The following is a 114803-nucleotide window of genomic DNA, read 5'->3' on the forward strand; positions in this document are numbered from 1 at the left end:
TCGCCGACGCTCCGCGTCGGCTCCCTCCTCCGCCTTGCGATCCACGGCACCAGACCCCGCTCCCTGATCCGGCCTGATCCAAACGAAAGGCCCTAGCTGTCGGGCTGCTTGATCTGCTGGGAGATATAGAGCGGCTCATCGAGCTTCTCGATCAGCTCCAGCTGGGTTTCGAGATAGTCGATGTGATGCTCCTCGTCCTTGAGGATCGATTCGAAGATCCGCTTCGAAGTGTGATCGGCTTTGCTCCGCATGACTTCGATTCCGCGCTTCAGCCGGTCGACGGCCTCCAGCTCGATCTCCAGGTCCGCCCGGAACATCTCGGTCACCGTCTGCCCGACCCGCACATGGAAAAGCCGCTGGTAGTTCGGCAGCCCCTCCAGAAAGAGCAGTCGGTCGGTGAGCAGCTCGGCGTGCCTCATCTCGTCGAACGACTCGGCCCGGGTGTATTTCGCGAGCTTGTACCACCCGTTGTTCTCCTGCATTTTGCTGTGCAGGAAGTATTGATTGATGGCGGTCAGTTCGGCGGTCAGCTGCTCATTGAGGAATTCGATGACCTCGGGGTCGCCCTGCATCGCGGCGGCTCCTTCCAGGCATGTGGCTGGGCAGAATGCGCGCATCCTCGCACCGCCACCGAGAGCCGTCCAGTAAGTACACGCTTAGCATGATGTGCCCGATTGATTCCGAACCTGGTCATGACCACCCCTCGCGGTCTGTCACCATGGAAGGCATGGGTCAGCCGGAAAGCCGGGAACGTCAAGAGCCGGAACAGTCCGAGCTACCACCGGGCCAGCGTCTGCAGCGCGGCTGGCCGGTGACCCATTACGGGCCCGTACCGAAATTCCGGCAGGAACGCTGGGAGTTCCGGGTCTTCGGAGCCACCGCCGACGGCGACAAGCACTGCTGGAATCACGAGGAGTTCTCCGCGCTGCCGTTCTCCACAGTCGTCGGCGATCTGCACTGCGTCACGAAGTTCAGCATGGTGGGGGCCGAATGGGGCGGGATCCCGGCCCGTACGATCGTGGAACTCGCACCGCCCTCGCCGAGCGTCACCCATGTCATGGTCTGGGCCGAGTACGGCTTCAGTTCCAATCTGCGGCTCACCGACTTCCTCTCGGACCGCACGATATTCGCCACCCACAAGGACGGCGAACTGCTGACCGCCGAGCACGGCTTCCCCGTGCGCCTCGTCGTACCGCATCTGTACGCCTGGAAGGGGCCCAAGTGGGTCCGCGGCGTCGAGTACATGACCGCCGACCGCCGCGGTTTCTGGGAAGAGCGCGGCTATCACAACGTCGGCGACCCCTGGGCCGAGCAGCGCTACTCCTACCAGGAGATCCCGGGAGACGGCCCGGAGCTGTGACCGGCTCAGCCGTCGCGCAGCTTCTTCAGCCGCGTCACATCCGCCGCGTGCCCCTCCTTGCCGCCCGGAGTCTCGATCACCAGCGGAACGTTCTCGGTCGCCGGATGCGAGAACAGCTCCCGGAACGGCTCCTCGCCGATGTGTCCCGCGCCGATGTTCTCGTGACGGTCCTTGTGCGCGCCCGCCGCCTCCTTGGAGTCATTGGCGTGGATCAGCCCGAGCCGCCCCTCGCCGACCGTGTCCACCAGCAGATCCAGCGTCTGCCGCATTCCGTGCGGTCCCGCGAGATCGTGCCCGGCCGCGAAGACATGACAGGTGTCCAGACAGATGCCCAGCTTGGGGTGGGCGTCGAGCGCCTCGAAGTACGGGCCGAAGTCCCAGGTCCGTGAGCAGAGCGAGAAGCCCTGTCCCGCCGTCGACTCCAGCAGCAGGAACGGATCGTCGTCATGGGTCAGCTCGTCGAGAAGCGGCAGCATCAGCTCCCGTACCTGCGCGAGCGCCACCTCGCGCGGCCGTCCGCCGGTCGCCGAGCCCGTATGCACGACCACACCCAGCGCGCCGATCTCCCGGCCCCGGCGCAGGCTGTGCCGCAGGGACTCCACCGACTTCTCGGCGGTCGCCTCCGTGTGCGAACCGAAGTTGATCAGATACGGCGCGTGCACATACGCCGAGATCCCCTCCGCCGCGCACCGCGCGCGAAACAGCTCGTCCTGCGCCGGATCGCCCGGGGGCGTCGCCCAGCCGCGCGGATTGGCCGCGAACACCTGGACGGTCTCGGCGCCCAGCTCGCGTGCGTAGGCCAGGCCGGTCGAGGCGAGGCCGCCGGCCACGGGGACATGGCTACCGACGGGGTTGCGCATAGGACCTAGAGCCCCTTGGTCGTGATGGTGATGGAGCTGCCCTCGGGGGCCTGCCGACCGCCCTCGACCGACTGCTTGCCCACGGTGTCCCCCAGGAAGGGGAAGCCCCGGTCCACGGTCACCTCGAAGCCCGCCTCCTCCAGCAGCCGCGTCGCCTCGTCGATCTTCCTGCCGGTGACATCGGGTACGGAGACCATCCGCGGCCCCTTGGAGACCGTCAGCGTGACCGTCTCGCCCCGGGCCAGCTGGGCACCCTCGGCAGCGGACTGCCGGGCGACCGATCCCGCGTCCTCCTCGGAGTTCACGCGCTCGGCCGCGATCTCGACCTTGAGCCCCTCGCCCACCAGCTCGGAGGTGGCGTCCTCGACGGACTCACCCGTCACATCGGGGACGTCGACCGGGCTGCCCTTGCTCACCACGAGCGCGACCCCGGAATCCGGCCGTACCTCGCTCCCGGACACCGGGGTCGAACCGATCACGGCGCCCTGCTGGACGTTGTCGTCGAACTCCCGCGTGACGACCCCGGCCGCCAGCCCCACCTTCTTCAGCGCCCGCCGGGCCTCGCCCAGCGGCATGCTCTCCAGATCCGGGACCTTGACGATCTCCGGGCCGCGCGAGATCACGATCGTGACGGAGCCATTGCCGCGGATACGCGCGCGCGGCTCGGGGTCGCTGCCCATGACCGTGCCGCGGTCGAAGGAGTCGCTGAAGTCCCTGGTGACCTTCACGTCGAGCCCCGCGTCGGCGAGCCGCTTCCTGGCCTCCTGCTCGCTCCGGCCGAGCACCGAGGGGACGTGGGTGAACTGTCCGGAATTGATGTACCAGACACCCGTACCGATACCGAGCACCAGCAGTACGGCGACCAGCGCCGCGACGACGCCCCGCCCGGGCCTGACGAAACGGCGGCCCGGCTCGGGCGCCATCTCCAGCCGGCTGGTGCGGTTCGGCGTCTCGTCCGCCGCCTCCTCGACGGGCCGGATGCGCGGAATCACCGTCGTACGGCTGATGGCGCCGGCCTCGCCGGACGGCTCGGGCCTGGCCCGCGGCGGAACGGCGTCCAGCTGCGCGTCGGTCAGCGCGGCCCGCGCCTCCCGCGCCATCGCCAGCAGCGCCACCGCGTCGGCGGGCCGCATCCCGGGGTTACGGGCGGTCGCCGCCGCGACCAGCTCGTCCAGCTCGACGGCGAGCCCCGGCACGGCGGCCGACGGCGCGGGCACGTCCTCGTTCAGATGCCGGTAGAGCACCTGCGCGGGGGTGTCCCCGCCGTGCGGCTTCGCACCCGTCAGCATCTCGTGGAGGACGACCCCGCAGGCATACACATCCACGCGGGTGTCGGACGTACCGTCCTCGATCTGCTCGGGCGCCAGATACGACACCGTGCCCAGCACGCTCCCGGTGGTGTTCGTGACATCACCGACGCCCCGCACGAGTCCGAAGTCGGCGACCTTGACCCGGCCGTCGTCCCCTATCAGCACGTTCTCCGGCTTCATGTCCCGGTGCACGAACCCCGCGCGGTGCGCGGCCCCCAGCGCGGCCAGCACCGGCTCCAGGATGTCCAGCGCGGCCCGCGGCCGCAGCGCCCCACGGTCCCGCAGGACATCGCGCAGCGTGCACCCCGATACGTACTCCATCGCCAGATAGACATACGCGCCCTCGGCGCCCTGGTCGAAGACCGCGACGACATTGGGATGCGACAGCCGGGCCACCGACTTGGCCTCGCGGATGAAGCGCTCGACGAAGGTGGCGTCGGCGGCGAGGGCGGGGTGCATCACCTTGAGGGCGAGGACCCGGTCGAGACGGGTGTCGACGGCCCGGTAGACCGTGGCCATACCGCCGACAGCGATCCGCGCGTCCACGCGGTAGCGGCCGTCGAGCACGCGCCCGACGATGGGGTCTTGGAGGCTCGTATCCACGCGCCCGAGTCTACGAGGTGGCGGTCGCGGGTCGGCTCGTCTTCGGCGGGGGGCCGGTGCGCCTGCGGCGCGGGGCCGTCGACGCGGTTCGTTTTGGCTGGGGCCGGTGGGCCGGTGCGGGTTGTTGCCGGGGTGCGGTCCGGGCGGTGCGCGTTTTGGCTCGGGCCGGTTTCCGGGTGCGGGTTGTTGCCGGGGTGCGCTCCGGGTTCGCGTCCGGGACTGCATGATTTACGGCGCGTTCTGCCCGGTCGATGGTTCGGGCGTTCGTGCGCCACAAATCACGCTCTACGTCCCGGACACGATCCCTGCGCGCCCCCCTTCACCGCCCGTCACGGACTGGCCCGGCCGGGCACGAGCGCGAGTGCGGCCGCCCCCGGCACCACGACGCCCGCACAGGCAACCCCGCCTCTAGGGAAACGCCGGTCTCTCCCTGTCCAGCGATGCCACCCCCTCCGTCGGCGACGACGCCCAAGCGATCCGCCGTCGCGGCATCCGGCCCGCCCGCCACGCCAGCCGCCCCGCCGACACCGCGTACCGCATCGCCTCCGCCATCAGCACCGGCTCCCGCGCCCGCGTCACCGCCGACGCCAGCATCACCGCCGCGCACCCCAGTTCCATCGCCAGCGCCGCGTCCGACGCCGTACCCGCCCCCGCGTCCAGGATCACCGGCACCCCCGCCCGCTCCACGATCAGCTCGAAGTTGTGCGGGTTGCGGATGCCGAGCCCGGAGCCGATCGGCGAGCCCAGCGGCATGATCGCCGCGCACCCCACGTCCTCCAGCTTCGCGGCGAGCACGGGATCGTCGTTGGTGTACGGCAGGACCGTGAAGCCGTCGTCGACCAGGGTCTCCGCCGCGTCGAGCAGTTCGACGGGGTCGGGCAGCAGTGTGCGCTCGTCCGCGACGACCTCCAGCTTGATCCAGTCCGTACCGAGCGCCTCGCGGGCGAGCCGCGCCGTGAGCACCGCCTCGCCGGCGGTGAAGCAGCCCGCCGTGTTGGGCAGCGCGCGGATGCCCAGTGAGTCGAGTACGGACAGCACGGAGCCGTGCACGGCGGGATCGATGCGGCGCATGGCGACCGTGGTGAGTTCGGTGCCGGAGGCGATGAGGGACCGTTCCAGCACGTCGAGGCTGGGCGCGCCGCCCGTGCCCATGATCAGCCGGGAGGCGAACGTGGTGGAGCCGATGGTCAGCGGATCGTCGGCCATGGTTCAGCCTCCCTGGACGGCGGTGAGGACCTCGACGCGGTCGCCGTCGCTGAGTGGTGTGCCGGACCAGCGGGTGCGCGGCACGACCGTCTCGTTGACGGCCGCCGCGACCCCCGAGGGCGCGGGGGTGAGCGTGGCGACCACGATGTCGAGGGTGGTGGCGGGCGCGAGTTCGCGGGGCTCGCCGTTCACGGAGATGTTCATACGGGCTGCTCCTGAGGGATGGCCGCGACGGGCGAGCGGTGCGAGGAGAAACGCGAGGGGGAGAAGGCACGGGCCTCCGGGGGCAGCTCACCGGTCGTCAGCACCGCGGCCATCGCGTCGCCGGTGACGGGGGTGAGCAGTACCCCGTTGCGGTGGTGGCCGGTGGCGAGGGACAGCCCCGGCAGCGCGGTGGGTCCGAGCAGTGGCGCGTTGTCCGGTGAGCCGGGGCGCAGCCCGGCGAGGGTTTCGGTGAGCGGGAGTTCCGTGATGCCGGGGACGAGTTCGTGCGCGTCCCGCAGCAGTTCGTACACCCCGCCCGCCGTGACGGTGGTGTCCCAGCCGAGTTCCTCGCTGGTGGCGCCGACGACCAGTTCACCGTTCTCGCGCGGCACCAGATAGACGTGGCTGCCGCGCACCACGGCCCGGACCGTCCTGGAGAGGAAGGGCGCGTAGGTACGGGGCACGGTCAGCCGCAGGACCTGGCCCTTGACGGGCCGTACGGGGGGCAGGACATCGGCCGGTACGCCCCCGAGCCGGCCGCTGAGGCTGCCGGCCGCCAGTACCACCTGGTCCGCGGTGAGCGCGCGGCCGTCGGCCAGGACGGCGCCGGTGGCCCGGTCGCGCACGACGCGGAGCCGGTCGGCGTGGGCGCGGTGGAAGACCACCCCGGCCCGTTCGCACGCGGTCAGCAGGGCCGCTGCCAGCCGGCGGGGATCGATCTGGTGGTCGCCGTCGACCCGCAGACCGCCGCGCACGCCCGGCGCGAGCATCGGCTCCAGACGCCGGCATTCGCGGCCCGTGAGCCACTGGGACATCAGCCCCGAGCGCTGCTGGAGGTCGTGGAGTTCGCGCAACTGGGCGCGGTCGTCGGTGTCGAGGGCGACGGCGAGGGTGCCGCAGGCGCGATAGCCGGTGTCCTGCCCGCTGGCCGCCTCCAGTTCGGCGACGAAGTCCGGGTAGCGCGCGGCGGAGGCGAGGTTGAGGCCGAGCAACGTCTCCTCGCCGTGGTGGAGTTCGGTGACGGCGGCGAGCATCCCGGCCGCGACCCGCGCCGCGCCGCCGCCCGGCTCGGGGTCGGCGACGGCGGTACGCAGCCCACGCCCCGCCGCGCGCCAGGCGGTGACCAGGCCGATGAGTCCGCCCCCGATGACGAGGACGTCGGAGCCCGTACCGGTTCCTTGACGGGGTGATTGCATGGGCGTCCAGCCCCTCCCTTCGCCGGCATGACCCGGATCAGGTTCGTACGGTCGGAGGCCGCCTCAGCCTCCCTCTCAGCCCGGTGCGTCCGGACTCCCGCGAGGTAGTGTCGAACGCCAGACTAACGCTCTGTCCCCCCGCGTTGTAAGGGAGCGATCGCCGTGGCCCGTACCCGGCCTGATCCACCGAAAGGCCCTAAGGTGACCGGGTGAGCGAGCGAGAGCAGGGACAGCGGGAGCCGGCCCCGGCCGGACAGCCGCGGGTGGTCATCGTCGGCGCGGGCATGGCGGGGGTACAGACCGCGGTGGCCCTGCGGGAGAAGGGCTTCGGCGGCCCGGTCACCGTGCTCGGCGCCGAGCCGCATCCGCCGTACGACCGGCCCCCGCTCTCCAAGGCGGTCCTGCTGGGCAAGGCCGAGAGTTCGTCCTTCGACATCGACTTCGCCGCGCTCTCCGTCCGGCTCGGATTGGGGCTCGATGTCACCGGACTGCGCCCCGGCGCGCGTGAACTGGACACCGCGCGCGGGCCCGTCCCGTACGACGTGCTGGTCATCGCGACCGGCGCGGAACCGATCAGTCTGCCGGGCACCGAGTCGCTGCCCGCGGTCCATCTGCTGCGCACGCTGGACGACGCGGAGCGGCTGCGTCCGGTACTCGGCCGACGGCAGCGGGTCGTGGTCGTCGGCGCCGGGTGGATCGGCGCGGAGTTCACCACGGCCGCCCGGGAGGCGGGCTGCGCCGTGACCGTCGTCGAGGCCGCCGACCGGCCGCTCGCGGGCGCGCTGCCCGCCGAGGTCGTCGCGCCCATGACCGGCTGGTACAGGGAGTGCGGGGCCGAACTGCTGACGGACGCGCCGGTGGCCGGTGTCGAACCGGGCGCGGTGATCCTCGCGGACGGCCGGCGGCTGGCGGCCGACGCGGTGGTCGTGGGCATCGGCGCGCGGCCCGCGACGGGCTGGCTGGCCGGATCGGGGATCGAGCTGGGCCCGGACGGCGCCATCGTGGCGGACGAGCGGCTGCGGACCTCGCTGCCCGAGGTGTACGCGGTCGGTGACTGTGCGTCGTTCCCCTCGGCCCGTTACGGAGAGCGACTGCTCGTCCATCACTGGGACAACGCGCTCCAGGGGCCGCGCACGGTCGCCGCGCAGGTGGTCGGCGAGACCGACGAGGTCTACGACCCCGTGCCGTACTTCTGGTCGGAGCAGTTCGGCCGCTTCGTGCAGTACGCGGGCCACCACGCGGCCGGCGACACCCTGGTGTGGCGCGGCGATCCGGCCGAGAGCGCCTGGTCGGTGGTGTGGCTGCGGGACGGCCTGCCGACCGCGCTGCTGGCCGTCGGCAGGCCCCGGGATCTGGCCCAGGGGCGCAAGCTGATCGAGGCGGGCGCGCGGCTGGATCCCGGGCGGACCGCGGACGCGTCCGTACCGCTGCGCAAGGCCGCCCTCTGATCCCCTGGCGGGGGCCCGCCGGGGGTCCCGGCCGCTCCGGGGCGGCGGCCCGATTGGGGCTCCTCGGCTACCGTCTGTCAGTCCGGGATGGCACGCTTGTCTTGTGACCGAGATTGACGCAAAGATCGATGCTCTCGTCCCCGCCTGGCTGCACCTGCCCGACATCGCGGAAAAGCTTGGTGTCGAGGTGACGCGTGTGCGGCAGCTGGTGAAGGAAGGCCAGCTGATCGCGGTGCGCCGCGGCGAGAACAGGACGCTCCAGGTGCCCGCCGCCTTCATCGACGGCAACAAGGTCGTCAAGGGGCTCGCGGGCACCCTGACGCTCCTGAGGGACGACAGCTTCACCGACGAAGAGATGCTTGAGTGGCTCTTCACCCCCGACCCCACGCTGCCGGGCACGCCCGCGCAGGCGCTCAGTGAGAATCGCGGCACGGAGGTGAAGCGCCGGGCCCAGGCGCTCGCCGTCTGACGACATCACCATCCGCGGTGCGCGGTGGCTCCGTACGACCGTCCGGTCGTGTGTCGGCCGCCGTGCACCGCCGACCCGACACCACGGGGGGATTTTCATGTCCACGGCTGCCGCGTCACTCGCCGACGCCCGGCTCTATCTGTGCACGGACGCCCGTAAGCGGCAGGGGGATCTCCCGGAGTTCCTCGACGCGGTGCTCGCGTCGGGCGTGGACATCGTGCAGCTGCGTGACAAGGGCATGGAGGCGGCCGAGGAGCTGGACCATCTCCGGGTCTTCGCGGACGCCTGCCGTCGGCACGGCCGGCTGCTCGCCGTGAACGACCGCGCCGATGTCGCCCATGCCATCGGCTCCGATGTGCTGCATCTGGGACAGGGCGATCTGCCCGTCCCCGCCGCGCGCGCGATCCTCGGGGACGCCCCGCTGATCGGCCGCTCCACCCATGCCGAGACCGAGGTGGACGCGGCGGTCGCCGAGCCCGGCGTGGACTATTTCTGTACGGGCCCCTGCTGGCCCACCCCCACCAAGCCGGGGCGCCACGCGCCGGGGCTCGCTCTGGTGCGGTACGCCGCGTCCCGTGCCACGGAGCGGCCGTGGTTCGCGATCGGCGGGATCGACGCGGCCACTCTCGACCAGGTGCTGGACGCCGGTGCGCGCAGGGTCGTCGTCGTACGGGCGATCACCGAGGCCGACGATCCGGCGGCGGCGACCGCGGCTCTCGCGAAGCGCGTGCGGGACCGTGCCGTATGACGGCTGCGCGTCGGATGACGGCGATGCGTCGGATCACGGCGATGTTTACGTGCGGATGACGTCGGCGCGCCGTACGGGAACGCGCCGTAAAGAAGCACGGCCACTTACCGGGCAATCCGGCCAAAACCCCCGCCTCCGGTTGGGGGACCGCCACGCCATCGATAACCTGCCCATATGGCCCTAGGCACAGCTTCGACCAGATCGGATCACGCGCTGACCGTGCGTGATCTGCTCGCGACCGGCAAGACCTCGTTCTCCTTCGAGTTCTGGGCGCCCAAGACGGACAAGGGCGAGCGGAACCTCTGGAACGCGCTGCGCCGGATCGAGGCGGTCGCCCCGAGCTTCGTCTCCGTGACCTATGGCGCGGGCGGCTCCACCCGCGCGGGCACGGTCAGGGCGACGGAGCGGATCGCCGCCGACACCACGCTCACACCGGTCGCGCACCTCACGGCCGTCGGCCAGTCGGTCGCCGAACTGCGCAACATGGTCGGGCAGTACGCCGACGCCGGGATCCGTAACATCCTCGCCGTACGGGGGGATCCGCCCGGCGACCCCATGGGCGAGTGGATCAAGCACCCCGACGGGGTGCGCTACGCCGCCGAACTGGTCAGCCTGATCAAGGAGTCAGGGGACTTCTGTGTGGGAGTGGCGGCCTTCCCCGAGATGCATCCGCGCTCCACCGACTGGGAGACCGATGTCGGTCACTTCGTGAACAAGTGCCGCGCGGGCGCCGATTACGCGATCACACAGATGTTCTTCGATCCCGAGGGCTATCTGCGGCTGCGCGACCGCGTCGTCGGCGCAGGTTGCGAGACACCGATCATTCCGGAAATCATGCCGGTCACCAGTGTGAAGATGCTGGAGCGATTGCCACAGCTCTCCACCGCGGTCTTCCCGCCCGAGCTGAAAGAGCGGATCCTCTCGGTCAAGGAGGATCCCGCCGCTGTACGCTCCATTGGCATCGAGTTCGCGACGGAGTTCTGTGCCGAACTGCTCTCCGAGGGTGTCCCCGGCTTGCACTTCATCACGCTCAACAACTCGACGGCGACGCTCGAAATCTACGAGAATCTCGGACTGCACGAGCAGTCGTGACCGGCCGTACCCGCCCTGTCCCGGGGCGGTGGGCTCAGGAGAGGGGCGGGCATGGGCTGGACGGTCCTCTACATCGCGTTCGGCATCGTGGCGCTGTGGCTGCTCGGTGAGGTGCTGCTCCAGTACAAGGCACGGCTGCGCTGGCGACTGCTCGCCTTCACCGGCTTCATGGGCGTCGTCCTCGGCGTACTGATCCCCTCCATATACGTCATCGCGCTGGGCGCGATCGCGTTCGCGGTCGGTCAGACGTATGTGACGCTGTCCTTCCGCCGCGGCTTTTCGACGGGTTGGGCGATAGGCGGCAGCCCGGGGGCGAGCCGCCGCCGCAAGGCCGGGAAGGAGCAGGCGGAGGAGCGCGAGCCCGCGCTGGAGGTCTCGGACCTGGAGTACGAGCCGCCCGCGTACGACCCCGCGCAGCCGCCCGCGTACGACCCGGCGCGGCCCGCCGCGTACGACCCGGTGGAGCCGCCCGCGCCGGCCGCCGCGGTGTACGAGCCGGAGCCGCTGCCCGACGACACCGGGCAGTACGGGATATACGACGACGCGGCCCGTGAGGCCCCCCACCAGCAGCAGCCCCACGCGGGCGCGGCGGCCGGTGTCGGCGGGCATGAGTACGGCGGCGGATACGACGCGTATCCGGGGTACGGGCACGGGCAGCAGCAGCAGCCGACGGGCCACGACGGCTACGTACCCCAGGACGCCTACCACTCCGCTCAGGACATGTATCCCGGCCAGGACGCCTACGCGCAGCAGCAGCAGCAGTACGGCTACGACGTGGGACAGCACCAGCAGTACGCCGCGTACACCGACCCGTACACCGGCTCGGTCAACAGCGGCGAGCAGTACGGCTCGTACGACAGCTTCGGCGGCCGGCAGCAGTACGCCGACCCGTACGCCGGCCAGCAGCAGTACGGCGGCGAGACCCCGCCAGGCGGTGTGTGGGTGCCGCAGCAGCGCGACCGCGACGGCGAGCAGTTTCCGCCGACGCCCCAGGAAGAGCCGCGCCGGCCGGGCTACACGGACCCCGACCACAACGAGCAGCACTACCGATACTGAAACCGCCCCGCACTGACGATCCGTCAGGATCCCCGGCTGGTAGAGCACATGATGACCGGGCGGGCGCGATGGCGGTGCGCCCGGCTCACCGGGAGCCGCGGAAGTCCGCCCCCTCGACGATCAGTCCGGCGACCAGCGCCCCCGACATCCCGGCGTGCGCGAGCCCGCCGCCCGGATGCGCCCAGCCCCCCGCCCGGTACAGCCCGGACAGCCGGGTGGAGTTCGCGGGAAGCAGCATCCGGCCCTCGGCCCCGGCCAGCGCGGGCGCCGGTACGGAGCCGCCCTCGGCCCCCGTCAGCGCCGCCGTATCGGCCGGGGTACGTACCTCGCGCCAGACGATCCGCTCCGCGATCTCCGGCACGGCCGACCCGGCGGCGGCCACCAGCACATCGGCGTACCGCTCGCGCAGCGCCGCGTCCGACCAGTCGACCGGGCCGTGCGGGGCCACGGTCGCGGTGAGCGTGACCGCCTCGTGGCCGTCGTCGGGGCGCGTCGCCGTGTCGTCGGGCCGCAGCACCGTGACCGTCGGCCGCGCCGCGGTACGGCCCGCGAAGATCTCGGCCGCCTCGGCGCTCCCGTCGGGGGAGTGCACCACCGTCCGGTGCGCGGCGCCGGGGTCACGGGCACCGCGCAGCGCCAGCAGCACGGTGAACCGCCCCGGCGCCGTGGCCTGCCCGGCCGAAGGCCGTACGTCACCGTCCGCGTCGAGCCGCCACTCCACGAGAGGACCGGGCGCGATGCCCGCCACCACATGGTCGGCCTCCGCGACCGTGCCGTCCGCCAGCTCGATCCCCGTCGCCGCGCCGTCCTTCTCGACGATCCGGGTCACCTCGGCGCCGAAGACGAACTCCACCCGGCGGGCCAGACACCGCTCGTACACCGCGCGGGCCAACTCCCGCATGCCGCCGCCGACATACCAGCTGCCGAAGGTCTGCTCCAGATACGGCAACAGGGCTGCGCTCGCCGGGGCGTGCCGCGGGTCGAGCCCGTACGACAGGGCGTAGCCGTCCAGCAGCGCCGCCAGCCGCGGGTCGGCCAGCTCAAAGGCGCCGATCTCCGCGACCGTCGTGGCCCGCCGGGCGCCGCGGAGCAGCCGTCGCTGCCGTACGGCCGGATACGGATCGCGGCCCAGTACCCGCCAGTCCGCCCACAGCGGCTCCTCCAGCAGCGGGCGGCGCGAGCGGTCCCAGGCATCCCGGGCGCGGCCGAGGAACTCCGCCCAGCGCTCGCCGGCGCCCGCGCCCAGCGCCGTGTCCAGGGCGGAGACCACGCCGCCGCGCGACGCGTTGGGCAGCCGTACGTCGGTACCGTCGGCGAAGACATGCCTGCTCGCCGGATCCACTTGGCCGAGCCGGACGCGGCTCTCCAGCGGTTCCTTGCCGGTCTTGACGAACAGATCGCGGTAGACGGCCGGCAGATGCAGCAGACCGGGCCCGGTGTCGAAGACGAACCCGTCCCGCTCGAACCGGCCCACCGAGCCGCCATAGGTGGCGGCGCGTTCGTACACCGTCACCCGCTGTCCCGCCACGGCCAGCCGAGCAGCCGCCGCCATGGCGCCCATCCCGGCGCCGATCACCGCAATCCGTGCCATGGGAGCGATTTTAGAGCGCCGGGGGAGCGCCGGTCGCCGGCCGTTTCTCCGCGCGACGCCGCGCCCTGCCACGCAGGAAACGACGGATCCTGGAGGCGAGGAAGGCCACCGTCACGAGGCCGGCCACCAGCAGCGCGCCCGCGATGACGGCGGCGGCGACCGGATGGAAGACGGCGAACACGATGATCCCGGCGACGCCCAGATCCTCGGCCGTGCTCACGAGGACATTGCTGAACGGTTCGGGGGAGGTGTTGATCGCCATCCGGGCGCCCGCCTTGACCAGATGGCTCACCAGCGCCGTCGAACCGCCCACGGCGCCCGCCGCGATCTCCGGCAGCGAACCGCTCTGACCGGCCAGCAGCGCGCCGACCACCGCGCCCGACACCGGTCTGATGACGGTGTGCACGGAGTCCCAGACCGAGTCGATGTAAGGGATCTTGTCCGCCACCGTGTCACAGAGGAAGAGCGCCCCCGCGACGATCAGTACGTCGGTGCGCTGCAAGGACTCGGGCACCTCGTCCGTGAGCCCGGTCGCGCCGAAGACGCCGAACAGCAGCACCACCGCGTAGGCGTTGATGCCGCTGGCCCAGCCGCTCGTGAAGATGAGGGGGAGTACGGACACGGGACCGATCGTATCCAGGCGGCGCCCGCGCTGGGCGGGAGTACGCAGGACTGAGTACCGGTACCTAGGCGGGGAGATGAGTAGGCACGCGGATGGGCTCCGACCTGCGTGGACGGAAGAGTGGGGAGCACGGAAGGGGCGCGGCGCCGGCACCGCCGACACGGGGTGGCGGAACGGCGCGGCTCTCCTGCCGTAACGGGGGTGCAGACGGGGAGCCCAGCGACCACGGGGTCACGGAGGATCACGGGGAAGCGGGCTCTCCGGCATCGCCGGGAACGGGGAACGGGGTACGGGGGCAAGGGGGGAACGGGGACACGGGGGCAGGGGGTACGGGGTACGGGGGTGACGCGCCGGTTCGGTGAGGCTCAGGGGGATGGAGCCTCACCGGACCGGCGCACTCGCGTCCGCGTGCCCGTGCCCGCGTATCCGTGCCCGCGCACCGGTTTCAGCGTCCGCCGACCCGGCCGTGCAGCAGCCGCGAGAGCGCCGCGTGCACCTCGTCCATCGACCGCTCGGGCTGGAACGCCTGCCAGTCGAGCGCCGCCACGAGCACCATCCCGACCAGCGCCGCCGCCGTCAGCGGAACGTCGATCTCGTCGCTCAGCTCACCGCCCTCCACGGCCTGCCGGAGCACGCTCTCGACGACCGCCACGGCCTCCTGGCGCACCACCAACAGGGTTGACTGCCAGGCCCGGTTGGTCCGCCACAGCTCGGCGACATACAGCTGGGTGAAGGCGGGATAGCGGTCGATGAAGACCAGTCCGGCCCCGATCATCGCGTCCAGCGCCTCGATCTTGCTGCCGCCGCGCTCCGCCGTGGTGTCCGCCGCGGTCCGCAGGGACGAGGCGAGCAGCCCGACGCCGTGCCGCAGCAGCTCTTCGAAAAGCTCCGTCTTGCTCTTGAAGTTGTAGTAGACCGTGCCCTTGGCGACCCCGGCGCGCTCGGCGATCTCGTCCACCGTCGTCGCCGAGAAGCCCTGTTCGGCGATGAGGGTCACCGCGGCCTCGTAGAGCTTCTGCCGGGTGGCCCGGCGGCGGGTGCTGCTGCTGTCCATGGCGACGATTGTCACAGGTCCGCCGTGCTCACAGGCTCAGCTCGGGGTGGAGCCGGTCGAGCGTCCACACCTGCTTGCGCCGCGCGGACAGGGCGGTCAGCGCAAGCGCGCCCGCGGTGAAGGCGGCGAGCACGGCACAGCCCTGCCACACGGGGCCAAGACCGCCGCCCGAGATGAGTCTGCGCAACGCGTCGACCACGTAACTCATCGGCAGGAACGGGTGGATGGCGCCGAAGAAGCCCGGACTGGTCTGGACGGGATAGGTGCCGCCCGCCGAGGTCAGCTGGAGCATCAACAGGGCGAGGACGAGGATCCGGCCCGCGGGTCCGAAGCGGGCGTTCAGCCACTGGACGATCGCGGTGAAGCAGCAGGTGACCAGCGCCAGGAAGCCGACCGTTCCGGCGGTGCGCGCCATCTCCAGGCCGACGGCCCAGTGCAGTACGGAGATCAGCGCGCCGACCTGGAGCAGTCCGATCGCGGCGACCGGCAGCCAGCCCGCGAGCGCGATACGCCAGGCCGGGGCGCCGACGGCCAGTGCGCGCCGGTTCAGCGGCTGGATCAGCATGTACGCCACCATCGCGCCGACCCAGAGGGAGAGCGGGATGAAGTACGGGGCGAAGCCGGTGCCGTAGTTGGGCGCGGCGTGCAGCGAGCGCGAGGCGAGCTGGACGGGATCGGCCATCACTTCCGTCCGCCGGTCCCGGTCGGTCTTGTCGTAGCCGGGGATCTTTCCGACGCCGTCGTTGAGCCCTCCGGCGAGCTCGGCCGATCCGTCGGCGAGCTCGAAGAGCCCGCCGTCGAGGGTGGTCGCGCCGGTACTGAGCTTGCCGACACCGGTGTTGAGGCCGGTGGAGCCCTTCTCGGCGTCGGTCAGTCCGGTGCGCAGCCGGCCCGCTCCCTCGGCGACCTTCTGGGCGCCGCTGTTGAGAGCGTTGATCTTCGTGACGGCGGTCTCCAGGTCCTCGTCCAGCTTGGGTGCGTGGGCGGCGAGGGCCTTCGCCTGCTTCTGGAGGGTGGCGAGCCGGCCGTCCAGTTCCTTCAGGGCGCCGCTGTTGTTCTTCACCAGGGTGTTGACGTCATCGGCGACGGCGGCCACGTCCGCGGCGGCGGTTCTGGCGCGCTTGAGGGGCGGGCAGGCGCCGGGGTCCGTACCCCCGGCGGTGGCATCGGGGGCGGGACCGGGCGCGGGATCGGGGGCAGGGCCGGGGCCGGGACCGGGGCCGGCGGGGGCCTTCTCGCAGCGTTCCGTGTAGAGGGAGTTCAGCGCGTCCGAGGCCTGGCGGGCCTGTGTCGCGGCGCTGGGCGCGGCCTTCACGAGCAGCCCGAGGTTGTCCCGTATCGACTGGGAGGAGTCCGCCACGCGCCGGGCCGAATCACCGATCGTCTTCCCGTTGTCCTTGAGGTAGGGACGGACGGTCCCGGCCATCGCGTTGATCTTGTCGGCGAGCGACTGGGTACCGGCGGCGACCTGTTGGGCGCCGGTGTCCAGATCACTCGCGCCCGTACCGAGCTTCCTCAGGCCGCCCGCCAGGTCACCGCTGCCCTCCTTGGCGGTCCTCAGCCCGTCCACGAGGTCCTTCGAACCCTTCTGGGCCTTTCCGATACCGCCCTTGAGTTCGTCGGCGCCCTTGGCCGCCTTCGCGGTGGCGTCATGGATGTCGGAGAAGGAGATGAAGATCCGGTCGAGGAAGGAGCGGGAGGCGTTGGTCGAGGCGGCGGTCCGTACCTCGGAGAACACGGTCCTGGAGATCTGCCCGACGATGTAGTTGTTCGCGTCGTTCGTACGCACCTGGAGCGCGCCGGTCTCGGGGGCGTCACCGGAACTGGACGCGATGCGCGCGCTGAGGTCGGCCGGCATGGTCAGCGAGAGATAGTACGAACCGTCCTCCACGCCTTCGCGCGCCTCGGCCGCGCTCACCTCGTGCCAGGCGAAGACCTTGCTCTCGCGCAGGCCCCGGGTGATCTCGTCACCGGCCGCGATCTCCCGGCCCGCGGCCGTGGCGCCCTTGTCGTCGTTGACGAGCGCGACGGGGAGCCGGTCGAGTCGTCCGTACGGATCCCAGAACGACCACAGATACAGCGCGCCGTAGAGCAGCGGCAGCAGCAGGATCGCGACGAGCGCGGCGCGCGGCAGCTTTCCCCTGCCGAACCGCGTCAGCTCAAGCGCGGCCAGTTTCGGCGAGCGCATCGGCCGCCCCCTCCTCGTTCGTTCGGATGATGACGGTGTCCGCGTCCTCGGGGGCCTGGTCGCACACGGCGAGCACGGTCGTGCCGTCCTCGGCGACGGACCGCAGCAGCCGCCAGGCCTCCGCGCGGTCGGCGTCGGAGAGCTTGAGGTCCAGGTCGTCCACCGCCAGCAGCCGGGGCCGGCCGATCAGCGCGAGGGCGACCGAGAGACGCAGCGCCTCCAGCCGCTCCAGATCGCGCGCCGACGTGCGCTCGCCCTTGGGCAGGGCGGACGTGTCGAGCCCGGCGGCCGTCAGCGCGGCGTCGATATGGCCCCGGGCCTCGGTCGCCCGCCGGGAGCCGGGCCGTAGGGAGCCGGGCCGTAGGGAGCCGAGGGATCCGCCGAACCGGCGCTGGAGGAGCGCGCGTTCACGCAGATGCTCGGCGACGGTCAGTGCCGGATCGAGATCGCTGACGCCCGGGACATGGCCGAGAGCGCTGACGCGGCGTACGGCCGCCATGGCGCGGGGCAGGGACAGGCCGGCGACCTCGGCACGGCCCTCGGTGGGGCGCACCCGGCCGGTGAGCGCGAGCAGCAGACAGGTGCGCCCCGAGCCCGAGGGGCCCTCGATCGCCACGACGTCGCCGGGCGCGGCATCGACGCGAACATGGCGGAACGCCCAGCCGCGCGCGCCCTTGAGTCCGAAGTCCTCGGCGATGACGGCCGCGCCGTGCGGGCCGTCCGGTCGACCGCCCTCGCGTTCCCGGCTGTCCACGGGTGCCTCGATTTCTTTGTACTGACTGGTCAGTTCAAAAGCTACCCCGAACCATTGTGTGAGGCAAAGTCGCAGGTCAGGGCCGATTGTCAGTGGTGCCCCCCACCATGGACACATACGGCTACAGCACCGTCACACGACGACAGGAGGTTCCGTCATGGCCAGCTCCTACGCCGGTGCCGCACGTCGGCGCCGTACAGACGGCCCTGCCCCCGCCCTGACCGGTCCGCCGAGCGATGTCCACCCCGTCCTGCGCCGGGCCACGGCCCCGCCCGCGGCCCTCGATCTCCTCGCCCAGGCGCACGCGGGCCTGGGCGAGGCCGCCGCGCTGGACACTCCGAACGAGCGCTACGCAACCGCCCATCTCGCCGCCCTGCGCACCGCCGCCGCGGTGCTCGCCGCCCGCGGCCGCCCGGAGACCACCCCGCAGCGGCGGCGGCGTATCAGGAGCGCCTGGGAAGTCCTGCCCGAGATAGCGCCCGAGCTGTCGGAGTGGAGCGCCCTGTTCGCCTCGGGCGCCCCGCGCAGGGCCCGCGCCGAGGCGGGCATACCCGGCGCGGCCACCGGCCGTGACGCGGACGATCTGCTGCGCGACGCCGGCATGTTCCTGCGCCTGGTCGAGCGGCTGCTCGTGCTCGATCCGGTGCTGCCCCAGCCCCGTGCCGAACACCCCGGGCAGGGCGATGCCGCTGGGTGACCGGGACGTGCGGCCGAGGCAATAGGGTGGGCGGAGCCCACACCGTTCACGCCCTGCCACCTCGGGTGGCACCGCGCCGAGGAGTCAACTGCCGTGTCGGACCGTTCCCCTGTTACCGGTGGGGAGGCGCCCTCCCGCCCCCGCGGCTCCCTGCGTACCGCCGTGGTGTGGGAGGTCCTGAAAGACGCCCTCGGCCGCCGCGCCAAGGCGGCCGGGAGCGACGTTCTGGACGTGCTCGACACCGGAGGGGGTACGGGTAGCTTCGCGGTGCCCGTCGCCCGTCTGGGGCATCGCGTCACCGTGGTGGACCCCAGCCCGAACGCGCTCTTCGCCCTGGAACGCCGAGCGGCCGAGGCCGGGGTCGCCGAGCGTGTCCACGGGGTGCAGGGGGACATCCACGGCCTCTTCGACGTGGTCGAGCGCGGCGGCTTCGACGCGGTGCTCTGCCATGGCGTCCTGGAGTACGTGGACGACCCGGCGGAGGGCGTGCGGAACGCCGTGGACGCCCTGCGGTCGGCCGGGGCGCTCAGCCTGCTCGCCGCGGGTCTGGGCGGCGCCGTGCTCGCCAGGGCGCTCGCCGGGCATTTCACCGAGGCCCGGCGAGCGCTCACCGACCCGGCGGGCCGCTGGGGGCAGGGCGACCCGGTGCCCCGGCGCTTCACCGCCGAACAGCTGACGGAGCTGGCCACCGGAGCCGGCCTCCGGGTCAGCGCCGTGCACGGCGTACGGGTCTTCGCGGACCTGGTCCCGGGCGGGCTGGTGGACACCCAGCCGGGCGCCCTGGACGCGCTGCTCCAGCTGGAAGCGGCGGCGGCCGAGCTGCCCGCCTTCCACTCCATCGCCACCCAGCTGCACGTCCTGGGCGAGAAGCGGGACTGACGCGAACCCGGCCCCGGAGTCTTCCCCGAGTCGTCCCCGAGTCTTCCGCGAGTCTTCTCCGAGCCGTCCCGGAGTCTTTCCCGGCCCTTCTCCCAGCCGTTGTGGAGCCGTCCTGGGCCGTCCGGAGCCCCCTCGGGGCACCCCAAGAGCACTCCCGGAGCACTCCCGGAGCGCCTCCGGGGCACCTCCGGGACGCTGATCGCCTTGCTGATCAGCGACGCAGCGGCACATGGAGTACGCCACAGGCCCCCCAGTGGGGCCCTGAGCGCCGTATGATCGGGGTACGACATCCGGCATGACGGATCGACGGTTGGGGAATCAACGCCTCAGCGGCCGAGTCGACATGGCGGCCCGGAATGGCGAATTGGCGTTGAGGGCGGGTTTCACGGGGGCGATTCCCTGCCTATCCTTGAAGGAGCCGCATACCGGTCGCCCCCCGCGACCGACGACTAGGAGGACTCCGTGCCGCTCTCGGAGCACGAGCAGCGAATGCTCGAGCAAATGGAGCGAGCGCTGTACGCCGAAGATCCCAAGTTCGCGACAGCGCTTGAGGGAAGCGGGCTGCGTACGTACACCCGGCGACGGGTCTACCAGGCGGTCGCAGGCTTCCTGGTGGGTATCGCGCTCCTCATGGCCGGAATGGTCGCCCAGCAGATCTGGATCAGCGTGGTGGGGTTCCTCGTCATGCTGGGATGTGCGGTCCTGGCGGTCACCGGCTGGCGCAAAGCGCCCAAACCAGGTCAGCAGCAGGCGGCGGGCGGCGCATCCGGCGGCCCCGCGCCCGCACAATCGAGACAGCGCCGCTCAATGATGAACCGCATCGAGCAGCGGTGGCAGCGCCGCCGCGATGAACAGGGCCAGTGAGACGATCAGGGTCGTCGAACGGTACGACTGAGGGGCGAACGCGAAGGCGTTCGCCCCTCAGCCGTTTCCCGCGTCCCTCAGTCGTTCCCGAGCGGTTGCGCGGCGGCGCGGCGGCGTGAGGTCGCCGCCGCGCAGCCGCCCGACCGCGCTACCGCTCAGCCCCGCTGACGCGAGGGGTGCCAGCGCGCGGTGACCACTCTGGTGGCTCCCGAGAGCCGCTGGGGGTGCCAGCGGGCCGTCAGGGACGTCCAGCGCTTCGAGGCGGCCCAGACCACCCGTACGGACGAGCGCGGCGCGAGGAGTGCCCGCAGCCGGGTCCAGCGGCCGACCGAGGCACCCAGCCCCTCCCGGATCCGCCGGGCGTCGTCGGCGAGGCCCGTACCCGGCCGTGGCTCGGGCGCGTACAGCACCTGCTCCACGGAACCGGCCACCCGGTGCACCGCCTCGGCCGCGGCGCCCTCCAGCCGGCCAAGACGCACGATGCGCTCCGCCGCCTTCCGCGGCGTTCGCGATTCGTCGGGCGGGATCCCGTGGTCCCAGGCCGTATCGGTGATCTCCCGCCAGGCCATCAGCGTCCGAGCCGTCGCGTCCGCCGGGGCGCGCCCGGCGGAGCCGAGCCGCCGGGCCCGGGTTCTGGTCCGCCAGAGCAGCGGCAGCAGCGGCAGAGCCACCACCAGCCCGCCCAGCAGGATCCATCCCACGGCCTTCAGGGGGAACCCCGAGTCCGTCGGCGGCACGACGGCGCCGGGAGCGACCGGTCCGCACTCGCCCGACTGGGGCGACTGCGCCTGGCAGCTGTCCGAGGCCGACGGCTCCGCGGACGGGGCGGCCGAGGCGCTGGCGTCGGGCCGGGCCGCGTCGCTCGGACTGTCCGACGGCGCGTCCTCGCGGGTGTAGTCGGGCGCGCTGCCCCGGCTCGGCGTCGGCTCGAACCGGGTCCATCCGACGCCCTCGAAATACAGCTCGGGCCAGGCGTGCGCGTCACGCAGCCCGACGGAGACGCTGCCGTCCGGCTGCGGGGTGCCCGGCGTGAAGCCCACCGCGACCCGCGCCGGGATGCCGAGCGTCCGGGCCATCGCGGCCATCGCGAAGGAGAAGTGGACGCAGAAGCCTTCCTTGTTCCTGAGGAACCGCGTGATCGCCGTGACGCCGGTGCCCGAGTCCACCTCGGTGTTGTACGTGAAGCCGCCGTCCAGCGCGAACCAGTCCTGGAGCCTGACGGCCCTCTCGTAGTCGTTGGCCGCGCCCTCGGTGACATCGAGCGCCGTCGACTTCACCACATCCGGCAGGACCGCCGGGACCTCGGTGTACTCACGGCGCAGGGACGACGGCGCGGGGGGCGCCGCGGCGAGCTGTTCCCGGCTCGGGTTCACCAGCAGGCTGGCGACCTCGTACCGCACGCCGCGCGTCGACTGTCCGCGGTCGCCCACCAGCGTCCTGCCCGCGGGCTCGAAGCGCCAGCGCCCCTCGATGTCCACCTGGGTCGCCGGGTAGGGCATCGGCAGATAGTTCTGCCGGTACCAGCCGGCGGCGGAGATATTGGTTCTGACCTCGGTCGTGCTGATCCCCGGGCCCAGCCCGGGGGAGCCGGGCAGCCGGTCGGGTACGTCCTCGACCTTGCGCTGCGAGAACCGCCAGGACGTGCCGTCGAACTTGTCCAGCGCCATGATCCGCAGATACATGCCCTGGGTGTCGGGCGCGTTCGTCCGGTAACGCAGCGCCTCGCGGTCCTCCGGCTGGTTCAGATTGTCCTGGAGCGAGACCAGCGGGTTGACGGCGGAGATCGTGCCCCCACCGCCCACCCCCGAGCCGTTCCCGGCAGCGGTGCCGGCCAGCAGGCCGCCGTCCAACGCGGGCAGGGCCGCCGGGACCGCCAGCGCGACACCCAGCGCCACCACACCGATCCGGCGTCCGGTACGGACCGGGGCGCGCCCGCCCGAGGCGTCGGAGCCGGACGAGAACCGGCCCGGCGCGCGCGGCGCCCCGCCGAACACCCGGCCCCACTGCGAGACCCGGTCCCGGCCCTCCGCCAGAAGCAGCAGGAGATAGCCGCCGGCCGCGAGCAGGAACCACAGCCAGCCCCCGGCGCCGCCGGAGAGCCCCGCCGCGACCGAGTAGAGCGCCAGCAGCGGCAGTCCGGACGGGGCCGCGCCGCGGAAGGTCACCGCGATCGTGTCCACCGCGAGCCCGATGACCAGCACACCGCCGATCAGCATCAGCCGGATGCCGTCGGTCGCGGGCGCCGGTATCGCGTACCGCCCGACGTCGTCGCCGCCCTCGGTGAGCAGCCGGCCGAACTGCGCGAACACCTCGGGGGTCGGCACGATGCCGAGCAGCGCCTGGTCCGGGGCGAAGACCACCGTGAGCATCAGCAGGGCGGCGAGGCCCTGGAGCGCCACGGTCAGGCTCCGGGCCAGCGGCACCCGACGGGTCAGCGCGCCGACCCCGCCGACGACCGCCAGCATGATCCCGGCGTGCAGCAGCCAGACGGCCGACTGGACCAGCGGCAGCAGTGCGCCCGCCGCCATCAGCGTGGCGGCGAAAGCGCACAGCGCCAGCCTTCCGCTACCGCTCATGACCAACCTCCGGAGAAGCCTGTCGTACCGCCTGTGACGGCCGACTCCGATCGCTGCCGCGCGGCCTGCTGCCACAGCTCGGGCAGCGCGGCCCCCGAGGGCACGGCGAGCGCCGTCCACCCGGCCTCGCGCAGCTGCCGCAGCCGGTCCTCGACGGACCCGGCGGGTCCGTCGCCCTGCGTCCAGCCGGCGCTGTCCAGTACGAAGGCGACGGCCACGGCGCTGCGCTGCCGCATCCGCGCCGCCACCGCCGTCTGTTCCTCGTCCAGCTCGCCGAAGAACGCGACCAGCAGACCTTCGGTGCCGCCGCGCAGGACCGCGTACGCGGGGGAGAGGTCCGCGCTGTCGGAGTGCTCGACGACCGCGAGGGTGTCCATCATCAGTCCGGCCGAGTCGGCGGACTCCTGGGTCGCCCCCGCGAAGCCGTCGGCGCCCTCGCCGGGTATCGAGCTGCCGGTGTCCGTCAACAGCCGTACCGCGAAGCCGCGTTCGAGCAGATGCACGAGCGTGGAGGCCGCGCCCGACACCGCCCATTCGAAGGCGGAGTCGGGGCCCGCGCCCTGGTAGGCGCTTCGCCGGGTGTCCAGCAGCACCGTGCATCTGGCCCGCTGCGGCTGCTCCTCACGGCGCACCATCAGTTCGCCGTAGCGGGCCGTCGAGCGCCAGTGCACCCGGCGCAGATCGTCGCCGTGCCGGTAGCCGCGGGGGATCACATCGTCCTCACCGGCCAGTGACAGCGAGCGCTGCCGCCCCTCGCCGCGTCCCGACGCCTCGCCCCCGAGCCGTACCGGTGGCAGCGGTTCGGTGCGCGGGACGACGGTCAGGGTGTCGTACGCGCTGAACGAGCGGGTCAGCTCGCACATCCCGAAGGGGTCGCTCAGCCGCAGCTGGAGCGGCCCCAGCGGATAGCGCCCGCGCAGATCGGAGCGGACCCGGTAGGACACCTCGCGGCGGCCGCCCGGCTCGACCCGGTCGAGCACGAACCGTGGGCGCGGGCCGAGCACGTACGGCACATGGTCCTGGAGCATCAGCAGCCCGGTGGGCATCCGCGTGACGTTGTCCATCCGCAGCTGCACGCGCGCCTCGGAGCCCGCGGGGACCCGGGAGGGCGACAGCCGCCGGCTGCCCGCGACGCGGTAGTGGGTGCGGTAGAGGACCCCCACGCAGAGCAGCGGCAGCACGGCGAGCAGGAGCCCCACGCGCAGCAGATCCGACTGGCCCAGCACATAGGCGCAGACGGCCGCCGCGATACCGGCCGCGAGGAACGACCGGCCGCGCGTGGTCAGTCCGGACAGCGCGGCCCGCGTCCCGCCCTTCTCCTCGCCGCTCTCGGCCACCGGCCCCCCGGGTGTCATCACAGGCGCCGTACCCCGGGCTGCTGGCCGTAGAGCGGTCCGGCGCCCGGCGTCTGGCGCCCGGGGCCCTGGCCGCTGCCCGCCGTCGGCACCGGGACGCGCTGGAGTATCTCCAGCACGACCTGCTCGGCGGTACGGCGGTTGAGCTGCGCCTGAGCCGTGGGCAGCAGTCGGTGCGCGAGCACCGCCGTGGCCAGGGACTGCACATCGTCCGGCAGCGCGTAGTCCCGTCCGCTCAGCGCCGCCGCGGCCTTCGCGGCGCGCAGCAGATGGAGCGTCGCACGCGGCGAGGCGCCGAGTCTGAGGTCGGGGTGGTTACGGGTCGCCCCGACCAGCTCGACCGCGTACCGTCGCACGGACTCGGCGACATGGACCGTGCGCACCGCGTCGATCAGCTTCACGATGTCGTGCGCGTGGGCCACCGGCTGGAGGTCGTCCAGCGGGGATATCCCGCCGTGCACGTCGAGCATCTGCAACTCGGCGTCCGCGCTGGGATAGCCGATCGAGACCCGGGCCATGAAGCGGTCGCGCTGCGCCTCGGGCAGGGGATACGTCCCCTCCATCTCCACCGGGTTCTGGGTGGCCACCACCATGAAGGGGTCGGGCAGCTCATAGGTCTGCCCGTCGATGGTGACCTGGCGCTCCTCCATGGACTCCAGCAGCGCCGACTGGGTCTTGGGCGAGGCGCGGTTGATCTCGTCGCCGATCACGATCTGGGCGAATATCGCGCCCGGTTTGAACTCGAAGTCCCGTCGCTGCTGGTCGAAGATCGACACTCCGGTGATGTCCGAAGGCAGCAGGTCGGGGGTGAACTGAATGCGCCGCACCGAACAGTCGATGGAGCGCGCCAGCGCTTTGGCCAGCATGGTCTTGCCCACGCCGGGGACATCCTCGATCAGAAGATGTCCCTCGGCGAGCAGCACGGTCAGCGAAAGCCGTACGACCTCCGGCTTGCCCTCGATCACACCCTCCACCGACGCGCGCACCCGCTCCGCTGTGGTGGTCAGATCTGTGAGGCTCGCTCGATCGTCATAGGTCGTCACCCGGCCCTCCTCGGCCCTTTCCTCGGGCCGATGCTCATCAGACGGCCCGGCCCACCCCGAAACACGGACACCGTTTCCGGATGGTTCCGGAACGGTGTCCCACACGCATTGTTGTTGCCGTTACCGCTTCGTGTCATCCGCCTGTGGATAAGTGGGCGCGATATGTCGGGTTTGCTGGTTATCTCGTGATGACCTGTCCGACGGTGGCGCTCAGGCGTCGGTGTCGATCTCCCGCAGCAGGCCCGTCTTCACGTCGAAGACGAAACCGCGGACGTCGTCGGTGTGCGGCAGGAAGGGCGAGGTCCTCACTCGCCGCATCGACTGCCGTACGTCCTGATCGACATCGCGGAAGGCCTCCACTGCCCAGGCGGGCCGCTGTCCCACCTCCATTTCCAGGTCGTGCCGGAACTCCTCGGTCAGGCTCTCCAGGCCGCAGCCGGTGTGATGGATCAGCACGACGCTGCGCGTGCCCAGCGCCCGCTGGCTGATGGTCAGGGAGCGGATGACGTCGTCGGTGACGACACCGCCGGCGTTGCGGATGGTGTGGCAGTCGCCCAGGGCGAGCCCGAGCGCGCCGTGCAGATCGAGCCTGGCGTCCATGCAGGCGACCACGGCGACCCGCAGTACGGGGCGCGCGTCCATGCCGGGGTCGTTGAACCCGGCGGCATAGAGGAGGTTGGCGTCGATGAGCCGGTCGGTGACCGTCCCGCCGGTGCGGGCCGCGCCGGCGGGAGCCGGGACGGGCTCTGCGGGGAGGTGTGCGGAAGTCGACATACCTATGACGGTAGTCGTCGCCGCGCCGTGAAGCCCGCTGTGGGAGGGGACAAAGAACGTCAACGTGGCCTGGTGTGAGCTAACCCACACGGGTGGGTCCGGCGGGGCTGAGTGGGTGAATTGTGCGGTTTATGGTCTTGTGGTGAGTGACCCGCGCGACGCGCTGACCGGTTGATTGACCGGAAGGGCGAGTGGACTAAAGTGACGCGAAGTTCACGGACACATCCCGGACACATTCCGAACCCACCACAATATTCCCGCATGTCGCGGCGTACGTGCGGCTCGGCCTCCTCCCGCTCGGCGGTCGGCCGACGCCTCTTCCGGCGCCGGCGGACCACCTCCCCTTCTGAGCGGGCGGGGACCCGGCGGTACGTACGGCCGCGCCGGATCTGAGAGGGCGCATGAGCGAGCGCAGCGAGCGAGTCATGGGGAGCCGCGCGCCCGCGGAACGCCGTACGGACGCCCCCCGCACCCCCCGGGCCGACGGCCCTCGTGAGGGGCGCGCTCGCCGCGAGGGGTCCGTGTGAATCAGGTCCGGCATGTTCCCGTGATGCTCCAGCGATGCCTCGACCTGCTGGCCCCGGCTCTCGCCGAGCCGGGCGCGGTCGTGGTCGACTGCACCCTCGGTCTCGGCGGACACAGCGAGGCCCTGCTCTCCACGTTCCCCGCCGTACGGCTGGTCGCGCTCGACCGCGACCAGGAGGCGCTGCGGCTCTCCGGCGAACGGCTCGCCCCGTTCGGCCACCGCGCCACCCTCGTCCACGCGGTCTACGACGAACTGCCCGATGTGCTCGCCCGGCTGGAGATCCCCCGCGTCCAGGGCGTGCTCTTCGACCTCGGCGTCTCCTCGATGCAACTGGACGAGGCGGAGCGCGGTTTCGCCTACGCCCAGGACTCCCCCCTCGACATGCGCATGGACCAGTCGTCCGGAGTCAGCGCCGCCGAGGTCCTCAACACCTACCCGCCCGGCGAGCTGGTCCGGATCCTGCGCGCGTACGGCGAGGAGAAGCAGGCCAAGCGGATCGTCTCCGCGGTGGTCAGGGAGCGCGAGAAGGAGCCCTTCTCGCACAGCGCACGGCTGGTCGAGCTGATCCGCGACGCCCTCCCGCAGGCCGCCAAGCGCACCGGCGGCAACCCCGCCAAGCGCACCTTCCAGGCCCTGCGTATCGAGGTCAACGGCGAGCTCTCCGTCCTGGAGCGGGCCATTCCGGCCGCCGTGACATCCCTCGCCGTCGGCGGCCGGATCGCCGTCCTCTCGTACCACTCGCTGGAGGACCGCCTCGTCAAGCAGGTCTTCGCGGCCGGGGCCGCCAACACCGCGCCGCCCGGTCTGCCCGTCGTGCCCGAGCGCTACCAGCCCCGGCTGAGACTCCTCACCCGCGGCGCCGAACTGCCCTCGGAGGAAGAGATCGCGGAGAACCGCCGCGCGGCCCCGGCGCGGCTGCGGGGGGCGCAGCGGATCCGGGAGGACGCTCTGTGAGCGGACCGGCCAAGCAGTTGAAGGGGCGGGCCGCGCGGCTCGCCCAGCTGATGCCCTCCGGCTCCAGTTCGGCGGCGCGTACCCCCTTCGTCCTGCTGGTCGTGCTGCTCCTCGGCGGGGGGCTGATCACCCTGCTGCTGCTGAACTCCTCCCTCAACGAGGGCTCGTTCCAGCTGAGCGAACTCAAGAAGCGGACGACCGACCTCACCGACGAGGAGCAGGCGCTCCAGCGGGACGTGGACGACCGATCCGCGCCGTACGCCCTGGAGCGGCGCGCCCGTGAGCTGGGCATGGTGCCGGGCGGCAGCCCCGCCTTCCTCAATCCGGACGGTACGGTCCGCGGCGTGCCGGGCGCCGGGGCGTCGCCCTCCGCCCAGCCGTCGGCCCAGTCGCAGGGACTGCCCTCCCCCATGGAGGAGGGCCCGCCCGGGGCGGTCACCTCGCCGTACCCCGCGGCCTCCGACACGGCCGCCCCGTCCCCGCTCCCGTTCCCGTCCGCGTTCCCCTCCCTCACCGCGCGCGAGACCCCCGAGCCGGTGCCCGCACCGGCATCCGGCACGCCGGCCCCGACGACCCCCGGCAGGTGACCCAGTGCCCTCCCAGGAACCCCCGCGCCGCCGGGTGCCCAAGCCCGCGCGCTCCGGGAACGACGGACGGTCCCGCCCCGCGTCCCGGCCCGCCGCGCGCCGCCCGGGGCCCGGGGCCCGTTCCTCGCGGCAGATCAGGCTCGGCAGCCCCCGCCCACGGCTGCGGCTGGTCAGCCTCGGACTGACCCTCGTCATGCTGGCGTTCGTCGTGCGGCTCCTCCAGGTGCAGGCGATCGACGCCAGCGCGTACGCCGCCAAGGCGGAGAAGAGCCGCTACCTCAGCCACACGATCGCGGCCGAGCGCGGGAAGATCACCGACCGTTCCGGGATCGCCCTCGCCACCAGCGTCGACGCGTACGACATCACCGCCGACCCGTCGATGTTCACCGCCGACTTCACCAAGGTCCCGGACGCCCCCGAACAGGCCGCCGCGCTGCTCGCCCCGATCCTGGGGGCGCAGAGCGCCGACATCGTGAAGAAGCTCAGGACCCCCGACTCCCCCCGCTACACCGTGCTGGCACGCCGCCAGACCCCGCAGGTCTGGAACCAGATCAAGGACCTCAAGCGCGTACTCGCCGAGAAGGCGAACAAGGCGAGCAAGGCCGCCAAGGGGAAGGCCACCGTCGTCAGTGTGCTGTCGGGCGTCCTCCAGGAGGCCAGCAGCAAGCGCGTGTACCCCAACGGCGATCTCGCCGCCGGGATACTGGGGTACGTCAACGCCGCGGGCCGCGGCGCGGGCGGTGTCGAATCCATGCTGGACAAACAGCTGGCCGGCGAGGACGGAAAGGTCACCTACGCCCAGTCGGGGGGCCGTCGTGTCCCCACCGCCAGCTCCCACGAGACCCCCGCCGTGCCCGGCTCCGACATCGAGCTGACCATCGACCGGGACATCCAGTGGGCCGCCCAGCAGGCCATCACCGACCAGGTGAAGGAGTCCAAGGCGGACCGCGGCTATGTGGTGGTCCAGAACACCCGGACGGGCGAGGTGCTCGCCATGGCCAACGCCCCCGGCTTCGACCCCAACGACGTTTCCGCGGCCAACGCCGCCGCCATGGGCAACGCGGCCCTCCAGGACGTGTACGAGCCCGGCTCCACCAGCAAGGTCATGTCGATGGCCGCCGTACTGGAGGAGGAGGTCGCCACCCCCGCCACCCATGTGGTGGTCCCGAACCGGCTGCACCGCGGGGACCGGCTCTTCAAGGACGACATCGACCACCCCACCTGGAACCTGACCCTCAACGGCGTCCTCGCCAAGTCCAGCAACATCGGCACGATCCTGGCGACCGGCCAGCTCGGCGGGACACAGCCCGAGGCCAACAAGGTCCTCCACTCGTATCTGAGCAAGTTCGGCATCGGCCGGCCCACCGGTCTCGGCTATCCCGGCGAAACCCAGGGCATCCTGGCCGAGCCGCAGGACTGGTCCACCTCACAGCAGTACACGATCCCCTTCGGCCAGGGACTCTCCCTCAACGCGATGCAGGCCGCCTCGGTCTACTCGACCATCGCCAACGGCGGCGTACGGATCGACCCCACCCTGGTCCGCGGCACCCAGGGCCCCGACGGTCGCTTCACCGCCGCCCCCGCGCCCAAGAAGACCCGCGTGGTGAGCGAGCGGACCGCCAAGACGCTCGCCACCATGCTGGAGTCGGTCGTCGGCAACGAGGAGGGGACCGGCACCAAGGCCGCCATCCCCGGCTACCGCGTCGCGGGCAAGACGGGTACGGCCAACCGGGTCGACCCGAAGCTCGGCGTCTACAAGGGCTACACCGCCTCCTTCGCCGGCTTCGCGCCCGCCGACGACCCGCAGATCACCGTCTACTGCGCCATTCAGAACCCCACCAAGGGCAGCTACTTCGGCGGACAGATCTGCGGACCCATCTACAAGAAGGTCATGGAGTTCGCTCTCAAGACGCTGCAGGTCGAACCGACCGGCAGTAAACCCGCCCGGCTGCCGGTCACCTTCAAACCCGGCGAGTGACCCCAGGGAAAGCCCCAGTGACAACCATCACCCCCGATTCCGGGAACCACCCGGAACCCCCCGCGCACCAGTCCCCCTCACGTGGCTCAGGGCCCGCGGAGCCCGGTACGCTCACCGCCGTGCCACAAGCTGATCAGTACCGAACCACCCCGAAGGACGCCCCTGTGAACCATCCGGGGACGCCCCGTCCGGACCGGGTACGCCCGACCTCCCTCGCGGAACTGGCGGCCCGGCTGGGCGTCCAGGCACCGGATCCGGGGGAGGTGAGGGGCCCCGGGGAAGCGACCGGCATCACCCACGATTCACGCGCCGTACGCCCAGGGGACGTGTACGCCGCCCTCCCCGGCGCCCGCCTCCACGGCGCCGACTTCGCCGCCCAGGCCGCCGACCTCGGGGCCGCCGCGATCCTGACGGACCCGGCGGGCGCCGAGCGCGCCGCGGCCACCGGCCTGCCGGTCCTGATCGTCCCGGACCCGCGCGGCCGTATGGGACAGCTCGCCGCCGAGATCTACGGATACCCCGGCAGGGATCTCCTCCAGATCGGGATCACCGGCACCTCGGGCAAGACCACCACGGCGTATCTCATCGAGGGCGGACTGCGCGGCGCCGGCCGCCGTACCGGTCTGATCGGCACCGTCGAGACGCGCATCGGCGACGAGCGCATCAAGTCGGAGCGCACCACCCCCGAGGCCACCGACCTCCAGGCGCTCTTCGCCGTCATGCGCGAGCGCGGCGTCGAATCCGTCGCGATGGAGGTCTCCAGCCACGCCCTGGTGCTCGGCCGGGTCGACGGCTGTGTGTTCGATGTCGCCGTCTTCAACAACCTCAGCCCGGAGCACATGGAGTTCCACTCCGGCATGGAGGACTACTTCCAGGCGAAGGCGCGGCTCTTCACCCCGGAGCGAAGCAGGACCGGCGTCGTGAACTTCGACGACGAGTACGGCCGCCGGCTCGTCTCGCAGGCGACCGTCCCGGTCATCACCTTCTCGGCGGAGGGCCACCCGGACGCCGACTGGCGCGCCGAGGACGTCGAGGTCGGCTCCCACGGCTCCACCTTCACCGCCATCGGCCCCAAGGGCGAGCGGGTACGGGCCGAGGCACCACTGCCGGGACCATTCAATGTCGCCAACACCCTGGCCGCGATCGTCACCCTCGCCGTCGCCGGGATCGACCCGCACACCGCGGCCGACGGGATCGCCGCCGTCCCCGGCGTGCCGGGCCGGCTGGAGCGGGTGGAGGCAGGTCAGCCGTATCTCGCCGTCGTCGACTACGCCCACAAGACGGACGCCGTCGAATCGGTCCTGCGCTCGCTGCGCAAGGTCACCAAGGGCAAGGTGCACATCGTCCTCGGCTGCGGCGGCGACCGCGACAAGAACAAGCGCGGCCCGATGGGCGCGGCGGCGGCCCGGCTCGCCGACACCGCCGTACTGACCTCCGACAACCCGCGTGGCGAGGACCCGCTCGCCATCCTCGCCGCCATGCTCGCGGGCGCCGCGGAGGTGCCGATCCATGAGCGCGGGGACGTCCTGGTCGACGCCGACCGGGCCTCCGCCATCGCCGCCGCGGTGGCCCTGGCCCAGGACGACGACACCGTACTGGTCGCCGGCAAGGGGCATGAGCAGGGCCAGGACATCGCCGGGGTGGTACGCGCCTTCGACGACCGTCAGGTCCTGCGCGAGGCCATCGAGCGCTCCCTCCGCCACCGGCCGGGCCGTGAGCCCGGCCATGAGCACCGTCACGAGAACAACAGTCAGGGATGACCCAGTGATCGCCCTCTCTCTCGCCGAGATCGCCGCCATCGTCGGCGGGCAGCCGCACGACATACCGGATCCGGCCGTCCGTGTCACCGGATCCGTCGTCTACGACTCCCGCGCGGTGGAGACCGGCAGCCTGTTCGCCGCCTTCGCCGGAGAGCGCGTCGACGGCCACGACTACGCGCGGGGTGCCGTCGAGGCGGGCGCGGTGGCCGTACTGGCCACCCGCCCCGTCGGGGTGCCCGCGATCGTCGTGGACGATGTCGTACGCGCCCTCGGCGCCCTCGCCCGTACCGTCGTGGAGCGCCTCGGCGCCACCACCGTCGCGCTGACCGGCTCGGCCGGCAAGACCAGCACCAAGGACCTCATCGCCCAACTGCTCCAGCGCAGCGCGCCCACGATCTGGCCGGAGGGCAATCTCAACAACGAGATCGGCCTGCCGGTGACCGCTCTGCGGGCGGTCGAGGACACCCGCTACCTCGTCCTCGAAATGGGCGCGCGCTACATCGGCGACATCCGCTACCTCACCGGACTCGTCCCGCCGCGCATCGGTCTCGTACTGAACGTCGGCACCGCCCACATCGGCGAGTTCGGCGGCCGGGAGCAGATCGCCCAGGCGAAGGGGGAAATGGTCGAGTCCCTGCCGTCCGCGGCCGAGGGCGGGGTGGCGGTGCTCAACGCCGACGACCCGCTCGTCCGCGCGATGGTCACCCGCACCAAGGCCCGTACCGTCCTGTTCGGAGAGTCAGACGAAGCAGACGTACGGGCAGAGAACGTCCGCCTCACCGAGACCGGACAGCCCGCTTTCCGGCTTCGAACACCCTCCGGGTGCAGCGACGTGACGCTGCGGCTGTACGGTGAGCACCACGTGTCGAACGCGCTCGCCGCGGCCGCCGTCGCCCATGAGTTGGGCATGTCCGTCGACGAGATCGCCGTGGCGCTCTCCGAGGCGGGAACCCTCTCCCGCTGGCGTATGGAGGTCACCGAGCGCGCGGACGGCGTGACGATCGTCAACGACGCCTACAACGCGAACCCTGAATCCATGAGAGCGGCGCTCCGCGCGCTGGTCGCCATGGGTGGTGCCTCACGGGCCACGGGGGGCCGTACGTGGGCGGTGCTCGGCTTGATGGCCGAGCTGGGTGACGAATCGCTCGCCGAGCACGACGCGGTCGGACGGCTCGCCGTCCGGCTCAACGTCAGCAAGCTCGTGGCAGTCGGGGGCAGGGAAGCGTCCTGGCTGCAATTGGGCGCTTACAACGAGGGTTCGTGGGGTGAGGAGTCGGTGCACGTGTCCGACGCGCAGGCGGCGGTCGACCTGTTGCGCAGTGAACTGCGTCCGGGAGACGTCGTGCTGGTGAAGGCTTCGAGGTCGGTCGGTCTGGAGCGAGTCGCCCTGGCACTGCTGGAGAACGCCACCGAGGGCGAGGTCGCCGGCCGATGAGGCAGATCCTCTTCGCGGGAGCCATCGGGCTCTTCCTGACCCTGATCGGCACTCCGCTGCTGATCAAGCTCCTGGCCCGCAAGGGATACGGGCAGTTCATCCGGGACGACGGCCCGCGCACGCACGGCAGCAAGAAGGGCACGCCCACCATGGGCGGCATCGCCTTCATCCTGGCCACGCTCATCGCGTACGCCCTGGCGAAGGTGATCACCGGTGAGGACCCGACCTTCTCGGGTGTGCTGGTGCTGTTCCTGATGGCGGGGATGGGGCTCGTCGGGTTCCTCGACGACTACATCAAGATCGTGAAGCAGCGGTCGCTGGGCCTGCGGGCCAAGGCGAAGATGGCCGGCCAGCTGATCGTCGGTATCGCCTTCGCGGTGCTGTCGCTCCAGTTCGCCGACTACCGCGGCAACACCCCCGCCTCCACCAGGCTGTCGTTCGTCACGGACTTCGGCTGGTCGATCGGCCCGGTGCTGTTCGTGGTCTGGGCGCTGTTCATGATTCTCGCGATGTCCAACGGGGTGAACCTGACGGACGGTCTCGACGGTCTCGCCACCGGCGCCTCGGTGATGGTCTTCGGCGCGTACACCTTCATCGGTCTGTGGCAGTTCCAGGAGTCCTGCGCCAACGCGACGACCCTGACCAACCCCAACGCCTGTTTCGAGGTACGAGATCCGCTGGACCTCGCGGTCGTCGCCTCGGCGCTGATGGGCTCCTGCTTCGGCTTCCTGTGGTGGAACACCTCACCGGCCAAGATCTTCATGGGGGACACCGGTTCGCTCGCGCTCGGCGGCGCGCTCGCCGGTCTGGCGATCTGCTCCCGTACGGAGTTCCTGATGGCCATCCTCGGCGGCCTGTTCGTGATGATCACCATGTCCGTGGTCATCCAGGTCGGTTCGTTCAAGATGACCGGCAAGCGCGTCTTCCGGATGGCACCACTCCAGCACCACTTCGAACTCAAGGGGTGGTCCGAAGTCCTTGTGGTGGTGCGGTTCTGGATCATCCAGGGCATGTGCGTCATCGTGGGTCTGGGGCTCTTCTACGCAGGGTGGGCGGCCGAGAAGTGAACTGGCACGGCAAGCGGGTCACCGTCGCGGGTCTCGGGGTCTCCGGGATCCCGGCGGCCCGGGTGCTGCGCGGACTCGGCGCGGAGGTCACCGTCGTCAACGACGGCGACGACGAGCGGGCCCGCGCCCAGGCCGCCGAGCTGGAGAAGCTGGGCGTCACCGTCCGCCTCGGCGACGGGGCGACGCTGCCCGAGGCCACCGAACTCGTCGTCACGGCCCCCGGCTGGAAGCCGGACAAGCCGCTCTTCCTGGCCGCCGCGGCGGCCGGGGTGGAGATCTGGGGCGATGTCGAGCTGGCCTGGCGGCTGCGCGGACCCGGCGCGGCCCCCTGGCTCGCCGTCACCGGCACCAACGGCAAGACGACGACCGTCAGGATGCTCGCCTCGATCCTGGCCGCCGCGGGACTGCGTACGGCCGCCGTCGGCAATATCGGCGTCTCGCTGCTGGACGCGGTCACCGGCGAGGAGACATACGACGTACTCGCCGTGGAGCTGTCCAGTTACCAGCTGCACTGGGCGCCGAGTCCGCGCGCCCACTCCGGCGCCGTGCTCAACCTCGCGCCCGACCATCTGGACTGGCACGGCTCCATGGCGGCGTACGCCGCCGACAAGGGCCGGATCTACGAGGGCAACAGCGTCGCCTGTGTCTACAACGTGGCCGACCCGGCCACCGAGGACCTGGTGCGCGCGGCCGACGTCGAGGAGGGCTGCCGCGCGATCGGCTTCACCCTCGGCACCCCGGGACCGTCCCAACTCGGCGTCGTGGACGGCATCCTGGTCGACCGCGCCTTCGTCGAGAACCGCCGGGAGCAGGCCCAGGAGCTCGCCCACGTCTCCGACGTCAACCCGCCCGTCCCGCACAACATCGCCAACGCGCTCGCCGCCGCCGCGCTGGCGCGCGCGTACGGTGTCGAGCCGGCCGCCGTACGTGACGGACTGCGCGCCTTCCGCCCCGACCCGCACCGGATCGAGCGGGTCGCCGAGGTCGCGGGCGTCACCTACATCGACGACTCCAAGGCCACCAACACCCATGCCGCCGAAGCGTCGCTCGCCGCGTACGACCCGATCGTCTGGATCGCGGGCGGTCTCGCCAAGGGCGCGACCTTCGACGAACTCGTCGGGGCGTCCGCGAAGCGGCTGCGCGGTGTGGTCCTGATCGGTAAGGACCGCGCGCTCATCCGGGAAGCCCTCGCGCGACACGCCCCCGAAGTCCCGGTCGTGGACCTCGACCGGACCGACACTGGGGCGATGTCGGCCGCGGTCCGCGAAGCGGCACGGCTCGCGCAGCCGGGGGACACGGTTCTGATGGCCCCGGCCTGCGCCTCGATGGACATGTTCGTCAACTACAACAAGCGGGGCGAGGCGTTCGCGGACGCGGTACACGCCCTCGCCGCCGAGCACGCCTGACCCGGTGTCGCAGCAGCAGGCCGCAGCCCACTGACCACCCGCGCCAGCCGCGCCAGGCACGACTGGAGGGGACAGCGACGATGCCGGCCGACGACACCGGGGACCGAGATCCGCGGCCCGCGCCGGGGCCTGTCCGGCGCGGCTGGGGCTACCTGGGCGCACTTCCGGGCGCGCCCGCTCTCGCGGGGGCGCCAGGTGGCGTGGACACCCCCGAGGAGAGCGCGCACGCCGGTGCGGACGCCCGCGCGAGGAGCCTGACCGGGCTCGCGCTGCGCGGCCGGGCCGCCGGAGCCGCTGTGGGGCAGCCGCCCAGGACCCGGCGTGGAGGCGGCAGGAGCGGCGCCCCCCGTCGGCCGCGTGGTGGCCCCCGGCGCTTCCTCGAACGGATGCGGCGTGCCTGGGACCGGCCGCTCACCGCGTACTACCTGATCCTCGGCAGCGGTCTGCTGATCACCGTGCTCGGTCTGGTGATGGTGTACTCCGCGTCGATGATCTACGCGCTCCAGTTGTCGCTGCCCTCCACGTACTTCTTCCGCAAGCAGTTCCTCGCGGTGGTTCTCGGTACCGGCCTGCTGTTGCTCGCCTCCCGGATGCCGATCAAGCTCAACCGCGCGCTCTCGTACCCGGTCCTGGTCGGGACGGTTTTCCTGATGGCGCTCGTTCAGATCCCGGGGATAGGGCGTTCCGTCAACGGCAACCAGAACTGGATCTATCTGGGCGGCCCGTTCCAGCTCCAGCCCAGTGAGTTCGGCAAGCTGGCGCTCATCCTCTGGGGTGCTGATCTGCTTGCCCGTAAACACGACAAGCGGTTACTGACCCAGTGGAAACATCTGCTGGTGCCGTTCGTCCCGGTCGCCCTGCTGCTGCTCGGACTGATCATGCTCGGCGGCGACATGGGGACCGCGATCATCCTCACGGCGATCCTCTTCGGACTGCTCTGGCTGGCGGGCGCCCCCACCCGGCTCTTCGCCGGGGTGCTCGCGGTCGCCGGGGTGATCAGCTTCGCGCTCATCAAGACCAGCGAGAACAGGCTGTCGCGGTTCGCCTGCGTCGGCGCGATCGATCTGGGCCCGGACGGGGAGTGCTGGCAGGCGGTCCACGGGATCTACGCGCTTGCCTCCGGCGGATGGTTCGGTTCCGGCCTCGGCGCGAGTGTGGAAAAGTGGGGTCAACTGCCCGAACCGCACACCGACTTCATTTTCGCCATCACCGGGGAGGAACTGGGTCTGGCGGGGACGCTGTCGGTACTCGCACTGTTCGCGGCTCTAGGCTATGCGGGTATCCGCGTGGCCGGACGCACGGAGGATCCCTTCGTGAGGTACGCCGCGGGAGGTGTGACCACCTGGATCACGGTGCAGGCCGTGATCAACATTGGTGCGGTGCTCGGCCTGCTGCCGATCGCCGGAGTCCCGCTCCCGCTGTTCTCCTACGGAGGGTCGGCCCTGCTGCCGACCATGTTCGCTATCGGGCTGCTGATCGCGTTCGCGCGAGAGGATCCCGCCGCGAAAGCGGCCCTGGCCATGCGACGGCCCGGGGTGAGATGGAAGACGATGAGACGGCGCGTCAAGAAGCGTCCGTCCGGAGAGCGGTGAATTTCGGTGCATGTCGTACTCGCCGGTGGGGGGACCGCCGGCCACATCGAGCCCGCGCTCGCCCTCGCGGACGCCCTGCGCAGGCAGGACCCCACCGTGGGGATCACGGCCCTCGGCACGGAGCGCGGACTGGAGACCAGGCTCGTACCGGAGCGGGGATACGAACTGGGGCTGATCCCCGCCGTACCGCTGCCGCGCAAACCCACGCCCGAACTGATCACCGTCCCCGGGCGGCTGCGCGGCACGATCAAGGCCGCCGAGCAGATCCTGGAGCGCACCAAGGCGGACTGTGTGGTGGGCTTCGGCGGCTATGTCGCGCTGCCCGGCTATCTGGCCGCCAAACGGCTCGGTGTGCCGATCATCGTCCATGAGGCCAACGCCAGGCCCGGACTGGCCAACAAGATCGGCTCGCGGTACGCGGCCGGTGTGGCCGTCTCCACCCCGGACAGCAAGCTGCGCGGCGCCCGTTACATCGGCATCCCGCTGCGCCGCACCATCGCCACCCTCGACCGGGCCCGGGTGCGCCCCGAGGCGCGCGCGGCGTTCGGGCTCGATCCCAATCTGCCGACGCTGCTCGTCTCCGGTGGCTCCCAGGGCGCGCGCCGGCTCAACGAGGTGATCCAGCAGATCGCTCCGGTGCTCCAGCGCTCCGGAATTCAGATCCTGCACGCGGTCGGTCCGAAGAATGAAATGCCGCGCGTGGACAACATGCCCGGAATGCCGCCTTATATCCCGGTACCGTATGTGGACCGGATGGACCTCGCGTACGCCGCGGCCGACATGATGCTCTGCCGCGCGGGCGCGATGACCGTCGCCGAACTCTCCGCCGTCGGACTGCCGGCCGCCTATGTACCGCTGCCGATCGGCAACGGTGAACAGCGGCTCAACGCCCAGCCGGTGGTGAAGGCCGGCGGTGGACTGCTGGTCGACGACGCCGAACTGACCCCCGAGTGGGTCCAGAGCCATGTGCTCCCGGTGCTCGCCGATCCGCACCGGCTGTACGAGATGTCCCGCGCGGCCTCCGAGTTCGGCCGTCGGGACGCTGATGATCTGCTCGTAGGAATGGTGTACGAGGCGATCGCCGCACGCCGCCAGGCGTAGCGGCGCAGGGAGGCAGGGGAGCGTGGCCGGACCGACGACCGCCGAGCGTGGCGCCCGACCGCGGTCGGAGTCCGGCCGCCCCGACGAGGGGCCGCCGGGCCGCCGGTTCCGGCTCCCCCGCCTCCGTATCTCCTCCCGTGTGTTGATCGTTTTTCTCGCCGCGGTCCTGCTCGTCGGCGGCGGCGTCTGGGCGCTGTACGGCTCCTCGTGGCTGCGGATCGAGAAGGTGAACACCATGGGCACCGACGCGCTCACCCGCGCCGAGGTCGTGGCCGCCGCCGACGTGCCGGTCGGGGCTCCGCTGATTTCCGTCGACACGGACGGGATTGAGGCGCGGCTCCGTCGGAAGCTGCCGCGTATCGATTCGGTCGAGGTGGTGCGTTCATGGCCGAACGACATCGGGCTGAAAGTGATCGAGCGAAAGCCCGTACTGCTTCTCGAAAATGGAGCAAAGTTCATCGAAGTGGACGCCGGGGGGGTGCGTTTCGCCACCGTCGAGAAGGCGCCCAAGGATGTCCCCCTCCTCGAATTGGCGGTGGACAGGTCGGCCGCGACGCGACGCTTCGGAACAGAGCGGCTGACGCGTGAAGCGGTCCGGGTCCACGCCGAACTGCCGGAGAAAGTGGCCGGGAGCATCAGGGTCGTACGAGTCCGTTCGTACGACTCGATCTCCCTGGAGCTGACCGGCGGCCGTACGGTGATGTGGGGAAGCGGAGAGGACGGTACGGCCAAGGCGCGTGCGCTCACCGCTCTCATGAAAGCCGTCCCCACGGCGGGGCACTTCGATGTGAGCGCACCCACCGCGCCTGCGGCGTCGGGGAGTTGACGCGCATATGTGCTGGCCAGCACCCTGGTTGGTCAGCGCTATGGGTGATCACATAGGGTGAAAAGAAAAACGGGAGGTTCGGCGTGTTCGTTGAACGTGCGCCACTTGTCGACTTAGTGTCCTGTTCGGAAGAGTCCAAGAAGCGGACACACTGGTAACCCTGAACTTCAACGTGAGGGTTTGGGTCGGCGTTTCGGACCGTCCCATCGGCATCAGTCGTCGCGGCGCCACATCAGCGAAGCGACGACACGTAACTCGAGGCGAGAGGCCTTCGACGTGGCAGCACCGCAGAACTACCTCGCAGTCATCAAGGTCATCGGTGTCGGCGGCGGTGGTGTCAATGCCATCAACCGAATGATCGAGGTCGGCCTCAAGGGTGTCGAGTTCATCGCGATCAACACCGACGCGCAAGCCCTGTTGATGAGCGACGCCGACGTCAAGCTCGACGTCGGCCGCGAACTCACCCGCGGCCTCGGCGCCGGAGCGAACCCGGCAGTCGGCCGCAAGGCGGCAGAGGACCACCGCGAGGAGATCGAGGAGGTCCTCAAGGGGGCCGACATGGTCTTCGTCACCGCCGGCGAGGGCGGCGGCACCGGCACCGGCGGCGCGCCCGTCGTCGCCAATATCGCCCGCTCGCTGGGCGCCCTCACGATCGGTGTGGTCACCCGCCCGTTCACCTTCGAGGGCCGCCGTCGCGCGAACCAGGCGGAGGACGGCATCGCCGAACTCCGCGAAGAGGTCGACACCCTCATCGTCATCCCCAACGACCGGCTGCTGTCCATCTCGGACCGCCAGGTCAGCGTCCTCGACGCGTTCAAGTCCGCGGACCAGGTGCTGCTGTCGGGTGTCCAGGGCATCACCGACCTCATCACCACCCCCGGCCTGATCAACCTCGACTTCGCCGACGTCAAGTCCGTGATGTCCGAGGCGGGCTCCGCGCTCATGGGTATCGGCTCGGCCCGCGGCGACGACCGCGCGGTGGCCGCCGCCGAGATGGCGATCTCCTCGCCGCTCCTCGAAGCGTCCATCGACGGCGCCCGCGGTGTCCTGCTCTCCATCTCCGGCGGCAGCGACCTCGGTCTCTTCGAGATCAACGAGGCGGCGCAGCTGGTCAGCGAGGCGGCCCACCCCGAGGCCAACATCATCTTCGGCGCCGTCATCGACGACGCCCTGGGCGACGAGGTACGGGTCACCGTGATCGCGGCCGGCTTCGACGGCGGCCAGCCGCCGACCAGGCGCGAGACCGTACTCGGCGCGGGCTCCGCCAAGCGCGACGAGCAGCCGTCGCCCTCCCGGTCCTCGGACACCGGCCGCTCCGGCGGACTCGGCACCGTACCGCCGCGCGAGGACGGCCCGGCCAAGCCCGAGCCCCTCCCGACGGTCAACGAGAAGCCGCTCTCCCCGGTGAACCCGCCGCAGGTTCCCCCGGCCCGTCCGTACCAGGACAGTCAGGCCGAGGAACTGGACGTCCCGGACTTCTTGAAGTGATACGGCAGCACGAAACACGGAGCGGCGCGCACTTCGCCTTCACCGACCGGTGGGGCGGGGTGAGCGCCGCTCCGTATGATCAGCTCAATCTCGGCGGCGCGGTCGGCGACGACCCCGGGGCCGTACGCGCCAACCGCGAACTCGCCGCGAAGTCCCTGGCGCTCGACCCCGGACGGGTCGTCTGGATGAACCAGGTGCACGGCCGCGAAGTGGCCGTGGTCGACGGGCCCTGGACAAGCGCGGACATCCCGGCCGTCGACGCGATCGTCACTCAGCGGCGCGGACTGGCACTCGCCGTACTCACCGCGGACTGCGTTCCGCTGCTGCTGGCCGACCCGGTCGCCGGGATCGTGGCCGCCGCCCACGCGGGCCGGCCCGGTCTGGTCGCGGGGATCGTACCGGCCGCCGTCGAGGCGATGATCACACTCGGCGCGGAGCCGTCCCGGATCACCGCCCGTACCGGACCGGCCGTCTGCGGTCGCTGCTACGAAGTCCCCGAGCCGATGCGGGACGAGGTCGCCGCCGTCGTACCGGAGGCCCACTCCGAGACCAGTTGGTCCACCCCGGCCGTGGATGTCGTCGCCGGGGTGCATGCCCAGCTCGACGCGCTCGGGGTCCGGGACCGGCAGCGCTCGGTGGTCTGCACACTGGAGTCGGACGACCACTATTCGTACCGCCGCGACCGCACCACCGGACGGCTCGCCGGCTATGTCTGGCTGGACTGATAAGCACATGAAGGATCGGAAGACCGAACTCGCCGAGAATCTGGCGAGGGTGGAGGAACGTATCTCCTCCGCCTGCGCCGCCGCCGGGCGTCCGCGGGAGGACGTGACCCTGATCGTGGTCACCAAGACCTACCCCGCGAGCGATGTCCGGCTCCTCCATGAACTCGGCGTACGGCACGTCGCCGAGAACCGGGACCAGGACGCCGCCCCCAAGGCCGCTGCCTGCGCGGATTTGTCGCTGACCTGGCACTTTGTTGGTCAATTGCAGACGAACAAAGCCCGTTCCGTAGCCAGTTACGCCGAAGTCGTGCAGTCTGTCGACCGGATCAAGCTGGTTTCGGCGCTCTCCGCCGCCGCGGTGCGCGCGGAGCGTGAGCTGATCTGTCTGATTCAGGTCGCCCTGGACGCCGAGTCCGGCGAACGAGGTGAGCGGGGCGGCACGGCACCCGACGGAATCGAGGAGTTGGCCAGGGAAGTGGCCGGTGCACCAGGACTGCGGCTCGGCGGTCTGATGACCGTGGCGCCGCTCGCCGGACCGTACGCGGGACGGCAACAGGCGGCGTTCGAGCGGCTGCTGGAATTCTCATCCCGCCTGCGCGCGGACCATCCGGCTGCGAACATGGTCTCAGCAGGGATGAGTGCGGACCTTGAGGACGCCGTGAAGGCCGGTGCGACACATGTACGCGTCGGTACGGCGGTACTCGGAGTCCGCCCCAGCCTCGGGTAACGTCGCCAAGCAAGTCGGACCACAGCAGAAAATATGGTCATTTCGCCAAAAAGCGGACAGACCTCGTGGATCGCGGGCACTTGGTGACGAGGCCGATCCACCACAGAGCGGAGGACTCAGAGCATGGCCGGCGCGATGCGCAAGATGGCGGTCTACCTCGGCCTCGTGGAGGACGATGGGTACGACGGCCGGGGCTTCGACCCCGACGACGATTTCGAACCCGAGCCGGAGCCCGAACGGGATCACCGGCGTCACCAGCCCGTGCGCCAGCCGGAGCGGGAAGAGCCGGTGCGGATGGCCCAGCCGCCCGCGCAGCGCGAGCGCGAGCCGGTGTCCCTAGCGGCAGAAAGCGGACGTCCCGCCCGAATCGCCCCCGTGGCGTCCATCACACCTGAACGTCCGAGCCTGGAGAAGAACGCACCGGTGATCATGCCCAAGGTTGTGTCGGAGCGGGAGCCCTACCGCATCACCACGCTGCACCCGAGGACCTACAACGAGGCCCGTACTATCGGGGAACACTTCCGCGAGGGCACCCCGGTGATCATGAATCTGACCGAGATGGACGACACCGATGCGAAGCGACTTGTCGACTTTGCCGCGGGACTTGTCTTCGGTCTCCATGGCAGCATTGAGCGAGTGACCCAGAAGGTGTTCCTGCTGTCTCCTGCTAACGTCGATGTCACGGCGGAGGACAAGGCCCGCATCGCAGAGGGCGGGTTCTTCAACCAGAGCTAGGAAGCAGTACCGGGAACGACCCGGTCGAACGGCGGGAAAGACCCGGCGGACGGCCGGACCAGAGTGAGCCAGGGGAGAGGGAAGCAGCGGGATGGGCGTCGCACTACAGGTGGTTTACATCGCGCTGATGTGCTTCCTCATCGTGCTTATTTTCCGGTTGGTCATGGACTACGTCTTCCAGTTCGCCCGCTCATGGCAGCCCGGCAAGGCGATGGTGGTCGTTCTTGAGGCCACCTACACTGTCACGGATCCACCGCTCAAGCTTCTGCGGCGGTTCATCCCGCCGTTGCGTTTCGGGGGCGTGGCACTCGACCTGTCCTTCTTCGTTCTGATGATCATCGTTTACATCCTGATCACGCTTGTGAGCAACCTGGCGAGGGGATTGTGAACGAAACGGTCTTGCCGACTGCCGACGACTACGTAGAGGTGAAGTAGAGATGCCGTTGACCCCTGAGGACGTGCGGAACAAGCAGTTCACGACCGTCCGCCTCCGAGAAGGCTACGACGAGGACGAGGTCGATGCCTTTCTCGACGAGGTCGAGGCGGAACTGACCCGCTTGCTCCGCGAGAACGAGGACCTGCGCGCCAAGCTGGCCGCCGCCACGCGTGCCGCCGCGCAGAACCAACAGCAGCAGGGTATGCGGAAGCCTCCTGAACAGCAGGAACGGCCGGGTGCCCCGGTACCCGCCGCCATATCCGGACCGCCGCAGCAGCAGCAGCCCCCGCAGATGGGTCCGCCCCAGCTGCCCGGTGGTGCTCCGCAGCTGCCCGCGGGTCCGAGCGGGCACGGCCACCCCGGTCCGGGCGGTCATGACCCGCGGGGCCAGCACGGCCCCGGTCCGATGGGTCAGGGCGGTCCCATGCAGCAGGGCGGCCCCATGCAGGGCGGTCCGATGCAGGGTGGCCCCATGCAGGGCGGTCCGATGCAGGGTGGCCCCATGCAGCAGGGCGGTCCCATGGGTGGACCGATGGGCGGCCCCATGGGCGGCCACGGCCCGCAGATGGGGCAGCCCGGTCAGGGCCCCGGCGGCGACAGCGCGGCGCGGGTCCTCTCGCTCGCCCAGCAGACCGCCGACCAGGCGATCGCCGAGGCGCGCTCCGAGGCCAACAAGATCGTCGGCGAGGCGCGCAGCCGTGCCGAGGGTCTGGAGCGGGACGCACGCGCCAAGGCGGACGCGCTGGAGCGGGACGCGCAGGAGAAGCACCGCGTGGCGATGGGCTCCCTGGAGTCCGCGCGCGCGACGCTGGAGCGCAAGGTCGAGGACCTGCGTGGCTTCGAGCGCGAGTACCGTACGCGGCTGAAGTCCTACCTGGAGAGCCAGCTGCGTCAGCTGGAGACCCAGGCCGACGACTCGCTGGCCCCGCCGAGGACCCCGGCGACCGCGTCTCTGCCGCCGTCGCCGTCCATGGCTCCGGCCGGTGCGGGTGCGATGGGACACAGCATGGGCGGCAGCCCGTCCATGGGCGGCTCCATGGGTGGCCACACGCCCTCGCCGGGCCCGTCGTACGGCGGTCAGCAGCAGATGTCGCCGGCGATGACCCAGCCGATGGCACCGGTGCGGCCGCAGGCGCCGCAGCCGATGCAGCAGGCGCCGTCGCCGATGCGGGGTTTTCTGATCGACGAGGACGACAACTGAGGGGCGGCGGGCGCGCGAGCAGCGCGTAGCCGTCGGCAGGCTGAGGGCTGGGCCCGGGGTTTCCACCTCGGGCCCAGCCCTTTTTGTCGGCGGGTGGGGGTGCGGTGGCCGGCCTGGCCGCTGGGGCCCCGGTCCGGCCCGGCCGGGGGGCCGGGCCGGACCGTTCCGGGGGCGTGTCAGATCTTGCGCAGGTGGAACGTGAGGGACAGGCCCTCGTCCGTGAAGGCCGTGCCGTACGCCTCGTCCGCTTCGCCCGTGGCGAAGTCCGCCGCCAGGACCTCCTCGGAGATCAGCGGGGCGTGGGCCGTCAGGGCCTCCGTGGTGGCCGGGGACGACGCCGTCCAGCGGACCGCGATGCGGTCCGCCACGTCGAGGCCGCTGTTCTTGCGGGCCTCCTGGATGAGGCGGATCGCGTCACGGGCCAGGCCCGCGAGGCGCAGTTCCGGGGTGATCTCCAGGTCCAGGGCGACCGTCGCGCCGGAGTCCGAGGCGACCGACCAGCCCTCGCGCGGGGTCTCCGTGATGATCACCTCGTCGGGGGCGAGCGAGACCGGCTCGCCGTCCACGGTCACCGTGGCCGTACCGTCGCGCAGGGCGGCGGAGAGGGCCGCCGCGTCCGCCTCGGCGACGGCCTTGGCCACCGCCTGCACGCCCTTGCCGAAACGCTTGCCCAGCGCGCGGAAGTTCGCCTTGGCCGTGGTGTCGACCAGCGAGCCGCCCACCTCGGAGAGCGTCGCCAGCGCGGAGACGTTCAACTCCTCGGTGATCTGGGCGCGCAGCTCGGCGGAGAGGTTCTCGAAGCCTGTCGCCGCGATCAGCGCGCGGGACAGCGGCTGGCGGGTCTTCACGCCCGACTCGGCGCGCGTCGCGCGGCCCAGCTCGACCAGCCTGCGTACCAGCGTCATCTGCCGCGAGAGCGCCGGATCGATCGCCGTGAGGTCGGCCTCCGGCCAGCTCGTCAGATGGACCGACTCCGCCGCCTCGGCCGTCACCGGCACGATCATGTCCTGCCAGACCCGCTCGGTGATGAACGGGGTCAGCGGGGCCATCAGCCGCGTGACCGTTTCGACCACCTCGTGCAGGGTGCGCAGCGCCGCCTTGTCACCTCCCCAGAAGCGGCGGCGCGAGCGGCGTACGTACCAGTTGGAGAGATCGTCGACGAACGCCGAGAGCAGCTTGCCGGTGCGCTGGGTGTCGTACGCCTCCATGGCCTGGGTGGTCTGGTCGACCAGCGCGTGCAGCTCGCTCAGCAGCCAGCGGTCGAGCAGCGGGCGGTCGGCCGGTGCCGGATCGGCTTCGCTCGGCGCCCAGTTGGAGGTGCGCGCGTACAGGGCCTGGAAGGCGACGGTGTTCCAGTATGTGAGCAGCGTCTTGCGGACGACCTCCTGGATGGTGCCGTTGCCGACGCGGCGGGCCGCCCACGGGGAGCCGCCTGCCGCCATGAACCAGCGGACCGCGTCCGCGCCGTGCTGGTCCATCAGCGGGATCGGCTGGAGGATATTGCCCAGGTGCTTGGACATCTTGCGGCCGTCCTCGGCGAGGATATGGCCGAGACAGACCACGTTCTCGTACGACGACTTGTCGAAGACCAGCGTGCCGACGGCCATCAGCGTGTAGAACCAGCCGCGCGTCTGGTCGATCGCCTCCGAGATGAACTGCGCCGGGTAGCGCTTCTCGAAGAGGTCCTTGTTCTTGTACGGGTAGCCCCATTGCGCGAACGGCATCGAACCCGAGTCGTACCAGGCGTCGATGACCTCCGGGACCCGGGTGGCCTCCAGCGAACAGCCGTCGGTGGGGCAGCCGAACGTGACCGCGTCGATGAACGGGCGGTGCGGGTCCAGCGCGGACTGGTCGGTGCCCGTCAGCTCGCTCAGCTCGGCGCGCGAGCCCACGCATGTCAGATGGTTGTCCGCACAGCGCCAGATGGGCAGCGGAGTGCCCCAGTAGCGGTTACGGGACAGCGCCCAGTCGACGTTGTTGTTCAGCCAGTCCCCGTACCGGCCGTGCTTGACCGAGTCCGGGAACCAGTTGGTCCCTTCGTTCTCCTCAAGCAGCCGGTCCTTGATCGCTGTCGTGCGGATGTACCAGGACGGCTGCGCGTAGTAGAGGAGCGCGGTGTGGCAGCGCCAGCAGTGCGGGTAGCTGTGCTCGTAGGGCACATGGCGCAGCAACAGCCCCCGTGCGCGCAGGTCATCGGTGAGCGCTTCGTCCGCCTTCTTGAAGAAGACCCCGCCGACCAGCGGGACGCTCTCCTCGAAGGTGCCGTCGGGGCGGACCGGGTTGACGACCGGGAGGCCGTACGCGCGGCAGACCTTGAGGTCGTCCTCGCCGAAGGCCGGGGACTGGTGGACCAGACCCGTACCGTCCTCGGTCGTGACGTACTCGGCGTTGACGACGTAGTGCGCCTCGGTCCCCTCTGGGAAGTCGATCAGCGCGAAGGGGCGGTCATATGTCCAGCGCTCCATCTCGCGGCCGGTGAACGACTCGCCGGTGGTCTCCCAGCCCTCGCCGAGCGCCTTCTCCAGCAGTGGCCGGGCGACGACGAGCTTCTCCTCGCCGTTCGTCGCGACGACATAGCTGACGTCGGGGTGCGCGGCGACGGCGGTGTTCGAGACCAGGGTCCAGGGGGTGGTCGTCCAGACCAGCAGCGCCGCCTCGCCCGCGAGGGGGCCCGAGGTGAGCGGGAAGCGTACGAAGACGGAGGGGTCGACGACCGTCTCGTACCCCTGCGCCAGCTCATGGTCGGACAGGCCCGTCTGGTCGCGCGGACACCAGGGCGCGACGCGGTAGTCCTGGACCAGCAGGCCCTTGTTGAAGATCTCCTTCAGCGACCACCAGACGGACTCGATGTACTCCGGGTCCATCGTGCGGTACGCGTCGTCCAGATCGACCCAGTACCCCATGCGGGTCGTCAGCTCGGCGAAGGCGTCGGTGTGCCGGGTGACGGACTCGCGGCACTTGGCGTTGAACTCCGCGATGCCGTACGCCTCGATGTCCTTCTTGTCGGTGAAGCCCAGCTCCTTCTCGACGGCCAGCTCCACGGGCAGGCCGTGACAGTCCCAGCCGGCCTTGCGGGCGACGTGGTAGCCGCGCATGGTGCGAAAGCGCGGGAAGACGTCCTTGAAGACACGGGCCTCGATGTGGTGCGCGCCGGGCATGCCGTTGGCGGTGGGCGGGCCCTCGTAGAAGACCCACTCGGGGCGGCCCTCGGACTGTTCGAGGCTCTTGTCGAAGACCTTGCTCTCGCGCCAGAAATCGAGCACGGCGTGCTCCAGCGCGGGCAGGTCGACCTGGGCGGGCACCTGGCGGTACTGGGGCGGGGTCACTGGTGTCATGGGGCGCTTCCTCCGGCGGAACTGCGGCATCTCCGTCGGAGGGACGAGAGCAGCGCTCCCGCGGTACCACCCTCCTTGGCCCCGGGCGTGCGCCGCCCGCGGCCCCCTCATTGGGGTCGCGCTGCCGGTTCTACTCGCTCCGGTGGGACCGGGGCTTTCTTCCGGCGGCTCCGGGGTGATGCTTCACCTCGCGCTCTGCCCCCGGGCTCTCACCGTCCCCGGGTCGCTCATGGCCGCGTACGACGCTACTCGTCCCCATCCACGCCTCTCGCTCGCCCCAGTGTACGGGGCCGGGCGGGGCGCGGCCGACCGGTTTTCGGGGGGAGCGCCGTACGGCCGAGCGTATGACCCGAATGGTTATACCGGCCCCGGAGGCTTGGCCGCGGGCCCTCGGCGGATTACCGGGCGGCAAGCTGGGCACAACGGATGCAGGCTGGTCTTGTCGTAGACGTGGGGAGGGTCGATCCGGCGGCGTGCCCCGTTGCCGCGCGGCTGGGGTCGATTTATCGTCCCAGCACGATTCGCGAGCAAGATCACCCTATGTGAAGGGGCCGCGGCCATGGTGGCGAAGAAGACCGCCGCGAAGAAGACGACCGCGGCGAAACCGGCGACCGAGGGCGCGGCCAGGACCACGGCGAAGGCCACAGCCAAGTCGGCGGCGAAGACGACACCGGCCAAGAAAGCACCGGCCAAGAAGACGGCGGCCAAGAAAGCAGCGGCCAAGAAGGCACCGGCCACGAAAGCGGCGGCCAAGAAGGCACCGGCGAAGAAGCCCGCGGCGAAGAAGGCGGCCAAGAAGGCACCGGCGAAGAAGTCGGCCGCGAGGAAGCCCGCGGCCAAGAAGGCGGCGCCCGGCCGGGCGGCCGCCGATGAGACCGCGAAGAAGGCCGCGCCCGCGGCCGAGGGGGCGGCCCAGGCCGCGGAACAGACGGGAGCCAGCACGGTGGGAGCGAAGAAGACCGCGGACGGCGGGGGTACGGGGGCCGGCCGGCGTGGAGCGGGGGCCGCGACGGCGGTCCCCACCGCGCGCGTCGCCGCCACATCCCCGGAGGAGCTGGCCGTACGGCCGGGCGAGGATCCCTGGACGCCGGAGGAGGTCGCGGCGGCCCGCGCGGTGCTGGAGAGCGAGGCGGCCAGACTGCGCGCCGAGATCACCTCGTCCGAGACCGCGCTGGCCGGGCTGATGCGGGACTCCGGGGACGGCGCCGGTGACGACGACGCGGACACCGGCACGAAGAACATCACGCGGGAGCACGAGATGTCGCTCGCCGCCAATGCCCGCGAGATGCTGGAGCAGACCGAGCGTGCGCTCCAGCGGCTCGACGCCGGGACGTACGGGCTCTGCGAGATCTGCGGAAAGCCGATCGGCAAGGCCAGGATGCAGGCGTTCCCCCGGGCCACACTCTGTGTGGAGGACAAGCAGAAACAGGAACGTCGAGGCTGAACGCGTACAGGTGTGCCGTACGCTCGTCCTCAGTCAGGTACCTAGAGGGTTGAGGAACTTACGTGGCAGAGGCGGAGCGCAGCATCGGTACGCCGGAGGTTGACGACGAGGCCGCGGCCGCCGCCGAGCGGCCCAGAGGGAAGCGCAGGATCGCCGCCCTCTTCGCCGTCGCCGTGGTGGCTTATCTGCTGGACCTCTCCAGCAAGATGCTCGTGGTGGCCAAGCTGGAGCACCACGAGCCGATCGAGGTGATCGGCGATCTGCTGAAGTTCGAGGCGATCAGGAACCCGGGCGCCGCCTTCGGTATCGGCGAGGCGTTCACGGTGATCTTCACGTGTATCGCGGCGGCGGTGATCGTGGTGATCGCGCGGCTGGCCCGCAAGCTCTACAGCCTGCCCTGGGCGATCGCGCTGGGGCTGCTGCTCGGTGGCGCGCTGGGCAATCTCACCGACCGGATCTTCCGTGCGCCGGGTGTCTTCCAGGGCGCCGTGGTCGACTTCATCGCGCCCGCGCACTTCGCGGTCTTCAATCTCGCCGACTCCGCGATCGTCTGCGGGGGCATCCTCATCGTGCTGCTGTCGTTCCGTGGCCTCGACCCCGACGGGACCGTCCACAAGGACTGAGGGTCCCCGGGCGCGCGGTCCGGTGCCTTGTGACGACAAGGCATACTCGACAGGTGAGCTTTCCCGAGATCAGAACGCTGCCCGTGCCCGATGGCCTGGAGGGCGAGCGCGTCGACGCCGCCATCGCCCGTATGTTCGGGTTCTCCCGTACGAAGGCGGCCGAGCTGGCCGCCTCCGGGAAGGTGCAGGTCGACGGCTCCGTCGTCGGGAAGTCCGAGCGGGTGAACGGCGGGGCCTGGCTGGAGGTCGAGATGCCGGGGGCCGCCGTCCCCGTGCAGATCGTGGCCGAGCCCGTCGAGGGCATGGAGATCGTGCACGACGACGACGACATCGTGGTGATCGTCAAGCCGGTCGGTGTCGCCGCGCACCCCAGCCCCGGCTGGAGCGGTACGACCGTCATCGGCGGTCTGGCCGCCGCCGGCTACCGCATCTCCACCTCGGGGGCGGCCGAGCGGCAGGGCATCGTGCACCGGCTGGACGTCGGCACCTCCGGGCTGATGGTGGTGGCCAAGTCGGAGCGCGCGTACACCCTGCTCAAGGCGCAGTTCAAGGAGCGGGTCGTCGACAAGCGCTACCACGCGCTGGTGCAGGGCCACCCCGACCCGATGAGCGGCACCATCGACGCTCCCATCGGCCGCCACCCGAACCACGACTACAAGTGGGCGGTCACCGCCGAGGGCAAACCGTCGGTGACGCACTACGACCTGATCGAGGCGTTCCGGTCGGCCTCGCTGCTGGACATCAAGCTGGAGACGGGCCGTACGCACCAGATCCGGGTGCACATGTCCGCCCACCGCCATCCGTGCGTGGGCGATCTGACCTATGGCGCCGATCCGACACTGGCCAAGCGGCTGGGGCTGACCCGGCAGTGGCTGCACGCCGTACGGCTCGGCTTCGAGCACCCGTCGGACGGGCGGTGGGTGGAGTACTCCAGCGGCTACCCCGACGATCTCCAGGGCGCGCTGGACAAGGTCAGGGCGGAGAGCAACGGATGACCCCGGGTGGCGACGGCTCCGGCTTCCACCTGCGGATCGCGACCGGACCGGCGGACATCGAGGCGTGCTTCGCGGTCCGCAAGGAGGTCTTCGTCGTCGAGCAGCGGGTCGCCGAGGACATCGAGTACGACGGCCGTGATGAGCGGGCGCTCCACCTTCTCGCCCTGCGCGAGGACGGGACGCCGCTGGGCACCGCGCGGCTGCTGTACGGGCCCGAGGCCGCCGACCGCACCGGCGGGGACCCGTCCGTCGGTTCGCTGGGACGGCTGGCGGTCGTCGCGACGGCCCGGGGTCTCGGTATCGGCGTCGCGCTGGTGCGGGCCGTCGAGGAGGCGGCCCGCGAGCGCGGGCTCACGGTGGTGGACCTGCACGCGCAGTCGCACGCGCTGGGCTTCTACGAGCGGCTGGGATACGCGGCGTACGGCCCCGAGTTCCAGGACGCGGGCATCGCGCACCGGTCGATGCGCCGGACGCTCTAGGTTCTGTCCCCGTCCTGTCCGGTCGATGTTCGCCGGTCCGCGAAGACCGACCGGACAGGCTCTGGCGGACGCGGTCGCCTCCGTAGCGTCTTTCGGCCACCCCCTGGGGAGTTTCGGACAGCGTGCGTGACAGGGTGGAGGCCCTGACCACCGATGTCTGCCGTCAGGCTTTCGATCACTGGAGGGCCCACCGTGGACCAGTTGGCGCTGCTGCTCGTGCTGTTGCTGGGCGCGGTGGTCACGGTGCCGCTCGGGCAGCGGCTGGGGCTGCCCTCGCCGGTGCTGATGACTCTGGTGGGGATCGTCCTGGCCCTGCTGCCGTTCGTGCCGAATGTGCACGTGCCGCCGGAGTTTATTCTTCCGCTTCTCTTGCCGCCGCTGCTGTACGCCGCCGTGCAACGCACCTCCTGGCGGCAGTTCGCGGCGAATGTGCGCCCCATCCTGCTGCTCGCGGTCGCGCTGGTCTTCGTGACGACGGCGGCCGTCGCGGTGGTGGCCAACTCCATCGTGCCCGGACTGCCGCTCGCCGCCGCGGTCGCGCTCGGGGCGCTCGTCGCGCCGCCCGACCCGGTGGCCGCGACCGCCGTCGCGGGCTCCCTCGGACTGCCCCGGCGGCTGGTCTCGATCCTTGAGGGCGAGGGGCTGTTCAACGATGTCACCGCGATCGTCCTCTACCACGTGGCGATCGCCGCGGTCGTCAGCGGAACGTTCTCCTGGCCGGGCGCGGCCGGCTCGCTCGTACTCTCGGCGGTGGTCGCCGTGGCGGTGGGGCTCGTGCTCGGCTGGATCTCCAACAAGCTGATGTCGGTGCTCGGCGACGCGACCTTGCAGATCGGGCTCTCGCTGCTGGTGCCGTTCGCCGGCTATGTGCTGGCCGAAGAGCTGCACGGCTCGGGTGTGCTCGCCGTCCTGACCACCGCGCTCTTCCTGGCCACGCACACGGCGGACGCCGACGACGTGATGGGGCGGCTGGCCGGCAACTCCTTCTGGCAGGTCGTCGACACCCTGGTGACCGGGGTCGCCTTCGGGCTGATCGGGCTGGAGCTCCACAACGCCTTCGGCGCGGCCGGGGGCCACGCGTACGAGATGCTCGGCTGGGGCGCGGCGGTCATCGGGGTCGTCGTGTTCGTACGGCTGCTGTGGCTGCTGCCCGCGACCTGGCTGGCCAAGCGGATGCACAAACTCCGCGACTACGACGAGGAGATCCCGACCAGCTGGCGCGAGACCGTGATCATGTGGTGGGCCGGAATGCGCGGGGTGGCCTCGGTCGCCCTGGCGCTGGCGATCCCGCTGAAGACCGACAGCGGCGAGCCGTTCCCCGGCCGCGAGGAGATCATCTTCATCGCGTTCGCGGTCATCATGGCGACGCTGGTCTGCCAGGGCCTGACCCTGCCCTGGCTGGTGCGCAAGCTCGGCGTACGGGCGGACGCGAACGCGGAACGCGAGCTGGAACACGCGCTCGCGATCCGCGCCGCCAAGGCGGCCAAGCACCGGCTCAGGGAGATCGAGGACGTCGAGGACCTGCCGGAGGAGGTCAGCGAACGGCTCCAGCGGGGCGCCGGTGACATCGGTGTGCGGATCAGCCCCGATCTGATCGATGACGAGCGGCGTGAGTGGTTCACCAAGCGGGCGGAGCGCGTGAAGACCGTCCAGCGCATTCAGCGCGAGATGATGTCGGCCGCCCGTCACGAGGTGCTGTCGGCCCGCAACGAGCCGGGCTCGGACCCTGAGGTCGTGGACCGTGTCCTGCGCCATCTGGATGTGCGCAGCATGCGCTGAGCCGGTGCCGCTGAGCCGACGCCGGTTCGGCGGCGCCGCCGAACCGGGGCACAGTGTTAGGCGCGGCCCGTGCGGGGACGGTCGGTGTCTTCGTTCTCCCCGCGGTCCTCGTTCTCCTCGCGGTCCCGCCGCTCGCCGGTATCGCGCTCGTCGCGCTCGTCGCGCTCGGTCCGCTCCGCGGGCAGCGGGCTCCGGCCACGCGGGAGAAGTCCGTGGGCGAGATCCGTCGAGATCCTGGGCAGCGCGTACGGATGGTTCTCCACCAGCCAGCCGATCATCTCCTCGCGTACCGCGCAGCGCACCGTCCAGATGTCGTCCGCGTCCTTGGCCGTGACCACCGCGCGCACCTCCATCGTGGTCGTGGCGGTGTCGGTGACCGCCAGGTTCCAGGCCCTGCCGTCCCAGGCCGGGCAGGCCAGCAGGATCTCGTGCAGCTTCTCGCGCATCGGCCCCATCGGCGCCGAGTGATCCAGCTGGAAGAAGACGGTGCCGGTCATCTGGACCCCGCCGCGCGACCAGTTCTCGAAGGGCTTGCTGGTGAAGTACGACACCGGCATCGTGATGCGCCGCTCGTCCCAGGTCCGCACGGCGAGGAACGTGAGCGTGACCTCCTCGACCACGCCCCACTCGCCGTCCACCACCACCGTGTCGCCGATCCGCACCATGTCCCCGAAGGCGATCTGGAAGCCCGCGAAGAGATTGCCGAGCGTGGACTGCGCGGCCACACCGGCGACGATGCCGATGATGCCCGCGGAGGCCAGGATCGAGGTGCCGACCGCCCGCATGTCGGGGAAGGTGAGCAGGATCGCCGCCACCGCGACGACCACGACGACGGCCGTGACGATCCGCATGATCAGCGTCACTTGGGTACGGACCCGGCGCAGACGGGCCGCGTCCCGGGTCGAGGCCGCGTACCGGGCGTACGTGGATTCCACGGCCGCCGAGACGACCCCGACCACCAGCCAGGCGCCGGCGCCGATGAGCACCAGCGAGAGCGCCCGGCCGATCCCGTCGTGGTGGCTCTCGATGACCCGCCACCGGGTCTCCCGGAACGTACCGCGCAGCAGTGCCGTGAGCACGACCACCTGGAGCGGCAGCCGGCAGCGTCGCAGCAGCCCCCACAGCGGGGTCTCGGAGTGCCGGGCGTCCGCGCGGCGCAGCACCAGATCGACGATCCAGCCGAGCGCGAGCGTCAGCAGCACCGAGCCGCCGAGCACGAGAAGTGGGCGCAGTACGTTCTCCATGGCTCCCTCGTCGGGTTCCGATACGGGCTGGCAGGATGTCCTGATGGACATCATGCTCTTCCATTCCGTCCACGGTCTGCGCCCTGCCGTGCACGCCGCCGCCGACCGGCTGCGTGCCGCCGGACACCAGGTGCGCGTGCCCGACCTCTTCGAGGGCCAAACCGCGACCTCCGTGGAGGAGGGCAGGGCCCTGAAGGACAAGATCGGCAAGGACGAACTGCTGCGCCGCGCGGTGCTGGCCGCCGCGCCGTATTCGGATCGCGGTCTGGTGTACGCGGGTTTCTCGCTCGGTGGCTCGATCGCGCAGACGCTGGCGCTCGGCGACACCAAGGCGCGCGGGCTGCTGCTGATGCACGGTACGTCCGACATCGCGGAGAACGCGTCCGTGGACGAGCTGCCCGTACAACTGCATGTCGCGGACCCGGACCCGTTCGAGCCGCACGACTGGCTGACCGCCTGGTATCTGAGGATGCGGCAGGCCGGGGCCGATGTGGAGATCTACCGTTACCCGGGGGCAGGGCATCTCTACACCGACCCCGATCTGCCGGACTACGACGAGTCGGCCGCCGAGGCGACCTGGCGGACCGGCCTCGCCTTCATCGACTCGCTCTGAGACTCGCGCGCCGGGCCGGGGAGTTCCATGGCCCGGCGCGCTCCGAGTTCCGAGCGCTCGGAAGCCCGCGCGCTCCGAGGCTCGCGCGCTCCGAGGCTCGCGCGCCGGTCAGCGGACGGGCTGATCGGCCCGTTCCACCCGCTGTGAGCCCGACGCCGTGCGGTACGAGCGGGCCCAGGCGGTGGTGGCGGCGGGGTCGGTCCGGTCGGAGATCGTGTAGTAGTCCATCTGCGTCCGCTCGTTCGTGACATCGAGCACGCCATAGCCGTGGTGGTCCATGTCCACCCACTTCACATGGCGGTTGGCGGCCCTGACCGCGGCGGACGCGACCACCGAGAGCGTCCCGGCCGGCACATGCAGCAGGTCGTCCAGATTGTCGGAGGTGACCGAGGTGACCACGAACTCCGTGGCGGCGGAGCGGGAGAGCGGATAGGTGGCCGCCGTGACCGGCACATCGTTGGCCCACGCCATATGGATGTCACCGGTCAGGAAGACCGTGTTCTGGATCCCGCGCCCGGTCAGATGCGCGAGCAGTTCCTTGCGGTCGTGCGTATAGCCGTCCCACTGGTCGACATTGACGGCGAGACCTTCCTTGGGCAGGCCGAGCAACTCGGCTATCGGGCCCAGCAGATGGGCGGGCAGTGAGCCGAAGGCGACCGGCGAGATCATCACCGATGTGCCGACCAGCCGCCAGGCGGCGTCCGATTCCGCCAGACCCGCCTTCAGCCAGTCGAGCTGGGCGCGGCCGGTGATCGTACGCTCGGGATCGTCCACCGCGCCGTCGCCGATCGTCGTCTGCTGGGAGCGGAACGACCGCAGATCCAGCAGATGGAGGTCGGCGAACGCGCCGAAACGCAGCCTGCGGTAGACGGTGCCCTCGGTGGAGGCGCGGACGGGCATCCACTCGAAGTACGCCTGCCTGGCGGCCGCCGCCCGGTCGGCCCAGGCGCCCTCCGTGCCGGGCGTGTGGTTCTCCGCGCCGCCCGACCAGGCGTCATTGGCGAACTCGTGGTCGTCCCAGATGGCGATCACGGGGTGGGCGGCATGCACCGCCCGCAGGTCGGCATCGGATTTGTAGCGGCCGTGCCGTGCGCGGTAGTCGGCGAGGCTGATGATCTCGTGCGTCGGTTCGTGCTGCCGTACGACACCGTCCGTCCCCGGGAAGCCGCCGGTCGCGTACTCGTAGAGGTAGTCGCCGAGATGGAGGACGGCGTCGAGGTCGGCGCGGGCGGCCAGATGCCGGTACGCGGAGAAGTAACCGGCCTCCCAGTTGGCACAGGAGACCACGCCGAAGCGCACACCGGGAGTGGCGGCGTCGGGCGCGGACGTCGTACGCGTACGGCCGACGGGGGAGACGGTGCCGCCCGCGGTGAACCGGAAGTAATGAACGGCCGCCTGGCGCAGACCCCTTACATCGACCTTGACCGTATGGTCCGACGCGGCGCGCGCGGTGGTGCTGCCCCGGGCGACGACGGATGTGAACTGCTTGTCCTCGGCGACCTCCCAGAGCACCTCGGTGTCCGCTCCCTTGCCCGAGCCGGGTACGGCGTCGGGCGCGGGGGTGACGCGGGTCCACAGCAGGACACCGTCGGGGAGTGGATCGCCGGAGGCGACACCGTGGAGGAAGGCGGGCGCCTCGGCGGCGGAGGCGGTGGCGGTGCCGCCGAGAACGGCCGGGGTGGCGAGAGCGGCGGCAGTGGCGGTGGCGGCAGCGGCCTTGACGACCGTGCGGCGACGCGGCGAAGGAGCCGGGAGACTGGTCACGGGCGATGAGATTACTGACCGGTACGGCGACGGGGCAGGCGAATCGGGAATATTCGCCTGCCCGTCGAACACCGGCTGCCCGGCGGTCACGGTCCGGAGGGCTCACGCCTCCGGGCCGAAGTCCCCGCCCACGGACCGGGGGCCCCTGCGCCGACCGGGGCGGACCGGGGGCTCGCACGCGGACCGGGGGCCTCCCGCCTCCGACCTCAGCCCTTGAGGGCCTTGGTGACCGCCGCGTTGAACTCCGCCACCGTCAGGGGCGGGTTCTCGGTGCCCTCGCTGGTGAGCTTCTTGCCGTCCAGCTTCAGCGTCGGGGTGCCGCCCACCCCGCTCTTGTCGAAGACTGCGGACATCTTCATCGCCCAGGCGTCGTACGTACCGTCCGTGACGTCTTTCTGGAACGCCTTGTTGTCCTTGAGCGCGCTCACCGAGTCCGCCACCTGGATCAGATAACTGTCCTTGGCGAACTTGTCGTTGGTCTCCTCGGGGTGGAACTCCGCCGAGTAGAGAGCGGTCTTGTACTGGAGGAACGCCTCGGGGCTCACATTGAGCGCCGCGCCCAGTGCCGACAGGGCGTTCTTCGAGCCGGTGCCGTTGTCGGAGTTGTCGATAAAGGTCGCGCCGACGTACTTGATCTTGAACTTGCCGGAGTCGACACCGTTCTGCACGGTCTCGCCGACCGTCTGCTCGAAGGTCGCGCAGACCGGGCAGCGGGAGTCCTCGTACAGCTCCAGCGTGTTCTTGGCGTCGGCCTTGCCGATGACGACGGTCGTACCGTTCGCGCCCTCGGTGTTCTTCGGGGCCACGACGGACGTCTCGTCCTTCATCGCCTCCCAGTGCGAGGGCTTGTTGGCCTGGACGACGGCGAAGCCCACGCCGCCGGCTATCGCGAGGACCACGACGGCCGAGCCGAGGACGACGAGCTGCCGGCGGACCTTGTCCTTCCTCGCCTGCCGCTCGCGCTCCTCGCGCAGTCGCTCGCGGGCTGCCGCCTTGTTGGCCTTGTTGTTGCGTGCGCTCATGATGATTCACTCCGTGTGATGACGTGACTACTGCTGGGGACGGGCGCGGGGCTCAGACAGCGCTGAGCGCGAGGCGCGGCGGCCCCCGCCGTCCTACGGAGTGCACGAGAAGGCGGGTACGGGACGGCCGCGGGCGGACCGCCGGGCGCGGTCCGCGCCGTACGGTCCCGCGGACCGTGCCCGCCGCCGCGACGGCGATCAGCAGCGGGCGGAAGGCGCGGGCGCCCGCGGCCCGGACCAGCCGGGACAGCGCGGACTCGCCGTGCCGCAGCCAGCACGCGGCGAGCAGCCCGATCGAGACATGGGCGGCCAGCAGCAGCCAGGGCAGAGCCGGGTCGGGAGAGCTCAGCAGCGTGGCCGCGGCGCCCTCGGGGGAGACCACACCGGGCAGCGGCGTACCGAAGACGCCCCCGCACAGGACGTCGAAGCCGACCGAGCGCAGCGACCCCGCGACGGGGCCGCCGGCCGGGCCGTAACAGGCGTGCTGACCGCTGGTGAAGACGGTGTCCGCGGCCAGTTCGAGCGGGACCAGCAGGGCCGCGATCCGCCAGAAGCCCCGCTCGCGGCCCGCCGCCGCGTAGGCGACCAGGAACACCACGACGCTGAGCACGGCGACGACGGTCAGGGGCAGCGGGGCCCGGGACAGCAGCACATGCGAGCCCGCGGACAGCGTCACGACCAGTGCCGTGAACAGTGCTGCCCGCGCCGCCCTGAGCCGCGTCCCCGATATGTCCATCGTCGCCGAGTGTGCCATGCGTCCCTGTAAGCGGTCCTTAAGGATCCGTCCGGGCAGCCTGGGCTCAGCCCAGCCTGCCGTTGCGGAACAGGTCGACGAAGATCTGGTGGTCGGCCCTGGCCCGGGCGCCGTACGTGTGCGCGAAGTCCACCAGCAGCGCGCCGAAGCTCTCCTCGTCGGCCGCGATCGCCGCGTCGATGGAGCGCTCCGTGGAGAACGGCACCAGCGAGTGGCCGCTCTCGTTGTCCGCCGCCGCGTGCATCGTGGCCGTCGCGCGGCCGAGGTCGGCGACGACCGCCGCGATCTCCTCGGGGTCGTCCAGATCCGACCAGTCCAGATCCACGGCGTACGGCGAGACCTCCGCCACCAGCTGTCCGGTACCCGCCAGCTCGGTCCAGCCCAGCCACGGGTCCGCGTGGGCCTGGAGCGCCCGCTGCGAGATCACGGTGCGGTGGCCCTCGTGCTGGAAGTACTCCCGTACCGCCCGGTCGGTGATGTGCCGCGAGACCGCCGGGGTCTGCGCCTGCTTCATATAGATCACGACGTCGTTCTCCAGGGCGTCGCTGTTGCCCTCCAGCAGGATGTTGTACGAGGGCAGCCCCGCGGAGCCGATGCCGATGCCGCGCCGTCCGACGACGTCCTTCACACGGTACGAGTCGGGGCGGGCGAGGCTGGACTCGGGGAGGGTCTCCAGATAGCCGTCGAAGGCCGCGAGGATCTTGTAGCGGGTGGCGGCGTCCAGTTCGATGGAGCCGCCGCCCGGCGCGAAGCGGCGCTCGTACTCCCTGATCTCGGTCATCGAGTCGAGCAGCCCGAAGCGGGTCAGCGAGCGGGCCGAGCGCAGGGCGGCCAGCAGCGGGCCCTGCGCCGTGTCCAGGGTGAACGGCGGGACCTCGTCGGTCTTGGCGCCGGTGGCCAGCGCGTGGATCCGCTCGCGGTAGGCGCCCGCGTAGATCTCCACCAGTTCGGTGATCTGCTCGTCACTGAGTGCCTTGGTGTAGCCGATCAGGGCGAGGGAGGCGGCGAAGCGCTTCAGGTCCCAGGTGAAGGGGCCGACATACGCCTCGTCGAAGTCATTGACGTTGAAGATCAGCCGGCCGTTGGCGTCCATGTACGTGCCGAAGTTCTCGGCGTGCAGATCGCCGTGGATCCACACCCGGCCGGTGCGCTCGTCGAGGAACGGGCCGGTGGCCCCGCGCGCCCCGCGCTCCCGCTCCAGGTCGTGGTAGAAGAGGCACGCCGTGCCCCGGTAGAAGGCGAACGCGGACGCCGCCATCTTCCGGAACTTCACCCGGAAAGCGGCGGGATCGGCCGCCAGGAGCTCACCGAACGCGGTGTCGAAAACGGCGAGGATCTCCTCGCCACGCTGCTCATCAGCTGTTTCAACGGGTCGCGGGACGGACATCGCGGGGTGCCTCCTGGTGCATGACAGTGGAGTGAGGGACGTGGCCGCCCCCGGTGTGGGCAACGCGTGACGCTACTCGCGAGTGCCCGCCGCTGTCAGTCCCGAGACGTAGACTTCGAGGCTGTCCCCCCAGACTGTCCGCAGCGCTGTGGGGCCCGGGGTTCAGCCCTGGAAACAACAGGTTCACTCCTGGAAACCACACCGTGTCGTCCGCTCGCTGGAGGCCCTCGCCGTGACCAAGCCGCCGTTCACGCACCTGCATGTCCACACCCAGTACTCGCTGCTGGACGGTGCCGCGCGGCTGGGGGACATGTTCAACGCCTGCAAAGAGATGGGCATGTCGCATATCGCGATGACGGACCACGGCAATCTGCATGGCGCCTACGACTTCTTCCATCAGGCGAAGAAGGCGGGGGTGACGCCGATCATCGGGATCGAGGCGTATGTGGCGCCGGAGTCGCGGCGCGTCAAACGGAAGATCCAGTGGGGCCAGCCGCACCAGAAGCGGGACGACGTGTCCGGTTCCGGTGGCTATACGCACAAGACGATCTGGGCGGCGAACCAGACCGGTCTGCACAATCTGTTCCGGCTGTCCTCGGACGCGTACGCGGAGGGCTGGCTCCAGAAGTGGCCGCGGATGGACAAGGAGACCATCGCCAAGTGGTCGGAGGGGCTGATCGCGTCGACCGGCTGTCCCTCGGGGGAGCTCCAGACCCGGCTGCGCCTGGGCCAGTTCGACGAGGCGCTGAAAGCGGCCTCCGAGTACCAGGACATCTTCGGCAAGGACCGTTATTTCCTGGAGCTGATGGACCACGGGATCGAGATCGAGCGGCGCGTGCGGGACGGGCTGCTGGAGGTCGGCAAGAAGCTGGGGATCCCGCCGCTGGTCACCAATGACTCGCATTACACGTACGCGGGCGAGGCGAGCGCGCACGACGCGCTGCTGTGCATCCAGACCGGAAAGAACCTCTCGGACCCGGACCGCTTCCGCTTCGACGGGTCCGGCTACTACCTCAAGTCCACCGATGAGATGTACGCCGTGGACTCCTCCGACGCCTGGCAGGAGGGGTGCGCGAACACCCTGCTGGTCGCCGAGCAGATCGACACGGAGGGCTGGTTCCAGGAGCGGAATCTGATGCCCAAGTTCGATGTGCCCGAGGGCTTCACCGAAGTCACCTGGTTCCGTGAGGAGACGCTGCGCGGCATGGCCCGCCGCTACCCGAACGGCATCCCGGAGGACCGGCTCAAGCAGGTCGAGTACGAGATGGGCATCATCATCGAGATGGGCTTCCCGGGGTACTTCCTCGTGGTCGCCGACTTCATCATGTGGGCCAAGAACAACGGCATCGCGGTCGGCCCCGGCCGTGGTTCCGCCGCCGGTTCGATCGTCGCGTACGCCATGGGGATCACCGACCTCGACCCGATCGAACACGGTCTGATCTTCGAACGGTTCCTCAACCCCGAGCGCATCTCCATGCCCGATGTCGACATCGACTTCGACGAGCGCCGACGCGGTGAGGTGATCCGTTATGTGACGGAGAAGTACGGCCACGACAAGGTCGCCATGATCGGTACGTACGGCAAGATCAAGGCGAAGAACGCGATCAAGGACTCCGCGCGGGTGCTCGGTTACCCGTACGCGATGGGCGACCGGCTCACGAAGGCGATGCCCGCCGATGTCCTCGGCAAGGGCATCGACCTCAATGGAATCACCGACCCCAAGCACCCCCGCTACGGCGAGGCGGGGGAGATCCGGGGGATGTACGAGAACGAGCCGGATGTGAAGAAGGTCATCGACACCGCGAAGGGTGTGGAGGGCCTGGTCCGGCAGATGGGTGTGCACGCGGCCGGTGTGATCATGTCGAGTGAGACGATCACCGATCATGTGCCGGTCTGGGTGCGGCACACCGACGGCGTCACGATCACGCAGTGGGACTATCCGAGCTGTGAGTCGCTCGGCCTGCTGAAGATGGACTTCCTCGGCCTGCGGAACCTGACCATCATGGACGACGCCGTCAAGATGGTGAAGGCCAACAAGGGCATCGACCTCGACCTGCTCGCCCTGCCGCTGGACGACCCGAAGACCTACGAGCTGCTGTGCCGCGGTGACACGCTCGGGGTCTTCCAGTTCGACGGCGGACCGATGCGCTCGCTGCTGCGGCTGATGAAGCCCGACAACTTCGAGGACATTTCCGCCGTCTCGGCCCTGTACCGGCCGGGCCCGATGGGCATGAACTCGCATACGAACTACGCGCTGCGCAAGAACGGCCAGCAGGAGATCACGCCGATCCATCCGGAGCTGGAGGAGCCTCTCAAGGAGGTCCTCGGCCTGACGCACGGTCTGATCGTGTATCAGGAGCAGGTCCAGAAGGCCGCCCAGATCATCGCCGGCTACTCGCTCGGCGAGGCCGACATCCTGCGCCGCGTGATGGGCAAGAAGAAGGCCGACGAACTGGCGAAGAACTTCGTCCTGTTCCAGGCCGGGGCCAAGAAGAACGGCTATTCGGACGAGGCGATCCAGGCCCTGTGGGACGTGCTGGTCCCGTTCGCCGGATACGCCTTCAACAAGGCGCACTCCTCCGCGTACGGCCTGGTCACGTACTGGACCGCGTATCTCAAGGCGAACCACCCCGCCGAGTACATGGCGGCGCTGCTCACCTCGGTGAAGGACGACAAGGACAAGTCGGCGGTCTATCTCAACGAGTGCCGGCGCATGGGTATCAAGGTGCTGCCGCCCAATGTGAATGAGTCGCAGTCGAACTTCGCCGCGCAGGGTGACGATGTGATCCTGTTCGGTCTGACGGCGGTCAGGAACGTAGGGCAGAACGTGGTGGACTCGATCATCCGCTGCCGTAAAGCGAAGGGGAAGTATGCGACGTTCCCCGATTTCCTCGACAAGGTCGAGGCCGTCGTCTGCAACAAGCGGACCGTCGAGTCGCTGATCAAGGCCGGTGCCTTCGACGAGATGGGCCACACCCGCAAGGGGCTGGTCGCCCATCACGAGCCGATGATCGACAACGTGGTGCAGGTCAAGCGCAAGGAGGCCGAGGGGCAGTTCGACCTCTTCGGCGGTATGGGCGAGGAGGAGACCAGCGAGCCCGGCTTCGGACTCGACGTCGAGTTCTCGGACGTCGAGTGGGACAAGTCGTATCTGCTCGCCCAGGAGCGGGAGATGCTCGGGCTGTACGTCTCCGACCACCCGCTCTTCGGTATCGAGCATGTCCTGTCCGACAAGTCCGACGCCGCGATCTCCCAACTGACCGGCGGTGAGCACGCGGACGGCGCGGTGGTCACCATCGGCGGCATCATCTCCGGCCTCCAGCGCAAGATGACCAAGCAGGGCAACGCGTGGGCGATCGCGACGGTCGAGGATCTGGCCGGCTCCATCGAGTGCATGTTCTTCCCCGCGACCTATCAGCTGGTCTCCACCCAACTGGTCGAGGACACGGTCGTCTTCGTCAAGGGCCGGCTCGACAAGCGCGAGGACATCCCCCGCCTCGTCGCCATGGAACTCCAGGTCCCTGACGTGTCGTCGGCGGGCACCGACGCTCCCGTCACCATCACGATCCCGACGGTGAAGCTCACCCCTCCGATGGTCAGCAGGCTCGGTGAGATCCTCAGCCACCACCGGGGCAACTCCGAGGTCAGGATCAAGCTCCAGGGCGCCAGGAAGACCACCGTGCTCCGGCTCGACCGGCACCGCGTCCAGCCCGATCCGGCGCTCTTCGGCGATCTGAAGGTCCTGCTCGGCCCGTCCTGTCTGGCCGGGTAGCCGCGCCACGGCGGACGCACGCGTAGGAGGGGCACCCCGGCACACGGGATGCCCCTCATACGGTTACGGACGGCGGGTGGTGGGGTCAGTTGTGGCCGAATCGCTTCTGCTTGCCCTTGTGGGGTACATCCGTCGGCGTGATCCTCGACTGCACCTGCTCTGACCGGTCCTCCATCGACGAGGACTTCGACTCTTCGGTGCCACGCTCGGCGTCGGAGCGGGCGTGTTGCGCGTGTTGCGCGTGCTGCTTGTTGCTGCGATCCCGGTTCTTGTTCTTGGCCATGGTGCTGCCTCCTGCCGGGGTTTGGATGCCAGGCCGGGTTCAGCCTCACATAAGCCGCCAATTGGCGCATTTTGGATCATTGCCGTGTGTAGTGGTCCCTTGTCAGCGGCTTGATCGGCTTCCGGGGCATCGATACGCCACGCCGATGATCGAGTTCCGGACGTTAACCCTCTTGCCGTCGGGCAGACTCGAAGGAAACCCGCAGTAACTCCCGATCTCACGATCCCGAGGTTCCCGAAAGAAGGTGGAACACGTGGACCGCTGCGTCGTCCTGGTGGACGCCGGCTATCTGCTGGGCGCCGCCGCGAGTCTCCTCGCCGGAGAACCGGCCCGTTCCCGCATCACCGTCGACCACGCCGCCCTCATCCAGGGCCTTCGAGAACGGGCCGAGGCCGATACGGAACAGCCGCTGCTCCGTATCTACTGGTTCGACGGCGCCCCCGACCGGGTCCCCCAACCCGAGCACCGTCGGCTGCGCGTGATGTCACGCGTCACCGTCCGGCTCGGCGCGCTCACGCGCAGCGACGGGCGCTGGGCACAGAAGGGGGTGGACGCGGCGATGCACGCGGAGCTGACCGAGCTGGCCAGAAATCGCGCTTGCTCGGACGTGGTGCTGGTGACCGGGGACGGGGATCTGCTACCCGGCCTGATGTCCGCGAAGGAGCATGGCGTCGCGGTCCATCTCTGGGCCGTGCAGGCCGCCGACGGCGACTACAACCAGTCCGAGGATCTGGTCGCCGAGGCCGATGAGCGGCGGGTGCTCGACCGGGCCTGGATCACCAAGGCGGTACGGGCCAAGGACCTGGGCGGCGTCTGCGCGCCGCCGCCGGCGCCGCGGCCCGAGATCGCGGCGATTCTTTCGGCGCCACTGCCCGAATCCGCGCTGGCCGCGTCCGCGGAGCGGGCGGCGGAGGCGGAGGCGGAGGGCGGCGCGGGAGCCGCTGCTGCCGGTGTTCCCGGCGTTTCCGGGGTTCCAGGGGTTTCCGCTGTCGGGCGCAACGGCTCGTCGGCGTCCGCCCCCGGGGGACCCGGCGCGGAACCCCATCCGGCGGGCACGGGCAGCAAGGGCGTTCCGACGCCCAAGGACCTGGCGGGCCTGCGCGGCCCCGGCGCCCCGGCCCAGGGCCCCTCCGGGCAGCAGCCCGGCCAGCAGTCCGGGCCGCATCCGGCGGGGGCGACGCTTCGGTGGTCCTCCGACAAGGGATGGGTCGAGCGGCCGGGCAGCGGCACGGCGGGCGAGCCGCCGGAGACGGCCTCGCTGCCGACCCTGGCCCAGCTGACCAGCGCGGAGCAGCGCTGGGCGGACCGGGAGGAGGACATCACGACGGTGGGGGGCGACCCGTTCGAGGTGGGACAGGTGTTCGCGCGCCGGTGGATGGAACGGCTGCCGGACGCGGGACATGTGCAGAGGCTGTCCGTGATGTATCCGCGGGTTCCGCACCGTATTGATGGGGAGTTGCTGCGGTACGCGGCGCGCTTCGGGCTGCTGGCGCACAAGGACGACCAGATCGATGAGCATGATCGGTATGCGATTCGGGCGGGGTTCTGGCGGGAGATCGATGTGCGGGCGGCGGCGGATACGGCTTCGCCGTAGGTGTGCGGGGGCGGGTGCGCCTCCGGCGCCTCCTGCGGACCCAGCCGAAACGCACCGCGACCACGCCCCCCGCCGGAGGCGCAAGGTACCCCTACAACGTAAGGTCCTTGCTCGTGAGTACGGTGTGCGTGGTGCGCGATGTGGTCAAGACATACCCCGCCGCGCGCGGCAGACGCGGTGTTCCCGGGACGCCGGCGGTGCGGGCCACCGATGGGGTCTCCCTCGATGTCCGGCGCGGTGAGATCTTCGGGCTGCTCGGGCCCAACGGCGCGGGCAAGTCCACTCTCGTACGCCAGCTCACGGGTCTGATGCGGCCCGACTCCGGTGAGGTCGAGGTCCTGGGGCACGATCTGGTGCGGCATCCCGAGCGCGCCTCCCGGCTCATCGGTTATCTCGGCCAGGAGTCGACCGCGCTGGACGAACTGACCGTCGCGCTCGCGGCGGAGACCACCGGCCGGCTGCGTGGACTGTCGCTGCGGGGCGCACGGGCCGCGCGGGACGATGTGCTGGCGGAGCTGGGACTCACCGAGATCGCCGGGCGGCCCCTGAAGAAGTTGTCGGGCGGCCAGCGGCGGCTGGCCTGTTTCGCCGCCGCGCTGGTGGGGGAGCGGCCCGTGCTGGTTCTTGACGAGCCGACCACCGGTATGGACCCGGTCGCGCGACGCGCGGTGTGGGCGGCCGTGGACCGGCGGCGCGCCGAGCACGGTGTGACCGTGGTGCTCGTCACCCACAACGTCATCGAGGCCGAGACCGTGCTGGACCGCGTGGCCGTGCTGGAGCGGGGCAAGGTCATCGCCTGTGACACCCCGTCCGGGCTCAAGGAAGAGGTCGCCGGCGAGGTGCGGGTGGAGTTGGTGTGGCGCGAGCGCGCGCCGCTCGACGTTCCCGAGGTCGCGGCGCTGCGGGACTCGGCGCAGGAGTCGGGGCGCCGCTGGGTGCTGCGGCTCGCACCGGACGAGGCGCGCGCCGCGGTCGCCGCGGTGACCGGTGGCGCCGCCTTCGCGGCGCTGGACGATTTCACACTGGCGACGCCGAGTCTGGAAGATGTCTATCTGGCGCTCGGCGGCCGGGCGAAGGGGCTGGTCAAGGCGTGAGCAGCCGTTTCGTGAGCGACGCATGTACGTCCGTACCGAACAGGAGCAGTACCACGTGAGCATCGTGCCCGCGGAGGCCGTGTCCGGGAGAGTCGGGACCGCGCCCGTGAACGAGCCGGCGGACGGCCCGCCCGCGCCGCTCGCGCCCCGGGCGCGGCTGCTGCCCTCGCTCGCCGCCGTGTACCGCGCCCAGCTGTCCCGGGCCCGGGTCGCGCGCATCCCGCTGCTCTTCGTGGCGACGTTCCAGTCGGTCGGGATCATGATCCTGATGCGGGGCGTGGTGGACGGGGGTGACGAGGCGCGGGCGGTGGTCGCCGGGTCGAGTGTGCTCGTCGTCGCGTTCGTGGCGCTCAATCTGCTCGCCCAGTACTTCGGTCAGCTGCGCGCGAGCGGGGGGCTCGACCACTACGCCACGCTGCCCGTGCCGCCCGCGGCGGTGGTGCTCGGCGCGGCCGGTGCCTATGCCTCGTTCACGGTGCCGGGCACGGCGGTCACGGCCGTCACCGGCAGTGTGCTCTTCCAACTGCCGCTCACCCATCTCTGGGTGCTGGTCGCCGTGATCCCGCTGTCCGGTGCGGCGCTCGCCGGTCTGGGGGCGGCGCTCGGGCTGCTCGCGCCCCGGCAGGAGCTGGCGACGCTGCTGGGCCAGCTGGGTATGTCGGCGGCGCTGCTGCTGGGTGTGCTGCCCGCGGACCGGCTGCCCGGCCCGATCGCGTACGCGCGTGATCTGCTGCCCTCCACGTACGGGGTGGAGGCCCTTGCCCGTACGTTCGACGCCCGTCCCGACTGGCCGGTGGTGGCTTTCGATCTCGCGGTGTGCGCGGCGGTGGGTGTCTGCTCGCTGGCCGTGGCCACCTGGGCGTACCGGCGGGCGGCGGTCCGATGAGGCACCCCCTGGCCGGGACTGGCACGATGGCACAGTGACCGCACCTTTGACACCGCCCCACCAACCGCCGCACGACGATCCCTGGCAGACACCGCAGGCCGGGGAATCGCCCTATTCCGGGGCCGAAGCGGAGAAGGGGCCCGATATGACCACCGAACTACGTCAGGCCGTCGTGGTGATGGTGGCGGTCGCGCTCTCGGGTCTGGCGCTCGGACTGCTGTGGCTGTGGCTCTCGCCGCGCATCCCGTTGATCTCCGACGAGACCGCGGTGTTCCTCAAGGACACCGAGGGCGAGGAGGCGATCGCGGTGGACGGTACATTCCTGCTGCTGGCGCTCGCCTTCGGGGTGGTCAGCGCGGTGCTGGTCTTCGTCTTCCGCAGGCGCGGCGGTATCGCGTTGGTGGTGGGACTCGCGCTGGGCGGGTTGCTGGGCGCGGTGCTCGCCTGGCAGATCGGTGTCTGGTTCGGGCCTACGGCGGACGTGGTGGCGCACGCCAGGGCGGTCGGCAAGGGCGTCACGTTCGACGCGCCGCTCGAATTGAACGCGAAGGGCGCGCTGCTGGCGTGGCCGATCGCGGCGATGGTGGTCCATCTGGCCCTGACGGCGCTGTTCGGTCCGCGTGATCCGGAGCCGCGCTGGGACGGCTGGGGTCCGGCGGCGTACGGTCCGGCGCCCGACGACGCCCCGACGGACAGGGCCTAGGTCCTGTCCGACCCAGGTGTCGGACAGGACCTGCTCTCAGCTTCGGCCGATGGGCGCCAGGACCGCCGACGTGAGCGACGCCAGATCCGCCGGGGACAGCTCGACCTCCAGGCCCCGGCGGCCCGCCGAGACACAGATCGTCGCATGCGCCTCCGCGGAGGCGTCCACTACGGTGCGTAGCCGCTTGCGCTGTCCCAAGGGCGAGATTCCCCCGCGTACATAACCTGTCGTACGTTCCGCGGTCACCGGGTCCGCCATCGAGGCGCGTTTGCCGCCGACCGCCGCCGCGAGAGCCTTCAGATCGAGCGATCCGGCGACCGGCACGACGGCCACGGTCAGTTCGCCGTCGACGTCCGCGACCAGGGTCTTGAAGACCCGGTCGGGGGAGACGCCCAGGGCCTCGGTCGCCTCCTCGCCGTATGAGGGCGACGCCGGGTCGTGCTCGTACGCGTGCAGGGTGTACGGCGTGCCGGCGGCCGTCAGGGCGACCGTCGCCGGCGTGCCACCGGACTGCTGCTTCTTGGACTTCTTCGCCAAGGCGGGTCTTCCCCCGGTGAGTTGAGCTGTGTCAGTTGGGGCTGGACGGCGTGTGCGTCAGTGTCACGGCGGGCAGCGAGGGGAGATGGCGGATCACCGCCGTCTCGGCCCGCAGCAGTTTCAGCTCCTCACGCAGCCGGGCCGCGATGTCCGGGGCCTCAAGGAGCCGCTGCTTGGCCGGGATGTCCAGTACGGCCGCCGCGGCGACCAGATAGGACACCACCGAGGGCTCGTCGGGCAGTTCGTCGCCGGAGAGCGAGCGCTCGCGCGCCCCGGCCAGCCGCTTCTGGTAGCTCCGGAAGGCGCGCAGCACGCCCTCGGCGAGCGCGCCCGCGCCGTCGCCCGTCTCCTCGGGCAGCTCCTCCACCTCGGCCGTCAGATAGGGGCCGCTCGCGTCGAGCGAGAGCAGCCGGACCCGGGTGGTGCCGGTGGCGACCACCTCGAAGCTGCCGTCGGGGCGCTCGCGTATCGTCGCCGCGTCCGCGACGCACCCCACGGGGTGGAAGGATTTCAGGGGGTCGGGGTCGAAGCCGGCGGCGGGCCCGCGATCGGGCAGAGCGGTTCCGTCCGGCATCCCGGCCGCTGTCGGCGCGACTTGGTGTCCGTCGCGGATGGCGACCACGGCGAAGCGGCGCGGCTCGGACTCATCGGTCTTGAGCAGCTCGCGCATCATCGCGCGGTAGCGCTCCTCGAACACGTTCAGAGGCAGGACGAGGCCCGGGAACAGCACCGCGTTCAGCGGGAAGAGAGGGAGGCGTGCGGTGGTCACAACGGTCAAGCGTAGTGGCCGCGGGGCCCTCTCCGTTCTGTCCTGCTCCGCAAAGGCATCGCCGAGGCCACCTGGATCCGTACGGCGTGCCGCGATTCGAGGAACTGACCCAGCGGATCGTCGGTGAACGAGGTCCACGGGAAGGAGGTCGCGTGCGGTCCGATCAGCCGGAACTGCTCCAGCGCCGCCTGCCAGCGCCCCCGCTCCAGCAGTACGTACACCAGCAGATTGCGCACCTCGGCGGGCCACGGGTCGCCCGCCGCGTACTCGGCGGAGACCGCGATGGCGAGATCGGCCGCCGCGTCGATCCGGTCCGCCTGTACGGAGGTGGGCTCGCCGCTCAGCAGCAGGGTGAGGGCCGCGCGTACGGGCAGCGCGCGTACGAGGGAGCCGGGCAGGGCGTCGTGCGCCGCCTGTTCGGCGAAGTCGAAGCACTCGCGGTGCGAGCCGTACCACTCGGCCGAGAGGTACTGGAGGGCCGCGACATGGCAGCCGTAGTGGTGCGGGGAGCGGCGCACGGCCTGCTCCCACAGCGACTCGAACGCGGTGTGGGCGGCGTGCGTACCGCGGGCGTGGTCGAGCGCGACCCGCCAGGGCACCGGGTCGCGCGGATCGCCGTCGGCCGCCGCGTCGATCATCGGGCCCGTCTCGCGCAGCCGCTCGGCCCGGGCCGGTGACTCCCAGGCCCTGCGGATGACCAGCTCGGCCCGGACGAGCAGCGCGTCGGGGTCGCGGGGCGCCGCGCGCAGCCAGGCCGTGAGCCAGCCGTCACGGGCGTGCGCGAATGCGGCGAGCCGCATCACATAGCGGTCGCGGTTCTCCCACTCGGCGGCCTCGCGCGTCGTCGCGAGCAGCTTCGCCGCGGGTTCGTACTCGCCGAGAGCGGCGGCGACGAGCGCGGGAGCGAGCCGCTCGTCGGGAGCGTCGAGCAGCACCGCGTCGTCCGGCGGCAGCCCGGCGGCGAGCTGCGGGGTGTGCCGGACCATACGCGCGGTGCTGATCAGGGCGCGGAGCAATGACATGGTGCGGACCATTGAAAACCGCAGGTCCAGGACGCGCCAGGGGGCAGCTGTGAAGCTTTCGCATCGGGCGAAAAGGTTGTGGCGCCCAAAGTCAAGGCGAGGTAAAGAAATTCCGGATGTCGTTATGCCCCGGATGCCGGTCCATGCCGGGGCCGTGCGGGTTCCGGCCCATGCCGGGTCCATGCCGGTCGCGGCCGTCAGCCTCGCCGCAGCAGCCGGGACGCTCCCGCCGCCACCGTGGTCGCCAGGATCCAGCCCAGCATGATCAGCACCGCCCCCGCCCACTGCCAGCCGCCCTCCAGCAGCCAGTGGCCGTCCTGGCCCAGATCGATCACCGGGATGAGCAGGTCCAGGGCGAACAGCGCCGGATTCCACGCCGGGTGTCCGTCGCCCTTGATCGGCGGCGGGGCGTGCCGGGCGAAGGCGACCGTACTGGCTCCCCAGAGCACCGCCATCCACAGCGCCGCCCGGCCGGGCCGGTAGCCGTAGGCCACCGTCCAGTCCTGGAGGTAGCCCCAGAGCTTCGCCGCGAGCGGCAGCGTCTCGCGCCGCCTGCGCTGTTTGGCGAGGAGCACTTCGCGCGCGTCCGCGTCCTCGCCGCTGTTGCGCAGGACCTGGGCCAGCCGCTCGTATGGTTCCGGGGAGTACTCCGGGGTCGCCGCCGCCACCCACTCCAGCCGTCTGATCAGCGGGAAGTGTCCGAACGGTACGAGGTTCTCGTACGCGAAACCGCCCATCGCGAGCCCGCCGGGGCCCGGCCAGCTGGTCGACATGTCGACCAGCGTGATGATCTTCGCGCCGCTCAGCACGACCCTGCCGTCCTCCACCCGCTCGCACTTGAACCGCAGCTCGGGGGTGTTGATCCGGCGCAGCGACAACTCCTCCGTGGGCGCGAGATGGAACCGCGCCTGGTCCATGTCGACCGCGTCGCCGAAGCGGCCGTCGTCCAGCCGCACTCCGCCCCGGCACTCGAAGCGCTGCAACCGCGTGCCGAGGAGGGGGGTGGCGACGCTGCCGACGCCGTGCGGGGGCGTCATCCCCGGGTCGCCGGTGTCCGTGCTCACCCACGCGCCCGTCATGTACAGCGACCGCTCCACCGTCAGCTGCGGGGCGTTGAGCGCCCGACGCTCCTCCGCGGCGCGCAGTCGGCTGCCGCGCAGGCTCAGTGACACGCCGATCTTGGCGCCGCGCAGACTGACCTCGCCATATGTCTCGATCTGATCGGCCTGGAGGTCCTGGGCGACGGACATTCCGTCCGCGGTGATCGCCCGGCCCAGCCGGTCGGGACGTACATCGATCTGGCTGATCAGCAGATCCGTACCGATCTGCGCGTCGGTCAGCCGGATGCCCCGGTCGACCCGGCAGCGCGGCAGATGGAGATCTCCCTCGGTGTGCAGCCGGGCTGCCTCCAGCCGGGGGATGGCACAGCCCACCATGCGCAGGGTGGTGAAGCGCGACTCGGGCAGCACCACCTCGTTCTCGAACCGGCAGTGGTTCAGCTCGACATACGGGGCGATGGTGCCGCCCGCGAGATTGAGCGTGCCGGTGATCTGCACCCCGCGGAGTTTGAGCGCGGCGACCCGGCCGGGCAGCGCGGCCGGGCCGTTGAGCAGCAGCAACGCGATGACCCTGGCGCGGACACTGCGGTCCGTGCCCCAGGGATGCGGCGCGAAGGGGTCGTTCAGTAAGGCGTCCGGAGTGCTCAGGTCGTACGTGCTGCCGTTGCGGAACGACTGCCACATGCCGAGTTCCGCCGCGCTGAGCCAGTCCGGAGATTCGTCGTTGTGCGGCTCGGTCACGGCCGCGCCTCCGCTTCCCCTGTGCGTACGGATGGTCCGTACAACTGATGACGGATGGTCTGTGCGACTGATGAAAGCTGGTCGTACATGCGTTGTTCCCGCTGAGTGACGTGCTGAACGCTAATGGTGACCCGTAGTGAACATGGCGTGTATCAGCCAGTGATACGCGCGACCGACGGCCTGAGCCGGTCTGCGAGAATTGACCCCGTGATCTCACGAATCGATCTGCGCGGCGACACCCTCCCCGAGGGTGGAGACCTGCGTGACCTGCTGCCCCGAGCCGAGTTCGACGTGGAAGCCGCCCTGGAGAAGGTGCGCCCGCTCTGCGAGGACGTGCGCCATAGGGGCACGGCGGCACTGATCGAGTCCGCGGAGAAGTACGACGGAGTGACGCTGGAGCGCGTCCGGGTGCCCGAAAAGGCCCTTGTCGAGGCTCTGGAAGCGCTTGATCCGGCCGTACGGGCCGCGCTGGAGGAGTCGATCCGGCGCGCCAGGCTGGTCCACCGCGCGCAGCGGCGCTCCGCGCACACCACTCAGGTCGTGCCCGGCGGAACGGTCACCGAGAAGTGGGTGCCGGTCGGGCGGGTGGGGCTCTACGCGCCCGGCGGCCGGTCGGTCTACCCCTCGTCCGTGATCATGAACGTGGTGCCGGCCCAGGAGGCGGGCGTCGAGTCGATCGCCCTGGCCTCTCCCGCGCAGAAAGAATTCGGGGGGCTGCCGCACCCGACGATCCTGGCCGCGTGCGCGCTGCTGGGGATCGACGAGGTGTACGCGGCCGGTGGCGCCTCGGCCGTCGCGATGTTCGCGTACGGCGTTCCGGGCCCCGACGGCTGCGCGCCCGCCCACATGGTCACGGGCCCCGGCAATATCTGGGTCGCCGCCGCCAAGCGCTACTTCACCGGCCGGATCGGTATCGACGCCGAGGCGGGGCCGACCGAGATCGCGATCCTCGCGGACGCGACCGCCGACCCGGTGCATGTCGCGGCCGACCTGATCAGCCAGGCCGAGCACGACCCGCTCGCCGCCGCCGTCCTGGTCACCGACTCGGCCGAGCTGGCCGACGCCGTCGAGAGGGAGCTGGCGACGCAGGTCGCGGCGACCAGGCACATCGACGACCGGGTGGTCCCCGCGCTCTCCGGCCGGCAGTCCGCGATCGTGCTGGTCGACTCCGTCGAGGACGGCCTGCTGGTCGTCGACGCGTACGGCGCCGAGCACCTGGAGATCCAGACCGCCGACGCCGCCGCGTTGGCCGCGCGGGTGCGCAACGCCGGCGCGATCTTCATCGGACCGTATGCCCCGGTCTCGCTCGGCGACTACTGCGCGGGCTCCAATCACGTACTGCCGACCGGCGGTTGCGCCTGCCACTCCTCGGGGCTCTCCGTCCAGTCCTTCCTGCGCGGTATCCACATCGTGGACTACAGCGAGGAGGCGCTCGCCGAGGTCGCCCACCATGTGGTGACGCTCGCCGAGGCCGAGGACCTGCCCGCGCACGGCGCGGCGATCAAGGCGAGGTTCGCGTGGAAGGTGCCCGGAAAGTGACGTCCGGTGGTCCTGACTTCGATGAGCTGCCGGTACGGGACGAGCTGCGCGGCAAGTCCCCTTACGGCGCGCCCCAGCTGGACGTCCCCGTACAGCTGAACACCAACGAGAACCCGTACCCGCTGCCCGAGCCGTTGGTCGAGCGGATCGCCGAGCGCGTCCGTGAGGCCGCGCGGGGCCTCAACCGCTACCCCGACCGGGACGCGGTCGAGCTGCGCACCGAGCTGGCCCGGTATCTCACCCGGACCGGGAAGCACCCGCTGACCGCGGCGAACGTGTGGGCCGCCAATGGCTCCAACGAGGTCATCCAGCAGCTGTTGCAGACCTTCGGCGGTCCCGGCCGTACGGCGATCGGCTTCGAGCCCTCGTACTCGATGCACGGCCTGATCGCCCGCGGCACCGGCACCGGCTGGCTCTCGGGACCGCGCAACGAGGACTTCACCATCGATGTCGAGGCGGCGCGGAAGGCCATCGCCGAGCACCGCCCCGACGTCGTCTTCATCACCTCGCCCAACAACCCCACGGGCACGGCGGTCGACGCCGGGACCGTCCTCGCGCTCCACGAGGCCGCCCAGGCCGCCAAGCCGTCCCTGGTCGTGGTCGACGAGGCCTATGTCGAATTCAGTCACCGGGACTCCCTGCTGCCGCTCATCGAGGGCCGGCCGCGGCTCGTCGTGTCCCGCACGATGTCCAAGGCGTTCGGGGCGGCCGGGCTGCGTCTGGGCTATCTCGCCGCGCACCCCGCCGTGGTCGACGCCGTCCAGCTGGTGCGCCTGCCGTACCACCTCTCCGCCGTCACACAGGCCACCGCGCTCGCCGCGCTGGAGCACACGGATACGCTGCTCGGGTACGTCGAGACGCTCAAGGCCGAGCGGGACCGGCTGGTAAGGGAGTTGCGGGGACTCGGTTACGAGGTCACCGAGTCGGACGCGAACTTCGTCCAGTTCGGCCGTTTCGAGGACTCCCGCACGGCCTGGCAGCGGATCCTCGACCGGGGTGTCCTCATCCGTGACAACGGCGTACCGGGCTGGCTGCGGGTCACCGCGGGCACCCCGTCCGAGAACGACGCGTTCCTCGACGCGGTACGTGAACTGAAGAAGGAGCGCGCATGAGCCGCATCGGCCGTGTCGAACGCAGTACGAAGGAGACCTCCGTCGTCGTCGAGATCGATCTCGACGGTAGCGGCGAGGTGGAGGTCTCGACGGGAGTCGGCTTCTACGACCACATGCTCGACCAGCTCGGCAGGCACGGCCTGTTCGATCTCACGGTGAAGACCGAGGGCGATCTGCACATCGACTCGCACCACACCATCGAGGACACCGCGCTGGCCCTCGGGGCCGCCTTCAAGCAGGCCCTCGGCGACAAGGTCGGCATCTACCGCTTCGGCAACTGCACCGTCCCGCTCGACGAGTCGCTGGCCCAGGTGACGGTGGACCTGTCGGGGCGGCCGTATCTCGTGCACACCGAGCCCGAGAACATGGCGCCGATGATCGGCGCGTACGACACGACCATGACCCGGCACATCCTGGAGTCGTTCGTCGCGCAGGCGCAGATCGCCCTGCACGTACACGTTCCGTACGGGCGCAACGCGCACCACATCGTGGAGTGCCAGTTCAAGGCGCTCGCCCGCGCCCTGCGGTATGCCGCCGAGCGCGATCCCCGTGCTGTGGGGATTCTTCCTTCGACCAAGGGTGCCCTGTGACAGGTCTGTCGACCATTCTGATCGTCGTGGGGCTCTTCCTCGCCGGCGGTGTGTACTCGTTCCACAAGCAGAAGCTGCCCATAGGTGTGATCGTGCTGCTGGGCATCTGTTCCGTGCTGTGTCTGGTGGCCGGAGTCCTGCGTATCCAGGGGATCTGGGGATGAGCAAGAACGTCGTCGTCTTCGACTACGGATTCGGCAATGTCCGCTCCGCCGAGCGCGCCCTCGCCCGGGCAGGCGCCGAGGTCGAGATCACCCGCGACTTCGACCGCGCCATGAACGCCGACGGCCTGCTCGTACCGGGCGTCGGGGCCTTCTCCGCCTGTATGAAGGGGCTCACAGCCGCCCGCGGCGAGTGGATCATCGGCCGCAGGCTCGCCGGTGGCAGGCCCGTCATGGGGATCTGTGTCGGGATGCAGATCCTCTTCGAGCGCGGTATCGAGCACGGCGTGGAGACCGAGGGCCTTGACGAGTGGCCCGGTACGGTCTCGCCGCTCAAGGCTCCGATCGTGCCGCACATGGGGTGGAACACCGTCGAGGCGCCGGAGGGCAGCCAGCTGTTCGCCGGGCTCGACCCGGCGGCCCGCTTCTACTTCGTGCACTCCTACGCCGTGCACGAGTGGGGCCTTGAGGTCACCAACCCCAAGATCCGCGCCCCCAAGGTCACCTGGGCCACCCACGGCGAGCCGTTCGTCGCCGCCGTGGAGAACGGCGCCCTGTGGGCCACCCAGTTCCACCCCGAGAAGTCCGGCGACGCCGGCGCCCAGCTGCTGACCAACTGGATCGGAACCCTCTGATGTCATCTGTGCCCCCGGGCCCCTCTGTGCCGCATCTCGAACTCCTGCCCGCCGTCGACGTCCGCGACGGCCAGGCCGTCCGGCTGGTCCACGGCGAGTCCGGTACGGAGACGTCGTACGGCTCCCCGCTCGAAGCGGCCCTGGCCTGGCAGCGCTCGGGCGCCGAGTGGCTGCATCTGGTCGACCTCGACGCGGCGTTCGGCACCGGCGACAACCGCGCGCTGATCGCCGAGGTCACCGAAGCCATGGACATCAAGGTCGAGCTGTCCGGCGGGATCCGCGACGACGCCTCGCTGGCCGCGGCTCTCGCCACCGGCTGTAGGCGGGTCAACCTCGGTACGGCCGCGCTGGAGACCCCCGAATGGGTCGCCAAGATCATCGCTGAGCACGGCGACCGGATCGCGGTCGGCCTCGACGTACGCGGTACGACACTGCGCGGGCGCGGCTGGACCCGTGACGGCGGTGACCTCTACGAGACACTGGCCCGGCTGGACTCCGAGGGCTGCGCGCGGTACGTCGTCACCGACATCGCGAAGGACGGCACCCTCCAGGGTCCCAACCTGGAACTGCTCAAGAACGTCTGCGCCGTGACCGACAAACCGGTCGTCGCCTCCGGCGGGGTCTCCTCGCTGGACGATCTGCGCGCGATCGCCACGCTGGTGCCCGAGGGCGTCGAAGGCGCGATCGTCGGCAAGGCGCTGTACGCCAAGGCGTTCACCCTGGAAGAGGCGCTGGCGGCGGTGTCCGGATGAGCGACGACGTACGCGACGGCGCACGCGCCGGAGAGGTACGGAAGATCTCGTCCGGCGGTCCGTGGGAGGAGTCCATCGGCTACTCCCGCGCGGTGGAACTCCCCAACGGCCTGGTGCTGGTGGCCGGGTGCACGGCGATGGTCGACGGCAGGATCTCGGCGGGCGGCCCCTACGAGCAGGCCAGGGTCGCCTTCGGGGTCGCCGTCAAGGCGCTGGAGGAGCTGGGGCTCGGCGCGGAGCATGTGGTGCGCACACGTATGTACATCACCCACGTCCGGGACTCCGACGAGGTGGGACGCGCCCACAAGGAACTGTTCGACGCCGTACGCCCCGCCGCGTCGATGATCGTCGTCTCCGGCTTCATCGACCCGAGTCTGGTCGTCGAGGTCGAGGTCGAGGCGTACCGGCCCGAGGCACAGCGGCCCGAGTCGCAGCGGCCCGAGAAGCGCCGGGGAGGTGCCGGATGACGCTCGCCGTACGGGTCATTCCCTGCCTGGACGTGGACAACGGCCGGGTGGTGAAGGGCGTCAACTTCCAGAACCTGCGGGACGCGGGCGACCCGGTCGAGATGGCCAAGCTGTACGACGCCGAGGGCGCCGACGAACTGACGTTCCTCGACATCACCGCCTCCTCCGGCGACCGCGAGACAACGTACGACGTGGTGCGCCGCACCGCCGAGCAGGTCTTCATCCCGCTCACGGTCGGCGGTGGCGTACGCACCCCGGAGGACGTCGACAAGCTGCTGCGGGCGGGCGCGGACAAGGTCGGCGTCAACACCGCGGCCATCGCCCGCCCCGACCTCATACGGGAGATCGCCGAGCGCTTCGGGCGGCAGGTGCTGGTGCTGTCGGTCGACGCGCGGCGTACGCCGTCAGGGTCCTTCGAGGTGACGACGCACGGCGGACGCAGGGGCACCGGCATCGACGCCGTCGAATGGGCCCACCGCGCGGCCGAGTTGGGAGCGGGGGAGATCCTGCTCAACTCGATGGACGCCGACGGTACGAAGGACGGCTACGACACGGAGATGATCGCGGCCGTACGTGAGCATGTCACCGTGCCGGTCATCGCCTCCGGGGGCGCGGGCAGGCTCGGTGACTTCGCGCCGGCCATCGAGGCGGGCGCCGACGCCGTGCTGGCCGCCTCCGTCTTCCACTTCGGTGATCTGCGGATCTCGGAGGTCAAGGGCGCGCTGCGCGAGGCGGGGCATCCGGTGCGCTGACGCGCTGCGGATACCCCGGGGCACCAGGGAACGAAACTTCGGACTCGTCTAGATCCCGAGCTTCGCTTCCTGGAGACGTGCGATCGCGTCCTTGTCGCCGTCCAGCTCCACATTCGCCGCCGCCTGCCGGCCGAACGCGAAGAGCAGCAGCTCACCCGGCTCGCCGGTGACCGTCACCACCGGTGTGCCGCGGTGGGCCACGGCCGTCTGGCCGTCCGGGCGACGCAGCACCAGGCCGACCGGGGACTTGCGGCCCATCATCCGGCCGCCCTTCTCCAGCCGCGACCACAGCGTGTTCGCGAAGACGCTGTCCAGCTCCCGGGGCGTCCAGTCCGGCTGCGCCCGCCGTACGTCCTCGGTGTGGACATAGAACTCGACGGTGTTCGCGGCCTCGTCGATCTGCTTGACGCCGAACGGGGACATCCGGGGCGGGCCCGTCCGGATCAGCTGGATCAGCTCCTCGTACGGCTTGGCGACATACTCCGCCTGCACCCGTTCGAGCCGGTTCCTGAGCACGGCCAGTACCGTCCCGCCCGCCGCGTCGGGGCGGCGCTCGCGGACCACGACATGGGCCGCGAGATCGCGGGTCAGCCAGCCTTCGCAGAGCGTCGGCGCATCGGGGCCCGCCGCCTCCAACAGGTCGGCGAGCAGAAGTCGTTCACGCTTCGCATGGGTCGACATACCGTAAGCCTACGGCGGCCAGGTCCCGTCCGCCCAGTGGACGTCCCGGTCCGCCCGCCCCGCCGGCGCGGCACAATGGCCGTATGACCAGCACGCCCCCACCCGCGGGTCCGGCCGGCGGACTCGACCCCGCCATCGCCGACCGGCTCAAGCGCAGCGCCGACGGCCTCGTCCCGGCCATCGCCCAGCAGTACGACACCGGCGAGGTGCTGATGCTCGGGTGGATGGACGACGAGGCCCTGCACCGCACCTTGACCACCGGCCGGTGCACCTACTGGTCGCGCAGCCGGCGGGAGTACTGGGTCAAGGGCGACACCTCGGGCCATGTCCAGCACGTGAAGTCGGTCGCCCTGGACTGCGACGCCGACACCGTTCTGGTCCAGGTCGACCAGGTGGGCGCCGCCTGCCACACTGGCGCGCGGACGTGCTTCGACGCCGACGTACTGCCGCTGGGCCGCTGACGTCCGGGTGACGACCTCAGGGGGCGTCAGGGTGTCCCGGAGGTGACCGTACGGGGTCATCTCATGGGCCGTGACCTGCGCGTGGTGACCGTACGGAGCGGGTGTTCCACAGTCCGCGCCCAACGCCTCCCGTCCAACGAGTAGGGTCAGCGGCCATGGACCTTGAGACCTTCCGCAAGCTGGCGGTGGACCGCCGCGTCATCCCCGTCAGCCGGCGCCTCCTCGCGGACGGCGACACCCCGGTCGGCCTGTACCGCAAGCTCGCCGCCGAGCGCCCCGGCACATTCCTGCTGGAGTCCGCGGAGAACGGCCGCTCCTGGTCCCGCTACTCCTTCATCGGGGTACGGTCCGCCGCCACCCTCACCGAGCGCGACGGCGTCACCCACTGGCTCGGCACCCCGCCCGTCGGGGTGCCCGTCGACGGCGACCCGCTGGCGGCCCTGCGCGCCACCGTGGAGGCCCTGCACACCCCCCGCGACCTCTCCTCCGGCATGCCGCCCTTCACCGGCGGCATGGTCGGCTACCTCGGCTACGACATCGTCCGGCGGCTGGAGCGGATCGGCGAGCACGGCCGGGACGATCTGCGCATCCCCGAGCTGACCATGCTGCTCACCTCGGATCTCGCCGTACTCGACCACTGGGACGGGACCGTCCTGCTGATCGCCAACGCCATCAACCACAACGACCGTGACACCGGGGTGGCCGAGGCGTACGCGGACGCCGTCGCCCGGCTCGACGCCATGGCCGCGGATCTCGCCGAGCCGGTACGGTCCGCGCCCACCGCGCTCCCCGCCTCCGAACTGCCCGACTACACCGCGCTCTGGGGCGGCCCCGACTACCAGGCCGCGGTCGAGGACATCAAGGAGCGCATCAGGGCGGGCGAGGCGTTCCAGGTCGTCCCTTCCCAGCGCTTCGAGACCCCCGTCACCGCGAGCGCCCTGGACGTCTACCGGGTCCTGCGGGCCACCAACCCGTCGCCGTACATGTACCTCTTCCGCTTCGACGGCTTCGATGTCGTGGGCTCCAGCCCGGAGGCGCTGGTCAAGGTCGAGGACGGCCGGGCGATGGTCCACCCCATCGCCGGCACCCGGCCGCGCGGCGCCACGCCCCAGGAGGACCAGGCCCTCGCCGACGAACTGCTCGCCGACCCCAAGGAGCGCGCCGAGCATCTGATGCTCGTGGACCTCGGCCGCAACGATCTCGGCCGGGTCTGTGAGCCCGGCACCGTCGAGGTGGTCGACTTCATGTCCGTCGAGCGCTACTCGCACGTCATGCACATCGTGTCCACCGTGACCGGACGGGTCGCCGAGGGGCGCACCGCCTTCGACGTACTGACCGCCTGCTTCCCGGCGGGCACCCTCTCCGGAGCCCCCAAACCGCGCGCCATGCAGATCATCGACGAGCTGGAGCCCACCCGGCGGGGACTGTACGGCGGCTGCGTCGGCTATCTCGACTTCGCCGGGGACTCCGACACCGCCATCGCCATCCGTACCGCCCTGCTGCGCGACGGCACGGCGTATGTGCAGGCGGGAGCGGGTGTGGTCGCCGACTCCGATCCGGTCTCCGAGGACACCGAGTGCCGGAACAAGGCCGCCGCCGTGCTCCGCGCCGTCCACACAGCCAACCGGTTGAACGCCGGGTAACCCCCGGGCGGCCGGGCGGTTGGAGCCGTAGGGGATAGTGGGGTGCGTGAGTGCCGTACCCGTACCCCAGCCCCGTACCGCAGGACCCGCCGCCACCGCCAGGAGCGGCGGCGGGGGCCGTCGTGCCCTCGCCGCGGCGCTGCTGCTCGGTGCCGCCGGGGCCGCGATCGCGCTGATCGCCTCCGGCCAGATCTGGGCCGAGGGCACGGCGGCCGTCGGCGGTGGCTCCGTGCCGCTCGACGCCGACGGCCGGGATGTCACCGGCGTTCCGGCCGCGCTCGGCATCGTCGGACTGGCGGCGCTCGTCGCCGTCTTCGCCGTACGCGGAGCGGGGCGCGTCCTCGTCTCGGCGCTGCTCGCGCTGAGCGGCGCGGGCGCGGCCGTCGCCGCGTTCCTCGGCGCGTCGGACAGCGCGGCCCTCGACGAGCTGGCCGCGAAGACCACCGGCGACAGCTCCGCCACCGTCGAGGCCCTGACCCATACGGCGTGGCCCTACGTGACCGCGGCCGGTGGGGTGCTGATCCTGCTCGCGGGCGCTCTGGCCCTGCTGTACGGGCGGCGCTGGCCGGGGATGTCGGGCCGGTACGAGCGCCCGGGCGGAGGGGGGCCCGCCGTGCGCGGCCGCGAGGCCCGTCGGGCTCCCGTGGTGGACCCCGACCGTCCCGAGGACCTGTGGAAGGCCCTGGACCGGGGCGAGGACCCCACGCGCGAGAGCTGACTCACACCCAAGGACCCCACGGGCCTGTACGGGTTCCGCATGCGGGACAATGTGGATTGAGCGTCCGACTCACCCAGCGCAACAGCAACGAGGAGCAACTCATGGCGGGCACCAGCCACGGACACACCCCGGCCGCCTGGACCGGCGTCACTATCGCCTTCATCGGCTTCTGCATCGCGGGAGTCTTCATGGTGGCGGCGAATCAGCCGGGGTTCTGGGCCGGTATCGGCGTGGTCTTCCTCGGTGGTGTCGTCGGCCTCGCGATGCGGGCCGCGGGTCTGGGCATGCCGAAGGAGTCGGCCGAGATGGCTGAGGCGAGGGCCGCCGCGGTGCGGCAGCAGATCGAGAACGCCGCCGGGACGCAGGTCCGGCCCGAGGCGCAGGGCCAGGCGCAGGCACCGCAGACGCAGGCCGTCTGACGGACGAGGACCGCGCGCCGCGTTCCTTTTCCACGGGCACGGTCCGCGGGTTCCACGGGCACGGTCCCGCGGGCACTCATTCCGCGCGTTGAGACGCACCGAGACGCAGTCCGGCGAGACCGGGCTGCGTCTTTCCGTATGAGCGGGGACAATCACCGGGTGGATGACGCCCTGTCTGTGCCCTCGCCCGACCGGCCGGCCCGTCCGTCGACGGCGCGGCGGCTGCTGCCGCCACTGGCGACCCTCGGCGCGGTGGCCGCCGCCTTCACCTACGTCGGGCTGGTCGACCCGAATGAAACCGGCCACTATCCGGTCTGCCCGCTGTACGGCCTGACCGGCGTCCTCTGCTTCGGCTGCGGCGGGCTGCGCAGCGCCCACGCCGTCGCGCACGGCGACTGGATCGCCGCCCTCGGCGACAACGCCCTGGCCACCATCGGCTATCCGGTCTTCGCCGTCCTGTGGGTGGTGTGGCTCGTACGTGCCCGGAAGGCGCTCCCCGTGGTGATCACCCTGCGGCCCGTCTGGTGGTGGGCCCTCGGCGGGGTGATCCTGGCCTTCAGCGTCATCAGAAACATGCCCTTCGGCTCGTCGCTCGCGCCATGATGGTCCAGGCGGTGTCATGCTCGGCCCACCGGATGCGGGTCCTGCGGCCAGTTCCGGCTAGCATCGATATGGCTGATCCTGATCCCATGGCCGATCTGATCAGCGACCGAGCTTGATTCGAACCAGTCCCGGAAGGGGGCCGCTCGCGTGAGTGTGCTCGACGAGATCATCGAAGGCGTACGCGCCGACCTCGGGGAGCGGCAGGCGCGCGTGGGCCTTGACGAGCTCAAGGAGCGCGCGGCGAAGGCGCCCCAGGCCAAGGACGGGGTCGCCGCGCTGCGCGGTGAGGGCGTCCATGTGATCTGCGAGGTGAAACGCTCCAGCCCGTCGAAGGGCGCGCTCGCCGCGATCGCCGACCCCGCGGCCCTGGCCGCCGACTACGAGGCGGGCGGCGCGGCCGTCATCTCCGTACTGACCGAGCAGCGGCGCTTCGGCGGCTCGCTGGCCGACCTGGAGGCGGTGCGCGCCAGGGTCGACATCCCGGTCCTGCGCAAGGACTTCATCGTCACCTCGTACCAGCTGTGGGAGGCGCGGGCGTCCGGCGCCGATCTGGTGCTGCTGATCGTCTCCGCGCTGGAGCAGCCGGCCCTGGTCTCGCTCATCGAACGCGCCGAGTCGATCGGGCTCACCCCGCTCGTCGAGGTGCACGACGAGGACGAGGTCGAGCGGGCCGTGGACGCCGGGGCGAAGATCATCGGTGTCAACGCGCGCGATCTGAAGACGCTGAAGGTCGACCGGAGCACATTCGAGCGGGTCGCTCCCGAGATTCCGCCCGGCATCGTGAAGATCGCCGAGTCGGGGGTGCGCGGGCCGCACGATCTGATCGCGTACGCGAACGCCGGGGCCGACGCGGTGCTGGTCGGTGAGTCGTTGGTGACGGGGCCCGACCCGAAGTCGGCGGTGGCCGATCTGGTGGCCGCGGGCGCGCATCCGGCGCTGCGGCACGGGCGGGACTGAACCGGCCGTGTCCTTGCCCGTTTCCGTGTCCTCGTCGTCTGTTGCTCCGCGTGTGCCGGCACGCGTGCCCAGTGCGGCGTTCGCGTGTGTGCCGCACGCACCGCTGGCGCGCGGGTGCCGCCCGCGCGGCTGCCGTGCGCCGGCGCGGCGGGTGCATGGGCGACGGGTGCGGTACGTGATCGGCGACGAGCCGGGGCAGGTCAACGGGATGCGATGGCGCGGGGCCGCGCGTTAGGCGTGGCCTTCGCGGTGCGGTGACCGTGCGTGGTGCGTGCGGTGCCGTGCTTGTGTGGCCGGTTCCCCGACCGCCGGTGTCCTTCCCTGGCTCCGCCGCGTGGTCACCGCGCTTCGCGCGGGCTGTGACGTGTCATGTCCGGAATCCGGCCACCGCGGCCCGTTGCCTCGCGCGTCTGTCGCCGGGCGCGGCTCCGCCTCGCCTTGGCGCAACACGGTGCTCTCTCTCCGTCTTCGTTGTTCCCGAGGAGTTCTCGCGTGTCCGAGTTCTTTGTTCCTGACCCTGACGGTCATGTCCCCAGCGCCGAAGGGTACTTCGGTGCCTTCGGCGGCAAGTTCATCCCCGAGGCGCTCGTCGCCGCCGTCGACGAGGTCGCCGTCGAGTACGAGAAGGCCAAGGGCGACCCCGCCTTCGCCGCCGAGCTCGATGACCTCCTGGTCCACTACACCGGGCGCCCCAGCGCCCTGACCGATGTCCCGCGGTTCGCCGAGCACGCCGGTGGTGCCCGGGTGTTCCTCAAGCGCGAGGATCTGAATCACACCGGCTCCCACAAGATCAACAATGTGCTCGGGCAGGCGTTGCTGACGAAGCGGATGGGCAAGACCCGGGTCATCGCCGAGACCGGGGCCGGGCAGCACGGGGTCGCGACCGCGACCGCCTGCGCGTTGTTCGGGCTTGAGTGCACCATCTATATGGGCGAGATCGACACCGAGCGCCAGGCCCTGAACGTGGCCCGGATGCGGATGCTCGGCGCCGAGGTCGTGCCCGTGAAGTCCGGGAGCCGGACGCTGAAGGACGCCATCAACGAGGCGTTCCGCGACTGGGTCGCCAATGTGGACCGTACGCACTATCTGTTCGGGACCGTCGCGGGGCCGCATCCCTTCCCCGCGATGGTGCGGGACTTCCACCGGGTCATCGGCGTCGAGGCCCGGCGGCAGATCCTGGAGCGGGCCGGGCGGCTCCCCGATGCCGCGGTGGCGTGTGTGGGGGGCGGGTCCAACGCGATCGGGCTCTTCCACGCGTTCATCCCCGACGCGGGCGTACGGCTGGTGGGCTGTGAGCCGGCCGGGCACGGCATCGGGACGGGGGAGCACGCCGCCACCCTGACCGCGGGCGAGCCCGGCATCCTGCACGGGTCGCGCTCGTACGTACTCCAGGACGAGGAGGGCCAGATCACCGAGCCGTACTCGATCTCGGCCGGTCTCGACTACCCCGGCATCGGCCCCGAGCACGCGTATCTCAAGGACAGCGGGCGCGGGGAGTACCGGGCGGTGACCGATGACGACGCGATGCGGGCGCTGCTGCTGCTGTCGCGTACGGAGGGCATCATTCCGGCGATCGAGAGCGCGCACGCGCTGGCCGGCGCTCTGGAGGTGGGGCGGGAGCTGGGCGAGGACGGGCTGATCGTCGTCAACCTGTCCGGGCGCGGCGACAAGGACATGGACACGGCCGCCCGCTACTTCGGGCTGTACGACGGGGAGGGCACCAAGTGAGCGGGAACATCCAGCTGCTGAGCGACACGCTCGCGGCGGCGAAGGCCGCGAACCGCGCCGCGCTGATCGCCTATCTTCCCGCCGGGTTCCCGACGGTGGACGGTGGGATCGAGGCCGTGAAGGCCGTCTTCGACGGTGGCGCGGACGTGGTCGAGGTGGGGTTGCCGCACAGCGACCCGGTGCTCGACGGGCCCGTCATCCAGACCGCCGACGACATCGCGCTGCGGGGCGGTGTGAAGATCGCGGATGTGATGCGTACGGTCCGCGAGGCGTACCGGGCGACCGGTAAGCCGGTGCTCGTGATGACCTACTGGAATCCGATCGACCGGTACGGGATCGAGCGGTTCACCGCCGAGCTGGCCGAGGCGGGCGGCGCCGGGTGCATTTTGCCGGATCTGCCCGTGCAGGAGTCCGCGCTGTGGCGTGAGCACGCCGAGAAGCACGGGCTGGCGACCGTGTTCGTGGTGGCTCCGAGCAGCAAGGACGAGCGGCTGGCGAAGATCACGGCCGTCGGTACCGGCTTCGTGTACGCGGCGTCGCTGATGGGCGTCACCGGGACGCGGGCCTCGGTGGGTCTGGAGGCCAGGAACCTGGTGGGGCGTACGCGCGCCACGACCGCGCTGCCGGTCTGTGTCGGCCTCGGGGTGTCCAACGCGGAGCAGGCGGCCGAGGTCGCCGGATTCGCGGACGGTGTGATCGTCGGATCCGCGTTCGTGAAGCGGATGCTGGACGCCGAGGACGAGGTGGCGGGGCTGGCTGCGGTCCGCGCGCTCGCCGCTGAGCTGGCCGAGGGCGTTCGCAAGCGCTGACGGGTGATCTCACCCGTACGGGTGGACCTGGGACCGGGGAGGTGCGTAGGCGCCTCCCCGGTTCGTTGCTGTGGGCGTGAGCGAGAAGAACCGTGAGGCAAAACGGAGCGCGAGAGAGCGGCTCCAGCAGGAACGTGCGGCGGACAGGACGCGGGAGAAGCGCCGGCGGACCCTGGTCGTCTCCGCGGCGGTGGTCGGGGTTCTCGGCCTGGTCGCGGTGGTCGGGCTGGTCGTCGCGAATGTCGGCAAGGACAAGGCCGACAGCGCGGGGGGCCCGGTCAGCGCGCCGTCGGGGCTGACGGGCAAGGACGATCTGGCGATCCCCGTGGGAGCGACGGACGCGCCGTCCACGCTCACGGTGTGGGAGGACTTCCGCTGCCCGGCCTGTGCCCAGTTCGAGAACGGCTTCAGGAGCACGATCCACGAGCTGGAGAAGGCGGGGGAGCTCAAGGTTGAGTACCACCTCGCCACGCTCATCGACGGCAATATGGGCGGTACGGGCTCGCTGCGCGCGGCCAACGCGGCGGCGTGCGCGCAGGACGTCGGCAAGTTCGCCCCGTACCACGACGTGCTCTACCAGAACCAGCCCGCGGAGACGGACGACGCCTTCGCCAAGAACAGCCATCTGCTGGATCTGGCGGGCAAGGTCGACGGGCTGGAGTCCGCGCCCGGCTTCCGGGAGTGTGTGGACGGCGGTGCGCACGACGACTGGGTGAACAAGTCCGCCGAGGCGTTCCGGACGGGTGGTTTCTCCGGGACGCCGACGGTGCTGCTCAACGGTGAGTCGGTCTTCCCGAAGAAGGGTGCCGAGAACATCACCCCGGCCAATCTGAAGAAGTGGGTCACCCAGGCCAACAAGGGCAAGAAGGCGGGTGAGACCACGCCGTCCGCGGCCTCCTCGATCCCGGTCGGATCGGCGCCCGCGGGGACCCCGTCGCCCTGAGCTCGTTATGCAGAAGTTGCCGGGCGGGTTGTCGTAGATCCCGCCCGGCACTGTAGCGTCGGTTCTGCCATGGACCTTGCATACATTCCCAGCCCGTCGACCGGAGTGCTCCACATCGGACCGCTCCCGTTGCGCGGCTATGCCTTCGCCATTCTCGTCGGGCTGTTCGTCGCCCTCTGGATCGTCAACCGGCGTTGGGTCGCCCGCGGCGGCAAGCCGGGAACGACCACGGACATCGCCGTCTGGGCCGTACCGTTCGGTCTGCTCGGTGGTCGCTTGTACCACGTCATCACCGATTACCAGCTGTACTTCGGTGAGGGGCGCGACTGGGTCGACGCCTTCAAGATCTGGGAAGGCGGCCTCGGCATCTGGGGCGCGGTGATGCTGGGCGCCGTGGGCGCGTGGATCGGCTGCCGCCGCCGGGGGATCGCGCTTCCGCCGTACGCCGACGCGCTGGCCCCGGCCCTCGCCGTGGCCCAGGCCATCGGACGCTGGGGGAACTGGTTCAACCAGGAGCTCTACGGCAGGGCGACCGATCTGCCGTGGGCGCTGAAGATCAGCGAGGGCCCCAACCGGGAGGCCGGCCTCTACCACCCGACGTTCCTGTACGAGTCGCTGTGGTGCCTCGGGGTCGCGGCGCTGGTCATCTGGGCCGAGCGCCGCTTCAAGCTCGGACACGGACGGGTCTTCGCGCTCTATGTCGCGGCGTACTGCGCGGGCCGCGGCTGGATCGAGTACATGCGCGTCGACGAGGCGCACCACATTCTGGGCCTCCGGCTCAATCTGTGGACCTCGATGATCATCTTCCTTCTCGCCGTTGTCTACCTCGTGGTCTCCAGCAGGCTGCGGCCCGGCCGTGAGGAGATCGTGGAACCGGACAAGGACGCCGACGACGCCCCGGCGAAGGACGCCGACGCCGGGGAATCGGCGGGGGACGACTCCGGTGAGGTCGCGGTGACCGCGGGGAAGAGCGAGGATTCGGTGTCCGGAGCGGCCAAGGACGGGACCTGAGCCCTCCGGCTCAGCGGCGGCTCGCCAGTGACAGGGTTCTGCGGGCCGCCGCCACGATCGCCGCGTCCACGAAACGGCCGTCCGGCAGCGCGTGTGCGCCCGCGTCGGTCGTCGCCGCCTCGATGATCTCCTCGGCCTCGACGATCTCCCGCGCGGTCGGCAGATACGCCCGCTCGATGACCGGCAGCTGGCGCGGGTGGATCGCCGCCCGGCCGACGAGCCCCAGTGCTCGGCCGCGGCGGCAGGACGACGCGAGACCGTCCAGGTCCTGTACGTCGGGATAGACCGACTGGGCGGGCGGGGGCAGGCCCGCCGCCCGGGCCGCGACCACGGCCCGGCTGCGTGACCAGTCAAGGCCCGCGTCGTCCCGTACCCCCAGATCGGCGCGGAGATCGGCCTCGCCCAGGGCGATGCCCCGGAGCGCCGGGTGGGCGGTGGCGATGGCGTGGGCGTGTTCCACGGCGAGGGCCGATTCGAGCAGCGCGTAGAGCGCGACATCGGGCGCGCGGGACGCGACGCGATGGATGTCCGAGGCATGGTCGACCTTCGGAACCCGCAGCCCGGCGAGCCCCGGCAGACCGGCCAGCGACGGCAGGTCCCGTTCGTCGGCGATCCGGACATGGACGGGGGTCTCGTGGGAGGACGACAGGAACTCGGTGGCGGCGGCGCGCGCGTACTCCTTGCGCTCCGGCGCCACCGCGTCCTCCAGGTCGACGATCACGACGTCCGCGCCGTAGGACAGCGCCTTCGGCATCATCTCCGGACGGTCTCCGGGCACATACAGCCAGGTGAGAGGGGCCGGCCGGCTGACCGGCGCGCTCATAGCGCGCCCGCCGAGCGCAGCGCGGCGATCTCCGGCCGGGACAGGCCCAGCTCGGCCAGGACGGTGTCGGTGTCCGCGCCGTGCGGACGGCCCGCCCAGCGGATGGAGCCGGGGGTCTCGGAGAGCCGGAAGAGAACGTTCTGCATCCGGAGGGGTCCCAGCTCCGGGTCGGGGACCTCGGTGATGGTGTCGAGCGCCTGGTACTGGGGGTCGGTCATGACCTCGCGGATGTCGTAGACGGGCGCGACCGCCGCCTCGGCCTTCTCGAACGCGGCCATGGCCTCCTCGCGGGTGTGCCGGGCCATCCAGTCGCCGACGGCGGCGTCCAGCAGATCCGCGTGGTCCGCGCGCCCGCTGCCGGTGCCGAACCATGGCTCCTCGATCAGCTCCGGGCGTCCCACCAGGCACATCACGCGTTCGGCGATGGACTGCGCCGATGTGGAGACCGCCAGCCAGGAGCCGTCGGCCGTGCGGTAGGTGTTGCGCGGGGCGTTGTTGCGGGAGCGGTTGCCGGTGCGCGGCTGTACGTAGCCGAGCTGGTCGTACCAGAGCGGCCCCGGGCCGAGGACGGTGAGGATCGGCTCGATGATCGCCAGATCCACCACCTGGCCCCGGCCCGTGACGGCGCGGCCGTTGAGCGCCGTCATCACCGCGTACGCCGTGGCCAGCGCGGCGATCGAGTCGGCCAGGCCGAACGGCGGCAGTGTGGGCGGCCCGTCGGGTTCGCCCGTGACGGCGGCGAACCCGCTCATCGCCTCGGCGAGCGTGCCGAACCCCGGGCGGTGGGCGTACGGGCCGAACTGCCCGAAGCCCGTCACACGCGCGAGCACGAGCCGGGGGTTGGCGGTGGACAGTTCGTCCCAGCCGAGCCCCCATTTCTCCAGGGTGCCGGGCCGGAAGTTCTCGATGATCACATCCGCTCCGGCGGCGAGGCCGAGCAGCAGATCACGGCCGCCGGGGGTGGAGAGATCGAGGGTGATGGCGCGTTTGTTGCGGCCGAGGAGCTTCCACCACAGCCCCACGCCGTCCTTGGCGGGGCCGTGCCCGCGCGACGGGTCGGGGCGGCGCGGGTGCTCGACCTTGATCACCTCGGCGCCGAAGTCACCGAGCATGGTCGCGGCGAGCGGGCCCGCGAAGAGCGTCGCGAGATCGAGGACGCGCAGCCCCGCGAGGGCCGGTCGGTCGGGTCCTGGCTGCTGGGGGGTGGGGCTGGCGGCGGCGTGCGCGGTCATCGGGCCTCGATCTCGGTGCGGTACGGCATGGAGGTGGACGCTCCGGGGCGTTGCACACAGAGCGCGGCGGCGACCGACGCCCAGTGCATCGCCTCGGGCATGGGGCGGCCCTCGCACAGCGCGACGGCGAGAGCGCCCACGTAGGTGTCACCGGCGCCGGTCGTGTCCACGGCGGACACCCGGGGCGCGGGCACCATGACGGACGCGGCGTCCCTGGCCGCGTACAGACTCCCCGCCGCTCCCATGGTGATCACGACCTCGGGAACCCGCAGGAGCAGGGCCTCGGCCGCCGCGTGCGGGGCGGCGATCCCGGTGAGGGTGGCCGCCTCGTGCTCGTTGGGGACCAGCAGATCGACGGTGTCGAGGAGTTCCGGCGGCAGGGGCTGGGCGGGCGCCGGGGTGAGGATGGTGCGTACGGAGTGTCGGCGCGCCGCGTCCGCGCCCTCCAGCACGGCGCTCAGCGGGAGTTCGAGCTGGAGGAGGAGGGCGTCGGCGGCGGCGATCACGGTCTCGTCACCGGGGCCGAGCCCGTTGACCGTGCCGTTCGCCCCCGGGATGACGACGATCGCGTTGCCGCCCTCGTCGTCGACGACGATATGGGCGGTGCCCGAGGCGCCCTCGTGGGTGCGCAGGAGATCCGTGTCGATGCCGGAGGCTTCGAGGGTGTGCCGCAGCAGTTCCCCGTACTCGTCCGTGCCGACCGCGCCGATCATCGCGACCTCGCCGCCCGCGCGGGCGGCGGCGACGGCCTGGTTGGCGCCCTTGCCGCCGGGGATCGTACGGAAATCCCGTCCGGTCACGGTCTCCCCGTGCTTCGGGGCGTGCGCGACATACACGACGAGATCCATATTGCTGCTGCCGAGCACCACGATGCCGCTCATGTGCGACGCGCCTCCCTCGGCGGCTTCTTCCCGGCCGGGCCGTCGGCCACCGCGTGCGTCAGCTCCGCGAGCGCGTCGAAGCCGGTGCCGTCGAACCCGGCGATCGAGGTGGCGAGCCGGTTCTTGAGCGGGGCGGTCCAGCGCTCGGGCAGCCTGGCCGGAGTGCCCGCCAGCAGTCCGGCGACGGAACCGGCCGTCGCGCCGTTCGAGTCGGTGTCCCAGCCCCCGGACACCGCACGGCAGATGGAGCCGCTGAAGTCGCCGTCCGCATGGGTCAGCGCGGCGGCGAGCAGCGCGGCGTTGGGCAGGACATGGACCCAGTGATAGTGGCCGTACGCGGTGTGCAGCGCGTCGGCCACGGTCTCGAAGTCCCGGTGGGCGCGGGCGGATGCGATCCCGGAGGTGATCGCACCGGCCAGCCGGGAGCGCGGTGGTACGACGGACAGCCCGGCCCGCAGACAGCTGTGCACGTCGTCGGTCCCGGCCGCGGCGGCGATGACGGCGGCGACGAACATCGCCCCGTACACCCCGTTCGCGGTGTGGGTGAGGGTCGCCTCGCGATGTGCCTGCGCGGCTGCCGCCGCCGGATCGCCGGGGTTCGTCCAGCCGTGCGCGTCGGCGCGGATGGCCGCCCCGATCCACTCCCGGAACGGATTGCGGTACCGAGCGGTCTCCGGCGGCTCGATCCCGGCGAGCAGATTGCGGTACGCGACGCGCTCGGCGGTGAACGTACGCCCGGCAGGCAGCTCCTCCAGCCAGAGCCGCGCGACATCCGCGGTGGTGAAGCCGCGGCCGTGGCGCCGGAGCAGCAGCACCGTGAGCAAGGGGTGGTCGAGGTCGTCGTCCTCGGGCATCCCGTCGATGTTCTCGGCGAGCGAGGTCGGCGCGGAGCGGCGGTTCCACGGGTACGCGGCGGCGAGATCGGCCGGCACCCCCTCGGCCGTGAACCAGGTGCGCAGCGGCCAGTTGCCGGTGGCGCGGGCGAGCGCGCGGATGCCGGAGAGCGGCAGCTTCTCGACGGGTTTGCCGAGCAGACAGCCCACGGCCCGGCCGAGCCAGGCGGCGTGCAGCCGGGGGACGGAGAGCGCGGGCGACGGCTCGGTCGGGGGGTCCGGCCAGGAGGGGCACGCGGCCTTGATGGCGGGCAGATCCGTCGGTTCCCGCTCCGCGAGCGGTGCGGGCAGCAGGGCCAGTTCGTCCAGCAGCTCACCGGCGAGTGCCCGGAGCCGTGGACCGGCCGGTGCGGATGAGGCGCCCGCGCGGTCCGGGGCGGGACGGCCGCCCGCCGCGCGCCAGCGGTCGGCGATTCGGGTCGCGTCGCGGCCGTCCAGCGCGGCCTCGCGCAGTTCATGGCCGATCAGATCCTCGGGCTGTACCCAGGTGAGGCGCAGATCCGTCATCGGGCGCCCGCCGAGCGCTGAGCCGGGGCGGGGTGAGGGGCGCTGGGGCCGGTCACCCCCGACGGTGTCAGCTCGATGAAGGCCGCCTCGTGCGCGCGGCGGCGCTCCGTGTCACGGGCGAACACCTCGTACGCCACCTTCGTCAGCGCCAGTGCGGGCGTGTGCAGATCGAGGCGGCTCGCCTCCGCCACGTCCCGCGCCCACTCGGCGGGAACGGCCGCCTCGCCGCCCAGTGCCCCGGCGAGCGCGCCGCTCATGGTGGCGATCGAGTCGCAGTCCCGGCCGTAGTTGACCGAGCCGAGGACCGTACGGCGGTAGTCGCCCGCGCCGATCAGCAGCATGCCGAGGGCGATGGGCAGTTCCTCGATGGAGTGCAGCCGGGAGGGGCGGCGGGCGCCCAGCGACGGGGCGCGGTAGTGCGGGCCGACCGTGTCGAACGGCGCGACCGCCTCGCGCAGCCCGCGCAGCGAGGACTCCGTGTCGCGGTGCCGGGCGGCCACCGCGCACACCGCCTCGATCGCCGCGCGCGTGCCGTCCTTCGCCAGGCCCAGACAGGTCGCCACGACCGACGCGGGCGTGGCGTCCGGCAGACACGCGGCGGCCACGGCGGCGGCGAACACCCCGGCGGCCTCCCGCCCGTACGAGGACTGGTGCGCGCCCGCCACCTCGATCGCCTCGGCGTAGGCGGCGGCCGGATGCGCCGCGTTGATCAGGCCGATGGGCGCCATGTACATCGCCGCACCGCAGTTGACGATATTTCCGGTGCCCGCCTCGCGCGGATCGACATGCCCGTAGTGCAACCGGGTGACCAGCCACTTCTCGGCGAGGAAGATCCGCTGGAGCGGCAGCGCCTCGGTCTCCAGCTCGGGGATCCAGCGCGGGGTGGAGATCAGGTCGGGGACGAGATGGTCGGCGACGGCGTAGGCGTCGAGATGGTCGCGGACCTTCTCGTACACCCGGATCAGCGCGTGCGTCATCAGGGTGTCGTCGGTGATGTGCCCGTCACCCTTGTGGTACGGCGCGAGCGGGCGGGCGGTGCGCCAGTCCTCGTTCCACGGTCCGACGATGCCGGACACCCGGCCGCCGTGCCGTTCCACGATCTGCTCGGGGGAGTACCCCTCGACCGGACCGCCGAGCGCGTCACCGACGGCCGCGCCGATCAGACAGCCGGTGATCCGGTCCGTGAGGGGGAGGGTCGTCGGGGCCGCGCTCTGTGGTGTCATGTCCGGAATTGTCCACCCGGAGTGGTCAGTTCCGTGGCTGCGAGCAGTCCGGCGAGTTCGACGAGATCGGTCCCCGCGAGCCGGGGGAGCGCACACCCCGCCAGGGTCCGGCAGACGTCCCGCCAGGCGGCCGGCACGGCGTCGCCGCCGCCGAGCGCGCCGGTCAGCGCACCGGCCAGGGCGGGCGCGGAGTCGGCGACCCGGGAGAGACAGGCGGCGGCGGGCACCGCTCCCGCGACATCGCCACCGGCGGCCAGGGTCAGGGCGAGGGCGACCGGGACGGTCTCGGCCGCGGCGATGCCGTAGCTGTAGACGTGGTCGACGATCTGATGCTCCAGCAGCGGTACGAGCGCGAAGGCGCCGGCCGGTTCCTCGGCGAAGTCGCGGGCCAGTTTGACGGCGTGGCGGGCGTTGCGGCCGATCTCCGTGGACTCGGGCAGCTGGCCGAGAGCGGTCTCGACGGCCGTCTCGGGGTCCCCGCCGCCGAGCGCGGTCGCGACGGCCGCCGCCATGGCGCGGGCGCCGTGCACCCCGTCACCGTCCTGGGTGTACCGGGCGTCGAACTCGGCGAGTTCGGCGGCGGCGGACGGATCGCCGGGGTGGACGACGGCGAGGACGGAGGCCCGTACGCACGCGGCGTCGTCGAAGTAGTGCGGGTTGTCGTGGCCGGTGGCGGGCGGGCGCAGCCCGGTGGCGAGATTCCCGAGCCCCGCGCGTACGGAGATCCGCGCCCGCAGGGGCGGTACGGCCGACTCCACCTCGGGCGCGCGGGCCGCCGCGGCGGCGATCTCGGCGGCGAGGGAGTTCCAGGCGAGATCGACGGCGCCCCGCGTCCGGCGGTCGGCGCCGAGGGAGTGGAAGTGATCGCCGGCGGCGGTGAGCACCGACTCGGCGGCGAAGGCGGCCCACTCGGCGTCGTCGGAGGGGCCGAGCTTGAGCGGTTCGGGGGGTTGGTTGAGCGCGATGGGCACGGGGAGGGTGGTGGTCGCGTTCTGCTCGGCGAAGGTGTCCAGTTCCCGGGTGAGCCGACGCGTCCACTCGGGCATCCGCGCGGCCCGGTGCCGGGCGGCGGGCCACCCGGCGGCGTCCCCGGCGGCGAGCCCGAGGAGCAGCCCCTCGATCCGGCGGAGGGGAGCGGCCCGGGAGCCGGGGGCGGGGGAGCCGGAGGTGTCCGGGGCGGCGGGGCGCTCCGGCGCGTGCGGTGTCTCGGCCCACGCACCGTCGCCGCGCGCCCGCTCCCGCTCGATCGCTGTCATGACGCCACCCTTTCGTCGTAGTCCGGCATGAGCAGGTCCGCGATGTCCAGTACGTGGTAGCCGCGCATCGAGGGCAGACAACTGCCCCGGACCGGGCCGATGACCGAGGACCATTCCTCGGGGATCGCCGCCGCCCCCGACATCGCGCCCGCCAGGGCGCCCGCGACCGCCCCGGTGGTATCGGCGTCCCGGCCCATGTTGACCGCCGTCAGCACCGACGTACGGAAGTCACCGCGCGCCGCCGCGAAGGCCCCGAAGGCCAGGCCCACCGCCTCGGGGGCCAGATCGGTCCACGGATAGCCGCCGATGACCACCGAGGAGCGGACGGCCCGCTCCAGCGTGAGCGTGTCGGGGTACGCCCGCCGCGCGGCGACGACTCCGCGGCGCAGGGTGCGGGCCGTCCAGGAGTCCATGGGGACCACGGACAGCGCCGCGGCGATCACCGACATGACTCCGGCGCCGCCCATCGCGGCGGCGACCCCGGCCGCCACCGCCCGGCCGCCGTAGATGCCCTCGCCGTCGTGGCTGACCCGGCCGTCGACCGCGACCAGCCGCGCGGCCTCCTCCGGCCGGCCCGCGGCGAAGACCCCGAAGGGCGCCGCGCGCATCGCGAGCCCGTCGCTCCAGGCGTGCCGGTGCTGGGCGGTGATGGGGGCGGCGAGCCCGCGCCGCAGATTCTCCAGCGTGCCGCGCTCGCTGAAACCGGCCCCGCGGAAGGGGCCCTCGTCATGGTCCGCGAGCCAGTGGTGCCAGGCGTTCTCGACATGGGCGACGGTCAGCGCCGAGCCGTGCCGGGCGAGCAGCAGCCCGGAGAAGATCGTGTACTCGGTGTCGTCGGTGCCCGCCGGGCTGTCGGCCACGAACCCTTCGATACGGCCCCACCGGCGGCGGATCTCGGAGGGCCGCATGTTCTCCGCCGGGGCGCCGATCGCGTCGCCCACGGCGAGCCCGAGCAGGGCACCGCGCGCCCGGTCCCGGAGCACCGCGACCGCGTCGGCCTCGGGGTGTGCTCGGTCCGTGTCGATCTCCGGATGTGCCCGGACCGCGTCGGCCTCGGGGCGTGCTCGGCCCGTGTCGATCTCCGGCTGTGCTCGGACCGCGTCGATCTCGGGGCGAACCGCGCCCGCGTCAACCACGGGATCGCGACGGACTGACTCCATGGTGTGGCCCTTTCGCGCGAGCCCGTGTCACCGCGTCGGTGTCTCCGCATCTGTGCCACACGGAGCGCCGGGGGAGTCCGAGAAACCCCGCTGTCACCCGGGTGACATCTCCGTCGCGGCCCGGCCCAAGGCCGGTAAGTACGGCCTTCCTTGCTGGCGGGAGCCATTTTTCGTGCGTATTTTCGAGGCATTGAGCGGGGCGGAACCCGGTGTGCCGGGCCCCGGCACACCGGGTTCCGCCCCCGTGAAAAGAGGAGAGACATGTCCATCATCGAGACCGAGGCAACGCTCCACGAGGCCCACCGCGACAATCACACGCATCGCGATGTCAATGGCGGCTGGCTGCGTCCCGCGGTGTTCGGCGCGATGGACGGACTGGTCTCCAACCTGGCGCTGATGACCGGTGTGGCGGGCGGCGCGGTCTCTCAGCAGACGATAGTGATCACCGGGCTCGCGGGCCTGGCGGCCGGTGCCTTCTCGATGGCCGCGGGCGAGTACACCTCCGTCGCCTCCCAGCGCGAGCTGGTCCAGGCCGAACTGGAGGTGGAGCGCGGGGAACTGAGGAAGCACCCCGCCGACGAGATGGCGGAGCTGGCCGCGCTCTATGTGTCACGCGGCGTGGAGCCGGAGCTTGCCCACGAGGTGGCACGGCAGCTCTCGAAGGACCCCGAGCTGGCGCTGGAGATACACGCGCGCGAGGAGCTGGGGATCGACCCGGACGATCTGCCGTCGCCGCTGGTCGCCGCCGTGTCGTCGTTCGGCTCGTTCGCCCTGGGCGCGCTGCTGCCCGTACTGCCGTATCTGCTCGGCGCCACCGCGCTGTGGCCCGCCGTGCTGCTCGCGCTGATCGGGCTCTTCGCCTGCGGTGCGCTGGTGGCGCGGGTGACGGCGCGCAACTGGTGGTACAGCGGACTGCGTCAGCTGCTCCTCGGCGGAGCGGCGGCGGCGCTCACCTACGGGCTCGGCGCGCTGTTCGGCGCGGCACTCTAGGTCCTGTCCGGACAGGACCTGGCGGGTGCACTTTCGGGGGATTTTTCCCCTGGTCCGGGATATCCCGAATTCGGCTGCGAGGCTCTAACCTGGGGAGGGCCCCCGAGGGCGGGCGGGCGGAAACGCCCGCCCTGTAATGTCCGTCGCCGCGCGTTCCGGCCCCCGGGATGCGACACTTTGCCAGCGCCATACCAGCAGCCGTTACCCAGCGGTTTCGAGTCGGTAATCACCGGGCATGAGCCGTAGGCGCCGCGGGCAACGAAGCCTGCTCCGTCTCAGCCGACCGGACGACGATCTGTCCGTCTGCGCCCCCCTTCACCGCTATGAGCGGTGTCCACATGCTGGAACAAGCTATCCGCTACCCGAGAAGCTGCCCATCATGTAACCTGCACGAAATTTCTTGGAGGGCCAACGTCGTCCCTCGGTACTCGCATATGCCACGACGACGACGGGAGAGCCAATGCGTTTCGACGCCTGGTCGCCCATGGATGGTCGCCCCGCCCCCCAGGGGATGTACGACCCCCGTAACGAGCACGACGCCTGTGGTGTCGGGTTCGTGGCCACCCTCACTGGTGTAGCCAGCCACGCGCTGGTGGAGCAGGCGCTGACCGTACTGCGCAATCTCGAACATCGCGGCGCCACCGGCTCGGAGCCCGACTCCGGCGACGGCGCGGGAATCCTCCTCCAGGTCCCGGACGCCTTCCTCCGCGAGGTCGCCGGTTTCGAGCTGCCCGAGGCCGGCTCGTACGCCGTCGGCATCGGCTTCCTGCCCGCCGACGACGCCATGGACGCCGTCTCACGCATCGAGACGATCGCCGCCGAGGAGGGCCTGAACGTCCTCGGCTGGCGCGAGGTGCCCGTAGCGCCCGAGCTGCTCGGCGCCACCGCCCGCTCGACCATGCCGGCCTTCCGCCAGCTGTTCATCGCCGAGGACACCTCCCGGACGGGACCCGGGGGAGGTACGAGCACGGGCATCGCCCTGGACCGCAAGGCGTTCCTGCTGCGCAAGCGCGCCGAGCGCGAGGCCGGCGTCTACTTCCCGTCCCTCTCCGCCCGGACCATCGTCTACAAGGGCATGCTCACCACCGGGCAGCTCGAACCGTTCTTCCCGGACCTCTCCGACCGCCGTTTCGCGACCGCGATCGCGCTGGTCCACTCACGGTTCTCCACCAACACCTTCCCGAGCTGGCCGCTCGCCCACCCGTACCGCTTCGTCGCGCACAACGGCGAGATCAACACGGTCAAGGGCAACCGCAACTGGATGCGTGCCCGTGAGTCCCAGCTCGCGTCCGACCTCTTCGGCGGCGAGGCGCTTGAGCGGATCTTCCCCGTCTGTACGCCCGACGCCTCCGACTCCGCGTCGTTCGACGAGGTCCTTGAGCTGATCCACCTCGGCGGCCGGTCGCTGCCGCACTCCGTGCTGATGATGGTCCCCGAGGCGTGGGAGAACCACGACTCCATGGACCCGGCCCGGCGCGCCTTCTACCAGTTCCACGCCACGATGATGGAGCCCTGGGACGGCCCCGCCTGTGTCACCTTCACCGACGGCACGCAGGTCGGCGCCGTCCTCGACCGCAACGGACTGCGTCCGGGCCGTTACTGGGTGACCGACGAGGGACTTGTCGTCCTCTCCTCCGAGGTCGGCGTCCTGGACATCGACCCGGCCAAGGTCGTCCGCAAGGGCCGCCTCCAGCCCGGCCGGATGTTCCTCGTCGACACCGCCGAGCACCGCATCATCGAGGACGACGAGATCAAGGCGTCCCTCGCCGCCGAGCAGCCCTACCAGGAGTGGCTGGAGAGCGGCGAGATCGAGCTGTCGGACCTGCCCGAGCGCGAGCACATCGTGCACACGCACGCCTCCGTCACCCGCCGCCAGCAGACCTTCGGCTACACCGAGGAGGAGCTGCGCGTCCTGCTCGCGCCCATGGCACGGGCCGGCGCCGAGCCGATCGGCTCCATGGGCACGGACTCGCCGATCGCCGCGCTCTCCGCCCGGCCGCGACTCCTCTTCGACTACTTCACCCAGCTCTTCGCGCAGGTCACCAACCCGCCGCTGGACGCCATCCGCGAGGAGCTGGTCACCTCGCTGCGCTCCTCGCTCGGCCCCCAGGGCAATCTGCTGGAGCCGGCCGCCGCGTCCTGCCGCAGCGTCACCCTCCCCTTTCCGGTGATCGACAACGACGAGCTGGCCAAGCTCGTCCACATAAACGCCGACGGCGACATGCCCGGCATGAAGGCCGCCACGCTCTCCGGTCTCTACCGGGTCGGTGGCGGCGGTGATGCCCTCGCCACCCGCATCGACGAGATCTGCGCCGAGACGGACGCCGCGATCGAGAGCGGCGCCCGGATCATCGTGCTCTCCGACCGGCACTCCGACGCCGAGCACGCCCCGATCCCCTCGCTGCTGCTGACCGCCGCCGTGCACCACCACCTCATCCGCACCAAGCAGCGCACCCAGGTCGGGCTGCTGGTCGAGGCCGGCGATGTCCGCGAGGTGCACCATGTCGCGCTGCTCATCGGCTACGGCGCCGCCGCCGTCAACCCGTATCTCGCCATGGAGTCCGTCGAGGACCTGGTCCGCGCCGGTACGTTCATCGAGGGCCTGGCGCCCGAGCGGGCGATCAGGAATCTGATCCACGCGCTCGGCAAGGGCGTCCTGAAGGTGATGTCCAAGATGGGCATCTCCACCGTCGCCTCCTACCGGGGCGCGCAGGTCTTCGAGGCCGTCGGCCTGGACCAGTCCTTCGTCGACAAGTACTTCAACGGCACCGCCACCAAGATCGGCGGCGCCGGTCTCGATGTCGTGGCCGAGGAGGTCGCCGCCCGGCATGCCAAGGGCTACCCGGCCTCCGGGATCTCCGCGAGCCACCGCAAGCTGGAGATCGGCGGCGAGTACCAGTGGCGCCGCGAGGGCGAGCCGCACCTCTTCGACCCGGAGACCGTCTTCCGGCTCCAGCACGCCACGCGCTCCCGCAGCTACGACATCTTCAAGCAGTACACGAGCCGGGTGAACGAGCAGTCCGAGCGGCTGATGACGCTGCGCGGCCTGTTCAACTTCGCCTCCGACCGCACGCCGGTCCCGCTGGACGAGGTCGAGCCCGCCTCCGAGATCGTCAAGCGCTTCTCCACCGGCGCCATGTCGTACGGCTCGATCTCCCGCGAGGCGCACGAAACCCTCGCCATCGCGATGAACCAGCTCGGCGGCAAGTCCAACACCGGTGAGGGCGGCGAGGACGCGGACCGGCTCTACGACCCGGCCCGCCGCTCCTCCATCAAGCAGGTCGCCTCCGGCCGCTTCGGTGTCACCAGCGAATACCTGGTCAACGCCGATGACATCCAGATCAAGATGGCGCAGGGCGCCAAGCCCGGCGAGGGCGGCCAGCTGCCCGGCCACAAGGTCTACCCGTGGGTCGCCAAGACCCGGCACTCCACCCCCGGCGTCGGTCTGATCTCCCCGCCGCCGCACCACGACATCTACTCCATCGAGGATCTCGCCCAGCTGATCCACGACCTCAAGAACGCCAACCCGGTGGCCCGCATCCATGTGAAGCTGGTCTCCGAGGTCGGCGTCGGCACCGTCGCCGCGGGTGTCTCCAAGGCGCACGCCGATGTCGTACTGATCTCCGGCCACGACGGCGGTACGGGCGCCTCGCCGCTCACCTCGCTCAAGCACGCGGGCGGCCCCTGGGAGCTGGGTCTCGCCGAGACCCAGCAGACCCTGCTGCTCAACGGCCTGCGCGACCGTATCGTCGTCCAGACCGACGGCCAGCTGAAGACCGGCCGCGATGTGGTCATCGCCGCGCTGCTGGGCGCCGAGGAGTTCGGTTTCGCGACCGCGCCGCTCGTCGTCTCCGGCTGCGTCATGATGCGCGTCTGTCATCTGGACACCTGCCCGGTCGGGATCGCCACCCAGAACCCGGTGCTGCGCGAGCGGTTCTCCGGCAAGGCCGAGTACATCGTCAACTTCTTCCAGTTCATCGCGGAAGAGGTCCGCGAACTCCTCGCCGAACTGGGCTTCCGCACCCTCGAAGAGGCCGTCGGCCACGCCGAACTGCTCGACACCGAGCGGGCCGTGGATCACTGGAAGGCGCAGGGCCTCGACCTCAAGCCGCTCTTCCATGTGCCCGCGCTGCCCGAGAACGCCGTACGCCACCAGGTCATCGCCCAGGACCACGGCCTGGCGAAGGCGCTCGACAACGAGCTGATCAAGCTCGCCGCCGACGCGCTGAGCGCCGAGAGCGCCGAGGCCGCCCAGCCCGTACGCGCGCAGATCGGCATCCGGAACATCAACCGGACCGTCGGCACCATGCTCGGCAACCAGGTGACAAGGAAGTTCGGTGGCGCGGGCCTGCCCGACGACACCATCGACATCACCTTCACCGGCTCCGCCGGCCAGTCCTTCGGCGCGTTCCTGCCGCGCGGTGTCACGCTGCGCCTGGAGGGCGACGCCAACGACTACGTCGGCAAGGGCCTGTCCGGCGGCCGGGTCGTCGTACGGCCCGACCGCGGCGCCGACCATCTCGCGGAGTACTCCACCATCGCGGGCAACACCATCGCCTACGGCGCCACCGGTGGCGAACTCTTCCTGCGCGGCCGGACCGGCGAGCGCTTCTGCGTCCGCAACTCCGGCGCCACCGTCGTCTCCGAGGGCGTGGGCGACCACGGCTGCGAGTACATGACCGGTGGCCACGCCGTCGTCCTCGGCGAGACGGGCCGCAACTTCGCGGCCGGTATGTCGGGCGGCGTCGCGTATGTCATCGACCTCGACGCCGACAATGTCAACGCCGGAAACCTGGGCGCCGTCGAACAGCTCGACGACACCGACAAGGGATGGCTGCACGATGTGGTGCGCCGCCACCAGGAGGAGACGGGTTCCACCGTCGCGGAGAAGCTGCTCGCCGAGTGGGACACCGCCGTGGACCGCTTCAGCAAGATCATCCCGACCACGTACAAGGCAGTGCTCGCCGCCAAGGACGCCGCCGAGCTGGCCGGTCTCTCGGAGACCGAGACCACCGAGAAGATGATGGAGGCGGCGACCAATGGCTGACCCGAAGGGCTTTCTCACCACCGGGCGCGAAGTCGCCAGGACCCGCCCCGCCGAGGAGCGCGTCAAGGACTGGAACGAGGTCTACGTTCCTGGCTCGCTGCTCCCGATCATCAGCAAGCAGGCCGGACGCTGCATGGACTGCGGCATCCCGTTCTGCCACAACGGCTGTCCGCTGGGGAATCTGATCCCCGAGTGGAACGACTACGCGTACCGCGAGGACTGGACGGCCGCGAGCGAGCGGCTGCACGCCACAAACAACTTCCCGGAGTTCACCGGGCGGCTCTGCCCGGCCCCCTGTGAGTCGGCGTGTGTCCTCGCGATCAACCAGCCCGCCGTCACCATCAAGAACGTCGAGGTCTCGATCATCGACAAGGCGTGGGACAACGGCGATGTCACCCCGCAGCCGCCGGACCGGCTCTCCGGCAAGACCGTCGCCGTCATCGGCTCGGGACCGGCCGGACTGGCCGCCGCCCAGCAGCTGACCCGGGCCGGTCACACCGTCGCGGTGTACGAGCGCGCCGACCGGATCGGCGGACTGCTGCGGTACGGCATCCCCGAGTTCAAGATGGAGAAGTCGCACATCAACCGCCGTATCGAGCAGATGCGCGCGGAGGGCACCAAGTTCCGTACCGAGATCGAGATCGGCCGGGACATCGACGCGGCGAAGCTGCGCAAGCGGTACGACGCCGTCGTCATCGCCGCGGGCGCCACCGTCTCGCGCGATCTGCCCGTCCCGGGGCGTGAGCTGAACGGCATCCACTTCGCGATGGAGTATCTGCCGCTCTCCAACAAGGTGCGGGAGGGCGACCTGACGGTCTCCCCGATCTCCGCCGAGGGCAAGCACGTCGTGGTCATCGGCGGCGGCGACACCGGCGCGGACTGCGTCGGTACGGCGCACCGCCAGGGCGCGCTGTCCGTCACCCAGCTGGAGATCATGCCGAAGCCGGGCGAGGAGCGCGCCACGCACCAGCCGTGGCCGACGTTCCCGATGCTCTACAAGGTCACCTCCGCGCACGAGGAGGGCGGCGAGCGGGTCTACTCCGTCTCCACCACCCACTTCGAGGGCGACGAGGACGGCAATGTCCAGAGCCTGAACCTGATCGAGGTGGAGTTCAAGGACGGCAAGCTGGAGCAGAAGCCGGGTACGGAGCGGAAGATCCCGGCCCAGCTGGTCACGCTCGCCATGGGCTTCACCGGCACCGACCAGGAGAACGGCCTGGTCGAGCAGTTCGGTCTGGAGCTCGACGGGCGCGGCAACATCGCGCGTGACGCGGACTTCGCGACCAATGTGCCCGGCGTGTATGTCGCCGGAGACGCGGGCCGTGGCCAGTCCCTGATCGTGTGGGCGATCGCCGAGGGCCGCTCGGCGGCGCGCGGTGTGGACCGGATGCTGACCGGCGCGAGCGATCTGCCGGCCCCGATCCGTCCGACGGACCGTGCGCTGACGGTCTGATACGTCACCTTCACCCGAGACTCCCGTACAACGGCGTACGGGCGGTGTTGGCCCGGGGAGCGTCTCCCGGGCCTCCCGCAGGACGCGGCGCCTGCCCCAGTCCCCGACCGGACCGATGGCAGGCGCCGTGGCATGCGTAACGGCTGGCATAATCGCGAGACTTGCCGCCCGTCGACCACAGAGGACCCAGCATGGTCACCGCCCCCGCCGCGTCCGGCCCCGCCATCAGTCTCCGGAAGGTCGAGGAGACGGCCCCGGCGCTGGTCAGCCTCTACAAGAGCGCGGCGGTCTCGCTGACGAAGAACGGTCTGAGCGGACAGCGCGCGGCCGTCTATCTGGTGCTGGACTACTCGGGCTCGATGCGGGCGTACTACAAGGACGGCAGCGTCCAGGCCCTGGCCGACCGGGTGTTGGGGCTCTCCGCGCATCTGGACGACGACGGGATCGTGCCCGTCGTCCTGTTCTCCACGGACATTGACGCGGAGTCGGACATCTCCCTGGCCAACCACCACGGCCGGATCGACGCGATCGTCGCCGGGCTCGGCCATATGGGCAAGACCAGCTACCACCTGGCGATGGACACCGTCATCGACCACTACCTGGACAGCGGGTCGACCGCTCCGGCGCTGGTGGTCTTCCAGACGGACGGCGGCCCGATCAGTAAACCGGCCGCCGAGCGGTATCTCTGCAAGGCGGCCGAACTGCCGCTGTTCTGGCAGTTCATCGGCTTCGGCGACCCGGAGAGCAGACAGTTCGACTTCCTCCGCAAGCTCGACGACCTCGCCGTCCCCGGAAAACGGCGCGTCGACAACGCCGGGTTCTTCCACGCGGGCAAGGACCCGCGCCAGGTCGAGGACGCCGTGCTGTACGACCGGCTGGTCGAGGAGTTCCCGCGATGGCTGGGCCGGGCACGGGAGTTGGGCATCGTCACCTGAGCCCCCCGGCGCCCCCTGAGATTCCTGGGCTCCTGGCGCCCCTGGGATTCCCGGGCTCGTGGCTGCCCCCGAGCCCCCTTTGACTACGTGTCGCCGTGGGGCGGGGCGAGCAGCCCGTCGATGAGCACGCGTATCTTCCACGCGGCGCGCGTCGCCCCGTCACCGCTGGTCAGCAGCGGCGTCAGCGCCCGGATCGTGGGGTAGCGCTCGGCGGGCAGTGACCGGTAGAGCGCGTCGAGCCCGCCGGTGAGCGCCTGCTCCGCCTTCTCCCCCTCCTCCAGCGCGGACGAGGCGATGTACTGGCCGATCAGATCCACCGCCCAGGCGCAGGCGGCGTCGCTGATCCCGCCGGTACGCAGCAGCCGCAACAACTCCTCGGTGATACGCAGGCTGTGCGGGCCGGGCAGGGCGCCCGTCCTCCCGACGGTCGCGATGTCGTTGTGGGCCGCCAGCGCGGTCACCGAGCGGTCCACGAGCAGTTCGAGCCGGGCGCGCCAGTCCCCGTCCGAGTCGGTGGGCAGGTGGACGTCCGCCACGGCCAGGTCGTGGGCGAGAGCCATCAGCGCGGCACGGTCGGGCACGTACACGTACAGCGAGGCGGGTCCCGTCTGCACGGCCTGGGAGACCCGCCGCATGCTCACCGCCTCGCATCCCAGCTCGTCCACCAGGGCCAGGGTGGCGGCCACGATCGCGTCGAGGCTCAGCGTCGTCTTCGCGGACCGGGTCCGGGGGCGGGCGGGCATGCCCTCCATCCTAGCTTGACGAACACCGTTCGTCAGGAGCAGTCTGTCACCGTTGACGAACGCCGTTCGTTACGTCTTCCCTCCGAAGGGGACCTGTCATGACCTGGGACGTACACCGCCTGCCGCGCGCCGAGGGCAGGACCTTCCTGATCACCGGCGGAAACGCGGGGATCGGCTACTTCGTCGCCGAGCAACTCGCCACGACCGGCGCCACGGTCGTCATCGCCGGCCGCAGCGCGCCGAAAGGGGAAGCGGCGACGGCCTCGATCCGCTCGCGCGTGCCGGACGCGCGCGTGCGCCACATACCGCTGGATCTCGCCGACCCCGCCTCGATCGAGCGGAGCGTGTACGCGCTCGACACCGAAACCCTCGACGCGGTGGTCCTCAACGCCGGTGTCCTGCTGGACGATCCGCCGCGCCGCGAGACCGCCGCCGGGCATGAGCTGATGTTCGCCACCAACCACCTGGGGCACTTCGCCCTGACCGCGCGTCTCGCCCCGCTGCTCCACGCCGCGCCCGCCGCGCGGGTCGTCACCACGGGCAGCTTCGCCGCCAGAGGCGAACGGCTGGACCTCGACGACCTCCAGAGCACGCGCGACTACCGGCCCAAGCGCACGTACGGACGCTCGAAGCTGGCGCAGACACTGTTCGCTCTCGAACTCGACCGCCGGCTGCGCGCGGCGCACAGCACGACCATCAGCGTGGTGTCCCACCCCGGCGGCGCCCTGGACGCCCTGACACCGTCACGCGCCCCACTGCATGTGCGCACCACGGCCCAGAGGCTGCGCGGTCTGCCGCTGGGACTCCTCCTCCAGGGCAAGGAAGCGGGCGCGTGGCCGACGGTCCGGGCCGTCCTCGACCCGGCCGTACGCGGGGGCCGGCTGATCGGCCCCCGCGTGTTCGGTCTGCGCGGAAGGCCACGGTTCGAGCCGGTGCGCGAGCACTTCGCGGACCGCGACACGGCGCGCCGCCTATGGACGGCGAGCGCCGCCCTGACCGGCACGGACCCGGCCCCCGGTGCCGGGAGCGTCAGTGCAGGACCTTCGCCTTCGCCCGCTGGAACTCCTCGTCGGACAGAGCGCCCTTGTCGTGCATCGCGGTGAGTTCGGCGAGTTCCGCCGCGTGGGACCTCGCCGATTGGTCGTCGCCGCGGGCTGTCTCACGGACGTAGGAATCGAACGCCTCTCGCCGCTTCCGCGCCTCTTGCAGTTCGCGCTCTCCCATGCCGTGGCCGCGGACGACGACGTAGATCAGGACGCCGAGGAACGGCAGCAGAATCACGAACAGCAGCCAGCCGGTTTTGACCCACCCGTTCATTTCGCTGTCCCGGAAGATGTCGGTGATCACCCGGAAGAGCAGGAAGAACCACAGCACGGCCAGGCCGACCAGGAAAACCGTCCAGAACGCGCCGAGGATCGGATAGTCGTACGCCAGGTTCACGTTTCCTGCCATGACCCTCTCCTGACGGTGCGGTTTCGCGGATGTCTTTGAGGACCTTCGGGGTGCGGGATCTTCGCATCGATCGTCGCACCGTCCGCACTCGGACGCCACACGGGAACGCCGCGGGGCGTCACCGCCCTCACCGGCCGCTCTCCCGTCTCCCCGCGGTCCGCCCCAGGGTGAGGGCCAGCCCCCGCACCCGGCGCCAGTCCGTCGGCGGACCGGCGCCGGGTACGCCGGGACGGTCGCGCGGCAGCCGTACCCGCAGGGCGCGGGGCTCGATACGGCAGCGCACCGGAGTGGGCACGGTAAGGGCCTCGCCGTCGACACCGGCCTGGATGACGGACGCGTCGGCGTCGATGACGACCTCCCGGGCGGTGAGCGAGGTGAGGCCGGGGCCGCGCTTGCCGCGCAGCAGCAGGGCCGCCTGCACCGCGTTGTCGACCGTGACACCGAGCACGCCGAGGACCCCGGAATCCAGCGCCTCCCGGCGCCCCAGGCCCGCGGGGTCCCCCATCAGGTAGGCGTTGTTGCTCACGAGAACGGCCTGGGGCCTGTCGATGGTCGTGGCACCGGCGTGCACCGTCAGGCGGGGACCGCTGTGGCGCGTCAGCAGGTCGGGGAGCATCTGAAGCGTCGTCCGGGCCTTGTCCCCGCGATAGGCCGGGCTCTGTACGACGGCCGCGTACGCGCCGAACGAGACGTTGTTGACGAAGACGCGTCCCGCGCCGTCCTCCTGGGGCGCCGCCACCCCGAGGTAACCCAGATCGACACGGAGTTCGACGCCGTCGGTGAGCGCCTCCAGGCACCTCGACGGGTCCTCCCGGTCAAGGCCCAGGTCCATGGCGAAGTGGTTGCGGGTCCCGGCGGACACCACGACGAACGGAACGTCGCGCTCCGCCGCCACCGCCGCGACCAGTGCCTGCGTACCGTCCCCACCCGCCACCCCCAGCAGATCGGCGCCGGCGTCGACGGCCCGCCTCGCCAGCTCGGCCACGTCCGCCGGATGCTCCGGATCCAGTACGACGACCTCCGCGCCGAGGGCCCTGGCCCGTTCCACCAGGCGGAACTGCGCCACCTTTCCGCCACCGGAGCGCGGATTCATGATCAGGAAAGGGTGTTCCGGCGGAGCGGCCGGACGTTCGGGCATCCGTCCGGTGTCCTCCACCAGCGCCGCCCTGCCGACGGAGACCGCGAGCGCCCACAGGGCGAACGAGACGAGGACCACCCACAGCAGTCCGGCGAGCGCGTAGAGCACGAGGACGGTGACCGGCGCGAGGACCGCGAGCAGCAGAGCGAGCACCCGGATCACACCCTTGTGCGCGAGAACCCACCACACACCGGCCGCCGCGACGGCCACACCGGCCAGCCCCACACCCACCAGCACGATGCTCCGAAGCCCGGCGAACACGAGCGGGACCAGCAGCGCGCCCGCGCCCGCGACCAGAGCCAGGCGTGCGGCCCAGCGCCTGTTCATGCGAGGGAACCTCCCGTCCGACGCCGTCGCCCCCGCCTTTCCATTGGACACGCGTGGCGCGGTACGCGCATCAGCCGGCGCGGACGCCCGAATGATGACTCACCCGGGGGCGGACCTTCGGCGTTGAACGCTCAGGGGCTCAGTTCTGGGCCTCGCCGCGGTGGCCGCCGGGAGACGAAGCGTGGCGACGGCCCCGCCGTCGGGCGCGTTGGTGAAGGAGAGTGCCGCCCCGATGACCTCTGCCTGGCCGAGCGCGATGGTCAGCCCGAGGCCGTGGCCCCGGCCGCGTTCCGACGCCCCGGTGCGGAACCGTTGGGGCCCGTCGGCGAGCAGTTCTCGCGGGAAGCCCGGGCCGTGGTCGCGTATCGTCACGCAGGTCCCCGCCACCGTGACCTCGACGGGCGTACGACCGTGCCGATGGGCGTTGACGACCAGGTTGGTGACGATCCTGTCAAGCCTGAGTGGGTCGGTCTCGGCGGACTGGGCGTCGGCCGTGGTGAGTTGTGTCCGCAGCTCGGTGCGGACCAGTGACTCTCTGACCACCTCGGCGAGCGGAACGGGCCTGAGCTCCGCCCGCTCGGCGCCGGCGTCGAGCCGGGAGATCTCCAGCAGGTTCTCCACCAGGGTCCGCAGCGCCGCCACCCGGTCCCTGACCAGTTCCGTGACCTCCCCCTCGGGGAGCAGCTCGCTCGCGGTGACCAGACCCATCAGCGGGGTGCGCAGTTCGTGAGCGACATCGGCGGTGAAGTGCTGCTCGGCCACCAGCCGCCCGAGCAGGCCGTCGGCCATCGCATCGACGGTGGCGGAGATCTCGGCGATCTCGTCGCTGCCGTCGACGGCCGCTGTCCTGGCGGTCAGGTCACCTGCCGAGATCCGGCGTGCGGTCCGCGCCACCCTGCGCAGCCTGCGGTGGGGCAGTTCCGCGGCGAGCGCCGACAGCGGTACGACGACGGCCAGCGCGATGAGCGAATACGTCCACATGTGCCGGTCCAGGGCACGCCGGGTGAGCAGGTCGGGCGTCATGTCCACCTCCACCGCCACGGGGCTGCCCCGGTACATCTGTGCCGCCCACATCGACGGGTGGTCCCCAGGGCCGTCACCGTCGTACCAGGTGGCATACCCGTCTCTCAGACCTTGCGGGTCACGGAGTCGGCGCAGCAACTCGACGGGCATGAGCTCGGGCGACATCCGGAGGGAGTCGGGTGGGGTGGCGTCCCGCTCGTGGTCCCGCAGGTCCCGGGACAGCTGCGTCACGGCCTTGGCGCTGCCATCGTTCAGAGAACGGGCCAGGGTGCTGCGGTGGACCAGTACCCCGACGGTCAGCGCGATGGCGCAGCAGGCCATGGCGACAAGTGCGGCGATCTTCCAGCGCAGCGAACGCCAGTTCAGCAGGTCGCGCAGGATATTCACGTCAGCGCCGGAACTTGTAGCCGAACCCGCGGACGGTCTGGATCCGCTCGGCTCCGATCTTCCTGCGCAGCCGCTGGACGCACAGGTCGACCACGCGGCTGTCGCCGTCCCAGCCGTAGTCCCACACGTTGCGCAGCAGCATGTGCCGGTCCAGAACGACGCCGGGGTTCGCCGCGAACTCCAGCAGGAGCCGCAGCTCGGTGGGGGCCAGCGCGACAGGTTCGCCCGCCAGGAACACCTCAAGGGCGGCGGTGTCGATGGTCAGTTCGCCGAAGACCAGCGGGACGCGTCCGCCCGGGCGACCGGAATCCTCCGGCTCCGCCGCACAGCCCACCGGTTCGGTCGGGGGGCTGTGCGGCACTGCCGGGGCGTCGGCGGGGTTGAAGGTGGCCCGCCGCAGCAGCGAGCGGATGCGTGCCACCAGCACCCCTGTGTCGACGGGTTTGACCACGTAGTCGTCGGCGCCCGCCTCCAGGCCGCCGACCATGTCCAGGGCGTCGCCGCGCGCGGACATCATCAGGATCGGCTTCATGCTCGTCTCCCTGATGCGGCGACACAGCCCGATGCCGTCGAGGGCGGGCAGCATCACGTCCAGCAGCAGCAGGTCATGGCGGCCTTCCCGGAAAATTTCGAGTCCGCTCAGGCCGTCACTCGCGGAGGTGACGCGGTAGCCGTAGCGCTCCAGTGCGGTGGTGAGTGATCTGCGGATCACCTCGTCGTCCTCGACGAGCAGGATCGCCACGTGCGCCAGGGTGGTTCCCCCGGCCACTGGAACCGACATCTTTCTCCATCGGACGTAGGTGCTGGACGTCCATCATGCGACAGGGGGACTGGTCGTGGCACCGGTGAGGGTGCAGCCCTCGCGGGACAGATCCAGTTGGGATCCCTCGACCAGGCAGGCCGTGATCATATGAACCTGCTGACCATAGGCCCGGCCCTTTGTGGAGGACACTTCCCCGTTCGGGCCCACTTCACAGGGGTTGTTGTCGGTGCATTGCTGACCGTCGTCGTTGTGGGTGTTGTGGATTCCCACGACCGTGGAGCCGTCCGAGCCCAGCAGCGCCGAACCGGAGTCGCCGTGCCAGGGGGCGCAGTCTTCGCTCGTCGCGTAGCGGATGGAGTTGTCCAGTTGGTAGCCGCCCTCTCGCAGGTGGGGCACCACGGCCTCGGCGGTGCAGTCGTAGCGGACGCCGCTGGACGCCACGGTCAAGGGGTCATCGGCGCGTACGGGAGTGGAGGTGAGTGGGAAGACTTTCGCGCCTTCCGCCTTCAACTGCGCGTATGTCTTGTCCAGGCGGTAGAGCGCGACGTCGGTGCCGGTGATCGTCGCGTACACCAGCCGTTGCGTACGGGCGGTGGTCTGGGGATAGCCCTGACGGTCGGCGACATGCACCTCGCGGTCGGCCGGCTGGTCCACTATCGCGGTTCCGGGTGCGGGCCACTGTCCTTGCACGCAGTGACCGTTGGTCAGCAAGAGCGCCGGGTCCCGCGGCCGGGAGGCGGGGGTTTTGACCACTGAGCCGACGCAGCCGCCCAGATCCACCGAGCCCTCCACGTTCGGGATCGGATCATCGGGCGGCACGTCGGTGCCCGAGATGATGCCGTTGATCCAGTCGGTGTGTTCGGTGACATCGGTGTACAGCGTCTTGCCGCTTTCGTCGGGGCCGCTGACCACACCGGCCACCGCCCACTGGTCACCGTCGCGGACGAGCGCGGGCCCACCGGAATCCATGTTGGACGCGGCGACACCGCCGTCGCTGCTACCGATACACAACTCTCCGGGCCCGCTGGACGGACACGTCGAGATCGGCTGCACCACGGTGTCGGCCTCCCGCAGTCTCGTGGGGAAACACGACGTGTCGCCGTAGTCGTCGCAGGTCATGCCCCAGCCCATGATGCGGACGGGCGTGTTGTCCGGCGGCGTGGTCGAGGCGATCCGCACCGGCTTGGCCCGAACCGGGGTTCGCAGGTGCAGCAACGCGAGGTCGCGGCCCCAGAATCCCCCCTCGTCGCGACTGGTCGCCAGCCGGTAGTAGTGGTCGACCTCGGCGACCTCGCCTCCGGACGCGGTGTTCAGTGACCCGACCCGGACCTTCCAGCCACGCGGTACACCCGACTTCGCGTTGGTCGGGTTCCGGCCGGCGCAGTGGCTGGCGGTCAGGACCCATTGCGGCGCCAGGACCTCCACCCCGCAGCCGTGCTTGTCCGGTCGCGGTGAGGCGGGATACGACGGCTGGAAGGAGCCCATGAACGAGTAGGCCCGGGTGGACTCGGTGCCGCCCACGACGGCGTGCGCCGGTAGGGGGGTCAAAAGGGCCGCGGCGAGCGCGATCCCCGTCGTCAGGGCGGCGGCCGCCCTTCCGCCGGTCAACGTGTGCATGAGTGGTTCCCCTCGCGTCTGCCGCCGGCCATCGCTCCGGCGGGCTGGTGCCCGGGGACAGCGGTCGGCCGTCCCGTCAGGCATCGAGCCTGGACCCAGCGGCCCTCCGGAGGGTCTCTCGCGTGTATCGGGCGCGGCGCGACAGCCTCTCAGTTGTGTATCAGCGTGTTCGGGGCAGGTGGGATGAGCGGTGACACGCGTAAGAGGTCGCGATCGCGCGGTCCCCCGCACCCCGCACCCCGCACGCCGCACCCGGCACCCGGCACCCCGCACGCTTCGGGCTCTCTCGGCCGCGTGGCCGCTGAGGCATTCTTGACGGTTTGCGCCGCGACGCAGAAAGTCTTGCTCAGTAGTGGAGTCCGCTCGGCAGAGGAGACCGTGATGGCCCTGAAGTTCTTGGGAATCTGGCCGAACACTCCGGACGACGGTTCGCCGACCATCTGGTTGGATGACACGACCGGAGACCTGATCATCCAGTCATGGAAGGCAGACGCCGCAACCATCAGTGAGGCGAGGGAAGTCGGTTCGGTTCCCGGTCACACGACGGATGTGCCGAACCATGAGACCGTTATCCGCCTGCCCGCCAACATGCTTCAGTTCATCCCGCGCCCGGACAGCGAGGTCACCAGTGGCAACAGCGGTACGTGAGGCGCTGGCACACGCTCAGCGCTCGGCGATCCACCTTGAGATGCGGGACAGCTACATGCTCGACGACCCCGCGTTCATCCGCTGGCAGGCAGGCCACCGCGAGAACCCGGACGACAGGGCGTCGTGGTGGAGACCATGGCTGGATGTGGTGACCGAGGCGACCGGCCGAGGCGTTGTCATGCGCCGCCTGCGTGTGGTCTCCGAACCGTTGAGTGCCTATCTGCGGTACGAGTACGACGTTACGTTCACCAATGTCGCGGCGGGCGAGACGGTGCGTTGGCTACCGCGCTCACAAGCCCGTGACCTGTTGCTTCCCGTGCTGGACGGCTGGGTCATGGACGAACAGACCCTGATCCTGCATCACTTCAGCGGTGAGGGTCAGTGGACCGGCCCGAGGATGGAGGTCTGCCCGGATCCCGCGCTGGCCAAGCAATACGTGACGGCGTACGAGGCGGCATGGGAGCGGGCGATCCCCCACACGGAGTACCGGCCCGTCTGACGAGCCCGGACCATGGCCGCATCCGCATCCGCATCCTCAAGTGTCCGGCAGGCCCGGCAACTTCTGGCCGACCGTCTCGCGGAGCTGCGCCGGGACGCCGGGCTGACCGGGCGTGAACTGGCACGGCGGTGCGGATGGCACGCATCCAAGTCCTCCCGTATCGAGAACGCCCGAACGGCCCCGTCCGCCGAGGACATCCGAGCGTGGTGCCGGGTGTGCGGGGCAGAGGGGCGAACCGACGATCTGATTGCCACTTTGCGAGCTGTGGAGGGCATGTTCGTCGAGTGGCGACGCTTGGAACGTGCGGGCCTGCGTCAGGCCCAGGAAGCCCGCTTGCCGCTGTACGAACGCACGCGCCGGTTCCGTTCCTACTCCTCCTGGCTCGTGCCGGGAATGATCCAGACCCACGCCTACACAACGGCGGCGCTGGAAGCGATCCGACGCCGCCGTGGGCTCGTCGACGACGTGGCCGACGCGGTGGCGGCGCGTATGGAGCGTCAGCGAGTGCTCTACGAGGGGGGCCGCCGCTTCGCGTTCCTCGTGGAGGAATCGGTCTTGCGGTCGGGTGTCGGTGGCGCGGACGTCATGTCCGGACAACTGGACCACCTGATCGTCATCGGGGCGCTGCCCAACGTGAGTCTGGGCGTCGTGCCGATGCGCCCGGACCGTGCCCGCTGGCCGGCGGAAGGGTTCTGGATCTACGACGCGGCACAGGTCAACGTCGAGCTGATCTCGGGCTATCTCACGATCACTCAGCCCAGTGAGATCGCCATGTACGCGGAAACATTTGCCGAGTTGGCCGACCTGGCGGTCTACGGTGCGCGCGCCAGGGCCCTGATCCAGGCGGCGATAGACACTGTGGAGTGACTGCCCTGCAACTTCGTAGAAGGCGGTACGTGCGGAGAACCGCTCGGCTCTTACGTTGGGTTGCCAGAAGGATGAAACCGCGCGGAGTCGGCGAACGTCGGGCCCGCACGATCCGGAGGTATGGACATGCGCACGTGGTGGCTGATGAGGGCCGACGAGGGCAACCCCCAGGACGACAGCGACAGCGGCAACAAACACGGTGGGGGCGGCTCGGACGAGGGCGGCAACACCAACGACGGTCAGCGTCCGGCGGACGGCAGCTGAGTGAGTGCCGACAAGAGGGAGGAGGCGCGTCCCCAGGGGCTCGCCTCCGCGCTGACGGAGAGCGGCGCGCTGAGCCGCGACTGGCTGCCCGCCTTCGAGGCGGTACCGCGCCACCTGTTCGTACCGGACGTGATCTGGCCCGGCCGCGCCGGGATGAACCGGCAGAGCGACCGCGTCATCCGCGCCGAGGAACCCGACACATGGTGGACCGCCGTGTACCGGGACGCGCCCATCACCACACAGTGGGACGACGGTACGTACACCGGCCCCGGAAAGGGCACGATCCCCTCCAGCTCCAGTTCC

The 114803-nt window shown here is 70.9% G+C and carries 105 protein-coding genes and 1 riboswitch (1 of these 106 running past the window's edge); of the genes, 65 read left to right on the forward strand and 40 right to left on the reverse strand.

Features of this window, described 5'->3' with window-relative positions; all coding sequences use genetic code 11:
• Positions 1-92 precede the first annotated feature (92 nt).
• Positions 93-572 carry a bacterioferritin gene (gene bfr, locus ABTZ59_RS20980; RefSeq protein ID WP_351407089.1) on the reverse strand — a complete coding sequence of 160 codons (480 nt, stop codon included), beginning with the start codon at positions 570-572 and terminating at the stop codon, positions 93-95.
• A 155-nt stretch (positions 573-727) separates the two neighbouring features.
• Between bfr and ABTZ59_RS20985 the strand changes: the two genes are divergently transcribed.
• Positions 728-1360 (forward strand): sulfite oxidase-like oxidoreductase, encoded by a 633-nt coding sequence (locus ABTZ59_RS20985; RefSeq protein WP_351407096.1) that lies wholly within the window; start codon positions 728-730, stop codon positions 1358-1360.
• A gap of 5 nt (positions 1361-1365) precedes the next feature.
• Here the strand turns inward: ABTZ59_RS20985 and ABTZ59_RS20990 are convergent, their stop codons facing one another.
• The 5 genes from ABTZ59_RS20990 to thiO all read right to left on the reverse strand — a co-directional run bounded on the left by ABTZ59_RS20990 (position 1366) and on the right by thiO (position 6739).
• Positions 1366-2220 (reverse strand): deoxyribonuclease IV, encoded by an 855-nt coding sequence (locus tag ABTZ59_RS20990; protein WP_351407103.1) that lies wholly within the window; start codon positions 2218-2220, stop codon positions 1366-1368.
• A 5-nt stretch (positions 2221-2225) separates the two neighbouring features.
• A complete protein-coding gene (pknB, locus tag ABTZ59_RS20995; RefSeq protein WP_351407113.1) occupies positions 2226-4133 on the reverse strand; it encodes a Stk1 family PASTA domain-containing Ser/Thr kinase in 1908 nt (635 codons plus the stop codon).
• Between the two features lie 408 nt (positions 4134-4541).
• The gene (locus tag ABTZ59_RS21000) at positions 4542-5339 is read right to left on the reverse strand and encodes a thiazole synthase (RefSeq protein ID WP_351407120.1); all 798 of its coding nucleotides are present in this window, start codon (positions 5337-5339) and stop codon (positions 4542-4544) included.
• Between the two features lie 3 nt (positions 5340-5342).
• Positions 5343-5543 carry a sulfur carrier protein ThiS gene (gene thiS, locus ABTZ59_RS21005; RefSeq protein WP_351407131.1) on the reverse strand — a complete coding sequence of 67 codons (201 nt, stop codon included), beginning with the start codon at positions 5541-5543 and terminating at the stop codon, positions 5343-5345.
• Positions 5540-6739 (reverse strand): glycine oxidase ThiO, encoded by a 1200-nt coding sequence (thiO, locus tag ABTZ59_RS21010; protein ID WP_351407140.1) that lies wholly within the window; start codon positions 6737-6739, stop codon positions 5540-5542. The genes thiS and thiO overlap by 4 nt, the downstream gene beginning before the upstream one ends.
• Positions 6737-6850, reverse strand: a riboswitch (TPP riboswitch). Its footprint overlaps the gene before it by 3 nt.
• A 98-nt stretch (positions 6851-6948) precedes the next feature.
• Between thiO and ABTZ59_RS21015 the strand changes: the two genes are divergently transcribed.
• The 5 genes from ABTZ59_RS21015 to ABTZ59_RS21035 all read left to right on the forward strand — a co-directional run bounded on the left by ABTZ59_RS21015 (position 6949) and on the right by ABTZ59_RS21035 (position 11552).
• Positions 6949-8187 (forward strand): NAD(P)/FAD-dependent oxidoreductase, encoded by a 1239-nt coding sequence (locus tag ABTZ59_RS21015; RefSeq protein ID WP_351407145.1) that lies wholly within the window; start codon positions 6949-6951, stop codon positions 8185-8187.
• Between the two features lie 103 nt (positions 8188-8290).
• On the forward strand, positions 8291-8656 hold the full coding sequence (locus tag ABTZ59_RS21020; protein WP_249950810.1) for an Rv2175c family DNA-binding protein: 366 nt from the start codon (positions 8291-8293) through the stop codon (positions 8654-8656).
• Between the two features lie 97 nt (positions 8657-8753).
• Positions 8754-9404: a thiamine phosphate synthase gene (thiE, locus tag ABTZ59_RS21025; protein WP_351407161.1), complete on the forward strand. Its 651-nt coding sequence runs from the start codon at positions 8754-8756 to the stop codon at positions 9402-9404.
• Positions 9405-9578: 174 nt separating this feature from the next.
• The gene (gene metF, locus ABTZ59_RS21030) at positions 9579-10496 is read left to right on the forward strand and encodes a methylenetetrahydrofolate reductase [NAD(P)H] (RefSeq protein WP_351407172.1); all 918 of its coding nucleotides are present in this window, start codon (positions 9579-9581) and stop codon (positions 10494-10496) included.
• Positions 10497-10547: 51 nt separating this feature from the next.
• Entirely contained in the window at positions 10548-11552 is a 1005-nt protein-coding gene (locus ABTZ59_RS21035; protein ID WP_351407181.1) for a hypothetical protein, read from the forward strand.
• An 85-nt stretch (positions 11553-11637) separates the two neighbouring features.
• Here ABTZ59_RS21035 and ABTZ59_RS21040 read toward each other — a convergent pair whose 3' ends face one another.
• From ABTZ59_RS21040 to ABTZ59_RS21060, 5 genes are all read right to left on the reverse strand, one after another.
• Complete coding sequence (locus ABTZ59_RS21040; RefSeq protein WP_351407189.1) at positions 11638-13143, reverse strand: phytoene desaturase family protein; 1506 nt, start codon at positions 13141-13143, stop codon at positions 11638-11640.
• Between the two features lie 10 nt (positions 13144-13153).
• A complete protein-coding gene (locus ABTZ59_RS21045) occupies positions 13154-13765 on the reverse strand; it encodes a DUF4126 domain-containing protein (protein WP_351407194.1) in 612 nt (203 codons plus the stop codon).
• Positions 13766-14210: 445 nt separating this feature from the next.
• Positions 14211-14819: a TetR/AcrR family transcriptional regulator gene (locus tag ABTZ59_RS21050; protein WP_351407207.1), complete on the reverse strand. Its 609-nt coding sequence runs from the start codon at positions 14817-14819 to the stop codon at positions 14211-14213.
• 28 nt (positions 14820-14847) lie between these two features.
• On the reverse strand, positions 14848-17007 hold the full coding sequence (locus tag ABTZ59_RS21055) for a YhgE/Pip family protein (protein WP_351407215.1): 2160 nt from the start codon (positions 17005-17007) through the stop codon (positions 14848-14850).
• A complete protein-coding gene (locus ABTZ59_RS21060; protein ID WP_351407231.1) occupies positions 16979-17761 on the reverse strand; it encodes an ATP-binding cassette domain-containing protein in 783 nt (260 codons plus the stop codon). The genes ABTZ59_RS21055 and ABTZ59_RS21060 overlap by 29 nt, the downstream gene beginning before the upstream one ends.
• Before the next feature lie 157 nt (positions 17762-17918).
• Between ABTZ59_RS21060 and ABTZ59_RS21065 the strand changes: the two genes are divergently transcribed.
• The 3 genes from ABTZ59_RS21065 to ABTZ59_RS21075 all read left to right on the forward strand — a co-directional run bounded on the left by ABTZ59_RS21065 (position 17919) and on the right by ABTZ59_RS21075 (position 20201).
• Positions 17919-18458, forward strand: coding sequence for an SAV_6107 family HEPN domain-containing protein (locus tag ABTZ59_RS21065; RefSeq protein WP_351407239.1), 540 nt, complete (start codon positions 17919-17921; stop codon positions 18456-18458).
• Positions 18459-18551: 93 nt separating this feature from the next.
• The gene (locus tag ABTZ59_RS21070; protein ID WP_351407246.1) at positions 18552-19337 is read left to right on the forward strand and encodes a methyltransferase; all 786 of its coding nucleotides are present in this window, start codon (positions 18552-18554) and stop codon (positions 19335-19337) included.
• A 462-nt stretch (positions 19338-19799) separates the two neighbouring features.
• Positions 19800-20201 carry an SCO2097 family morphological protein gene (locus ABTZ59_RS21075; RefSeq protein WP_249950801.1) on the forward strand — a complete coding sequence of 134 codons (402 nt, stop codon included), beginning with the start codon at positions 19800-19802 and terminating at the stop codon, positions 20199-20201.
• Positions 20202-20356: 155 nt separating this feature from the next.
• Here the strand turns inward: ABTZ59_RS21075 and ABTZ59_RS21080 are convergent, their stop codons facing one another.
• The 4 genes from ABTZ59_RS21080 to ABTZ59_RS21095 form a co-directional block, all read right to left on the reverse strand.
• Positions 20357-22777 carry a transglutaminase TgpA family protein gene (locus ABTZ59_RS21080; RefSeq protein ID WP_351407255.1) on the reverse strand — a complete coding sequence of 807 codons (2421 nt, stop codon included), beginning with the start codon at positions 22775-22777 and terminating at the stop codon, positions 20357-20359.
• Positions 22774-24132 (reverse strand): DUF58 domain-containing protein, encoded by a 1359-nt coding sequence (locus tag ABTZ59_RS21085; RefSeq protein ID WP_351407258.1) that lies wholly within the window; start codon positions 24130-24132, stop codon positions 22774-22776. The genes ABTZ59_RS21080 and ABTZ59_RS21085 overlap by 4 nt, the downstream gene beginning before the upstream one ends.
• Positions 24132-25175 carry an AAA family ATPase gene (locus ABTZ59_RS21090; RefSeq protein ID WP_351407266.1) on the reverse strand — a complete coding sequence of 348 codons (1044 nt, stop codon included), beginning with the start codon at positions 25173-25175 and terminating at the stop codon, positions 24132-24134. The genes ABTZ59_RS21085 and ABTZ59_RS21090 overlap by 1 nt, the downstream gene beginning before the upstream one ends.
• 210 nt (positions 25176-25385) lie before the next feature.
• Entirely contained in the window at positions 25386-26012 is a 627-nt protein-coding gene (locus tag ABTZ59_RS21095) for a beta-class carbonic anhydrase (protein ID WP_503003285.1), read from the reverse strand.
• Positions 26013-26472: 460 nt separating this feature from the next.
• Here ABTZ59_RS21095 and rsmH point away from each other — a divergent pair, with 460 nt between their 5' ends.
• From rsmH to ABTZ59_RS21175, 16 genes are all read left to right on the forward strand, one after another.
• Positions 26473-27429: a 16S rRNA (cytosine(1402)-N(4))-methyltransferase RsmH gene (rsmH, locus tag ABTZ59_RS21100; protein ID WP_351407283.1), complete on the forward strand. Its 957-nt coding sequence runs from the start codon at positions 26473-26475 to the stop codon at positions 27427-27429.
• The gene (gene ftsL, locus ABTZ59_RS21105) at positions 27426-28016 is read left to right on the forward strand and encodes a cell division protein FtsL (protein WP_351407287.1); all 591 of its coding nucleotides are present in this window, start codon (positions 27426-27428) and stop codon (positions 28014-28016) included. Before rsmH ends, ftsL begins: the two co-directional genes overlap by 4 nt.
• A gap of 4 nt (positions 28017-28020) precedes the next feature.
• Entirely contained in the window at positions 28021-29994 is a 1974-nt protein-coding gene (locus ABTZ59_RS21110; protein WP_351407298.1) for a peptidoglycan D,D-transpeptidase FtsI family protein, read from the forward strand.
• Positions 29995-30011: 17 nt separating this feature from the next.
• Entirely contained in the window at positions 30012-31754 is a 1743-nt protein-coding gene (locus tag ABTZ59_RS21115) for a UDP-N-acetylmuramoyl-L-alanyl-D-glutamate--2,6-diaminopimelate ligase (protein WP_503003288.1), read from the forward strand.
• Positions 31755-31758: 4 nt separating this feature from the next.
• Positions 31759-33189, forward strand: a complete 1431-nt coding sequence (locus tag ABTZ59_RS21120; protein ID WP_351407306.1) for a UDP-N-acetylmuramoyl-tripeptide--D-alanyl-D-alanine ligase — start codon at positions 31759-31761, stop codon at positions 33187-33189.
• Complete coding sequence (gene mraY, locus ABTZ59_RS21125) at positions 33186-34256, forward strand: phospho-N-acetylmuramoyl-pentapeptide-transferase (protein ID WP_129766852.1); 1071 nt, start codon at positions 33186-33188, stop codon at positions 34254-34256. Before ABTZ59_RS21120 ends, mraY begins: the two co-directional genes overlap by 4 nt.
• On the forward strand, positions 34238-35662 hold the full coding sequence (gene murD / locus ABTZ59_RS21130; protein ID WP_351407332.1) for a UDP-N-acetylmuramoyl-L-alanine--D-glutamate ligase: 1425 nt from the start codon (positions 34238-34240) through the stop codon (positions 35660-35662). Before mraY ends, murD begins: the two co-directional genes overlap by 19 nt.
• An 80-nt stretch (positions 35663-35742) precedes the next feature.
• Complete coding sequence (gene ftsW / locus ABTZ59_RS21135; protein WP_351407342.1) at positions 35743-37254, forward strand: putative lipid II flippase FtsW; 1512 nt, start codon at positions 35743-35745, stop codon at positions 37252-37254.
• A 6-nt stretch (positions 37255-37260) separates the two neighbouring features.
• Entirely contained in the window at positions 37261-38355 is a 1095-nt protein-coding gene (gene murG, locus ABTZ59_RS21140; protein WP_030353511.1) for an undecaprenyldiphospho-muramoylpentapeptide beta-N-acetylglucosaminyltransferase, read from the forward strand.
• 22 nt (positions 38356-38377) lie between these two features.
• Entirely contained in the window at positions 38378-39181 is an 804-nt protein-coding gene (locus tag ABTZ59_RS21145) for a cell division protein FtsQ/DivIB (RefSeq protein ID WP_351407356.1), read from the forward strand.
• 276 nt (positions 39182-39457) lie between these two features.
• On the forward strand, positions 39458-40669 hold the full coding sequence (ftsZ, locus tag ABTZ59_RS21150; protein ID WP_351407367.1) for a cell division protein FtsZ: 1212 nt from the start codon (positions 39458-39460) through the stop codon (positions 40667-40669).
• Positions 40666-41394 carry a peptidoglycan editing factor PgeF gene (pgeF, locus tag ABTZ59_RS21155; RefSeq protein ID WP_351407376.1) on the forward strand — a complete coding sequence of 243 codons (729 nt, stop codon included), beginning with the start codon at positions 40666-40668 and terminating at the stop codon, positions 41392-41394. Before ftsZ ends, pgeF begins: the two co-directional genes overlap by 4 nt.
• 7 nt (positions 41395-41401) lie before the next feature.
• Entirely contained in the window at positions 41402-42121 is a 720-nt protein-coding gene (locus ABTZ59_RS21160) for a YggS family pyridoxal phosphate-dependent enzyme (protein WP_351407385.1), read from the forward strand.
• A 123-nt stretch (positions 42122-42244) separates the two neighbouring features.
• Positions 42245-42856, forward strand: coding sequence for a cell division protein SepF (locus ABTZ59_RS21165; RefSeq protein WP_249950786.1), 612 nt, complete (start codon positions 42245-42247; stop codon positions 42854-42856).
• Positions 42857-42947: 91 nt separating this feature from the next.
• A complete protein-coding gene (locus tag ABTZ59_RS21170; protein ID WP_351407399.1) occupies positions 42948-43244 on the forward strand; it encodes a YggT family protein in 297 nt (98 codons plus the stop codon).
• Between the two features lie 49 nt (positions 43245-43293).
• Positions 43294-44493, forward strand: a complete 1200-nt coding sequence (locus ABTZ59_RS21175; protein WP_351407414.1) for a DivIVA domain-containing protein — start codon at positions 43294-43296, stop codon at positions 44491-44493.
• Positions 44494-44669: 176 nt separating this feature from the next.
• Here the strand turns inward: ABTZ59_RS21175 and ileS are convergent, their stop codons facing one another.
• Positions 44670-47819 carry an isoleucine--tRNA ligase gene (ileS, locus tag ABTZ59_RS21180; RefSeq protein ID WP_351408136.1) on the reverse strand — a complete coding sequence of 1050 codons (3150 nt, stop codon included), beginning with the start codon at positions 47817-47819 and terminating at the stop codon, positions 44670-44672.
• 568 nt (positions 47820-48387) lie between these two features.
• Here ileS and ABTZ59_RS21185 point away from each other — a divergent pair.
• The 5 genes from ABTZ59_RS21185 to ABTZ59_RS21205 all read left to right on the forward strand — a co-directional run bounded on the left by ABTZ59_RS21185 (position 48388) and on the right by ABTZ59_RS21205 (position 53148).
• Positions 48388-49272 carry a TraR/DksA family transcriptional regulator gene (locus ABTZ59_RS21185; protein WP_351407423.1) on the forward strand — a complete coding sequence of 295 codons (885 nt, stop codon included), beginning with the start codon at positions 48388-48390 and terminating at the stop codon, positions 49270-49272.
• Positions 49273-49334: 62 nt separating this feature from the next.
• Positions 49335-49895, forward strand: coding sequence for a signal peptidase II (gene lspA / locus ABTZ59_RS21190; RefSeq protein ID WP_351407438.1), 561 nt, complete (start codon positions 49335-49337; stop codon positions 49893-49895).
• Positions 49896-49948: 53 nt separating this feature from the next.
• The gene (locus ABTZ59_RS21195) at positions 49949-50890 is read left to right on the forward strand and encodes an RluA family pseudouridine synthase (protein ID WP_351407446.1); all 942 of its coding nucleotides are present in this window, start codon (positions 49949-49951) and stop codon (positions 50888-50890) included.
• Positions 50887-51369: a GNAT family N-acetyltransferase gene (locus ABTZ59_RS21200; protein ID WP_351407455.1), complete on the forward strand. Its 483-nt coding sequence runs from the start codon at positions 50887-50889 to the stop codon at positions 51367-51369. Before ABTZ59_RS21195 ends, ABTZ59_RS21200 begins: the two co-directional genes overlap by 4 nt.
• A 192-nt stretch (positions 51370-51561) precedes the next feature.
• Positions 51562-53148, forward strand: coding sequence for a Na+/H+ antiporter (locus ABTZ59_RS21205; RefSeq protein WP_351407465.1), 1587 nt, complete (start codon positions 51562-51564; stop codon positions 53146-53148).
• 56 nt (positions 53149-53204) lie between these two features.
• On the opposite strand, the gene ABTZ59_RS21210 is transcribed toward ABTZ59_RS21205, so the two are convergent.
• A complete protein-coding gene (locus tag ABTZ59_RS21210) occupies positions 53205-54392 on the reverse strand; it encodes a mechanosensitive ion channel family protein (RefSeq protein WP_351408180.1) in 1188 nt (395 codons plus the stop codon).
• Between the two features lie 43 nt (positions 54393-54435).
• Between ABTZ59_RS21210 and ABTZ59_RS21215 the strand changes: the two genes are divergently transcribed.
• Positions 54436-55005, forward strand: a complete 570-nt coding sequence (locus ABTZ59_RS21215) for a dienelactone hydrolase family protein (RefSeq protein ID WP_351407474.1) — start codon at positions 54436-54438, stop codon at positions 55003-55005.
• A gap of 108 nt (positions 55006-55113) precedes the next feature.
• Here the strand turns inward: ABTZ59_RS21215 and ABTZ59_RS21220 are convergent, their stop codons facing one another.
• The 4 genes from ABTZ59_RS21220 to ABTZ59_RS21235 all read right to left on the reverse strand — a co-directional run bounded on the left by ABTZ59_RS21220 (position 55114) and on the right by ABTZ59_RS21235 (position 59932).
• On the reverse strand, positions 55114-56769 hold the full coding sequence (locus tag ABTZ59_RS21220; protein WP_351407485.1) for an alkaline phosphatase D family protein: 1656 nt from the start codon (positions 56767-56769) through the stop codon (positions 55114-55116).
• A 206-nt stretch (positions 56770-56975) separates the two neighbouring features.
• Entirely contained in the window at positions 56976-57791 is an 816-nt protein-coding gene (locus ABTZ59_RS21225) for a DsbA family protein (protein WP_351407503.1), read from the reverse strand.
• Positions 57792-57843: 52 nt separating this feature from the next.
• Positions 57844-58527, reverse strand: a complete 684-nt coding sequence (locus ABTZ59_RS21230; RefSeq protein ID WP_351407508.1) for a hypothetical protein — start codon at positions 58525-58527, stop codon at positions 57844-57846.
• Positions 58528-58591: 64 nt separating this feature from the next.
• On the reverse strand, positions 58592-59932 hold the full coding sequence (locus ABTZ59_RS21235; protein ID WP_351407513.1) for a DUF2252 domain-containing protein: 1341 nt from the start codon (positions 59930-59932) through the stop codon (positions 58592-58594).
• Between the two features lie 232 nt (positions 59933-60164).
• Here ABTZ59_RS21235 and dnaE point away from each other — a divergent pair, with 232 nt between their 5' ends.
• Positions 60165-63704, forward strand: coding sequence for a DNA polymerase III subunit alpha (dnaE, locus tag ABTZ59_RS21240; protein WP_351407519.1), 3540 nt, complete (start codon positions 60165-60167; stop codon positions 63702-63704).
• A gap of 85 nt (positions 63705-63789) precedes the next feature.
• On the opposite strand, the gene ABTZ59_RS21245 is transcribed toward dnaE, so the two are convergent.
• Complete coding sequence (locus ABTZ59_RS21245) at positions 63790-63987, reverse strand: hypothetical protein (protein WP_351407527.1); 198 nt, start codon at positions 63985-63987, stop codon at positions 63790-63792.
• 244 nt (positions 63988-64231) lie between these two features.
• On the opposite strand from ABTZ59_RS21245, the gene ABTZ59_RS21250 reads away from it, so the two are divergent.
• The 4 genes from ABTZ59_RS21250 (at position 64232) to ABTZ59_RS21265 (ending at position 68264) form a co-directional block, all read left to right on the forward strand.
• Positions 64232-65581 carry an NYN domain-containing protein gene (locus ABTZ59_RS21250; RefSeq protein WP_351407534.1) on the forward strand — a complete coding sequence of 450 codons (1350 nt, stop codon included), beginning with the start codon at positions 64232-64234 and terminating at the stop codon, positions 65579-65581.
• A 122-nt stretch (positions 65582-65703) separates the two neighbouring features.
• Positions 65704-66675: an ABC transporter ATP-binding protein gene (locus ABTZ59_RS21255; RefSeq protein WP_351408212.1), complete on the forward strand. Its 972-nt coding sequence runs from the start codon at positions 65704-65706 to the stop codon at positions 66673-66675.
• 22 nt (positions 66676-66697) lie between these two features.
• Complete coding sequence (locus tag ABTZ59_RS21260) at positions 66698-67561, forward strand: ABC transporter permease (RefSeq protein WP_503003297.1); 864 nt, start codon at positions 66698-66700, stop codon at positions 67559-67561.
• Between the two features lie 34 nt (positions 67562-67595).
• Complete coding sequence (locus tag ABTZ59_RS21265; protein WP_351407554.1) at positions 67596-68264, forward strand: DUF2567 domain-containing protein; 669 nt, start codon at positions 67596-67598, stop codon at positions 68262-68264.
• Positions 68265-68300: 36 nt separating this feature from the next.
• On the opposite strand, the gene ybaK is transcribed toward ABTZ59_RS21265, so the two are convergent.
• The 4 genes from ybaK to ABTZ59_RS21285 all read right to left on the reverse strand — a co-directional run bounded on the left by ybaK (position 68301) and on the right by ABTZ59_RS21285 (position 72391).
• Complete coding sequence (ybaK, locus tag ABTZ59_RS21270; protein WP_351407573.1) at positions 68301-68801, reverse strand: Cys-tRNA(Pro) deacylase; 501 nt, start codon at positions 68799-68801, stop codon at positions 68301-68303.
• A gap of 31 nt (positions 68802-68832) precedes the next feature.
• A complete protein-coding gene (locus ABTZ59_RS21275) occupies positions 68833-69570 on the reverse strand; it encodes an LON peptidase substrate-binding domain-containing protein (protein WP_351407580.1) in 738 nt (245 codons plus the stop codon).
• Between the two features lie 5 nt (positions 69571-69575).
• Entirely contained in the window at positions 69576-70604 is a 1029-nt protein-coding gene (locus ABTZ59_RS21280; RefSeq protein WP_351407587.1) for a hypothetical protein, read from the reverse strand.
• Between the two features lie 185 nt (positions 70605-70789).
• Entirely contained in the window at positions 70790-72391 is a 1602-nt protein-coding gene (locus ABTZ59_RS21285; RefSeq protein ID WP_351407594.1) for an oxidoreductase, read from the reverse strand.
• A gap of 207 nt (positions 72392-72598) precedes the next feature.
• Between ABTZ59_RS21285 and hisD the strand changes: the two genes are divergently transcribed.
• From hisD to hisF, 8 genes are read left to right on the forward strand one after another with little or no spacing between them, the layout of a single operon-like run.
• Positions 72599-73930 carry a histidinol dehydrogenase gene (hisD, locus tag ABTZ59_RS21290; protein ID WP_351407603.1) on the forward strand — a complete coding sequence of 444 codons (1332 nt, stop codon included), beginning with the start codon at positions 72599-72601 and terminating at the stop codon, positions 73928-73930.
• Positions 73927-75042, forward strand: coding sequence for a histidinol-phosphate transaminase (locus ABTZ59_RS21295; protein ID WP_351407611.1), 1116 nt, complete (start codon positions 73927-73929; stop codon positions 75040-75042). Before hisD ends, ABTZ59_RS21295 begins: the two co-directional genes overlap by 4 nt.
• The gene (hisB, locus tag ABTZ59_RS21300; protein WP_351407617.1) at positions 75039-75632 is read left to right on the forward strand and encodes an imidazoleglycerol-phosphate dehydratase HisB; all 594 of its coding nucleotides are present in this window, start codon (positions 75039-75041) and stop codon (positions 75630-75632) included. Before ABTZ59_RS21295 ends, hisB begins: the two co-directional genes overlap by 4 nt.
• The gene (locus ABTZ59_RS21305) at positions 75629-75796 is read left to right on the forward strand and encodes a CG2302 family histidine operon protein (RefSeq protein WP_351407622.1); all 168 of its coding nucleotides are present in this window, start codon (positions 75629-75631) and stop codon (positions 75794-75796) included. The genes hisB and ABTZ59_RS21305 overlap by 4 nt, the downstream gene beginning before the upstream one ends.
• A complete protein-coding gene (gene hisH, locus ABTZ59_RS21310) occupies positions 75793-76428 on the forward strand; it encodes an imidazole glycerol phosphate synthase subunit HisH (protein WP_351407638.1) in 636 nt (211 codons plus the stop codon). Before ABTZ59_RS21305 ends, hisH begins: the two co-directional genes overlap by 4 nt.
• Before the next feature lie 26 nt (positions 76429-76454).
• On the forward strand, positions 76455-77180 hold the full coding sequence (priA, locus tag ABTZ59_RS21315; RefSeq protein ID WP_351408221.1) for a bifunctional 1-(5-phosphoribosyl)-5-((5-phosphoribosylamino)methylideneamino)imidazole-4-carboxamide isomerase/phosphoribosylanthranilate isomerase PriA: 726 nt from the start codon (positions 76455-76457) through the stop codon (positions 77178-77180).
• Positions 77177-77647 carry a RidA family protein gene (locus ABTZ59_RS21320; protein WP_351407643.1) on the forward strand — a complete coding sequence of 157 codons (471 nt, stop codon included), beginning with the start codon at positions 77177-77179 and terminating at the stop codon, positions 77645-77647. The genes priA and ABTZ59_RS21320 overlap by 4 nt, the downstream gene beginning before the upstream one ends.
• Positions 77644-78399 carry an imidazole glycerol phosphate synthase subunit HisF gene (hisF, locus tag ABTZ59_RS21325; RefSeq protein WP_351407655.1) on the forward strand — a complete coding sequence of 252 codons (756 nt, stop codon included), beginning with the start codon at positions 77644-77646 and terminating at the stop codon, positions 78397-78399. Before ABTZ59_RS21320 ends, hisF begins: the two co-directional genes overlap by 4 nt.
• 48 nt (positions 78400-78447) lie before the next feature.
• Here hisF and ABTZ59_RS21330 read toward each other — a convergent pair whose 3' ends face one another.
• On the reverse strand, positions 78448-79080 hold the full coding sequence (locus ABTZ59_RS21330) for a TIGR03085 family metal-binding protein (protein WP_351407660.1): 633 nt from the start codon (positions 79078-79080) through the stop codon (positions 78448-78450).
• A gap of 83 nt (positions 79081-79163) precedes the next feature.
• Here ABTZ59_RS21330 and hisI point away from each other — a divergent pair, with 83 nt between their 5' ends.
• The 11 genes from hisI to lgt all read left to right on the forward strand — a co-directional run bounded on the left by hisI (position 79164) and on the right by lgt (position 88372).
• The gene (hisI, locus tag ABTZ59_RS21335) at positions 79164-79541 is read left to right on the forward strand and encodes a phosphoribosyl-AMP cyclohydrolase (RefSeq protein WP_249950758.1); all 378 of its coding nucleotides are present in this window, start codon (positions 79164-79166) and stop codon (positions 79539-79541) included.
• A 155-nt stretch (positions 79542-79696) separates the two neighbouring features.
• The gene (locus tag ABTZ59_RS21340; protein ID WP_351407679.1) at positions 79697-81184 is read left to right on the forward strand and encodes an anthranilate synthase component I; all 1488 of its coding nucleotides are present in this window, start codon (positions 79697-79699) and stop codon (positions 81182-81184) included.
• 37 nt (positions 81185-81221) lie between these two features.
• Positions 81222-81902, forward strand: a complete 681-nt coding sequence (locus tag ABTZ59_RS21345) for a TIGR02234 family membrane protein (protein ID WP_351407688.1) — start codon at positions 81222-81224, stop codon at positions 81900-81902.
• Between the two features lie 101 nt (positions 81903-82003).
• Positions 82004-82321, forward strand: a complete 318-nt coding sequence (locus ABTZ59_RS21350) for an HGxxPAAW family protein (RefSeq protein ID WP_503003326.1) — start codon at positions 82004-82006, stop codon at positions 82319-82321.
• Positions 82322-82459: 138 nt separating this feature from the next.
• The gene (locus ABTZ59_RS21355) at positions 82460-82924 is read left to right on the forward strand and encodes a DUF2752 domain-containing protein (protein WP_503003304.1); all 465 of its coding nucleotides are present in this window, start codon (positions 82460-82462) and stop codon (positions 82922-82924) included.
• A 147-nt stretch (positions 82925-83071) separates the two neighbouring features.
• Positions 83072-83881: an indole-3-glycerol phosphate synthase TrpC gene (gene trpC, locus ABTZ59_RS21360; protein ID WP_351407701.1), complete on the forward strand. Its 810-nt coding sequence runs from the start codon at positions 83072-83074 to the stop codon at positions 83879-83881.
• 52 nt (positions 83882-83933) lie between these two features.
• Positions 83934-84116 carry a tryptophan biosynthesis modulator TrpM gene (trpM, locus tag ABTZ59_RS21365; protein WP_503003328.1) on the forward strand — a complete coding sequence of 61 codons (183 nt, stop codon included), beginning with the start codon at positions 83934-83936 and terminating at the stop codon, positions 84114-84116.
• Positions 84117-84373: 257 nt separating this feature from the next.
• Positions 84374-85609 carry a tryptophan synthase subunit beta gene (trpB, locus tag ABTZ59_RS21370; protein WP_351407720.1) on the forward strand — a complete coding sequence of 412 codons (1236 nt, stop codon included), beginning with the start codon at positions 84374-84376 and terminating at the stop codon, positions 85607-85609.
• Positions 85606-86418, forward strand: coding sequence for a tryptophan synthase subunit alpha (gene trpA / locus ABTZ59_RS21375; RefSeq protein WP_351407732.1), 813 nt, complete (start codon positions 85606-85608; stop codon positions 86416-86418). The genes trpB and trpA overlap by 4 nt, the downstream gene beginning before the upstream one ends.
• Before the next feature lie 76 nt (positions 86419-86494).
• The gene (locus ABTZ59_RS21380; protein WP_351407737.1) at positions 86495-87361 is read left to right on the forward strand and encodes a DsbA family protein; all 867 of its coding nucleotides are present in this window, start codon (positions 86495-86497) and stop codon (positions 87359-87361) included.
• 69 nt (positions 87362-87430) lie between these two features.
• Positions 87431-88372: a prolipoprotein diacylglyceryl transferase gene (gene lgt / locus ABTZ59_RS21385; RefSeq protein WP_351407749.1), complete on the forward strand. Its 942-nt coding sequence runs from the start codon at positions 87431-87433 to the stop codon at positions 88370-88372.
• A 10-nt stretch (positions 88373-88382) separates the two neighbouring features.
• Here the strand turns inward: lgt and ABTZ59_RS21390 are convergent, their stop codons facing one another.
• Genes ABTZ59_RS21390 through ABTZ59_RS21420 form a run of 7 tightly spaced genes read right to left on the reverse strand, consistent with a single transcriptional unit; the run spans position 88383 to position 96212 of the window.
• Positions 88383-89195, reverse strand: coding sequence for an HpcH/HpaI aldolase/citrate lyase family protein (locus tag ABTZ59_RS21390; RefSeq protein ID WP_351407762.1), 813 nt, complete (start codon positions 89193-89195; stop codon positions 88383-88385).
• Positions 89192-90427, reverse strand: a complete 1236-nt coding sequence (locus ABTZ59_RS21395; RefSeq protein ID WP_351407771.1) for a CaiB/BaiF CoA transferase family protein — start codon at positions 90425-90427, stop codon at positions 89192-89194. The genes ABTZ59_RS21390 and ABTZ59_RS21395 overlap by 4 nt, the downstream gene beginning before the upstream one ends.
• Positions 90424-91308: a ribokinase gene (gene rbsK / locus ABTZ59_RS21400; protein WP_351407780.1), complete on the reverse strand. Its 885-nt coding sequence runs from the start codon at positions 91306-91308 to the stop codon at positions 90424-90426. Before rbsK ends, ABTZ59_RS21395 begins: the two co-directional genes overlap by 4 nt.
• A complete protein-coding gene (locus tag ABTZ59_RS21405; protein ID WP_351407789.1) occupies positions 91305-92708 on the reverse strand; it encodes an ADP-ribosylglycohydrolase family protein in 1404 nt (467 codons plus the stop codon). Before ABTZ59_RS21405 ends, rbsK begins: the two co-directional genes overlap by 4 nt.
• Positions 92705-93931, reverse strand: a complete 1227-nt coding sequence (locus tag ABTZ59_RS21410; protein ID WP_351407795.1) for an ADP-ribosylglycohydrolase family protein — start codon at positions 93929-93931, stop codon at positions 92705-92707. Before ABTZ59_RS21410 ends, ABTZ59_RS21405 begins: the two co-directional genes overlap by 4 nt.
• Positions 93928-95187, reverse strand: coding sequence for an ADP-ribosylglycohydrolase family protein (locus ABTZ59_RS21415; protein ID WP_351407807.1), 1260 nt, complete (start codon positions 95185-95187; stop codon positions 93928-93930). The genes ABTZ59_RS21410 and ABTZ59_RS21415 overlap by 4 nt, the downstream gene beginning before the upstream one ends.
• The gene (locus tag ABTZ59_RS21420) at positions 95184-96212 is read right to left on the reverse strand and encodes an ADP-ribosylglycohydrolase family protein (RefSeq protein WP_351408233.1); all 1029 of its coding nucleotides are present in this window, start codon (positions 96210-96212) and stop codon (positions 95184-95186) included. The genes ABTZ59_RS21415 and ABTZ59_RS21420 overlap by 4 nt, the downstream gene beginning before the upstream one ends.
• Positions 96213-96608: 396 nt before the next feature.
• On the opposite strand from ABTZ59_RS21420, the gene ABTZ59_RS21425 reads away from it, so the two are divergent.
• The 4 genes from ABTZ59_RS21425 (at position 96609) to ABTZ59_RS21440 (ending at position 104772) form a co-directional block, all read left to right on the forward strand.
• Positions 96609-97337, forward strand: coding sequence for a VIT1/CCC1 transporter family protein (locus ABTZ59_RS21425; RefSeq protein WP_351407823.1), 729 nt, complete (start codon positions 96609-96611; stop codon positions 97335-97337).
• Between the two features lie 460 nt (positions 97338-97797).
• Positions 97798-102384: a glutamate synthase large subunit gene (gene gltB, locus ABTZ59_RS21430; protein WP_351407833.1), complete on the forward strand. Its 4587-nt coding sequence runs from the start codon at positions 97798-97800 to the stop codon at positions 102382-102384.
• Positions 102377-103837, forward strand: a complete 1461-nt coding sequence (locus tag ABTZ59_RS21435) for a glutamate synthase subunit beta (RefSeq protein ID WP_351407840.1) — start codon at positions 102377-102379, stop codon at positions 103835-103837. The genes gltB and ABTZ59_RS21435 overlap by 8 nt, the downstream gene beginning before the upstream one ends.
• Positions 103838-104028: 191 nt before the next feature.
• A complete protein-coding gene (locus ABTZ59_RS21440) occupies positions 104029-104772 on the forward strand; it encodes a vWA domain-containing protein (protein ID WP_351407843.1) in 744 nt (247 codons plus the stop codon).
• A gap of 83 nt (positions 104773-104855) precedes the next feature.
• Here the strand turns inward: ABTZ59_RS21440 and ABTZ59_RS21445 are convergent, their stop codons facing one another.
• Positions 104856-105515 (reverse strand): TetR/AcrR family transcriptional regulator, encoded by a 660-nt coding sequence (locus ABTZ59_RS21445; protein ID WP_351407853.1) that lies wholly within the window; start codon positions 105513-105515, stop codon positions 104856-104858.
• Between the two features lie 98 nt (positions 105516-105613).
• Between ABTZ59_RS21445 and ABTZ59_RS21450 the strand changes: the two genes are divergently transcribed.
• On the forward strand, positions 105614-106618 hold the full coding sequence (locus ABTZ59_RS21450) for an SDR family NAD(P)-dependent oxidoreductase (protein ID WP_351407864.1): 1005 nt from the start codon (positions 105614-105616) through the stop codon (positions 106616-106618).
• Here ABTZ59_RS21450 and ABTZ59_RS21455 read toward each other — a convergent pair.
• The 5 genes from ABTZ59_RS21455 to ABTZ59_RS21475 form a co-directional block, all read right to left on the reverse strand.
• Positions 106545-106967, reverse strand: a complete 423-nt coding sequence (locus ABTZ59_RS21455; RefSeq protein WP_351407869.1) for an SHOCT domain-containing protein — start codon at positions 106965-106967, stop codon at positions 106545-106547. The genes ABTZ59_RS21450 and ABTZ59_RS21455 overlap by 74 nt on opposite strands.
• A gap of 127 nt (positions 106968-107094) precedes the next feature.
• Positions 107095-108432: a diacylglycerol/lipid kinase family protein gene (locus ABTZ59_RS21460; RefSeq protein WP_351407882.1), complete on the reverse strand. Its 1338-nt coding sequence runs from the start codon at positions 108430-108432 to the stop codon at positions 107095-107097.
• 99 nt (positions 108433-108531) lie between these two features.
• Positions 108532-109842 (reverse strand): ATP-binding protein, encoded by a 1311-nt coding sequence (locus ABTZ59_RS21465; RefSeq protein ID WP_351407899.1) that lies wholly within the window; start codon positions 109840-109842, stop codon positions 108532-108534.
• 1 nt (position 109843) lies between these two features.
• Positions 109844-110623 (reverse strand): two-component system response regulator CseB, encoded by a 780-nt coding sequence (gene cseB, locus ABTZ59_RS21470; protein WP_351407909.1) that lies wholly within the window; start codon positions 110621-110623, stop codon positions 109844-109846.
• A 33-nt stretch (positions 110624-110656) separates the two neighbouring features.
• The gene (locus ABTZ59_RS21475; RefSeq protein ID WP_351407916.1) at positions 110657-112222 is read right to left on the reverse strand and encodes a trypsin-like serine protease; all 1566 of its coding nucleotides are present in this window, start codon (positions 112220-112222) and stop codon (positions 110657-110659) included.
• Between the two features lie 381 nt (positions 112223-112603).
• Here ABTZ59_RS21475 and ABTZ59_RS21480 point away from each other — a divergent pair, with 381 nt between their 5' ends.
• The 5 genes from ABTZ59_RS21480 to ABTZ59_RS21500 form a co-directional block, all read left to right on the forward strand.
• Positions 112604-112870: a hypothetical protein gene (locus tag ABTZ59_RS21480; RefSeq protein ID WP_351407921.1), complete on the forward strand. Its 267-nt coding sequence runs from the start codon at positions 112604-112606 to the stop codon at positions 112868-112870.
• Entirely contained in the window at positions 112851-113369 is a 519-nt protein-coding gene (locus ABTZ59_RS21485; protein ID WP_351407928.1) for a DUF6879 family protein, read from the forward strand. The genes ABTZ59_RS21480 and ABTZ59_RS21485 overlap by 20 nt, the downstream gene beginning before the upstream one ends.
• 12 nt (positions 113370-113381) lie before the next feature.
• A complete protein-coding gene (locus tag ABTZ59_RS21490) occupies positions 113382-114236 on the forward strand; it encodes a helix-turn-helix domain-containing protein (protein WP_351407934.1) in 855 nt (284 codons plus the stop codon).
• 120 nt (positions 114237-114356) lie between these two features.
• The gene (locus tag ABTZ59_RS21495; RefSeq protein WP_351407937.1) at positions 114357-114500 is read left to right on the forward strand and encodes a hypothetical protein; all 144 of its coding nucleotides are present in this window, start codon (positions 114357-114359) and stop codon (positions 114498-114500) included.
• On the forward strand, positions 114501-114803 hold the 5' portion of the coding sequence (locus ABTZ59_RS21500) for a methyltransferase domain-containing protein (protein ID WP_351407944.1). The gene runs 867 nt beyond the window's last position; 303 of the gene's 1170 nt are visible here — the first part of the coding sequence; it begins with the start codon at positions 114501-114503; its stop codon lies beyond the right edge, outside the window. It begins immediately after the preceding gene.

This window comes from Streptomyces sp. NPDC094034 (assembly GCF_040303865.1).
Lineage (GTDB): Bacteria > Actinomycetota > Actinomycetes > Streptomycetales > Streptomycetaceae > Streptomyces.

Coding starts and splice junctions, on each gene's coding strand:
- bfr (WP_351407089.1), bottom strand. CDS start 572: ATGCAGGGCGACCCCGAGGTCATCGAATTCCTCAATGAGCAGCTGACC.
- ABTZ59_RS20985 (WP_351407096.1), top strand. CDS start 728: ATGGGTCAGCCGGAAAGCCGGGAACGTCAAGAGCCGGAACAGTCCGAG.
- ABTZ59_RS20990 (WP_351407103.1), bottom strand. CDS start 2,220: ATGCGCAACCCCGTCGGTAGCCATGTCCCCGTGGCCGGCGGCCTCGCC.
- ABTZ59_RS21000 (WP_351407120.1), bottom strand. CDS start 5,339: ATGGCCGACGATCCGCTGACCATCGGCTCCACCACGTTCGCCTCCCGG.
- thiS (WP_351407131.1), bottom strand. CDS start 5,543: ATGAACATCTCCGTGAACGGCGAGCCCCGCGAACTCGCGCCCGCCACC.
- thiO (WP_351407140.1), bottom strand. CDS start 6,739: ATGCAATCACCCCGTCAAGGAACCGGTACGGGCTCCGACGTCCTCGTC.
- thiE (WP_351407161.1), top strand. CDS start 8,754: ATGTCCACGGCTGCCGCGTCACTCGCCGACGCCCGGCTCTATCTGTGC.
- metF (WP_351407172.1), top strand. CDS start 9,579: ATGGCCCTAGGCACAGCTTCGACCAGATCGGATCACGCGCTGACCGTG.
- ABTZ59_RS21035 (WP_351407181.1), top strand. CDS start 10,548: ATGGGCTGGACGGTCCTCTACATCGCGTTCGGCATCGTGGCGCTGTGG.
- ABTZ59_RS21040 (WP_351407189.1), bottom strand. CDS start 13,143: ATGGCACGGATTGCGGTGATCGGCGCCGGGATGGGCGCCATGGCGGCG.
- ABTZ59_RS21050 (WP_351407207.1), bottom strand. CDS start 14,819: ATGGACAGCAGCAGCACCCGCCGCCGGGCCACCCGGCAGAAGCTCTAC.
- ABTZ59_RS21055 (WP_351407215.1), bottom strand. CDS start 17,007: ATGCGCTCGCCGAAACTGGCCGCGCTTGAGCTGACGCGGTTCGGCAGG.
- ABTZ59_RS21065 (WP_351407239.1), top strand. CDS start 17,919: ATGGCCAGCTCCTACGCCGGTGCCGCACGTCGGCGCCGTACAGACGGC.
- ABTZ59_RS21080 (WP_351407255.1), bottom strand. CDS start 22,777: ATGAGCGGTAGCGGAAGGCTGGCGCTGTGCGCTTTCGCCGCCACGCTG.
- ABTZ59_RS21085 (WP_351407258.1), bottom strand. CDS start 24,132: ATGACACCCGGGGGGCCGGTGGCCGAGAGCGGCGAGGAGAAGGGCGGG.
- mraY (WP_129766852.1), top strand. CDS start 33,186: ATGAGGCAGATCCTCTTCGCGGGAGCCATCGGGCTCTTCCTGACCCTG.
- ftsW (WP_351407342.1), top strand. CDS start 35,743: ATGCCGGCCGACGACACCGGGGACCGAGATCCGCGGCCCGCGCCGGGG.
- ABTZ59_RS21160 (WP_351407385.1), top strand. CDS start 41,402: ATGAAGGATCGGAAGACCGAACTCGCCGAGAATCTGGCGAGGGTGGAG.
- ABTZ59_RS21165 (WP_249950786.1), top strand. CDS start 42,245: ATGGCCGGCGCGATGCGCAAGATGGCGGTCTACCTCGGCCTCGTGGAG.
- ABTZ59_RS21170 (WP_351407399.1), top strand. CDS start 42,948: ATGGGCGTCGCACTACAGGTGGTTTACATCGCGCTGATGTGCTTCCTC.
- ABTZ59_RS21175 (WP_351407414.1), top strand. CDS start 43,294: ATGCCGTTGACCCCTGAGGACGTGCGGAACAAGCAGTTCACGACCGTC.
- ABTZ59_RS21185 (WP_351407423.1), top strand. CDS start 48,388: ATGGTGGCGAAGAAGACCGCCGCGAAGAAGACGACCGCGGCGAAACCG.
- ABTZ59_RS21200 (WP_351407455.1), top strand. CDS start 50,887: ATGACCCCGGGTGGCGACGGCTCCGGCTTCCACCTGCGGATCGCGACC.
- ABTZ59_RS21210 (WP_351408180.1), bottom strand. CDS start 54,392: ATGGAGAACGTACTGCGCCCACTTCTCGTGCTCGGCGGCTCGGTGCTG.
- ABTZ59_RS21215 (WP_351407474.1), top strand. CDS start 54,436: ATGGACATCATGCTCTTCCATTCCGTCCACGGTCTGCGCCCTGCCGTG.
- ABTZ59_RS21225 (WP_351407503.1), bottom strand. CDS start 57,791: ATGAGCGCACGCAACAACAAGGCCAACAAGGCGGCAGCCCGCGAGCGA.
- ABTZ59_RS21230 (WP_351407508.1), bottom strand. CDS start 58,527: ATGGACATATCGGGGACGCGGCTCAGGGCGGCGCGGGCAGCACTGTTC.
- ABTZ59_RS21235 (WP_351407513.1), bottom strand. CDS start 59,932: ATGTCCGTCCCGCGACCCGTTGAAACAGCTGATGAGCAGCGTGGCGAG.
- ABTZ59_RS21245 (WP_351407527.1), bottom strand. CDS start 63,987: ATGGCCAAGAACAAGAACCGGGATCGCAGCAACAAGCAGCACGCGCAA.
- ABTZ59_RS21260 (WP_503003297.1), top strand. CDS start 66,698: ATGTACGTCCGTACCGAACAGGAGCAGTACCACGTGAGCATCGTGCCC.
- ABTZ59_RS21280 (WP_351407587.1), bottom strand. CDS start 70,604: ATGGTCCGCACCATGTCATTGCTCCGCGCCCTGATCAGCACCGCGCGT.
- hisB (WP_351407617.1), top strand. CDS start 75,039: ATGAGCCGCATCGGCCGTGTCGAACGCAGTACGAAGGAGACCTCCGTC.
- hisH (WP_351407638.1), top strand. CDS start 75,793: ATGAGCAAGAACGTCGTCGTCTTCGACTACGGATTCGGCAATGTCCGC.
- ABTZ59_RS21320 (WP_351407643.1), top strand. CDS start 77,177: ATGAGCGACGACGTACGCGACGGCGCACGCGCCGGAGAGGTACGGAAG.
- hisF (WP_351407655.1), top strand. CDS start 77,644: ATGACGCTCGCCGTACGGGTCATTCCCTGCCTGGACGTGGACAACGGC.
- ABTZ59_RS21330 (WP_351407660.1), bottom strand. CDS start 79,080: ATGTCGACCCATGCGAAGCGTGAACGACTTCTGCTCGCCGACCTGTTG.
- hisI (WP_249950758.1), top strand. CDS start 79,164: ATGACCAGCACGCCCCCACCCGCGGGTCCGGCCGGCGGACTCGACCCC.
- ABTZ59_RS21340 (WP_351407679.1), top strand. CDS start 79,697: ATGGACCTTGAGACCTTCCGCAAGCTGGCGGTGGACCGCCGCGTCATC.
- ABTZ59_RS21350 (WP_503003326.1), top strand. CDS start 82,004: ATGGCGGGCACCAGCCACGGACACACCCCGGCCGCCTGGACCGGCGTC.
- ABTZ59_RS21355 (WP_503003304.1), top strand. CDS start 82,460: ATGAGCGGGGACAATCACCGGGTGGATGACGCCCTGTCTGTGCCCTCG.
- lgt (WP_351407749.1), top strand. CDS start 87,431: ATGGACCTTGCATACATTCCCAGCCCGTCGACCGGAGTGCTCCACATC.
- ABTZ59_RS21390 (WP_351407762.1), bottom strand. CDS start 89,195: ATGAGCGCGCCGGTCAGCCGGCCGGCCCCTCTCACCTGGCTGTATGTG.
- ABTZ59_RS21395 (WP_351407771.1), bottom strand. CDS start 90,427: ATGACCGCGCACGCCGCCGCCAGCCCCACCCCCCAGCAGCCAGGACCC.
- rbsK (WP_351407780.1), bottom strand. CDS start 91,308: ATGAGCGGCATCGTGGTGCTCGGCAGCAGCAATATGGATCTCGTCGTG.
- ABTZ59_RS21405 (WP_351407789.1), bottom strand. CDS start 92,708: ATGACGGATCTGCGCCTCACCTGGGTACAGCCCGAGGATCTGATCGGC.
- ABTZ59_RS21410 (WP_351407795.1), bottom strand. CDS start 93,931: ATGACACCACAGAGCGCGGCCCCGACGACCCTCCCCCTCACGGACCGG.
- ABTZ59_RS21415 (WP_351407807.1), bottom strand. CDS start 95,187: ATGACAGCGATCGAGCGGGAGCGGGCGCGCGGCGACGGTGCGTGGGCC.
- ABTZ59_RS21425 (WP_351407823.1), top strand. CDS start 96,609: ATGTCCATCATCGAGACCGAGGCAACGCTCCACGAGGCCCACCGCGAC.
- gltB (WP_351407833.1), top strand. CDS start 97,798: ATGCGTTTCGACGCCTGGTCGCCCATGGATGGTCGCCCCGCCCCCCAG.
- ABTZ59_RS21435 (WP_351407840.1), top strand. CDS start 102,377: ATGGCTGACCCGAAGGGCTTTCTCACCACCGGGCGCGAAGTCGCCAGG.
- ABTZ59_RS21440 (WP_351407843.1), top strand. CDS start 104,029: ATGGTCACCGCCCCCGCCGCGTCCGGCCCCGCCATCAGTCTCCGGAAG.
- ABTZ59_RS21445 (WP_351407853.1), bottom strand. CDS start 105,515: ATGCCCGCCCGCCCCCGGACCCGGTCCGCGAAGACGACGCTGAGCCTC.
- ABTZ59_RS21450 (WP_351407864.1), top strand. CDS start 105,614: ATGACCTGGGACGTACACCGCCTGCCGCGCGCCGAGGGCAGGACCTTC.
- ABTZ59_RS21455 (WP_351407869.1), bottom strand. CDS start 106,967: ATGGCAGGAAACGTGAACCTGGCGTACGACTATCCGATCCTCGGCGCG.
- ABTZ59_RS21460 (WP_351407882.1), bottom strand. CDS start 108,432: ATGAACAGGCGCTGGGCCGCACGCCTGGCTCTGGTCGCGGGCGCGGGC.
- cseB (WP_351407909.1), bottom strand. CDS start 110,623: ATGTCGGTTCCAGTGGCCGGGGGAACCACCCTGGCGCACGTGGCGATC.
- ABTZ59_RS21475 (WP_351407916.1), bottom strand. CDS start 112,222: ATGCACACGTTGACCGGCGGAAGGGCGGCCGCCGCCCTGACGACGGGG.
- ABTZ59_RS21480 (WP_351407921.1), top strand. CDS start 112,604: ATGGCCCTGAAGTTCTTGGGAATCTGGCCGAACACTCCGGACGACGGT.
- ABTZ59_RS21490 (WP_351407934.1), top strand. CDS start 113,382: ATGGCCGCATCCGCATCCGCATCCTCAAGTGTCCGGCAGGCCCGGCAA.
- ABTZ59_RS21495 (WP_351407937.1), top strand. CDS start 114,357: ATGGACATGCGCACGTGGTGGCTGATGAGGGCCGACGAGGGCAACCCC.